At 59.5% G+C, this 110692-nt stretch carries 111 protein-coding genes, 1 tRNA gene and 3 pseudogenes; 55 read left to right on the top strand and 60 right to left on the bottom strand.

The annotated features are described in order from the left end of the window. Positions 1-68 precede the first annotated feature (68 nt). Entirely contained in the window at positions 69-293 is a 225-nt protein-coding gene (locus AB4Z20_RS02680) for a hypothetical protein (protein ID WP_442089275.1), read from the top strand. Between the two features lie 53 nt (positions 294-346). Here AB4Z20_RS02680 and AB4Z20_RS02675 read toward each other — a convergent pair whose 3' ends face one another. Then, positions 347-745, bottom strand: coding sequence for a VOC family protein (locus AB4Z20_RS02675; RefSeq protein ID WP_003201106.1), 399 nt, complete (start codon positions 743-745; stop codon positions 347-349). Between the two features lie 309 nt (positions 746-1054). Continuing rightward, positions 1055-2761: an amidase gene (locus AB4Z20_RS02670; protein WP_442089319.1), complete on the bottom strand. Its 1707-nt coding sequence runs from the start codon at positions 2759-2761 to the stop codon at positions 1055-1057. A 244-nt stretch (positions 2762-3005) separates the two neighbouring features. On the opposite strand from AB4Z20_RS02670, the gene AB4Z20_RS02665 reads away from it, so the two are divergent. Genes AB4Z20_RS02665 through AB4Z20_RS02635 form a run of 7 tightly spaced genes read left to right on the top strand, consistent with a single transcriptional unit; the run spans position 3006 to position 9300 of the window. Then, on the top strand, positions 3006-3683 hold the full coding sequence (locus AB4Z20_RS02665; protein WP_253474034.1) for a thermostable hemolysin: 678 nt from the start codon (positions 3006-3008) through the stop codon (positions 3681-3683). Then, on the top strand, positions 3673-5154 hold the full coding sequence (locus tag AB4Z20_RS02660; protein WP_442089274.1) for an AMP-binding protein: 1482 nt from the start codon (positions 3673-3675) through the stop codon (positions 5152-5154). The genes AB4Z20_RS02665 and AB4Z20_RS02660 overlap by 11 nt, the downstream gene beginning before the upstream one ends. Next, positions 5151-5825: a TenA family transcriptional regulator gene (locus AB4Z20_RS02655; protein WP_442089273.1), complete on the top strand. Its 675-nt coding sequence runs from the start codon at positions 5151-5153 to the stop codon at positions 5823-5825. Before AB4Z20_RS02660 ends, AB4Z20_RS02655 begins: the two co-directional genes overlap by 4 nt. Further along, complete coding sequence (locus AB4Z20_RS02650) at positions 5812-6621, top strand: SDR family oxidoreductase (RefSeq protein ID WP_442089272.1); 810 nt, start codon at positions 5812-5814, stop codon at positions 6619-6621. The genes AB4Z20_RS02655 and AB4Z20_RS02650 overlap by 14 nt, the downstream gene beginning before the upstream one ends. Further along, a complete protein-coding gene (locus tag AB4Z20_RS02645) occupies positions 6618-7262 on the top strand; it encodes a tetratricopeptide repeat protein (protein WP_214511787.1) in 645 nt (214 codons plus the stop codon). Before AB4Z20_RS02650 ends, AB4Z20_RS02645 begins: the two co-directional genes overlap by 4 nt. 11 nt (positions 7263-7273) lie before the next feature. Continuing rightward, a complete protein-coding gene (locus AB4Z20_RS02640) occupies positions 7274-7936 on the top strand; it encodes a response regulator (RefSeq protein ID WP_003201124.1) in 663 nt (220 codons plus the stop codon). Then, positions 7933-9300, top strand: coding sequence for a sensor histidine kinase (locus AB4Z20_RS02635; RefSeq protein WP_258691018.1), 1368 nt, complete (start codon positions 7933-7935; stop codon positions 9298-9300). Before AB4Z20_RS02640 ends, AB4Z20_RS02635 begins: the two co-directional genes overlap by 4 nt. An 871-nt stretch (positions 9301-10171) precedes the next feature. On the opposite strand, the gene AB4Z20_RS02630 is transcribed toward AB4Z20_RS02635, so the two are convergent. The 5 genes from AB4Z20_RS02630 to AB4Z20_RS02610 are packed head-to-tail and all read right to left on the bottom strand — an operon-like array spanning position 10172 to position 14493. Beyond that, positions 10172-10591, bottom strand: a complete 420-nt coding sequence (locus tag AB4Z20_RS02630) for a DUF6691 family protein (RefSeq protein WP_442089271.1) — start codon at positions 10589-10591, stop codon at positions 10172-10174. A gap of 2 nt (positions 10592-10593) precedes the next feature. Continuing rightward, positions 10594-11028: a YeeE/YedE family protein gene (locus AB4Z20_RS02625; RefSeq protein ID WP_442089270.1), complete on the bottom strand. Its 435-nt coding sequence runs from the start codon at positions 11026-11028 to the stop codon at positions 10594-10596. A 42-nt stretch (positions 11029-11070) separates the two neighbouring features. Continuing rightward, positions 11071-11874 (bottom strand): sulfite exporter TauE/SafE family protein, encoded by an 804-nt coding sequence (locus tag AB4Z20_RS02620; RefSeq protein ID WP_442089269.1) that lies wholly within the window; start codon positions 11872-11874, stop codon positions 11071-11073. 28 nt (positions 11875-11902) lie between these two features. Continuing rightward, entirely contained in the window at positions 11903-13573 is a 1671-nt protein-coding gene (locus AB4Z20_RS02615) for a TIGR01244 family sulfur transferase (RefSeq protein WP_442089268.1), read from the bottom strand. Positions 13574-13614: 41 nt separating this feature from the next. Beyond that, positions 13615-14493, bottom strand: coding sequence for an MBL fold metallo-hydrolase (locus tag AB4Z20_RS02610; protein WP_258691022.1), 879 nt, complete (start codon positions 14491-14493; stop codon positions 13615-13617). A 229-nt stretch (positions 14494-14722) separates the two neighbouring features. Here AB4Z20_RS02610 and AB4Z20_RS02605 point away from each other — a divergent pair, with 229 nt between their 5' ends. Then, entirely contained in the window at positions 14723-16045 is a 1323-nt protein-coding gene (locus AB4Z20_RS02605) for a sigma-54 interaction domain-containing protein (RefSeq protein WP_253474060.1), read from the top strand. A gap of 66 nt (positions 16046-16111) precedes the next feature. Here the strand turns inward: AB4Z20_RS02605 and AB4Z20_RS02600 are convergent, their stop codons facing one another. Next, positions 16112-17035 carry a universal stress protein gene (locus AB4Z20_RS02600; protein ID WP_442089267.1) on the bottom strand — a complete coding sequence of 308 codons (924 nt, stop codon included), beginning with the start codon at positions 17033-17035 and terminating at the stop codon, positions 16112-16114. A gap of 207 nt (positions 17036-17242) precedes the next feature. Between AB4Z20_RS02600 and AB4Z20_RS02595 the strand changes: the two genes are divergently transcribed. Both AB4Z20_RS02595 and AB4Z20_RS02590 read left to right on the top strand, forming a co-directional pair. Next, entirely contained in the window at positions 17243-18493 is a 1251-nt protein-coding gene (locus AB4Z20_RS02595) for an MgtC/SapB family protein (RefSeq protein ID WP_442089266.1), read from the top strand. Between the two features lie 104 nt (positions 18494-18597). Continuing rightward, a complete protein-coding gene (locus tag AB4Z20_RS02590) occupies positions 18598-19509 on the top strand; it encodes a universal stress protein (protein WP_442089265.1) in 912 nt (303 codons plus the stop codon). Positions 19510-19560: 51 nt separating this feature from the next. Here AB4Z20_RS02590 and AB4Z20_RS02585 read toward each other — a convergent pair whose 3' ends face one another. Next, positions 19561-20124 (bottom strand): GNAT family N-acetyltransferase, encoded by a 564-nt coding sequence (locus AB4Z20_RS02585; protein WP_018602132.1) that lies wholly within the window; start codon positions 20122-20124, stop codon positions 19561-19563. Between the two features lie 246 nt (positions 20125-20370). Here AB4Z20_RS02585 and AB4Z20_RS02580 point away from each other — a divergent pair, with 246 nt between their 5' ends. Next, positions 20371-21264, top strand: a complete 894-nt coding sequence (locus tag AB4Z20_RS02580; protein WP_442089264.1) for a universal stress protein — start codon at positions 20371-20373, stop codon at positions 21262-21264. Positions 21265-21573: 309 nt separating this feature from the next. On the opposite strand, the gene fnr is transcribed toward AB4Z20_RS02580, so the two are convergent. From fnr to AB4Z20_RS02550, 6 genes and pseudogenes are all read right to left on the bottom strand, one after another. Beyond that, positions 21574-22326 carry a fumarate/nitrate reduction transcriptional regulator Fnr gene (gene fnr / locus AB4Z20_RS02575; protein WP_018602135.1) on the bottom strand — a complete coding sequence of 251 codons (753 nt, stop codon included), beginning with the start codon at positions 22324-22326 and terminating at the stop codon, positions 21574-21576. Positions 22327-22463: 137 nt separating this feature from the next. After that, positions 22464-23612, bottom strand: a complete 1149-nt coding sequence (locus AB4Z20_RS02570) for an HD-GYP domain-containing protein (protein WP_442089263.1) — start codon at positions 23610-23612, stop codon at positions 22464-22466. Between the two features lie 233 nt (positions 23613-23845). After that, positions 23846-24121, bottom strand: a pseudogene (locus tag AB4Z20_RS02565) (ATP-dependent zinc metalloprotease FtsH); the annotation flags it as partial. Positions 24122-24143: 22 nt separating this feature from the next. Further along, positions 24144-24683, bottom strand: coding sequence for a DUF6630 family protein (locus AB4Z20_RS02560; protein WP_442089262.1), 540 nt, complete (start codon positions 24681-24683; stop codon positions 24144-24146). A gap of 40 nt (positions 24684-24723) precedes the next feature. After that, positions 24724-26295, bottom strand: coding sequence for a hypothetical protein (locus AB4Z20_RS02555; protein ID WP_442089261.1), 1572 nt, complete (start codon positions 26293-26295; stop codon positions 24724-24726). Beyond that, entirely contained in the window at positions 26288-27259 is a 972-nt protein-coding gene (locus AB4Z20_RS02550; protein WP_442089260.1) for a DMT family transporter, read from the bottom strand. The genes AB4Z20_RS02555 and AB4Z20_RS02550 overlap by 8 nt, the downstream gene beginning before the upstream one ends. Positions 27260-27352: 93 nt before the next feature. Here AB4Z20_RS02550 and AB4Z20_RS02545 point away from each other — a divergent pair, with 93 nt between their 5' ends. Then, positions 27353-28294 carry a LysR substrate-binding domain-containing protein gene (locus AB4Z20_RS02545; protein ID WP_442089259.1) on the top strand — a complete coding sequence of 314 codons (942 nt, stop codon included), beginning with the start codon at positions 27353-27355 and terminating at the stop codon, positions 28292-28294. Positions 28295-28338: 44 nt separating this feature from the next. Here AB4Z20_RS02545 and AB4Z20_RS02540 read toward each other — a convergent pair whose 3' ends face one another. The 5 genes from AB4Z20_RS02540 to AB4Z20_RS02520 all read right to left on the bottom strand — a co-directional run bounded on the left by AB4Z20_RS02540 (position 28339) and on the right by AB4Z20_RS02520 (position 34025). Continuing rightward, positions 28339-29682 carry an OprD family porin gene (locus tag AB4Z20_RS02540; protein WP_442089258.1) on the bottom strand — a complete coding sequence of 448 codons (1344 nt, stop codon included), beginning with the start codon at positions 29680-29682 and terminating at the stop codon, positions 28339-28341. Between the two features lie 301 nt (positions 29683-29983). After that, positions 29984-30955, bottom strand: coding sequence for an FAD:protein FMN transferase (locus AB4Z20_RS02535; protein WP_442089257.1), 972 nt, complete (start codon positions 30953-30955; stop codon positions 29984-29986). After that, positions 30939-33119, bottom strand: a complete 2181-nt coding sequence (locus AB4Z20_RS02530; protein WP_442089256.1) for a PepSY domain-containing protein — start codon at positions 33117-33119, stop codon at positions 30939-30941. The genes AB4Z20_RS02535 and AB4Z20_RS02530 overlap by 17 nt, the downstream gene beginning before the upstream one ends. Before the next feature lie 25 nt (positions 33120-33144). Next, a complete protein-coding gene (locus tag AB4Z20_RS02525; RefSeq protein WP_253474114.1) occupies positions 33145-33615 on the bottom strand; it encodes a DUF2271 domain-containing protein in 471 nt (156 codons plus the stop codon). 86 nt (positions 33616-33701) lie between these two features. Further along, on the bottom strand, positions 33702-34025 hold the full coding sequence (locus AB4Z20_RS02520; RefSeq protein ID WP_253474117.1) for a PepSY domain-containing protein: 324 nt from the start codon (positions 34023-34025) through the stop codon (positions 33702-33704). 131 nt (positions 34026-34156) lie between these two features. Here AB4Z20_RS02520 and AB4Z20_RS02515 point away from each other — a divergent pair, with 131 nt between their 5' ends. The 10 genes from AB4Z20_RS02515 to AB4Z20_RS02470 all read left to right on the top strand — a co-directional run bounded on the left by AB4Z20_RS02515 (position 34157) and on the right by AB4Z20_RS02470 (position 44722). Further along, on the top strand, positions 34157-34816 hold the full coding sequence (locus AB4Z20_RS02515; protein ID WP_028237064.1) for a response regulator transcription factor: 660 nt from the start codon (positions 34157-34159) through the stop codon (positions 34814-34816). Beyond that, positions 34813-36171, top strand: a complete 1359-nt coding sequence (locus AB4Z20_RS02510) for a sensor histidine kinase (RefSeq protein ID WP_253474120.1) — start codon at positions 34813-34815, stop codon at positions 36169-36171. Before AB4Z20_RS02515 ends, AB4Z20_RS02510 begins: the two co-directional genes overlap by 4 nt. Positions 36172-36260: 89 nt before the next feature. Next, on the top strand, positions 36261-36992 hold the full coding sequence (locus tag AB4Z20_RS02505) for a GntR family transcriptional regulator (protein ID WP_320390365.1): 732 nt from the start codon (positions 36261-36263) through the stop codon (positions 36990-36992). A 122-nt stretch (positions 36993-37114) separates the two neighbouring features. Beyond that, positions 37115-38404, top strand: a complete 1290-nt coding sequence (locus AB4Z20_RS02500; RefSeq protein WP_320390366.1) for an MFS transporter — start codon at positions 37115-37117, stop codon at positions 38402-38404. A gap of 28 nt (positions 38405-38432) precedes the next feature. Further along, complete coding sequence (locus AB4Z20_RS02495; RefSeq protein WP_320390367.1) at positions 38433-39263, top strand: amidohydrolase family protein; 831 nt, start codon at positions 38433-38435, stop codon at positions 39261-39263. A 108-nt stretch (positions 39264-39371) separates the two neighbouring features. Beyond that, positions 39372-41555 carry a PAS domain-containing sensor histidine kinase gene (locus AB4Z20_RS02490; protein WP_320390368.1) on the top strand — a complete coding sequence of 728 codons (2184 nt, stop codon included), beginning with the start codon at positions 39372-39374 and terminating at the stop codon, positions 41553-41555. Next, positions 41552-41953, top strand: coding sequence for a response regulator (locus AB4Z20_RS02485; RefSeq protein WP_320390369.1), 402 nt, complete (start codon positions 41552-41554; stop codon positions 41951-41953). The genes AB4Z20_RS02490 and AB4Z20_RS02485 overlap by 4 nt, the downstream gene beginning before the upstream one ends. Before the next feature lie 260 nt (positions 41954-42213). Next, positions 42214-42657, top strand: a complete 444-nt coding sequence (locus AB4Z20_RS02480) for an HIT family protein (protein WP_442089255.1) — start codon at positions 42214-42216, stop codon at positions 42655-42657. A gap of 255 nt (positions 42658-42912) precedes the next feature. Beyond that, complete coding sequence (locus AB4Z20_RS02475; RefSeq protein ID WP_253474153.1) at positions 42913-43431, top strand: hypothetical protein; 519 nt, start codon at positions 42913-42915, stop codon at positions 43429-43431. A 109-nt stretch (positions 43432-43540) separates the two neighbouring features. After that, a complete protein-coding gene (locus AB4Z20_RS02470) occupies positions 43541-44722 on the top strand; it encodes a (R)-mandelonitrile lyase (RefSeq protein WP_442089254.1) in 1182 nt (393 codons plus the stop codon). Here the strand turns inward: AB4Z20_RS02470 and AB4Z20_RS02465 are convergent. Beyond that, positions 44710-45603: a LysR family transcriptional regulator gene (locus AB4Z20_RS02465; protein ID WP_442089253.1), complete on the bottom strand. Its 894-nt coding sequence runs from the start codon at positions 45601-45603 to the stop codon at positions 44710-44712. The genes AB4Z20_RS02470 and AB4Z20_RS02465 overlap by 13 nt on opposite strands. A gap of 469 nt (positions 45604-46072) precedes the next feature. Between AB4Z20_RS02465 and AB4Z20_RS02460 the strand changes: the two genes are divergently transcribed. After that, entirely contained in the window at positions 46073-46414 is a 342-nt protein-coding gene (locus AB4Z20_RS02460) for a DUF6124 family protein (RefSeq protein WP_253474162.1), read from the top strand. A gap of 314 nt (positions 46415-46728) precedes the next feature. Here the strand turns inward: AB4Z20_RS02460 and AB4Z20_RS02455 are convergent, their stop codons facing one another. The 4 genes from AB4Z20_RS02455 to AB4Z20_RS02440 form a co-directional block, all read right to left on the bottom strand. After that, on the bottom strand, positions 46729-48129 hold the full coding sequence (locus AB4Z20_RS02455; protein ID WP_442089252.1) for an MATE family efflux transporter: 1401 nt from the start codon (positions 48127-48129) through the stop codon (positions 46729-46731). Between the two features lie 86 nt (positions 48130-48215). Continuing rightward, positions 48216-50075 carry an ABC transporter ATP-binding protein gene (locus tag AB4Z20_RS02450; RefSeq protein WP_442089251.1) on the bottom strand — a complete coding sequence of 620 codons (1860 nt, stop codon included), beginning with the start codon at positions 50073-50075 and terminating at the stop codon, positions 48216-48218. A gap of 88 nt (positions 50076-50163) precedes the next feature. Continuing rightward, positions 50164-51123 (bottom strand): hypothetical protein, encoded by a 960-nt coding sequence (locus AB4Z20_RS02445; RefSeq protein WP_442089318.1) that lies wholly within the window; start codon positions 51121-51123, stop codon positions 50164-50166. Between the two features lie 115 nt (positions 51124-51238). Then, positions 51239-52123: a LysR family transcriptional regulator gene (locus tag AB4Z20_RS02440; RefSeq protein ID WP_442089250.1), complete on the bottom strand. Its 885-nt coding sequence runs from the start codon at positions 52121-52123 to the stop codon at positions 51239-51241. A 113-nt stretch (positions 52124-52236) separates the two neighbouring features. Here AB4Z20_RS02440 and argC point away from each other — a divergent pair, with 113 nt between their 5' ends. Beyond that, the gene (gene argC, locus AB4Z20_RS02435; RefSeq protein WP_442089249.1) at positions 52237-53166 is read left to right on the top strand and encodes an N-acetyl-gamma-glutamyl-phosphate reductase; all 930 of its coding nucleotides are present in this window, start codon (positions 52237-52239) and stop codon (positions 53164-53166) included. Positions 53167-53194: 28 nt separating this feature from the next. Here argC and AB4Z20_RS02430 read toward each other — a convergent pair whose 3' ends face one another. After that, positions 53195-53986, bottom strand: coding sequence for a helix-turn-helix transcriptional regulator (locus AB4Z20_RS02430; protein WP_024618998.1), 792 nt, complete (start codon positions 53984-53986; stop codon positions 53195-53197). Positions 53987-54124: 138 nt separating this feature from the next. Between AB4Z20_RS02430 and AB4Z20_RS02425 the strand changes: the two genes are divergently transcribed. Together AB4Z20_RS02425 and tssI are read left to right on the top strand one after the other, a co-directional pair. Further along, positions 54125-55228 carry a polyamine ABC transporter substrate-binding protein gene (locus tag AB4Z20_RS02425; RefSeq protein ID WP_253474179.1) on the top strand — a complete coding sequence of 368 codons (1104 nt, stop codon included), beginning with the start codon at positions 54125-54127 and terminating at the stop codon, positions 55226-55228. A 152-nt stretch (positions 55229-55380) separates the two neighbouring features. Further along, positions 55381-56712 (top strand): type VI secretion system tip protein TssI/VgrG, encoded by a 1332-nt coding sequence (gene tssI, locus AB4Z20_RS02420; RefSeq protein WP_442089248.1) that lies wholly within the window; start codon positions 55381-55383, stop codon positions 56710-56712. Between the two features lie 50 nt (positions 56713-56762). On the opposite strand, the gene AB4Z20_RS02415 is transcribed toward tssI, so the two are convergent. The 3 genes from AB4Z20_RS02415 to AB4Z20_RS02405 form a co-directional block, all read right to left on the bottom strand. Next, positions 56763-57128 (bottom strand): SMI1/KNR4 family protein, encoded by a 366-nt coding sequence (locus tag AB4Z20_RS02415; protein WP_320390389.1) that lies wholly within the window; start codon positions 57126-57128, stop codon positions 56763-56765. Positions 57129-57336: 208 nt separating this feature from the next. Continuing rightward, a complete protein-coding gene (locus AB4Z20_RS02410; RefSeq protein WP_442089247.1) occupies positions 57337-57774 on the bottom strand; it encodes a GNAT family N-acetyltransferase in 438 nt (145 codons plus the stop codon). 384 nt (positions 57775-58158) lie between these two features. Then, positions 58159-58875, bottom strand: a complete 717-nt coding sequence (locus AB4Z20_RS02405; RefSeq protein WP_320390391.1) for an SDR family oxidoreductase — start codon at positions 58873-58875, stop codon at positions 58159-58161. A 659-nt stretch (positions 58876-59534) separates the two neighbouring features. Here AB4Z20_RS02405 and AB4Z20_RS02400 point away from each other — a divergent pair. Continuing rightward, positions 59535-59963: a hypothetical protein gene (locus tag AB4Z20_RS02400; RefSeq protein ID WP_320390392.1), complete on the top strand. Its 429-nt coding sequence runs from the start codon at positions 59535-59537 to the stop codon at positions 59961-59963. Between the two features lie 115 nt (positions 59964-60078). Further along, positions 60079-60546 (top strand): DUF6678 family protein, encoded by a 468-nt coding sequence (locus tag AB4Z20_RS02395; RefSeq protein WP_320390393.1) that lies wholly within the window; start codon positions 60079-60081, stop codon positions 60544-60546. Positions 60547-60701: 155 nt separating this feature from the next. Here the strand turns inward: AB4Z20_RS02395 and AB4Z20_RS02390 are convergent, their stop codons facing one another. The 4 genes and pseudogenes from AB4Z20_RS02390 to AB4Z20_RS02375 all read right to left on the bottom strand — a co-directional run bounded on the left by AB4Z20_RS02390 (position 60702) and on the right by AB4Z20_RS02375 (position 62858). Beyond that, complete coding sequence (locus tag AB4Z20_RS02390; RefSeq protein WP_320390394.1) at positions 60702-61127, bottom strand: GNAT family N-acetyltransferase; 426 nt, start codon at positions 61125-61127, stop codon at positions 60702-60704. A 253-nt stretch (positions 61128-61380) separates the two neighbouring features. Next, positions 61381-61710, bottom strand: coding sequence for a hypothetical protein (locus AB4Z20_RS02385; protein ID WP_442089246.1), 330 nt, complete (start codon positions 61708-61710; stop codon positions 61381-61383). Positions 61711-61753: 43 nt separating this feature from the next. Continuing rightward, positions 61754-61857 (bottom strand): annotated as a pseudogene (locus AB4Z20_RS02380) (glutamine amidotransferase); the annotation flags it as partial. A gap of 719 nt (positions 61858-62576) precedes the next feature. Beyond that, positions 62577-62858 (bottom strand): winged helix-turn-helix transcriptional regulator, encoded by a 282-nt coding sequence (locus AB4Z20_RS02375; RefSeq protein WP_442089317.1) that lies wholly within the window; start codon positions 62856-62858, stop codon positions 62577-62579. 127 nt (positions 62859-62985) lie between these two features. Here AB4Z20_RS02375 and AB4Z20_RS02370 point away from each other — a divergent pair, with 127 nt between their 5' ends. The 3 genes from AB4Z20_RS02370 (at position 62986) to AB4Z20_RS02360 (ending at position 65002) form a co-directional block, all read left to right on the top strand. Continuing rightward, positions 62986-63561 (top strand): carboxymuconolactone decarboxylase family protein, encoded by a 576-nt coding sequence (locus AB4Z20_RS02370; RefSeq protein WP_442089245.1) that lies wholly within the window; start codon positions 62986-62988, stop codon positions 63559-63561. A 74-nt stretch (positions 63562-63635) separates the two neighbouring features. Further along, the gene (locus AB4Z20_RS02365) at positions 63636-64172 is read left to right on the top strand and encodes a dihydrofolate reductase family protein (protein WP_442089244.1); all 537 of its coding nucleotides are present in this window, start codon (positions 63636-63638) and stop codon (positions 64170-64172) included. Between the two features lie 116 nt (positions 64173-64288). Continuing rightward, positions 64289-65002, top strand: a complete 714-nt coding sequence (locus tag AB4Z20_RS02360) for a class I SAM-dependent methyltransferase (RefSeq protein ID WP_442089243.1) — start codon at positions 64289-64291, stop codon at positions 65000-65002. A gap of 15 nt (positions 65003-65017) precedes the next feature. On the opposite strand, the gene AB4Z20_RS02355 is transcribed toward AB4Z20_RS02360, so the two are convergent. Beyond that, on the bottom strand, positions 65018-66784 hold the full coding sequence (locus tag AB4Z20_RS02355; RefSeq protein WP_442089242.1) for a S8/S53 family peptidase: 1767 nt from the start codon (positions 66782-66784) through the stop codon (positions 65018-65020). A gap of 104 nt (positions 66785-66888) precedes the next feature. Next, the gene (locus tag AB4Z20_RS02350; RefSeq protein WP_253474218.1) at positions 66889-67188 is read right to left on the bottom strand and encodes a hypothetical protein; all 300 of its coding nucleotides are present in this window, start codon (positions 67186-67188) and stop codon (positions 66889-66891) included. Between the two features lie 126 nt (positions 67189-67314). Between AB4Z20_RS02350 and AB4Z20_RS02345 the strand changes: the two are divergent. Next, positions 67315-67619, top strand: a pseudogene (locus tag AB4Z20_RS02345) (NIPSNAP family protein). A 77-nt stretch (positions 67620-67696) separates the two neighbouring features. Further along, entirely contained in the window at positions 67697-68344 is a 648-nt protein-coding gene (locus tag AB4Z20_RS02340) for a DUF998 domain-containing protein (protein WP_442089241.1), read from the top strand. Between the two features lie 41 nt (positions 68345-68385). On the opposite strand, the gene arsH is transcribed toward AB4Z20_RS02340, so the two are convergent. Further along, complete coding sequence (gene arsH, locus AB4Z20_RS02335; protein WP_013693193.1) at positions 68386-69120, bottom strand: arsenical resistance protein ArsH; 735 nt, start codon at positions 69118-69120, stop codon at positions 68386-68388. Between the two features lie 205 nt (positions 69121-69325). Here arsH and AB4Z20_RS02330 point away from each other — a divergent pair, with 205 nt between their 5' ends. Next, positions 69326-70042, top strand: coding sequence for a class I SAM-dependent methyltransferase (locus AB4Z20_RS02330; protein ID WP_258691063.1), 717 nt, complete (start codon positions 69326-69328; stop codon positions 70040-70042). 23 nt (positions 70043-70065) lie between these two features. Here the strand turns inward: AB4Z20_RS02330 and AB4Z20_RS02325 are convergent, their stop codons facing one another. Both AB4Z20_RS02325 and AB4Z20_RS02320 read right to left on the bottom strand, forming a co-directional pair. Next, positions 70066-70227, bottom strand: coding sequence for a DUF2986 domain-containing protein (locus tag AB4Z20_RS02325; protein WP_080766468.1), 162 nt, complete (start codon positions 70225-70227; stop codon positions 70066-70068). Positions 70228-70263: 36 nt separating this feature from the next. After that, entirely contained in the window at positions 70264-71202 is a 939-nt protein-coding gene (locus tag AB4Z20_RS02320) for a hypothetical protein (protein WP_214511714.1), read from the bottom strand. A gap of 321 nt (positions 71203-71523) precedes the next feature. On the opposite strand from AB4Z20_RS02320, the gene AB4Z20_RS02315 reads away from it, so the two are divergent. Next, positions 71524-72075 (top strand): cytochrome b, encoded by a 552-nt coding sequence (locus tag AB4Z20_RS02315; protein WP_253474232.1) that lies wholly within the window; start codon positions 71524-71526, stop codon positions 72073-72075. 42 nt (positions 72076-72117) lie between these two features. Here the strand turns inward: AB4Z20_RS02315 and AB4Z20_RS02310 are convergent, their stop codons facing one another. Then, positions 72118-73584, bottom strand: coding sequence for an FAD-binding oxidoreductase (locus tag AB4Z20_RS02310; RefSeq protein WP_442089240.1), 1467 nt, complete (start codon positions 73582-73584; stop codon positions 72118-72120). Next, the gene (locus AB4Z20_RS02305; protein WP_442089239.1) at positions 73581-73799 is read right to left on the bottom strand and encodes a hypothetical protein; all 219 of its coding nucleotides are present in this window, start codon (positions 73797-73799) and stop codon (positions 73581-73583) included. Before AB4Z20_RS02305 ends, AB4Z20_RS02310 begins: the two co-directional genes overlap by 4 nt. A gap of 23 nt (positions 73800-73822) precedes the next feature. On the opposite strand from AB4Z20_RS02305, the gene AB4Z20_RS02300 reads away from it, so the two are divergent. Then, entirely contained in the window at positions 73823-74374 is a 552-nt protein-coding gene (locus AB4Z20_RS02300) for a hypothetical protein (RefSeq protein WP_442089238.1), read from the top strand. A 29-nt stretch (positions 74375-74403) separates the two neighbouring features. Here AB4Z20_RS02300 and AB4Z20_RS02295 read toward each other — a convergent pair whose 3' ends face one another. Beyond that, entirely contained in the window at positions 74404-75432 is a 1029-nt protein-coding gene (locus tag AB4Z20_RS02295) for an alpha/beta hydrolase (RefSeq protein ID WP_442089237.1), read from the bottom strand. A 25-nt stretch (positions 75433-75457) separates the two neighbouring features. Further along, positions 75458-75904, bottom strand: coding sequence for a cyclophilin-like fold protein (locus tag AB4Z20_RS02290; RefSeq protein WP_442089316.1), 447 nt, complete (start codon positions 75902-75904; stop codon positions 75458-75460). A gap of 125 nt (positions 75905-76029) precedes the next feature. Here AB4Z20_RS02290 and AB4Z20_RS02285 point away from each other — a divergent pair, with 125 nt between their 5' ends. The 5 genes from AB4Z20_RS02285 (at position 76030) to AB4Z20_RS02265 (ending at position 82280) form a co-directional block, all read left to right on the top strand. Beyond that, positions 76030-76923: a LysR family transcriptional regulator gene (locus tag AB4Z20_RS02285; RefSeq protein ID WP_442089236.1), complete on the top strand. Its 894-nt coding sequence runs from the start codon at positions 76030-76032 to the stop codon at positions 76921-76923. Positions 76924-77153: 230 nt separating this feature from the next. Then, positions 77154-77636, top strand: a complete 483-nt coding sequence (locus tag AB4Z20_RS02280) for a formate dehydrogenase subunit gamma (protein WP_003201284.1) — start codon at positions 77154-77156, stop codon at positions 77634-77636. Beyond that, a complete protein-coding gene (locus AB4Z20_RS02275; RefSeq protein WP_442089235.1) occupies positions 77630-79189 on the top strand; it encodes a formate dehydrogenase beta subunit in 1560 nt (519 codons plus the stop codon). Before AB4Z20_RS02280 ends, AB4Z20_RS02275 begins: the two co-directional genes overlap by 7 nt. Further along, positions 79186-82062 (top strand): formate dehydrogenase subunit alpha, encoded by a 2877-nt coding sequence (gene fdhF, locus AB4Z20_RS02270; protein ID WP_442089234.1) that lies wholly within the window; start codon positions 79186-79188, stop codon positions 82060-82062. The genes AB4Z20_RS02275 and fdhF overlap by 4 nt, the downstream gene beginning before the upstream one ends. Beyond that, positions 82059-82280, top strand: a complete 222-nt coding sequence (locus AB4Z20_RS02265; RefSeq protein ID WP_018602246.1) for a formate dehydrogenase subunit delta — start codon at positions 82059-82061, stop codon at positions 82278-82280. Before fdhF ends, AB4Z20_RS02265 begins: the two co-directional genes overlap by 4 nt. Before the next feature lie 88 nt (positions 82281-82368). On the opposite strand, the gene AB4Z20_RS02260 is transcribed toward AB4Z20_RS02265, so the two are convergent. The 4 genes from AB4Z20_RS02260 to AB4Z20_RS02245 all read right to left on the bottom strand — a co-directional run bounded on the left by AB4Z20_RS02260 (position 82369) and on the right by AB4Z20_RS02245 (position 84808). Next, a complete protein-coding gene (locus AB4Z20_RS02260; RefSeq protein WP_258691069.1) occupies positions 82369-82899 on the bottom strand; it encodes an inclusion body family protein in 531 nt (176 codons plus the stop codon). Between the two features lie 308 nt (positions 82900-83207). Beyond that, a complete protein-coding gene (locus tag AB4Z20_RS02255; RefSeq protein ID WP_214511707.1) occupies positions 83208-83519 on the bottom strand; it encodes an isochorismate lyase in 312 nt (103 codons plus the stop codon). Between the two features lie 60 nt (positions 83520-83579). After that, complete coding sequence (locus tag AB4Z20_RS02250) at positions 83580-84098, bottom strand: isochorismatase family protein (RefSeq protein ID WP_320390411.1); 519 nt, start codon at positions 84096-84098, stop codon at positions 83580-83582. A 431-nt stretch (positions 84099-84529) separates the two neighbouring features. Beyond that, the gene (locus AB4Z20_RS02245; RefSeq protein WP_212800953.1) at positions 84530-84808 is read right to left on the bottom strand and encodes a fructose-bisphosphate aldolase; all 279 of its coding nucleotides are present in this window, start codon (positions 84806-84808) and stop codon (positions 84530-84532) included. Positions 84809-85563: 755 nt separating this feature from the next. On the opposite strand from AB4Z20_RS02245, the gene AB4Z20_RS02240 reads away from it, so the two are divergent. Both AB4Z20_RS02240 and AB4Z20_RS02235 read left to right on the top strand, forming a co-directional pair. Further along, positions 85564-85638 (top strand) — tRNA-Arg (locus AB4Z20_RS02240). A gap of 64 nt (positions 85639-85702) precedes the next feature. Further along, positions 85703-87970, top strand: a complete 2268-nt coding sequence (locus AB4Z20_RS02235; RefSeq protein ID WP_442089233.1) for a hypothetical protein — start codon at positions 85703-85705, stop codon at positions 87968-87970. 51 nt (positions 87971-88021) lie between these two features. Here AB4Z20_RS02235 and AB4Z20_RS02230 read toward each other — a convergent pair whose 3' ends face one another. Together AB4Z20_RS02230 and AB4Z20_RS02225 are read right to left on the bottom strand one after the other, a co-directional pair. Further along, positions 88022-89161, bottom strand: coding sequence for an epoxide hydrolase family protein (locus AB4Z20_RS02230; RefSeq protein ID WP_442089232.1), 1140 nt, complete (start codon positions 89159-89161; stop codon positions 88022-88024). A 17-nt stretch (positions 89162-89178) separates the two neighbouring features. Then, positions 89179-89640 carry a GNAT family N-acetyltransferase gene (locus AB4Z20_RS02225; RefSeq protein WP_442089231.1) on the bottom strand — a complete coding sequence of 154 codons (462 nt, stop codon included), beginning with the start codon at positions 89638-89640 and terminating at the stop codon, positions 89179-89181. Positions 89641-89769: 129 nt separating this feature from the next. Between AB4Z20_RS02225 and AB4Z20_RS02220 the strand changes: the two genes are divergently transcribed. Genes AB4Z20_RS02220 through AB4Z20_RS02210 form a run of 3 tightly spaced genes read left to right on the top strand, consistent with a single transcriptional unit; the run spans position 89770 to position 90998 of the window. Further along, positions 89770-90069: a hypothetical protein gene (locus AB4Z20_RS02220; protein ID WP_442089230.1), complete on the top strand. Its 300-nt coding sequence runs from the start codon at positions 89770-89772 to the stop codon at positions 90067-90069. Positions 90070-90127: 58 nt separating this feature from the next. Then, the gene (locus tag AB4Z20_RS02215; RefSeq protein ID WP_442089229.1) at positions 90128-90580 is read left to right on the top strand and encodes a GFA family protein; all 453 of its coding nucleotides are present in this window, start codon (positions 90128-90130) and stop codon (positions 90578-90580) included. Next, complete coding sequence (locus AB4Z20_RS02210; RefSeq protein ID WP_442089228.1) at positions 90567-90998, top strand: NUDIX hydrolase; 432 nt, start codon at positions 90567-90569, stop codon at positions 90996-90998. Before AB4Z20_RS02215 ends, AB4Z20_RS02210 begins: the two co-directional genes overlap by 14 nt. On the opposite strand, the gene AB4Z20_RS02205 is transcribed toward AB4Z20_RS02210, so the two are convergent. Continuing rightward, a complete protein-coding gene (locus AB4Z20_RS02205; protein ID WP_442089227.1) occupies positions 90961-91914 on the bottom strand; it encodes a LysR substrate-binding domain-containing protein in 954 nt (317 codons plus the stop codon). The genes AB4Z20_RS02210 and AB4Z20_RS02205 overlap by 38 nt on opposite strands. A gap of 106 nt (positions 91915-92020) precedes the next feature. Between AB4Z20_RS02205 and AB4Z20_RS02200 the strand changes: the two genes are divergently transcribed. Further along, positions 92021-92629: a LysE family translocator gene (locus AB4Z20_RS02200; protein WP_253474266.1), complete on the top strand. Its 609-nt coding sequence runs from the start codon at positions 92021-92023 to the stop codon at positions 92627-92629. Positions 92630-92639: 10 nt separating this feature from the next. Here AB4Z20_RS02200 and AB4Z20_RS02195 read toward each other — a convergent pair whose 3' ends face one another. The 4 genes from AB4Z20_RS02195 to xylA all read right to left on the bottom strand — a co-directional run bounded on the left by AB4Z20_RS02195 (position 92640) and on the right by xylA (position 97981). Then, a complete protein-coding gene (locus AB4Z20_RS02195) occupies positions 92640-93776 on the bottom strand; it encodes a sugar ABC transporter permease (RefSeq protein ID WP_003201312.1) in 1137 nt (378 codons plus the stop codon). Next, on the bottom strand, positions 93777-95333 hold the full coding sequence (gene xylG / locus AB4Z20_RS02190; RefSeq protein WP_442089226.1) for a D-xylose ABC transporter ATP-binding protein: 1557 nt from the start codon (positions 95331-95333) through the stop codon (positions 93777-93779). A 183-nt stretch (positions 95334-95516) separates the two neighbouring features. Further along, complete coding sequence (gene xylF, locus AB4Z20_RS02185) at positions 95517-96518, bottom strand: D-xylose ABC transporter substrate-binding protein (protein WP_253474271.1); 1002 nt, start codon at positions 96516-96518, stop codon at positions 95517-95519. Between the two features lie 146 nt (positions 96519-96664). Continuing rightward, positions 96665-97981 (bottom strand): xylose isomerase, encoded by a 1317-nt coding sequence (gene xylA / locus AB4Z20_RS02180; RefSeq protein ID WP_253474274.1) that lies wholly within the window; start codon positions 97979-97981, stop codon positions 96665-96667. A gap of 154 nt (positions 97982-98135) precedes the next feature. Here xylA and AB4Z20_RS02175 point away from each other — a divergent pair, with 154 nt between their 5' ends. Beyond that, positions 98136-99323, top strand: coding sequence for a XylR family transcriptional regulator (locus AB4Z20_RS02175; protein WP_253474277.1), 1188 nt, complete (start codon positions 98136-98138; stop codon positions 99321-99323). 265 nt (positions 99324-99588) lie between these two features. Here the strand turns inward: AB4Z20_RS02175 and AB4Z20_RS02170 are convergent, their stop codons facing one another. Next, positions 99589-100671: an RHS repeat-associated core domain-containing protein gene (locus AB4Z20_RS02170; RefSeq protein ID WP_442089225.1), complete on the bottom strand. Its 1083-nt coding sequence runs from the start codon at positions 100669-100671 to the stop codon at positions 99589-99591. A 285-nt stretch (positions 100672-100956) separates the two neighbouring features. Beyond that, positions 100957-101442, bottom strand: coding sequence for a thiol-disulfide oxidoreductase DCC family protein (locus AB4Z20_RS02165; RefSeq protein ID WP_258691075.1), 486 nt, complete (start codon positions 101440-101442; stop codon positions 100957-100959). Between the two features lie 112 nt (positions 101443-101554). Here AB4Z20_RS02165 and AB4Z20_RS02160 point away from each other — a divergent pair, with 112 nt between their 5' ends. Then, positions 101555-102493 (top strand): hypothetical protein, encoded by a 939-nt coding sequence (locus tag AB4Z20_RS02160; protein ID WP_253474283.1) that lies wholly within the window; start codon positions 101555-101557, stop codon positions 102491-102493. A gap of 109 nt (positions 102494-102602) precedes the next feature. On the opposite strand, the gene AB4Z20_RS02155 is transcribed toward AB4Z20_RS02160, so the two are convergent. After that, on the bottom strand, positions 102603-102839 hold the full coding sequence (locus AB4Z20_RS02155) for a hypothetical protein (RefSeq protein ID WP_003201330.1): 237 nt from the start codon (positions 102837-102839) through the stop codon (positions 102603-102605). Between the two features lie 151 nt (positions 102840-102990). On the opposite strand from AB4Z20_RS02155, the gene AB4Z20_RS02150 reads away from it, so the two are divergent. After that, positions 102991-103332, top strand: a complete 342-nt coding sequence (locus AB4Z20_RS02150) for a hypothetical protein (RefSeq protein ID WP_223472644.1) — start codon at positions 102991-102993, stop codon at positions 103330-103332. A gap of 106 nt (positions 103333-103438) precedes the next feature. On the opposite strand, the gene AB4Z20_RS02145 is transcribed toward AB4Z20_RS02150, so the two are convergent. Beyond that, positions 103439-104341, bottom strand: coding sequence for a LysR family transcriptional regulator (locus AB4Z20_RS02145; RefSeq protein WP_442089224.1), 903 nt, complete (start codon positions 104339-104341; stop codon positions 103439-103441). 93 nt (positions 104342-104434) lie between these two features. On the opposite strand from AB4Z20_RS02145, the gene AB4Z20_RS02140 reads away from it, so the two are divergent. The 4 genes from AB4Z20_RS02140 to AB4Z20_RS02125 all read left to right on the top strand — a co-directional run bounded on the left by AB4Z20_RS02140 (position 104435) and on the right by AB4Z20_RS02125 (position 108118). Continuing rightward, entirely contained in the window at positions 104435-105442 is a 1008-nt protein-coding gene (locus AB4Z20_RS02140) for an aldo/keto reductase (RefSeq protein ID WP_442089223.1), read from the top strand. 112 nt (positions 105443-105554) lie between these two features. Beyond that, positions 105555-106349 carry a DeoR/GlpR family DNA-binding transcription regulator gene (locus tag AB4Z20_RS02135; protein ID WP_253474295.1) on the top strand — a complete coding sequence of 265 codons (795 nt, stop codon included), beginning with the start codon at positions 105555-105557 and terminating at the stop codon, positions 106347-106349. A gap of 131 nt (positions 106350-106480) precedes the next feature. Then, positions 106481-107407 carry a Gfo/Idh/MocA family protein gene (locus AB4Z20_RS02130; RefSeq protein ID WP_014338624.1) on the top strand — a complete coding sequence of 309 codons (927 nt, stop codon included), beginning with the start codon at positions 106481-106483 and terminating at the stop codon, positions 107405-107407. A gap of 15 nt (positions 107408-107422) precedes the next feature. Then, on the top strand, positions 107423-108118 hold the full coding sequence (locus AB4Z20_RS02125; protein ID WP_301300415.1) for a tRNA (adenine(22)-N(1))-methyltransferase: 696 nt from the start codon (positions 107423-107425) through the stop codon (positions 108116-108118). 135 nt (positions 108119-108253) lie between these two features. On the opposite strand, the gene AB4Z20_RS02120 is transcribed toward AB4Z20_RS02125, so the two are convergent. From AB4Z20_RS02120 to AB4Z20_RS02110, 3 genes are all read right to left on the bottom strand, one after another. After that, positions 108254-108631, bottom strand: coding sequence for a hypothetical protein (locus tag AB4Z20_RS02120; RefSeq protein ID WP_442089222.1), 378 nt, complete (start codon positions 108629-108631; stop codon positions 108254-108256). Between the two features lie 65 nt (positions 108632-108696). Next, on the bottom strand, positions 108697-109422 hold the full coding sequence (locus tag AB4Z20_RS02115; RefSeq protein ID WP_442089221.1) for a CPBP family intramembrane glutamic endopeptidase: 726 nt from the start codon (positions 109420-109422) through the stop codon (positions 108697-108699). Between the two features lie 90 nt (positions 109423-109512). Beyond that, positions 109513-110283 carry a methyltransferase domain-containing protein gene (locus tag AB4Z20_RS02110; RefSeq protein ID WP_442089220.1) on the bottom strand — a complete coding sequence of 257 codons (771 nt, stop codon included), beginning with the start codon at positions 110281-110283 and terminating at the stop codon, positions 109513-109515. Positions 110284-110692: the final 409 nt, after the last annotated feature.

Genomic DNA, 110692 nt, shown 5'->3' with positions numbered 1-110692 from the left:
AAACTGATCCCAGAAGCGATTGACCGTTTCGGGTCGTCGCAGCGTTCTCCATCCATCGGGAGATTCCCATGATCGACACGACTTGCACCGGCAACCTTCAGCCCGATACCTCCGTTGCGACTTACCAGGAGCACGAAAGCGGATTCCTGTTGCCCCAATTGATGGGCGCCTTGGCAAGCGAGTCCGTAGGTTTCGTCTCGAACGACCTGTGTCAGCAACGCGCGCACGGCACTTTGCTGGCGAAGGCTGGCGCCATGGTGATGCGGGTGCTGAAGCTAACGCCGATCGGCTAACGCAGAGCCCGTGGCTAGGCAGAAAACGAAAGCGGGCCATGCATTACGATCGACTAAGTCGACACCGAATCATGGCAGCAGACGCAAAGCTTGTTGCCATCGAGATCTCGAAAGTAGGCACCGTAATAATCAGGGTGGTAGTGGGGTCTCAAGCCGGGTTCTCCCTCACACGTCCCGCCCAGTGCCAGCGCTGTCGCGTAGCTGTTCCTCACGGCTTCCCGGCTGGGGGCAAGCAGAGCCACCATTTGTCCGTTGCCGGGTTGGTGCACCTTGCCGTCAAAGGGTTTTCCAATCACGAAGATCGGGCGCGGTGAATGCTCGGCAATCCAGCCCGCCCAGCCTTTGTGGGCGTCGCTGAATTTCAATGTCAGGCCCAGCCCGGCCATGACCTTTGAATAGAACCCGAAGGCGCGATCAAAATCGGCGATACCTAGAAAAACATGCGAGATCATGATGACTACCGTTTTGCCGTGGGCGCGAGGGTTGTTTGAAATTCCAGCCTACGCTGCCACAGGAATCATCGCGCTGCCAAGCCCAGGCGTCACACGGTGATGAGGCCGTGGACCTGCTTTCCCGTGCCATGCAACAGTGCTTCCGGCTGTAGAACCGGTCTAGGGACTGCTGCGCAGCCCAGCGGGAGCAAGCTCCCTCGCCACGGGGTTGCGCCCGTACTCAAAAATGAAGTCGAGCGCTGCTTTTGTGGCGAGGGAGCTTGCTCCCGCTGGGCTGCGTAGCAGCCCCAAACCAAACCCGCCAAACGATCAAGCCGACAGCGGCGGCGTCCGCGGCGGGACCAGGCGTTTTGAACCGATTGATTCAAACGCCGAAGCCAGTCGCAACAACGCCGAATCGTCATAGGCGCGGCCAGCGAACGTCAGCCCGACGGGCATGCCGATGTCCGCCATGACGCCCATCGGCACCGTGACGGTGGGCACGCCCAGATGGCGGATGGCGAGGTTGCCGTTGGCGACCCAGACGCCGTTGCTCCAGGCGATATCGGCAGACACCGGGTTGATGTCCGCATCGGCTGGCCCGACGTCGGCGACGGTCGGGAAGATCACCGCGTCCAGGCCCAGCCGCGCCATCCAGTCTTCCAGATCGATTCGACGTGTCTCTTCAAGCCCACGCAGGCCGTCGGGCAGGGTCGGGATCTGCTCCCACGGCGTGATGCCGCGCTGGGCCATCTTCACGTACTCATCCATGCCAGCGGCCAGATCATCCTCTCGGTTGGGCAGGGTGCCCGGGTCGTGGGGGAAGATCTTCGGTCCGTCGACGTCGGCCAGGCGATTCAACTTCGGATCGCCGTTGGCCCGCAGGAAATCATCGAATGCCCAGGCCGACAGGTCCCACAACTCATGGTGCAGGAACTCTTTGGAAACCAGGCCGCGGGTGAAGACCGTGGGTGCGCCAGGACGATCGCCCTCGCAGTTGGACACCAGAGGGAAATCCACCTCGACCACTTCGGCGCCACAGGCCTCAAGCGCCTTGCGCGCTTGCTCCCAGAGCTCGATCACCGAGGCGCGGGTGATGATTCGCTGCCCCGTCGGGCCGCCGATGCCGGGGGCTTCGGCCGTGCCTGCTTCAGGGTCGGCGTTGATGTACATCCGAGGAACGCCGAACCGAACGCCTGCCAGCGCACTTGGGGTGCTGGCAAGGCTCGGATACGAGGCTGGACGAACCGAGTCGACGCTCGGAATCGGCACCCAGGGTTGCAGGCGCCACAGGTCGCCACGGGTGTCCGGGTCCTCGGCGACCACCACGTCCAGCACTTCGAGCAGGTCGGCCATGGTCCTGGTGTAGGGCACGACGACGTCCATCGTCGGCGTCAACGGCCAGTTGCCACGCACCGAGATCACCCCGCGCGACGGCGTATACGCGCACAAGCCATTGTTCGACGCCGGACCGCGTCCACTCGACCAGGTTTCTTCGGCAAGGCCGAACGCCGCGAAACTGGCGGCAGTTGCCGTGCCCGCACCGTTCGAAGAGCCCGAGGCAAACGGCGCGGTGAGGTAGTCGCCGTTGTACGGGCTCTCGGCACGGCCATACACCCCGCGCTGCATGCCGCCGTTGGCCATGGGCGGCATGTTGGTCTTGCCCAGGCAGATCGCCCCGGCGGCGCGAAGCCGTTCGATGGTGAACGCATCGCGATAAGCAACCAGGTCCTTGAACGCCGGGCTGCCGGAAGCGGCAGTGAGCCCCTTGACCAGGTAACTGTCCTTGGCCGTGTAGGGGATGCCGTCAAGCGGCCCCAGGGTCTGGCCGCTGGCCCGACGGGCATCGCAGGCCTGGGCCTCTTTCAATGCATCGGGGTTGCGCACCACCACCGCGTTGAGGGCAGTGGGCGTATCGGGGCCGTCGTAGGCATCGATCCTGGCGAGGTAGGCCTGGACAAGCGCCACCGCGGTCGTCTGGCCCGACTCCAGCGCAGCGCGCAATTGGGCAATGGAGGCTTCGGTGATTTCGATCATGCTGTTAGCGCCGCGGCAGAGGGATGGCGGGGTGTTCGGGTCCATTGAAGTTGCTCCTGAGACTTCAGGTCATCTCAAAGTGGATATTTATCGGACTTGCGCACTGTACTACGGAATAGCGATCAAGGGCAGTTCAGGTTTGACCAGACTACCTTTCGTACGAGCCAAAATTTTCCACCTTCAGACTTCGTTAAGAAACGGCCTCGATACTTTCTCCCAATAGCCCGAGGGAGAACGTTGACCCATGCCCGATTTCGACTGGAACATCCACCTGCCGCTGGCTTTCGGTGATGCCGGCCCGCCGGTTCGCCACTTGCACCGGGCGTTGCCGGGACAAGCTCGGCGAGCCGAGTTCGAAGCGTTCATCCAGCAGCGTTTTCGCCAGGTTCACGGCGCCGATATTCGTCACTTCATGCCGGAGCTGTTCGGGCTCGACGATGTCCACGGCACGCTCTGCGCAGCCGCTGGTGTGCGCCGGGCCGCCCAGGGGCCGCTGTTCCTCGAGCATTATCTGGACAGCCCCATCGAGCCCTTGATCAGTGCCGCCGCCGATCGTCCGGTGGACCGCGCCGGCATTGTCGAGGTTGGCAACCTGGCCGCCAGCGACACGGGCAGCGCCCGGCTGAGCATCATCGCGATCACTTATCTGTTGGCCATGGGCGGCCTGGAGTGGGTCGCGTTCACCGGCAACATCGGCCTGGTCAACAGCTTCCATCGCCTGGGCCTCAAGCCTGTGACGCTGTGCCCGGCCGACCCGCAGCGCCTCGGCGAGGACCGTCATCTCTGGGGCCGCTACTACGAAAGCCAGCCGTGGGTTCATGTCGGAAACATCCGCGCCGGTTTCATTCATCTGCGCAATAGCGGCCTGTTCAATCGTCTGGGACTGCCGACGGACCTCGGAGAAACCAGCCATGTCGCCTGAAATGGAACGCTTCAAGCGCACCCTGCGTGGTCATGCCGAGCGCAGGGGCCACGCCGTGGCCCTGTGGGGCGACGGCTCGCAACTCGACTACGCGACACTTTATTCCGAAGTGGTGTACCGCCAGCAACGCCTGCGTGATGAACACATCAGTGTTGTCGCCCTGGCCCTGGACAACGGCATCGAAGCGATGCTCTGGGACCTTGCCGCACTGTTCGAAGGGCTGACCTGCGTCATCCTGCCCGGTTTTTTCAGCCAGGCTCAACGTCGGCACTGCCTGGAACAGAGCCAGGCCGAGCGAGTGATTGCCGAGCCCGCGTTCGAAGCGCAACTGCAAGCTGCCGGATACCAGCACAGTGGCGAGTTCTGGCGACGGCACTTCGACGGACCGAGCCGTTTGCCGGCAGGCACCGCCAAGCTGACGTTCACCTCCGGCACCACCGGCACGCCGAAGGGCGTCTGCCTGAGCGCCGACAGCCTATTGCGGGTGGCCCGTGAACTGGAGCAGGCCAGCCAACCGGTCGAGGCCAGGCATCACCTGGCGTTACTGCCCCTGGCGATTCTGCTGGAAAACCTTGGCTGCTATGCGGCGTTGTATGCCGGTGCCATGCTGAGCCTGCCCAGCCAGAAAACCCTCGGCATCCAGGGCGCCAGTGGGGTCGACCCGACGCGGCTGCTGGGATGCCTGGCCGAGCGTCGGGCGCAGAGCCTGATCCTGGTTCCGCAGCTGCTGTTGATGTTGGTCATGGCTGCCGAACAGAAGCTGTTCAACCCGCACATCGTGCGATTCGCCGCCGTTGGTGGGGCGCGGGTGTCCCACGATTTGTTGCAGCGGGCCCAGCGTGTTGGCCTGCCGGTGTTTGAAGGCTATGGGCTGTCGGAGTGCGCCTCGGTGGTCTGCCTCAATCGGCCACAGGCTCATCGTGCCGGCAGTGTCGGCCAGCCGCTGCCCCATGTGGAGATCCGCTTGGCCGATGACGGCGAAGTCCTGGTCAAGGGCTCGACGCTGCTCGGTTACCTGGGTGAGCCACCGCACGCCAGCGAATGGTGGCCCAGCGGCGACCTCGGTGAGTTCGACGAAGACGGTTTCCTTTACCTGCGCGGTCGCAAGAAGCACCAGTTCGTGACCAGTTTCGGTCGCAACGTGAACCCCGAATGGGTTGAAGCCGAGCTCACCCAGGGCGGTGACATTGCCCAGGCCTTCGTTTATGGCGAAGCCATGCCGCACAACCATGCGCTGCTCTGGCCCGCCCGGGCCGACTGCACGGATCAAACGCTGGAGCTGGCCGTGGCCAAGGCCAACGACACGCTGCCCGACTACGCGCGGGTCCATCACTGGACGCGCCTGGACCAACCCTTCAGCGCTGCCAACGGCATGCTCACCGCCAATGGCCGGCCACGCCGGGAGGCCATCGTCGAGCATTACCGCGCGCAGCTCACTTCATCTGTCTTGTCCGAGGAATCCCCATCATGAGTTTTTTTGACACGTTGCAAGAAGCCACCCAGCAAGAGCGCCAGACCCTGTTCAATCTGCCGATCATCCGCGACGCCCTCAACGGCCAGGTCAGCCTGGCCAGTTACCGGGGGTTCCTGATCCAGGCGTATTACCACGTGCGCCACACCGTACCGTTGATGATGGCTTGCGGGGCGCGCCTGCCAACGCACCTGGAATGGCTGCGCAAGGCCGTGTGCGAATACATCGACGAAGAGTACGGCCACGAGCAATGGGTGTTGGATGACATTGCCGTGTGCGGTGGCGATAAGGAAGCGGTGCGCAACGGCCAGCCTTCGTTGCCCATTGAGCTGATGGTCAGTTACCTCTACGACTTGATCGCCCGAGGCAACCCGGTGGGCCTGTTCGGCATGGTCAATGTGCTGGAAGGCACCAGTATCGCCCTGGCGACCCATGCCGCCGACAGCATCCGCGAGCGCCTGGAATTGCCGCCCACGGCGTTCAGCTACCTCAGCTCCCATGGTTCGCTCGACATTGAGCATATGCAGACCTATCGCGGCCTGATGAACCGGCTGGAGGATCCGGCGGACCAGGCTGCGGTGATCCATGCCTCCAAGGTGGTGTACCGGTTGTACACCGACATGTTCCGCGGCCTGCCGCGTGACGGGGAGCATGAACATGCGCCTGTGTGATGCGCGTGTCGTGCTGACCGGCGCCAGCGGCGGGATCGGCCAGGCCATCGCCGCCGCGCTGTGCGCCAGTGGTGCGCGAGTGCTGGCCGTGGCCAGGCATCGCGAAGCCTTGCAGCCGTTGCTGGAGCGTTATCCGCAGCACTTGAGCTGGGTCGAAGCCGACCTGACCTTCCTCGCCGACCGGCGCAAAGTGCTGGTCGCCGCCGAGGCCCAGGGCGGCATCAACCTGCTGATCAATGCCGCCGGCGTGAACCACTTCGCCATGCTCGAACAACTCGACGACAGTGAAATCAATGCCATGTTGGCGCTGAACATCAGCGCGCCGATCTGCCTGACCAAGCTGCTTTTGCCACTGCTCAAGCAAGCTGACAGTGCGATGGTGGTCAACGTCGGCTCGACCTATGGCTCGATCGGTTACCCGGGCTATGCCAGCTACTGCGCCAGCAAGTTTGCCTTGCGCGGTTTTTCCGAAGCCTTGCGCCGAGAGTTGGCCGATACCCGTGTCGGGGTGCTCTACGTAGCGCCCCGGGCCACCCGTACCTCGATGAACAGCCCAGCGGCGGATGCGCTCAACCAGGCCCTCAAGGCCAACGTCGACGACCCGCAAACCGTGGCGGCGGCGGTGATCCACGCGATTATCGGCGACCGACGCGAGTTGTATCTGGGCTGGCCCGAACGCTTTTTCGTCGGCCTCAACAGCCTGCTGCCCAACCTGGTGGACCGTGGCCTGCGCAAGCAATTGCCACTGGTACGCCGTCTCAGTCACAAACCCGAAAACGAGCATCCCAAGCCATGAAAAAAATCCTCGCTTGCCTGTTGATCGGCACCCTGAGCCAAAGCGTCTGGGCGTTGGAGGCGGCCGACCAGCAACGTCTCAGCGACATCCAGCAGAGTTGGGCCCATATTCAATATGAAGTGCCCGAAGGCCAACGCGCCGATGCATTCGAAAAACTCGCCGTCCAGGCATCGGCGTTCAAGCAGGAGCGCCAATCGGTGGCCGAAGCATGGATCTGGTCTGGCATCGTCAACAGCAGTTGGGCCGGTGCCAAGGGTGGGATCGGTGCACTGGGCAAGGTCAAGGATGCCAAGGGCGACCTGGAAAAAGCCCTGACCCTGGACCCCAAGGCCCTGCAAGGCTCGGCCTACACCAGCCTCGGCGCACTCTACGACCGGGTGCCGGGCTGGCCCCTGGGTTTCGGCGACTCCGACAAGGCCGAGCAATTGCTCCAGCAGGCGTTGCAACTCAACCCGAACGGTATCGACAGCCTGTACTTTTGGGGCGATCACCTCTACCGTCAGAAGCGCTATAGCGAAGCCAAGGCAGCGCTGCAAAAAGCCTTGCTGGCAGCACCGCGGCCGGGTCGGGAAACGGCCGATGCCGGGCGCCGCAAGGAGATCGACGCATTACTGGTGGATGTGAACAAGAAGCTGAACTGACAGGAGAGGATGTGCGTTTATTACTGATCGAGGATGACGTGGCCCTGGGGGAGGGCATCCATCAGGCCCTGAGTCGCGAAGGTTATACCGTCGACTGGGTGCAGGACGGCAGCAGCGCCTTGCATTCGTTGCTCAGTGAAACCTTCGACCTGGCGGTGCTCGACCTGGGGCTGCCACGCATGGACGGCTTGCAAGTGTTGCGGCGCTTGCGTGACAGTGGCTCCAACCTGCCGGTGCTGATCCTCACTGCCCGCGATGCCACCGAGGATCGCATCGCCGGGTTGGACGCCGGGGCCGACGATTATCTGGTCAAGCCCTTCGATCTGGCGGAACTCAAGGCCCGGCTACGGGCCTTGTTGCGCCGCAGCGCCGGCCGCGCCCAGGCGTTGATCGAACATGCCGGCATCAGCCTGAACCCTGGCACCCAGCAAGTCAGTTACCAGGGCAAGCCGGTGGCGCTGACACCCAAGGAATATCAGCTGCTCCATGAACTGCTCTCGCCGCCGGGCCGCGTCATGACCCGCGATCATCTGATGCAGTTGCTCTACGGTTGGAGCGAGGAGGCCGAGAGCAACACGCTGGAAGTGCACATCCATCACCTGCGCAAGAAATTCTCCACCGACCTGATCCGCACCATTCGCGGTGTCGGTTACCTGGTGGAGGAGCGCCGATGAGTTCGATCCGGCGTCGTACCCTCACGTTGATTCTCGGCCTGCTGTTCCTTGGCCTGTTGATCATCACCGTATTCAACCTGCATGACAGCAACCACGAAATCGCCGAGGTCTACGATGCCCAGTTGGCGCAGAATGCCCGGCTGTTGCAGGGCGTGATGCGCATGCCGATGGCGAGCAAGGAGCACGCCGAGCTGTATCAGGCGTTCAATTCGGCGCTGGGGCAAGCGGTTCCCAGGGGCGATGGCCATCCCTATGAAAGCAAGATTGCTTTCCAAGTCTGGAACTCACAAGGTTCGGTGTTGGTTCATACCTCCAGCGCACCGTCGTTCACCTCACCGCCGGGTGCGCCCGGTTTCAGTGAGGTCGTGGACCAGAAGAACCGTAAGTGGCGAGCGTTCGTCCTGGACGACGCGCAATACGGTTTGAAGATCTGGGTGGGGGAGCGTGACGACGTGCGTGCCGACCTGGTCGACCGCATTGTTCGTCACACCGTCGTACCCAACCTGATCGGCAGCGTGGTGCTTGCTGCAGTGATCTGGCTGGCCATCGGCTGGGGGCTCAAGCCCCTGGTCGATATGGCGGCGAAGTTGCGGGCCAGGCATCCCGGCTCACTGGAACCCCTGCAAATGATGCCGCTCCCTACGGAGCTTGAGCCCATGCAGGCGGCCCTCAACCGCGTCTTGGCGCAGATCCAGGAGGTGATGGGCCGTGAGCGGCGTTTCATTGCCGACGCCGCCCATGAGATGCGTACGCCCTTGGCCGTTCTGCGGGTGCATGCACAGAACCTGATGGAGGCGGGGAGCGAGCAAAGCCGTCGCGAGTCCCTGGAACACCTGATCGCTGGCGTCGATCGCACCACGCGTTTGGTCAATCAACTGCTGACCATGGCGCGGCTCGAACCGCAGGCAGGTGTTCCGACGCCTGCGGTCATCGACCTGCCCACCACGGTTCGTGCGAGCCTGGTTCAACTGACGCCCTGGTTGTTGAGCAAGGGGCTCGAGCCGGTGCTGGATGTCAGCGACGACATCGGCCCGGTTCGAATCGACCCGGTGGCCATCGACATCGCCTTGAACAACCTGGTGACCAACGCGGCCAATTTTTCCCCGGCCAACGGCACGATCACCGTACGCCTGGCCAGGAAGGGCGATCACTACGAGCTGTCCGTCGAAGACCAGGGGCCGGGTATCGACGAGGCCGAGCGTGAGCGTCTCTTCGAACGGTTCTACAGCCGCGGCAATGACCAGGGGGCTGGGCTGGGCCTGACGATCGTGCGCACCATCGCGGATCGTCTGGGAGGGCGCATTCGCTTGGAAAATCGCACCGAGGGTGGGCTGTGCGCGACCTTGGAAATAGGGCGCTTTTAAATGACGTTCCCGGCGCCATGACTTTTTCCCGGGGCCAGAATCGGTGCCCCTGAATTATCACCACCAGTAATGCTGCTCACTCAAGGCTTGTGTGAGTCATTGTCGCGAGGGAGCGGCCGCACGGTATCGGCGTGGAGTTGTTGTTGGCACAGCATGCTGTGACCACGTATAGGAGAGTGAACCCTTTCGCCACTGTGTAGCCTGCGCCTTGGAATCTATTTAGAAGATCAGATACTTGAGTTTTTGGGTAGGAGCTTGCTCGCGAAGTCAGTCTGACAGTTGGCCAGGATTATGGCCGAGTACATATCCATCGCTGCGGTAACGGCCACTTAGGGTTCCGCCCTGACGGCGGGTCACTTTTGGAAGAGCGCCAAAAGTAACCAAAAGCGCTTTGCCCCACCACTTGGTGCCTCGCTTAGGCTCGGCATGCCCTCACTCCGGCATTGCTCCGTGGGCCGCCGCGAAGGGCCATCCATGGCCCAGCGCGGCTATCCCGGCATCCATGCCGGGATGCCCACTGCGCAATGCCTGCGTTCGGCCATCGTGGTTAACGGGGCGCCGAGATCAACGTCCGTCGCGAGGCGGCCTTATAGCCGACCTGGCTCTTCCAGTCGTACTCCGGTCCAATTGTGGGAGCGAGCTTGCTCGCGAAGGCGGTCTGATAGTTGGCCATAGATTCAGGGCAATCACATTTCCGTGGAAATTGAACCTTTTCGCTACCGTGAAGCCTTGTGAGCGCTTCGCACTCAAGCGGGAGCAAGCTCCCTCGCCACGGATTCTCCACTTTCTTAAGTGAACAACATTGCGCCCACCGATGATGACAACGTCAAATGCGCCGGGATGTGAGCGGGGCATGACGGTGAATTCACGATCAGCGGTTGCGCGGGGTTTCCAGCGCGGTGAACAACAACATGCCCGCCAGCATGGCCAGCGTGAACACAAAGGCTTGCCAGTGCCCGGTCAGCAGGATGGCCACGGCAGGGCCAGGGCAGATGCCGGCGATGCCCCAGCCGATACCAAACACCAGGCTGCCACCGATCAGGCGTGGGTCCAGTTCTCGCTTGACCGGCAACTGCATGGGGCTGCCCAGCAGCGACTGAGTCTGTTGGCGCGCCCAGGCCAGGGGGGCGATGGCGGTGCCAATCGCCCCGATCATCACCAACGCCAGGGAGGGATCCCAGGCGCCGGCCAGGTCCAGGAAACCCAACACTTTTTTCGGGTTGGTCATGCCTGCCAGGAGCAGTCCTAAGCCAAAGAGCAGGCCAGCGATGAATGCCGTCAGTTTGCGCATGTTCAAATCCCCATCACGTGACGCAGGACAAATACCGTAGTGAAACCACTGAGCATGAAACACGCCGTGGCGACCATCGAGCGGGGTGAAAGGCGCGATAGGCCACACACGCCATGGCCACTGGTGCAGCCCGAACCGTAGCGAGTGCCGACACCCACCAACAGGCCCGCGACAGTGAGGCCGAACCAGCCGTTCTGGAACTCGATCGGCGGCAAGCTGGCAAAGGCGCCCCATAACAGCGGCGCGACGAGCAGGCCCAGGAGAAACAGGGCCTTCTCGCCCAGCCCTTCGCTGCCACGCTGCAGCAGGCTGCCGATCAGCCCACTGATGCCGGCGATCCGGCCGTTGGCAACCACGAACAGGCTGGCCGCCAAGCCAATCAACATGCCGCCGGCCAGGGATGACCACGGCGTAAAGTTGAGCCAGTCAATATTCATCAGCGTTCTCCGCCACACATCGATGATTTTCCACCCGGTTTTTCAACCCAGGACCTTTACCAGCAGGGCGGCCGCTACCAGCGTCGACACCAGGGCGAAGCCTCTTTGCAGATAGGGTTCCGGCAACCTCGCGGCGACCAGGCGCCCGCCGAGCATGCCGACGATGGCTCCGATGGAAAAGGGTAGCGCTATTGGCCATTGCAGGTGGCCCATCGCCGAACTCGCCAGTACCCCTGACATGGAAACCAAAGCGATGACGGTCAGCGACGTGGCGAGCACCGACTGCGTAGTCAAATTGGTGTACCGCTGGAGCGCCGGAACCATGACGAAACCACCACCCACGCCGAGCAGCCCGGAAAGCACCCCGGCGACCATGCCCGAAGCCGTGAGCGCCCACGCGCAAGGGCCGGTCCAATTCAGCTTGCCGCGATTTTCGTCCAGGACACAGGGCGGCGGTTTGCGCGTGGTGGATGCCTTTGCCCAGGCATGAGAGGGCAGTGATTTTTGCAATGCCCGGAACGCCACGTACATCAGCAACAAGGCAAACAGGATCGTCAACGGACGGTTGGGCGTGCGCTGCGCCAACCAAAGGCCCAGCGGCGAGCATATGACCCCCGCACTGGCCGTCACCAGTGCAGCCTTGTAGCGCACGATGCCGTTGCGCAGGCCCATCACGGCGCCCAGGGTGGCGGCCAGGCCTACCGCCAGCAAACCAATGGGCCCGGCTTCGGCCATGCTCAAACCCACGCCAAAAACCAGGAACGGGACGGCCAGTATGCCGCCGCCGGCACCGGTCAGCGCGAGGATCACGCCCACCGTAAAGCCCAGTACCAGGACGGTAATCATCTCGGTCCCCTGGCGGTGAGGTTTGATTTCATAGGTCCGCCAATTCAGGTTTCGCCAGCCATTCGCGCCCCTTGAGCATGGCTTTCCAGTACAGCGGAGGAAGAATTCGCTCTTTAAGTAGCCAGGCGAGTCTTGAAGGCCGAGTACCGTCGATCAGCCAGGACGGGAAGCTGGGGGCGAGCTTGCCGCCGTAGGTGAATTCAGCGAGAACGACCTTGCCCCGTTCCACGGTCAGCGGGCAGGAACCGTAGCCGTCGTAATGGGCGCTACCCTTGGCCTTGCCCATGGCCGCCAGCACATTGTGGGCGACCACGGGTGCCTGCTTGCGCGCCGCCGCTGCGGTTTTTGCGTTGCTGGTATTGGTCGCATCGCCCAATGCGTGAATATTCGCCCAGGTCTTATGCCGCAAGCTGTCGGGATCGACATCGATCCAGCCCGCCCCATCGGCCAGAGGGCTTACGCGGATAAAATCCGGCGCCACCTGCGGAGGTACCACATGCAGCAGGTCGAAGTCGTGCGTCACCAGGTGAGTACTGCCATCGGCCTTGACGCAACTGAAGGTCGCAGTCTGTGCCGGTCCATCGACAGACGTCAGCGTACTGCCGAAATTCAGGTCGATCCCATAGGCGCGGACGTATTCCATCAGGGCCGGCACGTAGTCGGGAACGCCGAACAGGACTGTCCCGGCGCTGCAGAAGTCGATCTCGATATCGCCGAGTACCTCTTGGCGTCTCCAGTGGTCGGCGCACAGGTACATCGCTTTTTGAGGGGCCCCGGCGCATTTGATCGGCATGGGGGGCTGCGTGAAAATCGCCCGGCCACTGCGCAGTTGCTGCACCTGTTCCCAAGTGTAGGGGGCCAGGTGGTACAGATAGTTCGAGGTGACGCCGTTGCGCCCCAGTGTCTGCGGTAAGCCTTCTATGGCATGCCAATCCAGTTTGAGGCCCGGGCACACGATCAACTGCTCGTAGCGGACCACGCGGCATCCATCGAGAATAATGGCATCGTTTTCAGGTTCGAAAGCAGCGACAGCCGCTTTGATCCAATGCACGCCCCGGGGAATGGTCGCGCCCATCGTGTGGGCCGTTTTGTGCGCGTCGAAGACGCCACCGCCGACGAGGGTCCAGCCGGGTTGGTAATAATGCACATCCGCCGGGTCGATAATGGCAATGTCCAGGCCCGGCTCGCGGGCCAACAGGCTTGAAGCTGCCGCGATGCCCGCCGCGCCGCCGCCGACAATGACCACCGCATGCCGGGCTTCGGCGACGCCAATGGGCGTGCGTCCCTCGTTGGCAATTCTGCGAATGACGCCTTTCATGTCGAAGCCGGCTTTGCTGGCTGTTTCGACAATCCGTGGCAAGGGCTGCTGGCCGGCCTGGGACAGTGCCCACATCGTGGTCGAGCGCATGCCGGAGCGGCAATACGCCAACACGGGCTTGGGCAAGGACTCGAACAATTTGCCGAAGGCAACGCCCTGTTCATCGGTCACCTTGCCGGACTCTGCAGCGAGGTAGTGCGCTTCGATGCCCATTGTTTGTGCCGCACGCTGGATGTCGGCAAACAAAGGTTGATCGCTGCCTTCACCATCAGGGCGGTTACAGATGATGGCGCGAAAGCCGCCGGTTTTGATCTCACTCATTTGGTCGGGATGGATCTGCCCTGATATCGAGAGGCCGGACGCAAGGTGGCGGATGTCCATGACTGTCTCCGTGATGACTGTTTTCTTATGGGCGCGGGGCGTCAGAGCTGATTGAGCGGGATTTTCAGGTAGCGCGTGCCGTTCGATTCCGGCTCCGGGAAATGCCCGGCCCGCATGTTGACCTGGACCGATGGCAGGATGAGCGTCGGCATGTCCAGCGAGGCATCGCGCTGGGTGCGCATCGTCACGAATGCTTCTTCACTGATGCCGTTACGGACGTGGACATTGTCGGCACGTTGCTCGGCGACGGTGCTGGAAAATTGCACCTCGCGGCCTCCGGGTTGGTAATCGTGACAGGTGTAGAGGAGGGTGTTGGCTGGCAGGCTCAAGACCTTGTTGATGGATCGGAACAAGGTATGCGCGTTGCCACCGGGGAAGTCACACCGTGCGGTACCGTAGTCGGGCATGAACAAGGTGTCGCCAACGAATGCCGCCGTTTCCTGGCCGTGGCTGATGACATACGTCATGCAGGCGGGGGTGTGGCCCGGTGTGTGGAGCGCACGGCATTGCAGCGTTCCGACGGTGAACGACTCGTCATTGACGAACAGATGGTCGAACTGACTGCCATCGCGGGGCATCTCCCCACCGGTGTTGAACAGCGTGCCAAAGACTTCTTGCACGGCGGTGATCTGGCTGCCGATCCCTATCGTGCCGCCGAGTTTTTCCTTCAGGTACGGGGCGGCGGTGAGGTGGTCGGCATGAACGTGGGTTTCAAGAATCCATTCGACCTTCGCCCCCAGTTCGATCACCCGGGTCATCAGCTTGTCGGCCGAGGTGGTTGTGGTACGGCCTGATTCGGGATCGTAATCCAGGACGCTGTCGATCAATGCGCACTGGCGGGTCGTTTCGTCCAGCACCAGGTAGCTGACAGTGTGGGTCTCAGGATCGAAAAATCCTTCGACGTAGGGTTTTACGGTCATGAACGGTCTCCTTCGGGCTCTCATCGAGCTGCTTGAAGAACAGACACAGCAATAATGCTGCCATGTGGATGTGGTGTCTGTTTTTATGGCTAACCATATGATTTTATGGGTTTAAATTGATAAGTATCGATCGGGCATTTTCCGCGGTCCCGACAATTAAACTGCCATTGGCAGTGTTTATTGGCATAGTGGCAGTGTCACCCTTGCTGAATGAATCACTGGAGCCGCGATGACACACAGCCTGCCGCCCACCCAAGACCTGCTTGCGCATCCAGACCAGGTGCAGTCCCTGGTCTCGTTTCTGGAGCACGAGCCCCAGCCGATGATCGTCCTCGATCCCGATTACAACATCCTGGCGGCGAACACGGCTTACCTGCGTCAGTTTGGCAGCGCCGACAAACCTTTCATTGGCCACAAGTGTTATCGGATTTCCCACCACTACGATGTGCCTTGTGACCAGGCCGGTGAGCACTGTCCGATGAAAAAGGCCAGGGAGATGCGCAGCCCGGATCGGGTCTTGCACATTCATCACACACCGCGCGGGCCCGAACACGTCGACGTGGAGCTGCGCCCGATCCTGAATGAGCATGGCGTCATCACCGCTTATGTGGAACGTCTTACCCAGGTGCGTAGCGCATCGGCCCGGCCCAGTAACGAGGGGCTGGTGGGCAGTTCGCCGGCCTTTAATCAGGCGCTGTTGGAACTGCAGCGGGTAGCGCCCTCGACGTTACCGGTCCTGTTGCTGGGAGAGTCCGGCACCGGCAAGGAGCTGTTTGCCCGCGCCGTCCATGAAACCAGTGAACGGGCCGCGGGGCCTTTTGTGGTGGTCGATTGCTCCGGGCTGACCGAAACCTTGTTCGAGAGTGAACTGTTCGGCCACGAGAAGGGCGCATTTACCGGCGCCACCCTGCGCAAGGTGGGCCTGGTAGAGACGGCCCAGGGTGGTACGCTGTTTCTCGATGAGATAGGCGATGTTCCCCTGGCCATGCAGGTGAAACTGTTGCGATTGATCGAGTCTGGAACCTATCGCCGTGTCGGCAGTGTGGAAACCCTGCACGCGGATTTCAGGTTGGTGGCCGCGACCCATAAGCCGTTGGAGAAAATGCTCGAGAAAGGCGAGTTCAGGCAGGACTTGTACTACCGCATCAGCGTTTTTCCCATCCATCTGCCGCCCTTGCGGCATCGCCTTGAAGACATCGGCTTGTTGGTGGATTCGTTCCTGCAACGTTCCGGGATCGGTAAGCGTCGGCTGACCATCGATCCCGAAGCGCTGATGCAATTGCAGCGTTTTTCCTGGCCGGGCAATATCCGCGAGCTACGCAATGTCCTGGAAAGGGCTGCGCTGTTTGCCGATGACGGTGTCATTCACGCCTTGCATCTGCCCGCGACGCCCGTGGCGTTGTCCGCCCCAGCCTTGACGCCTGCGCCCGATAGTAGGGACCTTGGACAGCTCGTGGCCACTTTCAAAGGCACCCGCCGCGAACTGGCCAGGCACCTGGGCGTGAGTGAACGCACGTTATACAGGCGGTTGAAGGAGCAGGGCCTGGCCTGATCGCCGGGAGACAGAGCTAGCGAGCTTGCGTGCCCATTTGTTTCCAACCCATCATCGGGCCTGCCTTCAACCCATCTGCTGCGGCGCAATCACCCACACGCTGCAGGGCATCTTGTACAGCAGGCCTTCCACGGTGCTGCCGATCAGCTTGTCCAGGCTGCCGTAGCGCACGCGGCCCATGACGATGACATCAATGTCATGGGACGCGGCGTAGCTTGCCAACACTTTGGCCGGGTCACCCATGATCATGCGTCGCTGGTCCGCGGCGATGCCATTGCGTTCGGCCAGAGCATCGAAGGCCGCGCCCTGGGATTCGTAGAGCTGGCGGGCCAGGGTCGAGGAGAAGAACATCGAACCGTTGCCAAAGCCGTATTCAGCGGCGGTAATGGACGAAAGGTCATAGGCGTAGATGACTTCCAGCGTCGCGTCGCAGCGGGTGGCTAGCTTGTTCGCTTCGCTCAGGATCCGGTCATTGAGGCCTTCGTAGCGTCCGTCCTGATGGAACGGGTCGATGGCGGCCAGAATCTTGCGCGGGCGGGCGTGGGTGACCTTGTTGACGAAGTGCAGCGGAACTTCGCATTCGCGCAGCAGATGCACGTCCAGCGGCGTGAACATCAGTCGGGAAAACCACGACTCAGGGTCCACCGACTTGATCAGCGCATCCATCGGCGCTTCCTTGAGGTGGACCAGGATTTCCTGCAAGGGGCGCTCGACCCACGTCACTTCCGTCGTGACCTCGATACCGAGGTTGCGCAGGGGCCTGGCCTGTTCCTCCAGCCACTGCCGATGGCGCTCGATGTAGCCCAGGCGCATCTGCTCCAGTGCCTGCTCGTTGACCAGGCCGGCCGTGGCCAGGCCTTCGAGGTAGTCAAACGCGACAATATGCAGCGCCGCGCCTTCGGCCCTGGCCAGTGCGGCGGCCCGGTCGAACGCCGGGCTGTGTTCCATCAGTGGCGAGACGACCAGCATCAAGCGTGATTGCGTAGACATGACAAACCTCCCGGGCAAGGACCTGTTGGCGCCGGGCGAGGTTTCGCGCGGCGTGGTGTCTGTCATCGATCATGAGCGCCACGGAGCCCGGTAACTTGATTTGCATCAAACACGCTTCAAAGCGTTGCATCGAAGGCAGCGGCGGCGAGGCAATCGCGCTATGTTTGAGCATGATCAGTCGCCCCAGGGCGCCAGAGAGCCGTAACCATGACTGAAACCCTGGCCTTCGCCAATGCTGCCGCCGCGCTGGGAATCGGCCTGCTGGTGGGGCTTGAGCGCGAACGGCGCAAAGGCGAGGGCGACCGGCGCGACTTCGCCGGCCTGCGCACCTTCGCCATCACGTCCGTGCTCGGCTACCTGGCGGTCCAGGCGGGCGGTCCCTTGTTGCTGGGGGGCATGACCCTTGCCCTGGGCGCCTTGGTCACGGTGGCCTATTGGCGAAATCTCGATAAGGACCCGGGGATTACCAGCGAGGTGGCCTTGTTCGCGGTATTGGCACTGGGCGCGCTCTGTGCGAGCGCCCCGGGCCTGGCGACCGCAATAGGGGTGGTGATGGCCGGGCTGCTCGCCAGCCGCCAGGCGTTGCACCACTTTGCCCGCAACCAATTGACGGCCACCGAGATGCGCGATGGCCTGGTGCTGTTGATCGCCGCGCTGGTCGTGCTACCGCTGGCGCCGGATCGCTTCCTCGGGCCTTATGACGCCATCAACCTGCGCAACCTGGGCACGCTCACCGTCATGCTGATGGCGGTGGGGGCGCTGGGGCATGTCGCGGTTAGGACCCTGGGGACCCGCTACGGCTACGCCCTCAGTGCGATTGCCTCAGGATTCGCCTCCGCCACAGTCACGGTCGCGACCATGGGTGGTATCGCGGCCAAAGAGCCGATCAATCTCAAGGTGGTGAGCGCCGCGGCGGTGTTATCCAACCTGGCGACGGTGGTTCAAATGGGCCTGATTCTCGCGGCCGTGGACCCCGCGCTGCTGCGTTGGATGTGGGGGCCGTTGGTGTGCGGGATGCTGATGGTATTGCTCTATGCCGGCGTGCTGATGTTTCCCCGGCCAAGGGCGCGGGCCGATGAAACCATCAAGCACGGCGGCGCCTTCAGCCTCAAGCTGGCGGTGACGATGGTCCTGGCGATGACCGCTATCACCGTCCTCTCGTCGGCAATGCTCGATGCGTTCGGCCAGGCCGGGGTGACCGTCACCGCGATTTTCAGTGGCTTGCTCGACGCCCATGCCTCGACAGCCTCCATCGCTTCCCTGGCCAAGGGCGGGTTGTTGCCCTTCGACGGCGTCGCCGTGCCGGTCCTGATGGCGCTGAGCAGCAACTCCCTGAGCAAGTGCGTGGTAGCGTGGCTCAGTGGCGGGCGAAGGTTCGCCGGGTATGTGATTCCCGGCCAGGTGCTGGTCACGCTGGCGATGTGGGCGGGGCTGTTGCTCCCGAGTTTGTCAGCCTGAATGAATGATGGCTGTTTGATGAAGATCAAGTCCTGTTTCTGGCAGGCGTCCATTCTGGAACCCTCAATCCTTTAAGTGGCTGTCGCCACGTGCCGAGGTGTTCCATGTCCCAGACTCAACGTTTGTTGCTAGTGGCGCCCGACGCCATGATCCGTACGCCGGCGTTCGACCGGGCTACCGAGTTGGCCCTGGCGCTGGACCTGCCCCTGCACATCGTGGCGTTCGACTACCTGGAGGTGCTCTCGGTGGCCGGTCTGTTCGCCCCGGAGCAGGTCAAGCAAGCGCGTGAGGGCTATCTGCAAACCCATCGGCATTGGCTGTGGCAACAGGCCGAACTGGCGCGCCGGCACGGCGTCGAGGTGACCAGCGAGGTGGTTTGGAGCAAGGATGCCTTCCAAGCCTTGCAGCAATACGTCAAGGAGATGCCAATGGCGTTGATCATCAAGGACGCGCAGCCGGAACCGGCGATGAAGCGGGTGTTTTTCACGCCCCTGGACTGGCGCTTGCTGCGCGACTGCCCGGTGCCAGTGCATCTGGTCACGGATTCGCGTAACCCCCGGCCTCGGCGGGTCCTGGCGATTGTCGATGTGCTGCGCAGCGAGGAGCAGGACCTGGTATTCAACGACCAGATCGTCGACGCCGCAGTCAAACTGGCCGAGCAATGCAACGCCCAGGTCGAGTTGCTGCACGCCTTCGATTGGACGGCCGTCTACGCCTCGGACATGGGCATTGGTGCGCTGCCCTTGGCCACCGGGCTCTATGAAGCGTTGGGCCAGGCACAACATGAGGTGTTCGAGTCCCTGGCCGAGCGGCATGGGGTCGCACCGCAGCAGCGCCACTTCATCGAAGGGGCGCCGCTGAACAGCATTTGCACGTTCGCCACCGATCACCAGATCGATGTCATCGTCATGGGTACCACGGCACATCGTGGCCTGGACAAGCGCCTGGGCACCACCGCCGAGCTGCTGCTGCAACGGGCGCCTTGCAGCGTGTTGGCGATCAAGCCGCAAGTGTGATTGGAGCAACGCTGCGCGAGGCCATGTCAAGGCCTCGCGCAGCGTCCGGAGCTAAAGGTAGAGCCGGTGGATGACCTGCCGGGTGTCGTCGGGATCGCTGTGGGTTTCAAAACCCAGGCTATGGGCCAAGTCCCGCATCGGGGCATTGCTGGCGGCATCGACGGAGTACATCTGGCGGTAGCCGTTTTTACGCGCGGTGTCGATCAGGTGCTCCATCAACAACGTCCCCAGCCCCAGGTGTTGCCAAGGGTCAGCGACGGTCACCGCAGACTCGCATTCGTGTTCCTGGGTCGCGCAATAGCGACTGACCCCGATCTCGATCAACTCGCCGTTGTCATGGACCAGGGCGATGTAGGCCATGCGCGTCTTGCAGTCGACATCCATCAACTGATCGAGCAGCGCCGCGCCCGGCTCATTGATCTGCGCCAGGAAGCGCATGTGCCGGGACTCCGGTGACAGGCGCATGATGAAGTCGTATTCGCGCTGGCGATCCTGGTCCCTGAGCGGGCGGATCAAGACATGCCGGCCGTCCTTGAGTGCCTGGATCCAGTGCTTGCCACTGATGCTGGCATACAGGGCAGCGGCGCGTTCGTTGTGGTCTTTGACAGTGAGCATGGTGCGATCCTCCCTCGGATGTGCACGTGCGGTGCGATAAAAAGCTGCGCATTCGATACTGTTCTACGCCCGCCACGGCGATCGATTCTGATCTGGATCAGTGCCCGCGTATTCGTCCGTCGATTGTCCTGCCTTTGATTCAGATCAAACCGTCCGGGGCCTTGATGGGCGCACGCTGAAGATCGCGTCGGAAAAGGCCGATGCAAGGTTCTGGATTTCGTGTGGGCAATCCGATGGAGGTGTGCGATGGGGCAATACCAGCGTCTGCTATTGATCGTCGAACCTGATCTGCACCCCTCCGCAGCGATGCGCAGGGCCTGTGCCCTGGCCCGGGCCAGCGGCGCGGCGCTGCATTTGTGCGCGTTCGTCCAGCCACCGGCGCGCACCCACTTATGGGGTGAAAAAACCGATGAAGCGGGTGTGCAGCGCTATTTGCACCGCTACCGTCGCTGGATGGTGGAGGAGGCGGAGCTGCTCAAGGAGGAAGGCCTGGATGTGACGACTCACGTGGTGTGGACGCTCCATCCGTTGCTGGACATCCTGCGCTACGTCGAGCAGTTCCAGCCTGACCTGCTGATCAAGGACGTCACCCTCGAACCGTTGCTCAAACGCGTGTTTGCAACACCCCTTGACTGTCATCTGTTGCGCGACTGTCCGGTGCCGGTGCACCTGGTCAACCAGGCGGTGCACGGCTTGCCGCGCCGGGTCGTGGCGGCGGTGGACCCCTCGGACCCCGAGGCCAATGCGTTGAACGAGCGCATCGTCCAGACGGCCACCGCGCTGGCCCGGCAATGCGACGCCTCGTTGCATCTGTTGTACGCCTGCGACCTGTCGCCGGCCTTCAATGGCGAAGCCTCGTTGCTGGCCGGGGCTTGGGATGATGACTTTGCCGACGCCCTGCGCGAATCGCTGCATGCGGCGTTTATCAGCCTGGCCGAGCGCTGTGGCGTACCGGCGGAACGTCGGCACTTTGTCGTTGGCCTGCCGGTGCCGGTCATTCAGGAGTTCATCGACGAATTCGAGGCCGACGTGGTGGTGATGGGCACTGTGCACCGCGCCGGTCTTGAGCGTTTGATTGGCAGCACGACAGAACGCGCCTTGTACTCGGTGCCGGGCAGTGTGCTGGCGGTCAAGGGATGAGTACCGCCACGTTGCGCGGTCCGGTGCTCCAGGGCTTGGTTTGCCTGGGCTGAGGGAGGGCAGATTGCAGACTCGCACCTACAGGGGATTTTCTGTGATCGCCGGACTTGTGCTCACCACGACCCCATGTGGGAGCGAGCYTGCTCGCGAAGGCGGCGGCCCAGCCGAATCAAAGCCAACTGACCCGCCGCTATCGCGAGCAAGCTCGCTCCCACAGRGGATTTTTTTGTAGCCGCYGGACTTGTGCTCACCACRACYCCATGTGGGAGCGAGATTGCTCGCGAAGGGGCCGGCAGCTTCAACGATGCATCACAGTTCCGCATGACGATGGCAACCGGCGACTTTTTGCTTGAGGCCGGGCAAGTCCAGAATGGTGACATTGCGCCCATGCATGTCTACCAGTTCTTCCTGGCGCAGGTGGGCGATGCCCCTGCAGATGGTTTCCAGGCGCAGACCCAGGTAGGAGCCGATGGCCTCGCGGCTCATGCGCAGGACAAATTCCCTGGAGGAATAACCACGCATGTTAAGCCGTTGGGAGAGGTTCAATAGAAACGCCGCCAGGCGTTCGTCGGCGTTCATGTTGCCGAGCATCAACAACATGCTGTGGTCGCGCACGATTTCCCGGCTCAGGAGCTTGTTCAGGTTGTGCTGCAACGACGGTAAGTCGTGGGCCAGTTTTTCCAGGAGGTTGAAAGGCAGCGGGCAGACTTCGCTGTCTTCCAGGGCAATGGCATTACAGGCGTAGTGATCGGTACTGATAGCGTCCAGGCCAAGCATTTCGCCTTGCATCTGGAAACCGGTGACCTGTTCGCGACCGTCTACCGAAAGGACGCTGGTCTTGAAGAAACCCAATCTCACGGCATACAACGAGCGCAGCGGGTCGCCGGTGCGATACAGCGCTGCGCCTTTCTTGACCTTCACCCGCTGGGCGATCAGCGTGTCGAGGCGCTCGACTTCACCGCCCGTCAGGCCAATGGGTAGGCACAGTTCAAGCACGCTGCAGTTCGAGCAAGCAGCCTTGAGGGAGTGCACGTGTAGAAGTCGGGCTTCGGGCTCGAGCACAGGGATGAACTCCTTTGAGTGAACCAAGCATAGAAGAACTATCCCATTGCGCCTTTTTTTCTCGGCTAAAGCCATACCCTCGGTCGATTCGTCGTCAAGCTGGGGCAGTAAATGGCTTATTTCGCTAGGTGTCAGCTTTATGCGGGAAGTTCGCTCCACAATGTTTCTGTATTTTTGAAGCCGTATTGTTTTGCCGTGATTCGTTCAATGATCTTTTCGCTTGAGGTCGGCTCACTCAAGTCGATGATCGAGGGGGTGACGTAGGTGTTTAAAGAGGTGGAGAAGAAGGTATTTACTTTTGGGTTCAATAACGAACATGGGTTCTGCTCAGTGACCACGCCGATAGCGCCGCCGCTGAGGCGAACGATGGAGCCAACCGGATAAATACCGACTGACTTCACAAAGGCCTGGAATACCGTTTTATCGAAATGTCGATTCCATCCCGACATTTTTTGAATGGCAATGGCGGGGGACCAGGCTTCGTTGTAGGGGCGATCCGATGTGACTGCGTCATAGACATCGCAAATGGCCGCCATGCGGGAAAAGAGGCTTATCTGCTCACCGATCAACCGATCTGGATAGCCAGACCCGTCCACTTTTTCGTGATGATGCAGGCACACGTCAATCACCGCTTCGCACAGTGGTGTCGAGGTTCGCAATATTTGCGCGCCTAGCTGCGGGTGTTGACGAATGACTGCGAATTCATCGTCGGTCAGTTTTCCCGGCTTGTTAATAATGATGCCGGGAATGGCCATCTTGCCAATGTCATGCAATAAACCCGCAAGTCCAGCTTGATGAACAAGCTCTTCAGGCAAATCCAGTTGCTGAGCCACGGCAATCATCAGGGCGCTGACGGCGACTGAATGCATATACGTGTATTCAGTCGCCGTTTTAAGTCGGGCCAGGCTGATGAAAGCACTTGGGTGACGCATGATTGAACGGGCTATATCGTCGACGAGTTTATCCGCTTGGTCGATGGATATGGCACGCCCCATTCGTGCATCACTGAACATCGCAACGACTGCCGACTTCGATTCGCGACAGAGTTTCCTCGCCGTGATCAGCTCTTCATTCAGCGTCGTAGAACTTACCTGGATATTGGCAATAGTAGCCTTATCGATCGAGGTGCAATTTCCATCATTTACCTGCGGGTCCAGGGAATGGGAGGCGTGCGAGGTGTCTTGATGAGGGAGTTGACCGTTCCAATAGGGGGACTCGGAACGTGAGCGACAGGGCTCGATAGTGCTATTTATGCAACGTTCGTCGGTTTCTTTATCGTTCGACATGGCCTTTACTCTTTTGGAGTCGCGGCGTCCCTTTTACTCAGGACGTCCTTGGCTTTGTTTTCAGCATTCCCGGAGTGGCGCTTGCTTGAGCATAGGGGGAGTATGCGCCGTTATGATTGATATCACAGTGATGTCATTGTAATCCGCTTTGTATAGGTCTGTACCTGTTTTGTACAAGGTTGCCAGGCGCGGATCGCGCCAACCTTTGGGCAATGAGGCTGCCAAAGAAGTCGCAGCGCTGCCGCCGGGCGCTTGATCGGTAGAAACGGTGCAAATTCTTCAGGGGTCAGGGTTTCCCTTTCCAATAGCAGACGGCCCCCGGTGTCCAGATCGGCCCGGCGACTTTCGAGCAAGGTCTTGGCGCGTTGATAGGCTTCATCGAGCAACGCTCGGATGCCCAGGTCGATTTCCCTGGCCGTTTGCTCCGAATAATCTTTCTCGCCGATGTCCTGCAGGTGTTCGCCCAAGCAGGTGGCACTTTTACGCTCCAGCACGGCCTGGCCCATTTCCGGCAGGTTCTTTCTGCGCGATTCAGAAATGACTAAGGCTGACTTCAATGTCTGCACGTTGAGCCAGGTTGATCATTTCCTCTACCCGTTCGGCGTCAACGATAAACCCGCAGTAATCGTCATCCCCTGTATCCAGGTGAAGGTATCGCCTACCGAACCGGAGCAGCCATTCATCAAAATCGTCAAGCACCTGCGTCATCGATACGCCGCTATGCACGTAGGTGTAGGGCTCATTTATGCCGTTGGCCTTGGTTAGATAGGGCGCCAGGTACTCAAATCCGTCGTAGCCTTTCCAATCGACACTCAACAGCACGAGATACTCGAGTTTTTGTCCCCTTGCATCCTCAAGCAATCCCTCCGACAGGGCGCTGGAGGCTTCGAATCCCACGGCGAATTTACGCATGATGCGCTTGACTAGCCTGGCGTTCTCTTTTTCCGGAACCCGTGCCAACAGCGTCTGGGCGAAAGTTTTAAGGGCCTGTTCCTGCTCCTGATTCTGGCAAGGTCGAAGCTCTTTCATGATCGCAGCAGCGCTGAGGTCGGTTTCATCGGGCGCTGGCATGCTAAAACGTCCACCAAATAAACGATCAAAGATCCCCATGCTATTCGACTGCCTCTATCGTCCATCTGACATGCGATCTCGGCCCTCTGAGTTCCGTCGCTACAAACATCCCGTATGTCTCCAGGTAAGCATGGACAGTGATTTCTTCGCTGGCGTAATCAATGCGCTTGCAACTGAGCTCCTTGGCATTGCCGATTAAAGCTGGATGATAGGCACTGGCTGGTTTCTGCGATTGCACTTCACAGCTGAATTGTTCTACGACGGGACGGCGGTTTCCCGCGCGGGGATAGTAAGGCGGTCGCTCAGTCGAATATTGCAGAATGGCACCTACTGGCATGTTGGCCCAGTCGCCCTCGAATGTGAGGATGTTGAGTGTGTTATCCCGAAAGCTGAATCCATCGTTGCTGCGTCGAAACTCACTATGTGCAAGGTCGATCAAGTCACGGAAACTGACGATCACCCGCTGTCCTCGCTCGTCTTTGGATCGTTGAGTCAATTGTTTTCCCGTTTCGCCCGGGAGATAGGTGTAGTCATAAACCTCCTGTTTTGGAGTCGAATCCTGGCGTGCCATGCGCAGATGCTGAATGCTTTTCTGCGGTTCAGGCATATTCAACGCTTCGATGGATTTCAAGACAGGAGCGGCAGGCGTTGGCGCAGGTAACTCGAATGAGGACTGGATACGCCTTTCATAGGGTTTGTATTGGTCCTGGGATTTCGGGCTGCCACAGGCTGCCTCAAACAGCGGGCGCTCCTCCACCGGCAGGCTTTTTAAAGCGATGGTTTCTGGTTCCGTGTTCACGCGTCCACCGAGCACGCGGTGCTCTTTATCAATGTAAAAGGAACTCAATTCGGTGAGTTGCTGCAATGAGCAGTTAGCGAGCCACCGTTGTTGGATTTGTCCATAGAGAAGGTCGGCTCTGGGCACCCTAGCCTCAGAGGGTAATACGCGAGCGCTCCAAAAAGTCACCTCATCACGCTGTACCTTCAGGCTGGCGCGATCCAACAGCTGCCAATCCCCCCGTTCCGGCGCTGTCAACATTCGCCAATCCGGCGGTGCCGTCAGGGCACACACTTGTTTGCGCTGTGCACTTTGCAGGTATTGGGGCATTTGTTGGGCAGGCAGCTGCCAAGACTCTTCGGTCTTTCCTCGTGGGTCGATGGAGAATCTCTTCATCCCCCCTTTGACCTTGTAAGCCATCTGCGCTTGAGGCCGAACGCAATCAGCATCGAATCGCGCCATGAAGCCCAACGCCTGAGCCGCGGGTGACGCCACCATATAGGTCACCCGATCTCCATCGCGAATGATGGAGTTTGGCAAAGGGGCCTCGGCCAAGGCTTGGTTGAAGACAGTGAGCCCTTCCAAGTCCACGCCAGGGATGGCTTGGCTGACGGGTGCAGGTGCGGTCGCCTGGCATCCGCAAAGAAGCAGCGCAGTGATGAGCGCTGACGAACAGCTGAAACGGTGAAGCGTGGCATCCATGCGCGTGTACTTTAATCGATTGTGGAGCGTGGCATGGTAGCAGGGGGCGTAGGCCGAAACACTGCCGAGGAGAAGTTTCAGAACCCCCGCCGGCCGAGCCTTTACCGGCGTCGCAAAAAGCATTTCAGTCAAGACATGGGACTTTTCTATCAGGAACAGTGGACGTCAGAATAATACGAACTGCCATCACCACCCCCACCAGCACGCCAGCAAGACCTGACGCTTCTAGAAGCGTTGGCAGCCGGTGATGAAACAACAAGCCCAGTAGTGTGGCAAATAGTGATTCCAGGGCTATCAACTGCCCGGAAAGCACCATGGGAAGGCGACGGGACGCTGCGTTCCAGGCCCAGGCCCCGATGACTGACGACATCAGCGCAATCACAAGACCCCAGGTATACAAGTGTCCCGCCAGGGAAACACTGAAACCCAGGCTTGGCAGCTTGAGAAGATCAAACGCTTGCGCCGCCGGTAACAAGCACAAGGTGCCGATCCCTGCGCCGACCATCATGAGGCCGGTCCAGGCCCCCGAAGCGCTGGCCGACAGGTTGACCAAGGCGCCCTGGTTCAACCAACTGAATACGAGCCACAAGAGCACCGCACCGATCGAGAAAAACACGCCCGTCAACCATGAACCGTCGTCGCTCAGGGGCTGCTGGATGCTGCTGAGGTTCGACAGCAATAGCCCTCCCGTTAAAAAAGCCAGCGGTATCACCAGTCTTCGCCATTGAAGGGTCTTGTGGGTGGCGTTGCCGAGCAGTGCCTGCAAGACCGGCACCATGCCAATAAACGCCGGGGTCAGTACCGGCCCGGCAAACATGACGCCTGCGGCAATACAACTGCTGTAGCCGAGGTACCCGATGACTCCCAGGCTTGCGCCAAGTAGCAGTTGGCTGCGGCGCAGGCGCCGAAGCTGGGTTCGATAGCCCACCACGACAGCCACACCCAGCGCCCCGGCGATCAGGAACCGTATGATCATCAGATCGTGGATCGTGTAGGCACCGACGACGTAAGGCGCAATGAAATTCAACGCCCAGCTCAGCGTCGCGACGACGGCAAGGCTCACGCCGGCGAGGGTGTTCGAGTAGGCATTGGGCATTCATGCATATCCTTAAGGCATTGAGCTCATGTTGCACAGCGTCGCAGCTATGCTACAAACGAGTTCTCGGCCCTGGATGCATTACCTCTGATTATGAATACCCTTGGAAAGTCATTACCGCCGCTTGCCAGCTTGTTGCCCTTCGAAGCGGCTGCGCGCTTGGAAAGTTTTTCCAAGGCAGCCGAGGAACTGCACATCACCCAAGCGGCGATCAGTCGGCAGATCCGTGGGCTCGAAGAGGACCTGGGGCTGAAGCTTTTCTGCCGTCGTAACCGCGCCGTCTTCCTGACCACGCAAGGGCGTGAGTTGGGACGTGTGGTGAGTAACGCGTTGCAAAGTATCAGTGCCAGTGCTGTCAGCCTTCGTCAATCGCCAGGTAAAAACCGTGTCGTTTTGCTGTGCCAATTATGCGAAGCGTTCTACTGGTTGATGCCGCGGCTCTCGACGTTCCACCAGCGATACCCGGAAATCGAGATCCAGGTGGCCACATCCACCGGGCCGCTGACTGAGTTCAATGGGCATTTTGACGTGGCCCTGCAAAGCACAGGACGGCCCAGCGGCGTCCATGGTTTGATGTTTACCGCCGCTGATGAAGTGTTTCCCGTATGCAGTCCTCATTACCTGCGTACCCACAAAACGTTGCAAGTCTGTGACCTGAAGTCCCACACCCTTTTGCACTATCACGCTACGCCGCCTCATTGGATGCAGTGGGAGGCCTGGTTCCAGGCGTTTGGACTGTCGCTCGACGACGCTCCCAAGGGCTCGGTGTTCGATAGCTATCCCTTAATGCTCCAGGCGGCGGTCGAGGGGCATGGCATTGCGTTGGGGTGGCGGCGCACCGCCCAAGGGCTGCTTGAGAGCGGTGCGTTGGTGAGACCTTGCGTAGAAAGCGTCCCTTTGCCTGATGCGATATCGGTATTCAGCCGGCCGGGCGGGGAAGGTCGGGTTGAGGTGGGCGCGCTGCTCGACTGGCTTGAAGGTGAATTGGGAAGTGATAGTCAGGCCGGCTTCGGTCAGCGGCGGTTAAACCAGTGAAGCCGTCATGACGGATAAAGTATTGGGTATCCATTGAGGCAGGGTCAGAACGGCCCCAGCTTGAGTGGGTACTGGATGACGATATACAGCCGGTCGATGTCATCGCCGCCCTGGCTGCTGTTGGCGCGATGGGTGACATGGGACAGTTGCAACGACAGGTCCTTGGCCGGGCCTGACTGCACGATGTAGTGCAGGTCCAGGTCGCGCTCCCAATGGCGTCCGCCAGCGCCTTGTTGCGGACTGTAAGTACCGGTGTCGCTATCGAACGGGTTGTAGGCATCGCCTTGGGGAGCATGGCTGCCGTCGATCCCGCGTCCAGTCACATAGCGGGCCATGAAGCTCAGGCCGGGGACGCCCAAGGTGCCCAGGTCGAGGTCGTAGCGCGCTTGCCATGAGCGCTCGCCCGGGCCGTTGAAGTCGGCATACTTGATCGAGTTGGCCAGGTAGATGGAGTCGCCGCCGACGAAATCGAAGGGCGTGTCGCCGTTGATTTTCTGATAGGCCAGGGTGAACGCCTGGGCATTGAGCCGATATTTGCCACTCAGGCTATAGGCCGTGGTGTCGATGGTCCCGGCGTTGGCCTTGCCATAGTCGCGGGTGTGATACAGGTTGCCGTCAAGGAACAGTTCGCCAAGGGTGGCATGCAGGTTGGCATAGTACTGGCGCCAGGTATCGCTCAGTTCGGAGGCGTAGAGCGCGCCGCCCAGGGCTTGGCCGGTGAGCAGGTCGGCGCCGATGAAGTCGATGGCGCCGTGGCGCGTCGTCGCCCCATACCCGGAAAAATCACCCTTGCTGGTCGAGGTGTCCTGATTCTTGAACGCACTGAAGTGGCCCGCCTGCAGGTCGACCCCTTCGAACTCGCGGCTGGAGAGCAGCAGGCCGCTGGCGTATTCGGGTTGCAGGCGCTTGTCTGCGGTATCGAATACCGGGCTCTGCACGGTCATTTCGCCGACCGCCAGGGTGGTGCGTGAGGTGTTGAATTTCAGCGCGCCGCCCGCACTGGAGTAGTGGTCCTCGCTTCGCCCGTTCTCATCCAGCGGCAATAATCCCGTTCCGGAATGCCCCTTGCCGCCGTCCAGTTTCAACCCCTGGAACGCGTGAGCATCAATGCCTACGCCGATCGTGCCGGGGGTGAAGCCGGACTCGAACGAGGCGATGAAGCCTTGGGCCCATTCCTGTTTGTAGCTTTTACCTGCCGGGGTCGGGGTGCGATAGTCATTGTTGAGGTAGAAGTTGCGGCTGAGGACTTCCAGCGTCGCCCCGTCGAGAAAGCCAGGCGTGCTTTGCGCGAGTTCCGCTGCCATTGCCGGTGCGGCGCTGCCGGTGAGCAGGGCAAGCAGCCAGAGCGGTTTCAGGGCGACGGTTGAGGGGTGTGGTGCAGGCAACATGCTTCATTTCCATGTGAAATTGGGCGGGCGAAGGAGGGCTTTCGCGCCAGGAAGACAAGAGCTTCATTCTTGGGCGTGGGACGCGAGCGCGCGAGTTAAACGTTGTTAATTGCGTTCAGCTGTTTTGGCCCTATCGCGAGCAAGCTTTGCTCCCACAGGGGCAGCGTTCAGGTGCAACACCGGACGCTGCACTCACTCAGCACATGGCTGCAAGGTTTGCGCTGTGAGGTGGGTGCATGATGACCTTCTCCGGCTGGTGCGTGAGTGGTCGTTCTTCTGACTCAACACCCGAGCGTCGGCGTCAGCGCGTTTGGACCTGAGCCTGCAACTGTCCGCCGACTATGGATATTTCCTTGAACTGCAAACCGTCGCGCACGACGAACAATGCGTCCATCCCGCGTTCTTGTGCCAGGCGGGGGCCTTGGGTTTCGCCCAGTACCATCAGCGCTGTGGCCCAGGCGTCGGCGAGCATGCATGAAGTCGACACCACCGTGACGGCTGCGAGCGGGTTGCACAGGGGGGCGCCGGTGGCTGGGTTCATCGTGTGGGCGTAGGACTGCCCCCTGACGTCGACCCAATGTCGGTAATCCCCGGAGGTGGCGATGGCGGCGTCGCTGAGTTCCATCACCCCCATGACCTCACGCACGCCTCGACGGGGCTTTTCCATGGCCACGACCCAAGGCTGCCCATCAGGTTTGCTGCCGCGCGCGCGCATTTCGCCGTCGATGCCTACCAGGTAGCGTGTGATGCCAAACCTGTCCAGGCAGCGGGCCAGCTCATCGACACCAAAACCTTTGGCAATGCCGTTCAAGTTGAGGTTAAGCGGTGCCTGTTTGCGCACCTGGTTGCGTTGTGAATCAACGACCAGCGCTGCACAAGTCGAGCGTCGAGTGGGCGCAGGCAATCTATCGAGCGCCGGTTCGGTGATGGACAGCTCGCCGGGACCGAAGCCCCAGGCGTCCACCAGATCACCAACGGCGATGTCGAAGGCGCCGCCCGATTGCTGGCTGACGCGCAGCGCAGCAGACAATACCGTGGTCAGTTCCTCGGGCAGCGCTATCCATTCCTGCAACGGTGCGTTGTTGAGGCGATTGAGATCCGAATCGGCTTTCCAGGTCGACATTTGCTGGTCCACCCGGCCCACGGCATGCGCCAGGCTGTGACTGATCGGGTGGGTGTCGAGTTCGGTTTCGGCATAGAACAGGGCGGTATAGCGCGTGCCCATGGTTTCGCCGCTCAGGCTGTAGCGTTGCAATTCAGTAGACGTCTTCACGATAGCGTCCTTGTGCCTTGAGGGTCTGCACATTCAGGTTCAGCGGTGCCAGTACTTCGTCCAGGGCCAGCATCACCCCCTTGGCCATCTCGCGACCGCCGCATACCAATACCTGGGCGCCTTTTTCGATCAGCCGACGCAACATCAGGGCGTCGCTGATCAGCCGGTCTTGCACGTAGGAACGGTCCATGACCTGGGAAAAGGCCGCGTGCAACGCCGTCAGGCGCCGGTCAGCCAGGTAATGGTTGAGCTCGGTTTCGTAGAGGAAGTCCGAGGCCGGGTTACGCCCACCCCAATACAAATGCATGGGGTGGTGGGCCTTGTTGTTCCGGATAAAACCGGCTAGCGGGCCGATGCCGGTACCGGCGCCGATCAGGATCACTGGGTGCGCGCCCGACGCTGGGCGAAATTGTGGGTTCGTTTGGATAAAGGCGTCGATGGTCGCCCCGATCTCCACGCTGTGAAGGAATGATGAGCACAGACCGCCTTTGTGTTTGCGTACGCAGATCTCCAGCACGCCGTCCTGTGAGCTGCTGGCCAGCGAGTAGAACCGAGGGAGGGGGTTGCCAGGGGGCAGGATGCCGACCAGATCACCGGCTTCAAAGGCCGGTAATGTTCCTGAGGCTTTGAACCGCAGCACGTGGGTGGGCGCGCCGACCTGTTCACCATAGGCAATGCGCTCGGCCAGCACCAGTTGATGGGTGCGTGGCGGCTGTGCGGTGTGGATCAGCGTCAAGTCATGCCCCAGCACCTCACCCACGGCGTGACCCCAGCGAGCGAATTCCTGGGAGGATTGGCGGTTGATGGTTTCCAGGCCGATCAACGGCGTGCCACCGGCCTGCAACAAGGCGTCCTGCACCTGGTGGGCAAACTGGCAGAACTGGGCAAACTGCCGGTCACCAAAACCCAGCACGGCAAACGGCTGGCCAGATTTCAAGCCGGCTTCGGCCAGCCGTGCCAGGAACTGCGAAGCCGAGGCCGGGGCATTGCCGTCACCGTGGGTTGCGGTGAGGATGAACACCCGTTGCGCGTTGATGCAGGCGTTGGCGTATTGATTCATTGCCGCGCTGTGAACGCGGTGGCCGGCTTGATGCAAGGCTTCATGCAAGGTGTTGGCGAAGCCCCAGGTGCTGTTGGTTTCGCTGCCTACCAGGATCACGGTGTCGGCGGATTGCGCGGAGCTGTCATGACGGATGTTCGGCGCGGCTTTGCGGCGACGCCACCACATCAGGATGCCGGTGATGCTCATCAGCGGCACGCAGAGTGCACTAAGGCCGAGTAGCAGGCCGAGCCACCACAGTCCTTCACCGGTGTGCAATCGGTAGATCCATTCGTAGACGGCGTACATCCCGTCATGGGCTTGATAGGACAGCAGGGTGCCGCTGGCCGGGTCCACGTAGCCGTCGCCCTGGGCTGTGCGCAGGGAAAACACGTCTTGCGGGTTATTGGGACTGGGGTAGACGAGTTCGCGCAGGTCAGTCAGATCGGTGGCCTGCAAAGCTTGCAGGCTCGCCACGGGCGAGGCCGAGCCTGCGCTGATGTGGTCGGGGAATGCCGGCTCGCTCTGACTGCCATCAGCGACGAAGTCGAAGGTCGTGGCGCACATATAGAGCCCGCTCAGTGCCGATAACAGCAGCCCAAGCAACGCTAAGCGACCGACCTCAGCGTGCCAGCGCTGGCTGAAGTTGCCCCGCAGTGGACGCAGCAGGTTGCGCCAGCCGCCGACCCGCCGGACCAGCAACAGCGCCCCGGACACCAACAGCATCAGCATGACCAGCGCGCCGGCCCCCGCGACCCCATGGCCCGGCGAACCCAGGAACAGCGAGCGGTGCAGGTCTTTCATCCAGCGAGAGAAGGTGCCGGGCTCGTACGGTGCCAAGCCTTGACCGGTCAGTGGGTCGACTTCTTCGGCACCGACCTGGCCGTCACGGTTGTAGTAGACGATGACCGTGCCGGACGCCGTACGCTGGATCTGCTCCACCGCTGGAAAGTGCTCGGCGACGCGTCCCGCCAACTGGGCGACATTGACCTGCCCGAGCGCAGTGGACGTGTTGTTCAGGCGTTCAAGGGCCGGATCGACAGACAATATCGCGCCGCTGACGGCCAGTAGCATGACCAGCAGGGCGGCGATCAGACCGGGCAGGGAGTGGAGCTGGCGAAGCATGTTCGGCCTCCGCAAATGGCAGGTGCTACAGGTCGTAGGTAAAGGATTCGACGAAGGTATTGCCCGTCGCTGGCTTGCCTGCGCCTTGCGAAGTCAGGGCCACGCTGACGTCTGCCCGGGCATCACGCTTATCCTCGACGGCGCTATCGATGCGAATCTGATACCCGGCATCGATCAGGGTGTCTGCCAGCTCGACGCTGACTTTGAGGGTGTCGCCGCTGCCAACGCTGGCGCCGCTGACGCCGTCGTACTCGCTGGGGCTCATCTTGCTTCCACGGGCCCAGTCGGCCAGGTGCTTGTAGTACTTGGCCTTTTTGCCGGCCACCCAGAGGGTTTTCTGGTACTGGCCGCTGGCGTCGGTGACGTAGATCGCCAGGTACGCATCGTTGCCGCTGTAGCGCTTGAGCTGGGTCGTGAGGGTTATTTCACGGGCTTGAGCCAGCCCCGGCAGGATGATGGCGCCGGCGAGGCAGGTTGTGGCGATGATTTTTTTCATGGGAGGTGTCCTTTTGATCGTTGGGGCGAGAGCCTGGACCTGCTTGCTGACAGCAACCTGAATGGCAGGATCAACGCGTCGAAATGTCACGGTGCGGGAGCAGGGGCGAGGTAGGCGCTGGCATCGTCATCGTCCCGGAAGTAGATCTCGAGCTTGCGCAGGTGCAGCGACGCCGGGGCGTAGCGGGCTTCGATGACATTGCCCTGGCGGTCCAGGCCCTTGAGCTTGTAGCAGCCGTCGTCGACCTTGATGCGCTGCACCGTCCAGCCGTACCGCTGTTCCACCTGCAGGCGCAGGGTTTCCCGTGGCTGCCAGTCGTTGACTGGTTCGCCGCAGTCGTCATCGGCCAAGGCGTAACCGTTGGCCAGCACACTTATCAGCGCAGTGCTGGCGATAAAACCTGATTTCATGATCTGTCTCCCGCCGGGGGCTTCGTTGTGGGCATACCCTACGGTGCATTCCTGACAGCCAGCTGAATCTTCAGATTCACGTCAGGTAAGGCCGCTAAGGTGCGGCACACCACGATTACAGGAGCTGCCCGATGCGGGTTTTATTGGTTGAGGACTCGCCAAGATTGGGGGATGCGGTGCGCGAACAGATCGCCGATGACGGCCATGCCGTTGACTGGGTGCAGAACCTTGCCCAAGCACGCAGCAGCGTAAGCACGACCGCTTATGACCTGATCCTGCTTGACTTGATGTTGCCGGACGGCCGAGGGCTGGATTTCCTGCGTCAGCGGCGCAGCGCAGGTGACGCGACGGCGGTGATCATCCTGACGGCCCAGGACCAGATCTCTGATCGAATCGCCGGCCTCAATGCCGGCGCCGACGATTACCTGGTCAAACCCTTTGATCTGTTTGAACTGTCGGCCCGTGTGGCTGCGGTGGCTCGTCGTTACAGCGGTAACCCCAATCCCCAGATCAGGCTCGGTGAGCTGCACGTCGACATGACGGCCCGTACGTTGCATCGGGCCGGCATGGCCGTGGACCTCACTGCTCGGGAATGGGCGCTGTTGGAGGCATTCATCCAGCGTCCAGGCGCGCTGCTGTCCAAGGGGCAACTCGAAGATCGGCTGTACGCCTTCGGCGCCGAAATCGAAAGCAACACGATCGAGGTCTATATCAGTCGATTGCGAAAGAAACTTGGGCGCGACCTGATCGAGACCGTGCGGGGCATGGGTTACCGGATGGTGTCGGCATGAAGACGACCTTCAGTCTGCAAAAGCGTCTGGGCCTGGGACTGACGCTGGGCATGACGTTGCTCTGGCTGGTGGCGACAGTCGGCACTTGGCGCGGGGTACGACATGAGTTGAACGAGGCCTTTGACAGCGCACTGGAGGAGACCGCCCAACGCATCTTGCCCCTGGCCGTGCTGGAAATCAGCAACCGGGAAAACCCGGGCGAGGCGCAACAGGTTGCCACCCTGAAGATGCACAAGGAGTACCTGAGCTATCTGGTTCGCGATGCCGGGGGCAAGGTCCTGATGCAGTCCCACGATGCCAACCCGAAGGTATTCAGCAAACATCCGATTGAAGGTTTCTCCACGACTGGAAAGTACCGTCTGTATGGCGCCAGTGCGCTGCGTGAGACGGTATTCATCGAAGTCGCCGAGCCGTTGCGCCATCGCCGCGAGGCCGCACGACAGGCCTTGTTTACCTTGTTGTGGCCGTTATTGGCGCTGGTCCCCATCAGCCTGTTGGGGACCTGGCTATTGGTGCGCATGAGCCTGGGCAGCGTGCTGGCCTATCGTTACGCGGTAGAGGCCCGCGGCGTGGGTGATCTGTCGCCGATCAAGGTGTCGCGCCTGCCGGCAGAAATCAACCCCTTGGCGGATGCGGTAAACCGCCTGCTGGAGCGCTTGCGCAAGGCCCTGGAGGCCGAACGCAGCTTCACTGCCAATAGCGCACATGAGCTGCGTACACCCTTGGCCGCAACATTGGCGCAAGTCCAGCGGCTGTACCAGGAGGCCCCTGAAGGTCCGTTGCGTTTGCGTGCAAAAAAGATCGAAAGCGCTTTGCGCGAATTGGCCCGGTTATCGGAAAAACTCATGCAATTGGCCAAGGCTGAAGGGGGCGGACTGCTCTCGCAAGCGCCCCAGGACCTGGTCCCATTATTGGCTCACGTGGTGGATGAGTGGCGGCACAACAACACCTGTCAGATCGCGCTGCAACTTCCTGCCCAGGCGCATGTGTATTCGACTGTCGACCCGGACGCCTTCGGCATTCTGTTGCGCAATCTGATCGAGAACGCATTGAAGTACGGTGCGATGGATCAACCCATCGAAGTCACCCTCACGGACCAGGCACTGCTGCGGGTGATCAATGCCGGACCGGTGGTGCCGGTAGCCGTCCTGCAGCACCTGACCGAACGTTTCGTGCGCGGCCAGAGCGAAATCAGTGGGTCGGGATTGGGGTTGGCGATCGTCAAGACGATCGTGCAGGGGATCAATGGGCGCATCGAACTGTTGTCTCCGGCAAAAGATCGGCAGGAGGGGTTCGAGGTTCGGGTCTGGCTACCGCTTGCCACTGTTGCCGCCGGCCATTCGTCAGCCAGCTAGCCCGGGCATTCTTGACAAGCAATCGACCTTGAGCAAATACTCGCACCCATATTCATATATATGACTAGATAACAAGGTGAATAGGGTCAATGAAATCTCTCTCCAGTGATGCCCGTCTGCCGCTGTATCAACGTTTACGCGACCAATTGGCTGAACAGATCGCCAATAATCGCTGGCGTCCGGGGGAGGCGATCCCTACTGAGGCGGCACTTTCAGCCGAATACCAGTTGTCTACCGGCACGGTGCGCAAGGCCATCGATGCGCTGGTCAGCGAGGGCGTCCTGGAGCGCCAGCAGGGGCGCGGAACCTTCATTCGCCGGCCGCAATTTCAATCGTCGTTGTTCCGTTTTTTCCGCTTTCAAAGCGCTTCAGGCGAACGCCGGGTTCCCGAGAGCCGGATCCTGTCCGTGGAGCCGGTGTCCGCGCCTTCGGCGGTGGCCCAGGCGCTGGGGCTGCCGGCGGATGCGCCGGTGATTCGCATCGTGCGGGTGCGTTTGTTGGAAGTAGCGCCGGTGCTCGCCGAAGAAATCTGGCTGCCCCGCAACCGTTTCCAACCCTTGCTCGAGATCGACCTGAGTCAAAAAGGACCGCTGCTTTATCCCATCTATGAAGAAACCTGCGGTCAGGTGGTCGCCTATGCCGAAGAAACCCTCACCGCCGAATCGGTGAATGAGGTGTACGCGCGATTGCTGCAAGTACCGGTCAACAGCCCGGTGGTGGTGATCGAGCGTCTGGCGCGGGACTACGCCGGCAATCCCCTGGAGTGGCGACGCTCGCGCGGGCATGCCGAGCATTTCCGCTACCGCGTGGAAATCCGCTGACCCCACCGGGCTAGCGGCGAGTCGGTCGCCGCAGCCCTTATCGTTTTGTTTGCCATGACTGGCCCTGTAGCGGCGCGGTTCGCTCTCGGCTGCCTTTCGTTCCACCCATAAGGATAAAAATCATGTTCAGTTGGTATCGCCAAGTCACTGCGCGGGAGCGCAAAACGTTCTGGGCCTGTTTCGGCGGATGGTCGCTCGATGCGCTGGAAGTACAGATGTTCGGCCTGGCGATACCGGCGTTGATCGCCGCGTTTGCCCTGACCAAGGGCGATGCCGGGCTGGTCAGCGGCGTGACCCTGGTCACTTCGGCCATTGGCGGCTGGGTCGGCGGGACGCTGTCGGACCGTTACGGGCGGGTGCGCACGCTGCAGTGGATGATCTTGTGGTTTTCCTTCTTTACCTTCCTGTCGGCGTTCGTCACCGGCTTCCACTCGTTGTTGATCGTCAAGGCGCTACAGGGCTTCGGGATCGGCGGGGAATGGGCCGCCGGTGCGGTATTGATGGCCGAGACCATCAACCCCAAGTACCGCGGCAAGGTCATGGGCACGGTACAAAGCGCCTGGGCGGTGGGTTGGGGGCTGGCGGTCGGCGTCTTTACCTTGATCTACTCCCTCGTGCCGCAAGACATGGCCTGGCGGGTGATGTTCATCGTCGGCCTGCTGCCGTCGTTCCTGATCATCTGGGTGCGCCGCAACGTTGAAGAGCCCGACAGTTTCCAGCGTCTGAAAAAAGAAAACGTCATCCCGCAGAGTTTCTTCAAATCCCTGGGCGGTATCTTTCGCCCCGAGCTGATCCGCGTGACCCTGTTTGGCGGGCTGTTGGGTTTGGGGGCGCACGGTGGTTACCACGCGGTGATGACCTGGCTGCCGACCTTCCTCAAGACCGAACGCAACCTGTCGGTGCTCAACTCCGGCGGCTACCTGGCGGTGATCATCTTCGCCTTCTGGTGCGGCTGCGTGGTCAGTGGCTTGTTGATCGATCGCATTGGCCGTCGCAAGAACATCGTGTTGTTCGCGCTGTGCTGCGTGGTGACCGTGCAGTGTTATGTGTTCCTGCCGTTGAGCAACACCCAGATGCTGTTCCTGGGGTTTCCGCTCGGCTTCTTTGCAGCGGGCATTCCGGCGAGCCTCGGGGCGTTTTTCAACGAGCTGTACCCGGCGGATGTCCGCGGCGCCGGCGTGGGGTTCTGCTACAACTTTGGCCGGGTGCTCTCGGCGGTGTTCCCGTTCCTGGTCGGTCACATGAGCGATTCGATGTCCTTGGGCTCGGCCATTGGCATCGACGCCGGGATTGCCTACGGCGTGGCGGTGATCGCGGCGCTTTGCCTGCCGGAAACCCGCGGTCGCAGCCTGGAAGCCACTGCTGCATCGGCCTCTGTGGTTGAGCGTGATAGCCAGGGCGCCCGGGCCTGATTTTCCTTATTTTCGATAGATGAAACCCATGGTTGATACCCGTACTACGCCGATCACCGGCATTGACTGTCACGCCCACGTATTCAGCCGCGGGCTGGAACTCGCGGCTATCCGGCGCTACACACCCGACTATGACGCCACGCTCGCCCAGTACCTGGGCCATCTGCACGCCCACGGCTTGAGTCATGGCGTGTTGGTGCAGCCGAGTTTTCTCGGCACGGATAACCGCTATTTGCTGGCCGCGCTACGGCAAGCGCCAGAGCGTTTGCGCGGGGTCGCGGTGGTGGCGCGAGACGTCAGCCGGGCCGAGCTGGACGACATGGCCCGCTTGGGCGTGGTCGGTGTTCGCTTAAATTTGATGGGCGAGGCCTTGCCTGATTTTCGCGACCCTACCTGGAAAGGCTTTCTGGGCCACATCGCAGAGCTGGATTGGCATGTCGAGTTGCATGCCAACCTGGCGGACTTGCCGGGGCTGATGGGACAACTGTTGCCATTGGGCATCAAACTGGTGGTCGATCACTTCGGTCGCCCGGATGCGCGTTTGGGGCTGGATCAACCTGGCTTTGCCCAATTGATGGAACTGGGGCAGGGCGGACAGGTGTGGATGAAGGTGTCCGGCATCTATCGATTGGGCGCAACGGCCCCGCGGAACCTTGAGTTCGCCCGCGCCTCGTTGACGTTGCTGGAACACCACTTCGGCCCCGAGCGCCTGGTGTGGGGCAGCGACTGGCCGCACACGCAGCATGAAGAACATGTCGGTTTCGAAACGGTGATGGGGCAGTTGCGCGCATTGGAATGTGCGGCGCCACTTAAGCGGGCGTTAATGGTCCAGGCACCCCAGGCACTGTTCAAGTTTTGAGGCGCGAGGCTGTGACGTCGATTTTTCCTGAACTCGCCCGGTGAATAGGGATCTAGACTCCATTGATGCCCTGTGAAAGGTTTCAGCCAGGCGGTTTGAGGATGACTGATGTCGAACATTGAAGAGCTTTCCAGGGAAACGCGTACACCAAGCGAGTACGAAAGCTTGATCGCGATGGGGACGAGCGCACTCGATGCCATCCCCAGTGCGGTGTACCTCTGTGATCGCCAGGGGTGGCTCGTCAGGTACAACAGCGAGGCGGCCGAGCTGTGGGGAAGGGCGCCGGCACTTGGAGAGAGCGGTGACCGTTTCTGCGGCGCTCATCGACTGTTCCTGACCGACGGCACACCGCTGGCATTCGAACACTGCCCAACAGCGTTGGCGCTCAATACCGGCATTGCCTCGCGCAATCAGGAAGTGCTCATCGAGCGCCCGGATGGCTCGCGGTTCGTGGCGCTGATGAACATCCGCGCCCTCAGGGATTGCCGAGGCGTCATTCAAGGGGTGATCAACTGCTTCCAGGACGTCTCGGCGCACCACGCCATGGCCGAAGAGCTTCGCCGCAAGAGCGCCGACCTGGAAGACTTTTTCGAGAACAGCGCGGTGGGCCTGCATATCGTCAGCGGCGAAGGCATCATCCTGCGCGCCAACAAGGCAGAGCTGACGCTGCTGGGCTATTCGGCCGACGAGTACATTGGCCGCCACATCACCGATTTTCATGTCGACGAGCCGGTCATTGGCGACATCCTCACCAAGCTGGGCAGCGGCGACTGCCTGGAAAGCTATCCGGCGCGACTGAGGGCAAAGGACGGCTCGATCAAGCATGTCATGATCACTTCCAATGGCCGGTTCGAAGACGGAAAACTCTTCAATACGCGCTGTTTCACCATCGACAGGAGCGGTGTCCATGCGGCCGAGGCGGCGCGCCAGGACAGCGATGACCGGCTTTCGGCGACCTATGAAGCGGTGACCATCGGGATTTCCGAGGCCGATATCGACGGTCGCTTGCTCCGCGTCAACGACGCCCTGTGCAACATGCTGGGCCGGTCGCGGGAAGAGCTCCTGTCGATGACATTCCTGGACTATACCCACCCCGATTGCATCCCGCAGGACGCGGGGTTGTACGCCCGTCAGGTGGCCGGTGAGCTGGATAACTACGTGCTGCGCAAGCGCGCCCTGAAGCCAGATGGCGAGGTGGTTTACCTCGACATCCACAGTTCCTCGGTGAGGGACGCCAGCGGTACGTTTCGTTATGGCGTGCGAGTGTTGCAGGACGTCACGCTGGCGCGGCGGATGGAAAACCAGGTCCGCGAGAGCGAACGGCACATGCGCAATCTTCTCGAGGCGTTGCCTGCCGCGGTGTACACCACCGACGCCGATGGCCGCATCACCTTCTACAATCGCGCAGCTGTCGAACTGTCCGGGCGCACCCCTCGGCTGGGCGACCAGTGGTGCGTGACCTGGAAACTGTTCAACACGGACGGCAGTTTCCTGCCCCACGACCAATGCCCGATGGCGGTGGCCCTGAAGGAAAACCGGCCGATTCGCGGCGTCGAGGCCGTTGCAGAGCGGCCGGACGGTAGCCGTGTTCCGTTCACGCCTTATCCCACGCCTTTGCATGATGCCGATGGAAACCTGGTGGGCGCCATCAACATGCTGGTCGACATCTCCGAGCGAAAGCAGGCGGAATATCGACAGAAGACGCTGATCGATGAACTCAATCACCGGGTCAAGAACACCCTGGCCACGGTGCAATCGCTGGCAGCCCAGACGGCGCGCAATGCCGAGGATGCGAAAGACGGCTACAGGCGTTTCGAGGCGAGGCTCCTGGCGTTGTCGCGGGCACACGATCTCTTGACGAAACGGCATTGGGGGCAGACGCCGCTCGATACCCTGGCCCACGAAGTGCTGATGCCGGTGTTTGGGCATGAGCCTGGCCGCATCGTGATTGAAGGCCCTTCTGCAGACGTCGGCACTCGCGTGGCGCTCAACCTTACGATGATCCTCAATGAATTGGCGATCAACGCGTTGAAATATGGGGCGATGTCGGTCGAGACCGGGACGCTTGCCGTCACTTGGCACCTGCAAGCCCAGGCGGACGGAACGTTGCTGACCCTCGACTGGCGCGAACAAGGAGGACCACCGGTATCACCGCCGGAACGGGAAGGGCTGGGTTCGCGCTTGATGCAGCGCTGCATCGAGCGCGACTTGGCTGGCAAGTTCGACCTCACCTACGCTCCGCAAGGCGTTTGCTGCCGCTTTTCGTTCCTGATTGGGGTGACCGGGGCATGAGCCCATTTGCTGGCGTCAGGGTGCTGGTCGTCGAGGACGAAGGCGCGGTTGCGCTGTTGATCGAGGACATGCTGGAGGAGTTCGGCTGCGAAGTGGTGGCCTCAGTCGCCCGGCTCGCTGCAGCACGTGACAAGGCCGGCTCGGTGCAGGTTGATCTCGCGATCCTGGACGTCAACCTGGCTGGCGAGCGCGTTTTTCCGGTGGCCGACATTCTTCGCGGTCGCCGTATTCCCTTCCTGTTCAGCACCGGATATGGCGCCAGCGGACTGCCGGCCGAATACGCCGGCTGCCCGGTCCTGCACAAGCCATTTTCGCAAAGTGAGTTGCAGCAGAAAATTGCCGTTACGCTGATGGGGGCTCGCGAAAGCGCCTTGTCTGCCAGCACCGATGTCGACTGACCCGCCGCCATCGCGAGCAAGCTCGCTCCCACAATGGATCTTGGGTGTGACCACGATCTGAATCAATCCTGCATCCCCTTGTGGGAGCGAGCTTGCTCGCGATGGCGGCCCGACATTCAGCACCGATCCCCACTGATCCAACACCCTCCTCAGCAGGCCCAGTCCCGGTGTTCAAGCAGCCCTCGACAAGACGTTGCCCCTGGACTGTGCTAAATCTCTTACCGGCAACCAACCTCTCCAAACCCATTCAAGGAGTGATCATGAGTCTCCACGGTCATTACGATCCGCAGAACATCTTTGCGCTGATCCTTCGCGGCGATGCGCCGTGCTACAAGATTTACGAAGACGCCGATGTATTGGCCTTCCTGGATCTCTTCCCCCAATCGCGCGGCCATGTCCTGGTCATCCCCAAGGCCTCCCAGGCGCGAAATATCCTCGAGGTCGAGCCCGCCGTCCTGGGCGCGATGATGTCTGCCGTGCAGCGCCTGACGCGGATCGTCGTGGACGAATTGCAGCCGGACGGGGTCCAGGTCGCGCAGTTCAATGGTGCTGTGGCCGGGCAGACGGTCTACCACATTCACATGCACATCATTCCTCGTTGGGACGGTGAGGCGCCCGGTGTGCATGGCAGGGGCAAGGCGGATCCCGAGGAGCTGGAAGCACTCCAGGCGCGTCTGGTCGAGCGCATTCGCTCAGCGGCCTGACGCCGGGCAGAGCAAGCTCGCTCCCACAGGGATTTCGGGTGGATAGGGAAAATAGCGGTTGTCCCGAGACCCTGTGTGGGAGCGAGCTTGCTCGCGATGGCGGCAATACATCCAACCTCAATGCCCACTGACCCAGCGCTTTCGCGAGCAAGGTTGTGCACCCCACCACAAAACCTATCAACAATGGGCTACCAAATCCCTGGCCAACCGCTACCATTGCGCGCTGATCTCCCAATACCCCCGGACCTCACTTTCATGAAATTGCGCCTGCTGACCGCCGCCTTGTTTTTCACCTGCACCCTGGCTCACGCCGCTGAATCGAAACCCGTTCCGAAAGCCCTGGAAGTACAGATCGGGCACTTGGTAGCGCTCATCAAGGACAGCTATGCCACCGGCTATCCTGAAGCGACGCTGGTGCAGACGCTGGACACCGGCGAGGACAGCCAGGTCACCCTTGCGGTCTTTACCGTCGAGGGTTTCGGTATGGGCAACAACTACAGCCAATACCTGGCGGCCTTTACGCCCGAAGAGAACGAGGAGGGCGTGCCGCATTACAGTCTGTTGGACGTGATGCGCATCGGTGGCGACAGCTGGCGTGCGATCGACAAACTGGATGCCAAGCTGGTCAGCGATCCGACCGGTGAGCAGACCCTGATCGACATTCCCGTGATGGAGAATACCGACGAGGACGCGCCGAACTTCCCAAGCAAAGCCGCGGTGATTCACCTGTCGCTGGACGGATCACAGGCAGTGCGGTTGGTTGAGATCAAGTAAAGCGGATTTATGCGATTGCGATATGAGTGCTATGTCATTGGCATGGTTTATCGATTAATACAGCAAAGTTAATTTGTTTCTCTACGATATCAATCGAGAGGAAAGCCAAATGACTCTGCGTTCAACCGGTAGCCTTTGTTTTGCGCTATGCGCGGCGGCGCCTTTTGTCGACGCCGCCAGTACAGAAAGCACCAGCGAGTCCCGGACTTCGCAACAGATCAGCCGAGCCGGCAGCCAGGCCGCGGTCGCAGGCCCGGCGGACTCTTTCACCGGGCGCGTGCGGGTCGATCCGCTGTTCCCTGCAACCGATGAAATCAATGCCTCCGGCGCCTACGTCAGCTTCGAACCGGGCGCGCGTTCGGCCTGGCACACCCATCCCGCCGGGCAGCGCTTGGTGGTGGTTTCCGGTGTCGGCCTGACGCAGGAATGGGGCAAGCCCGTGCAGCAGATTCTCCCGGGCGACGTGATTGTCTGCCCGCCAGGCGTCAAGCACTGGCATGGCGCCGCGCCGACGAGCGCCATGACCCACCTGGCCGTGACGGGCACGGTGGAGGGCAAAAACGTGGAGTGGCTGGAGAAGGTCAGCGAAGAACAATACGGCGCCGCTGGCGTGTCGATGCCATCGACCAAGCCGGATGCCATGGCGGTTTCGCCAACCCTATCGGCCAAGCAGCAAGCCATCCCGTTGATTGCCGCCGCCATGGCGACGAGCAACATGCCCGGCCTCAATACCGCCTTGAATCAAGGGCTGGATGCCGGCCTCACCGTCAGCGAGGCGAAGGAAATCCTGGTGCAGCTTTACGCCTACAGCGGCTTTCCCCGCAGCCTCAACGCCCTCGGTGAATTGATGAAAGTAGTCGAGGCCCGCAAGCAACGCGGCGTCCAGGACGTCCCGGGACGCGAGCCTGCTCGCCTGATTCCTACCGGCGATGCGCTGCTGGCGGCGGGTAGGGCCAATCAGACGCGCATTGCCGGTGCGCCCGTCCAGGGACCGTTGTTCGACTTCGTCCCGGTCATCAACCAGTACTTGCAGACGCACCTGTTTGGCGACATTTTCGAGCGTGACAACCTGGACTGGCAAAGCCGTGAGCTGGCGACAGTCGCCGCGCTGGCGGTCACCCCCGGTGTGGAGTCACAACTGCGCTCGCACATGGCCGCCAGCCTGCGCGTCGGCCTGAGCGCTGCGCAACTGCGGCAACTGATCCAGCTACTGGGCGAGCAGGGCGACGCCGCGGCGGCCAAGCGTGCCAGTGAAGCATTGGACACCGTTGAGGCCAGTCAACCCTCGTAGCGCAAGGCTTCGCGCAGCAGCGTGAAGGCCGGTGAACTTTGGCGGCGACTGGGGTAGTAGAGGTGGTAGCCGGAAAACGGCTCGCACCAATCTTCCAGCACCCGAATCAACCGGCCTTGCGCGACGGCGTCCTGCACCAGGTCTTCCGGCATGAAAGCCAGCCCCAAACCTTGCAGCGCGGCCTCCAGGCGCATGGCGATGGTGTTGAACACCAACTGGCCTTCCACCCGGACTTTCAGTTCCTGTCCGTTTTTCTCGAACTCCCAGACGTAGAGGCCGCCATGGGTCGGCATGCGCAGGTTGATACAGTTGTGCGCCGTAAGGTCGTCTGGGATGAGCGGCTTGGCATATCGGCCGAAATACGCCGGCGAGCCCACCACCGCCATGCGCATATCGGGGCCGATACGCATGGCAATCATGTCCTTGGCCACCTGTGGACCCAGTCGCACACCGGCATCGAAACCCTCCGCGACGATATCGGTAAAGCCGTAGTCGACGATGATTTCGATGTTGAGGTCGGGATGGTCCGGCAACAGCCTGGCGAGCACGGATTGCAGGATCGTGATCGCGGAGTGCTCACCGGCAGTGATGCGCAGCTTACCCGCCGGCTTATCGCGAAACTCACTGAGCATCGCCATCTCGTTATCGATCTCTTCGAACCGCGGCGCGACCACCCGCAGCAGGTGTTCACCGGCTTCGGTCGGGGCGACACTGCGAGTGGTGCGCGACAACAACCTGACCCCCAGCCGCTCCTCCAACTGACGCATCGCCCGGCTCAGCGCCGGTTGCGACATGCCCAGCTTGGCCGCTGCGCGGGTGAAGCTGCGCTCCTGGGCGACGGCGGCGAAGATGGCGAGTTGGTCGTAGCGTTCGGTGGTCATTGATCCGTCTCAGGTATGAGCAGGGAGGGATTATGGCATCTGCCGGATTAATTGGCTCAGCCATGGTTGTGGTCTTCCAATCACATCGCACCCGTCGCGCAGCGCAGCGTTTCGGTGGTGGAAGGGTTGTACGAGCTTCTCGTAGGAATCGACGGAGCGAATATTGCCCATTGACTTGCAGGACATTTCCTAGAAAATTCCAGTCCCTTGCGCCTGCTGATTTCGGTGCCTAGTCTTTGTCCACCGCTGCCATTCAGCGGTCGGGTTTAGCAGCTCGGAATCACGTTAGGCGCACGGCAACTGCCTTCAGTGCGGGCATTTTTATTGCTCGAATTCTTATGGCGGCTGTGCGCAGGGCATCCTCGGGTGCGCCGGTTTCCTAACGTACCGGTCTGCTAACCTGCGCACGGCTGCCACCCTCTCGTTTAGCAGCGAACGTGGCGGCTCCCACTTACGTTAGGAGCATTCCATGGACAAACTCATCCCCGACCCACCCGTTCCACCGCTGCACCTGGACATCGCGGCCGACGCCAACGCCGAACGTGTCATCGATTCCTATCTGAACCCCAAACCCGCCCAGCCTGACAAGAAGCCACCTCCGGACCAGCTATTCACCGTCGTGGAGGGCGTCGATGCTGAAAGCCTGTTGGCCAACCTCAGCGAAACGTTAGCCTCCGCCAATGCCATGGCCGGCGATTTGGCGTTCGATCTGGAGGATTCTCGACGGCATGTTGCACTAGGGCTGCAACAATTGATTGAACTAGGTCTGCTATTGGCAAACCGGGCGCTGGATGTCATCGACCCTAGATAGGCGTTCGTGACGGGTGTGGGATAGACCACACTTTTCCAAGGTGAATCGGGTCGGAAGCAGGGCTGCTTCCGACCCAAAACACCCACTTGCAGACCACCCCAGGCCATCCACGCTCATACCTGATCCACCCTCCAAAAAAGGGGGGGCTGAAGAACCGCTAGGCCATGCACTGGGCCCCTGCGCGGTACAGGTAGCCGTCGCCGGCCTCAAGCAGTTGTGCTTCATCGATGAGGACACCGCATCGTCTGGACAGTTGTGCCGGACTTCCTGTAAAGCAGTTGATCGCTAAAGGTGCGAAACGAATGACTTCAGGTTCATAGGATGCTCTCGCTGGCCGGATGAGGCTCGACGTGAAGACGGTTTTCGGCCCCTCGAATGGCTTTGGCTATTCGCCAGAAATAAATTGCGCCAATCAAAAATTCGAACACCGAACCGATGACCCAGCATGTCACCAGCGACGACGGGGCATCGCGATTGCTCATCGCGACGTAATAGATCAATGGAATGCTCATAAACCACATCAGAGCCAGGCGCACGACCAGCGAAAATCTGGCCATGCCAATACTCTCCAAGACGGCTGCACCCGTCATAGAGAAGACAAAGGCGGCGGAAAATGTCCACAGTACGCGTTGTGTATCGATAGCCAGGGCGACGATCTCCGGGTTGTGCCCCAGGTCGCCGAAAGCCTTGAGCAAGACCTGTGGCAAAGTGATTTGAACGGTGGAAACCAGCAGCACGTAGAGCAGCTCGATGGTCACGGTCACCCGTAGGATCGTTGCCAACTCAGTGTATTGCTCCTTGCCCACTGCAGTGGCACACAGGATGCTGCAACCAATACCCAAACCGATGATCGGGATGATGCCCAGGTAATTGATCGTCAGATTGATGTTGTTTGCCGCTAGCGCACTAGAGCCAAGTACGGCAACTATCCAGATGAATGCAGTGTTACCGAGCTGATCCACCCCGGCGGATAAGCCACTGGGAACACCTCTACGCAGCCGGAAAAACAGCCGGGGCAGTAGGCGCTCGCTACGGGCAATGACGATGTTCATCAACTCAAGCCAGATTTCTCGAGGCAGCATTACTGCGTAGCACGTCAGCATGGACAAAGTGCCGATCAACGTACCGATAGCGGCTCCGGCCATTCCCATTTCGGGCAGCCCGAACTTTCCGAAGACCAGGCCGACGGTGAAGATTGAGTCGACTACTTGACCAACGATGCCGACGATGAGCGTTTCGCGGGTTCGACCCACACCATTGAAGAACGAGGACAGTGCCGTGTCGATCGTCATTACGCCACCGAAGATCGCCGCCCAGAACATGTACTGCGATTCGAGGCTGACAATCTGCGGTGGGCGGGAGCTGAGCTGTGGGATCATCGCGATCAGTGGGGCGGCGACAAACAACAGGACACCGCAGGCAATACCAAGGAGCAGCCCCAGTGCGGCTTCATTACAAGCCTCGCTGAGCCCCGATCGACCATTCGCCTGTGCAATAAAGGAGCGTGACACGCCGACGGTGCTACAGAAGAAAGCGATAATCGCCATGCTCGTGAATACTGCTGGACCGGAGGCGGCCAGCGTATCTTGTGAGTAGTGTGCCAGGCACAGCCTGTCGACAAGCATCATCAATAAATTGCCGACCATCGTCCCCATCAACGGAAACGAGACGATGGCGATTCTTTTCGCCACCCCTGCGTCAAACCAGTGCCGCATATTCACATTCCTTTGTCTCACGGCTGCCGCGATGGTCGTCCAACACATCGCGTAAACGATAGCGTTTCACCCCAGGCCATCCACGCTCATACCTGATCCATCGCCTCAGTCACCCACCGATCCTCACCCAGGAACCCGCCACTCTGGTGGTGCCACAGCCGCGCATAAATACCGTTCTTGGCGAGCAATTCAGCGTGTGTGCCCTGTTCGATGATGCGTCCATCATCCATGACGATCAGTCGATCCATCGCTGCAATCGTGGACAGCCGATGGGCGATGGCGATGACGGTCTTGCCCTGCATCATTTCATCGAGGCTTTCCTGGATGGCCACTTCGACTTCCGAATCCAGCGCGCTGGTCGCCTCGTCGAGGAGCAGGATCGGAGCGTTCTTGAGCATCACTCGAGCAATGGCGATGCGCTGGCGCTGGCCGCCCGACAGCTTGATGCCGCGCTCGCCCACCAGGGTGTCGTAGCCGGAGTGACCTTGGCGGTCGCTCAGTTGGCTGATGAACTCATCGGCCTGGGCATTGGCCGCGGCACGGCGGATTTGCGCGTCGCTCGCATCGGGTCGGCCATAGGCGATGTTGTCGCGAATGGAGCGGTGCAGCAGGGACGTATCCTGGGTGACCATGCCGATGGCGCTGCGCAGGCTGTCCTGCGTCACGTGCGCAATGTCTTGCCCGTCAATGCGAATCTGCCCGCTGTCGACGTCATAGAAACGCAGCAGCAAGTTGATGAGCGTGGATTTGCCCGCGCCGGAGCGGCCCACCAGGCCGATTTTTTCGCCCGGGCGAATGTTCAGGCTCAAGCCATCGAGCACCTGGCGTTCACCGTTGTAGTTGAAGCTCACCTTGTCGAAGGTGACCGCTCCGCCAGAGGTCACCAGCACCCCGGCGTCCGGCGCATCCTGCACCTTGGGGCCGCGGGTCAGGGTGGCCATGCCGTCCTGCACGGTGCCGATGCTCTCGAACAGCGAGGTCATTTGCCACATGATCCAATGCGACATGCCGTTGATACGCAGCGCCATGGCAGTGATCGCCGCCACGGCACCGGCGCCGACTTCGCCCTGGTGCCACAGCCAAAGGGCATAACCGCCTGCGGCCATGATCAACCCCACCACCAACGCCTGGTTGACGATCTCGAACTGGCTGACCAGACGCATCTGGCGAAAGCCGGTCTGCTTGAAATCCTCCATGGCCGCGCGCGCGAAGTGCGCTTCACGATTGGAATGGGAGAACAGCTTCACGGTCGTGATGTTGGTGTAGGCGTCCGAGATACGTCCGGTCATCGAGGAGCGCGCATGGGCCTGTTCCTGTCCGACTTTGCCCAAACGGGGCACGAAGTAGAGCATCGCCAGCCCGAACAACACGATCCAGGCCAGGAAAGGCAGCATCAGCTTCAGGGCGAAGCCGCCGGCCAGTGCGATGATCGCGATGAAATACACACCGATTCCGGGTGCGATCTCGATCAGGGTGAACAGCACGTCGCGCACGGCCAGCGCCGTCTGCATCACCTTGGTGGTGACCCGGCCGGAGAACTCATCGGAAAAAAACGACAGGCTTTGCCGCAGCATCAGGCGGTGAAAGTCCCAACGCAGGCGCAGCGGCAAATTGATCGCCAATACCTGGTGCTGCACCATGGTTCGCAACGCCACCAGCCCGATGCTGGCCACCATGACGATGCCCATGCCCCAAAGCACGCGACTTTCCTGCGCTGCCGCCTCACCACCGGCCTGCCAGGTCGAGAGCAGATCCACGACCTGACCGAGGAAAGAAAACAACCAGGCTTCGTAGATCGACACACCGGCGCTGAGCAGCGCAAACGCGAGGATGTAGCCGCGGGCGCCCCGTGTGCACGCCCACAGAAACCGAGCCAGGCCTTCGGGTGGCGGCGGTACCTCGTCGGGCGGGAAGGGGTCGAGTCTTTGTTCAAATACGCGAAGCATGGGGGTCTCCAAAACGATCAATTAGGAGATTCTGCCATTTAAAGGTGACTTTGAGGGTTCTGTGGCGCCGCAGTCGAATTGACTGCTCTCAGGGATGGGAACTCATCCGGCCCCGGATCGCCATGCGCAGACAACCCCAGGCGATGAATCCGAGGATCAACACCTCGGCCATGCCCACCAGCATGTTGAATGAGAAGGTGAGCGGTTGCTCGGCCCAGTAGAAGGTTGTCGTGCCCGTTCGACCGCCGACACGCAGCCGCCCGGCAAACAGAGCGGGCACCAATGCGATGACGCGACTCAGCTCCAATAGTGCCAGGAAAACACCCATTAGAAGGAGCAGGGCGCGTGCGGGCGTGCCGAGTTTTTCGGTGGATTCATGGGAAGGCGTGAGCCCCTTGGCTTTGCGCTGCCTGGCTTCCCTCACCGCTTTACCGCTGGTTGGGGCTGGAGCAGGCCTGTAGGTTGCCTTCTTCACACCCGCCGTCGAGCCCACCACGACTTCGGTGGGCACTGCCACGTTCAGGTAGTCGGCCAGCTCACGCAGCCATACGTTGGTGCGTTGATTTCCCGGCACTACCGGAACGTTGTCGGTCGTCAGGCGGTGCTCGGTGCCATCGCGCATCACCAGCCACAGCTGGGTGTAGGCCGGCTCGGCATCTTGGCGGCGGCGAAGTTCGAGGCATTTGGGGGTATCGATTCTAAAGACCGAATGCACACGCTCGCGGCGCCCAAAAAAGTTTCGGGTGCGGCGCTTGCCTTCACCGTCGCGTCGCGATAACAGCAAGGTCTCGTGGATGCCGGTGTACACCATCAGGAGCAGGCCGAGGGCCGGAATCAGCAGCAGCCCGAGCACGATCAGCAGTGAAGTCAACGGATCCAGGTCAGTCAGGGGCGAGCCTTCATCAGCGATCACAAACACGGCGAACGCCACCGGCAAGATGAAGGCCAGCGCGCCTGTCAGCAGCACGAAGGCGCTCTGCACCCGGTTGCGCGAGTGGATGTGCAGGTCATCCTGTGCGGTGCGCTCGAAGCGATGTCCAAACAACATGCAGACCTCCTGGTGCGCCGCTTTTAGATCGATCAAGGGGACGTGACAATCGGTTGCACGTCGCAGGTCAGGATCGTGTTTTACGCCGCGCAGAATACCTCATGCCCAGACAAAATCACTCCGCACTCAACTCCCACAACACATCCAGCACATGTTGCGTAGGCCGTTCGATGTCCCGACTGCGGTGGGCGATACCCAGTTGACGCCACAATAAGGGTTTTAATGGGCGCATGACGATTCTGTTATCGAGCAATGGCGTGGCCGCTTCATGGGGCAACAACGTCGCACCATATCCTGCCGCCACCAGGCTTTTTATCGCGTCGTTGTAGTTCAGTTGGATACGCGGCGCAGGCTGCTGCCCATCACTGGCGAACCACTCCGCCGTCAAGCGCGAAAGACGCGTGGTGGCGTCATTCAAAATCAACGGCTGAGCGGCCAACCACGCGGGGGTCACAACCTCCGGGCATTCCCAGCGAGCCGGCAAGAACGCCATGACCGGGTCCCGTCGCCACGGCTCGATCCGTAAGCCCTTCACCGGGGACTGCGGCAGCGCGACCAAACCAACCTCCAAAGCGCCCTCGGCAAGCTTCTTCAAGGTTTCCTGGGAGGTGAGCACCGCGACTTGTACATCGATCGCGGGGTGGCGTTGGCTCAAAGACTCCAACGCATGCGGCAGCAACTGTGCGATGGCCCCTGTGGAGGCGCCTAGCCGCACACGCCCGGCCAACCCTTGAACCTGACGTTCGACGTCTTCAAGTGCCTGCTCTGCGTCTGCCAATAGGCGCCGCGCGCGCTCCACCAGTGTGTTCCCTATTGTTGAAGGTTGAACGCGCCCGCGCGTGCGCGACAACAGCTTGCCGCCCACGCGCGCCTCCAGGTCGGCGATATGCAGACTGACGGTGGGTGGTGCAAGGTGCAGCGCACGGGCCGCTTCGGCAAACGATCCCAGGTCGGCAATCGCTACCAAGGTGCGCAGACGGTCCAGGCTGATTTCGCGCATGAGGATTTCCTTGTTCAGAAAAACTGAATTTCATCGTTTATAAATTCAACTTTTCCTATCTTAGAGCGTCACTGAAGATTGGGCTCCTGATTTCCAATGTCCGAGAGCATTCCATGGCAAGTTCCCTTGTATTCATCGATGGCGACCAAGGCACCACCGGGCTGCAAATCCACCAACGTCTGCGCGAGCGCAGCGATCTGCGGCTTTTCACACTCAGCCCCGAACATCGCAAGGATCCGCAACGTCGCGCCGAAGCCATCAACCACTGCGACATCGCCATTCTCTGTTTGCCCGACCAAGCCGCATGCGACGCGGTAGCGACCCTCGAAAACTCCGCCGTTCGGGTGATCGATGCGAGTTCGGCGCACCGCACCCATGCAGACTGGACCTATGGATTCGCAGAGATGAATCCGCAACAAGCCCAACGCATCGCCGCTGCGCGGCGGGTCAGCAATCCCGGTTGCTATCCAACGGGGGCGATCGGGTTGCTGCGCCCATTGCTGGAGGCCGGATTGGTGCCCAGGGATTACCCGCTGAACATTCATGCCGTGTCGGGTTATTCCGGAAAAGGACGCGTCGGCGTGCAAGAGCATGAGGGGGCCGGCGCAGCAGAGGCGTCGGCGTTTCAGGTCTATGGGCTGGGGCTGGCACACAAGCATATTCCGGAGATTCAGCAGCAAAGCGGGCTGACGGAGCGGCCGATGTTCGTGCCGGCCTATGGCGCTTTTCGGCAGGGGATCGTGCTGACCATACCCTTGCAAATCCGGTTGTTGGCGCCAGGCGTGAGCGCGGTGCAGTTACATGCCTGTCTGATGCAGCACTACGCCGATGCGCGCCATGTACAGGTGATGTCGATGCAAGAAGCGAAAGCGTTGACGTCCCTTGATCCTCAAGCGCTTAACGGAACTGATGATTTGCGCTTGTCGGTGTTTGAGAATGATGAGACCGGGCAGGTTTTGCTGGCTGCGGTGTTTGACAATCTTGGGAAGGGCGCCGCTGGCGCGGCGGTGCAGAATCTGAACTTGATGCTTGCAGGCGCATGACCGAGCAAATCAGCCCGATGCCCTGACTTCAATGGGTAGCGGGAATATTCTGTTTGGGCATGAAGAATCGAGCAAATAGCTCAGATTGCGACTTGATATTTAATTTTGCGTAAATGTTGCGGCGGTGGACTTTTATGGTCTCCGCCGAGAGGGACAGCTTTCCGGCTATTTCCTTATTGGAGAAGCCGCTGAGCAATAAGCGGAGTACATCACTCTCGCGTGCTGTTATTTGGGTGCCAAGCTGATTGACCGTTTCTGGCCACAGAGGCGGTTCAGCCGGAGTTTTCTCTACGTCAATTTCGAAACCCATGCGCTGATGCATCAATGCAGTCACCCACGGCTTGATGATATCCAGCATGGTTATTTGTTCTTGGCTAAAGCGGACTTTGCTGCCGATGGAAATGCATAACGTTCTGTCGGGGTCGAGTTGGACATTGTACTGCGCCTCATCCATGGAGATGTATTGTGCAAAGTACTTGTGGTAGTACTCGGTTTCAAGAAAGTATTCCGGTGCAATATCCAATAGGTGGAAGAAGCCACTTTGTGGGTTTTCTCGATTGGCTATATAAAACGGGTCCAGCAAATAAAGACCTTTCACGTAGCGATGAACGAATGCGTCGACTTCTTCCGCATCGGCTACTTCAGGAAGGCTGACGACCTGCACGTGTTGATTGCTGAAAATCAATACAACCCAATTATCGATTTGTACATATTCATTTAAGGTGCGAACAAGTGAACTCCAGAAATCTGGACGATTCAGCTGCATGATCAGCTTCCCAATCGATCGATGCCAAGCCAGGCTGTGGAGGTCAAACGGCATTTTCTACCCCTTTAGGGTTAGGGATTCGCAGGTCAAGGGTAAGTATTCGTAGGTATTTACTATTCGGTAACACCCGGTATATTCGCTGCCAGGGTTAACGATGGCCATGAGGGCATATCGTCTTGACAAGGATGTTGCATGAGAAAGTCACATTTGCGAACCATTTTTTCCGCCTCGCTTCTCTGTGCAGGGATAAGCACATCAGTAGCGGCTGTAGAGCCCGGGATGTATCTGTATAACTGGTTCGGGTTGCTTGCGCCGGAGACGCCAAAGGAGTTTGAACAGGAAACTGGCACGAGCGTGCATATGGATGCGTTCGACAGCGCTGAAATCATGCAGAGCAAGGTCATGGCTGGGCGCACCGGGTATGACGTGGTTGTGGCGACCTCCAATGTGTTGCCCAGCCTGATCCAGGCGGGAGTCCTCCAGCCGTTGGATCGTAGTCAACTGAGTAACTTTTCACACATCGATCCTGAGCTCCTGGCCCAGCTCGCGGTCAATGACCCTGGTAACCGCTACGCCGTACCTTATCTATGGGGCACTACCGGCATTGGTTATGACGTTGACAAAGTCAGGGGCGCGTTGGGTGATAGTGCTCCGGTGAATAGCTGGGACCTGATCTTCAAAGAAGAAAACATTAGTAAGCTACAGTCGTGTGGTGTGGCAATGCTTGATTCTCCAAGTGAGATCATTTCCATTGCCTTGAATTACCTGGGACTCCCTAGCAACAGCAAGAACCCGGATGATTACCAGAAAGCCCAAGCCTTGCTGTTGAAAATTCGTCCTTACGTTCTCTATTTCGACTCCTCCAGAATCGACGCCGACCTGGCTGACGGCAATATCTGTGCAGTTGTGGGATGGGCTAATGGTGCCCTTGCTGCACAGGCCAGCAACGAGAAGGCCAACACCGGGCGCACGATCGCCTACAGCCTTCCTCGCGAAGGCGCGCTGTCCTGGTCGGAGAATCTGGTTTTGCTGAAAGATGCTCCCCATCCCAAGGAAGGTATGGCGTTCATTAATTATATGATGCGACCAGAAATTATCGCCAAGACCTCAAACCACACGCTATACCCTAACGCCAATAAGGATGCCGCTGAGTTCGTCGAGCAGAAGCTGCGAGACAATCCTTGGATTTATCCAGACAAAAAAACGGTCGCAACACTTATTCCACTTGAGCCGCTGCCATTGAAGTTGGAGCGGATCCGCACGCGGATCTGGACCAAAGTGAAGAGTGGCGTCTGATCTGACTTGATTTGTATGTCTGGAAAGTAAGACGCAAACGCCGATATACAGGCACGCTGGGCGGGTGGGTTAGTACCTGTTAATCCATCAACCCAGTATTGCTCGGGGTCTTCCGGTCCATTGCGCCGCCTTATGTAAGAAGAGAACAGCGGATGTTCAGCCCAGCCAATCAAACGCACTTCAGTTTGACCATCGACGGTTTTGAGCACGATTTTCAAGTGCTCGCATTCACTGGAGAAGAGGCGATCAGCAGGCCTTACCTCTTCAACGTGGAATTTGTTAGCGAGCGGTCTGACCTTGATCTCGAGAGCCTCTTCGACGTAGAGGCTTTTCTGACCTTCGACTCGAAGGGCAACGGCATTCATGGACGGGTCTACCACATCGCTCAAAGCAATAACGGTGAGCGTTTGACGCGCTACAGGCTGGCCCTCGTACCGCACCTGTCCTACTTGCGCCATCGCATCAACCAGAGGATCTATCAACAGTTCTCGGTGCCGAAAATCGTCGCCTTGATACTGGAAGAGCACGGCATTCTGGGCGACGCCTATCGGTTTCATCTGGGGGCGACCTACCCCGAGCGTGACTACTGCACCCAATACGACGAAACGGATTTGCACTTCATTCAGCGCTTGTGCGAAGAAGAGGGTATCCACTTTCACTTCCAACACAGTCCTCAAGGCCACGTGCTGGTCTTTGGCGATGATCAGTCGGCTTTTCCCAGTCTTGGCCAACCCACTGCTTATAGGCATGAGAGCGATAGGGTGGCCGACGAGCCACTGATCAAGCGCATCAACCTGCGTTTGGGTCAGCTCACCAGTCGTATCTCGCACCGCAACTATTATGATTTCGAGCAACAGCTGGACATTGAAAAAGATGACAGCCCGGAGCGTTTTACCGGTCACGAGCACGGCAAGCAAATACGTCTTCGGACTATGGAGCGCCGCCATGCGGCCTATCGACAAGCTGAAGGGCAAAGCGACCAGACTCGGTTAGTCAGCGGCCATGTGCTGGAAATCTCAGGCCATCCGCGCCAAGAGTGGAACACCCTATGGCTACTGACCCAGGTCATCCACGAAGGCCGGCAACCACAGGTATTGGGTGAGAACGTCGCCAGTGGCAACACTGCGAACGACGATGACTTTCATCAGGGCTACCGCAACCGCTTTGTCGTTCTTCCGTGGAATGTTGCCTATCGTCCGCCGTTGGCTCACAAGAAACCTCAGGTGCCAAGCAACCAGGCTGCTGTAGTCGTCGCTTTAGAAGGCGAGGGGAGCCAGAGTGATCGGCGCTTTGGGCGGATCAAGGTCAAGTTCCCCTGGGACCGCGAAGATAGATTTGACGACAAGAGTCATTGTTGGTTGAAGGGAGCTTCCGATTGGAGCTGTGAGATGGGGCCGCCCCGGACGGGCATGGAAGTCGTGGTCACATTTCTTGAGAACGACCCGGATCAGCCGGTGGTTGGCGGTTGCTTGTGTTGTCGTTGAGGGGGGCGCTTTTTACGTTTTAGGCATGGGTTGCCGATCCAGTAGAGACGCTACTCAAGGTTTATGCAGACCTGTTCGAACCAAGCGGCAAAGGTTGGCCAGCTTTCGTTCGTGCTTCCGTTGTGCGACCAGTATCGGACGGCACCAGCCTTTGATATGCAGTAGTAGTCGCTGTTGTCTTCAATGAAAGGCAACCAGTCCCGGGGGACGCCCTGTGCCCAAGCGGTTTCAGCAATTTCGAAAATGTCCAGATAACTGCTGCTTCCCACTATCACTGCCGCTTCGAACACGGCGTTTGCGACATCGCTGCCACCTTTAAGGAACTGAACATACTGGTCGGGAAAGCGAAAGTTGAGCTTGCTCTCTGCGTCAGCGATTTCAGCGTCTGTTGGGATACGAAAAGGCTCGTCTGTCATTTGTTTAAACCTGAGTGCTGCTTCGTTTCGTGCGGCGGGTTATAGGCTACTCAAATCGACGGGGTAGATGTCGGCTTTCGACTGTGGATTCAACCGGTCGATGCAACAGATTGGCTAAATCGTTTTGTCGGTGTTTCGTAGCCTAGTGTTTTCCGAGGGCGGGTTTTAGCCCATCCCAGTGAGCGAGGCGAACTGTTTGAGCCAGTTGTTATGCATGTTTTATTAGTCGCTTCTTTAAATGATACAGGTTAGTCCCGATTGGTCGATCCTCAAGAACACCATAAGTCTCATACCCATGCCGCTCATAGAACTGTTTAGCGTCAACAGTTTTTAAGAATGCAACGACTGCCCCATTGTTGGCGCCAATCGTTTCTGCTTTTTCCAATAGCATAGAACCTATTTTTTTACCGCGATGAGATTCCTTAACCCAAAAGGTATCAATTTCTAAGCCGTCCCAATAACAATTGCAGCTTATTGCACCGATGTAGTCGCCTGCTTCATCGTGTGCAACCACAATAAATATTTTATCTTCCGATTCTGGCGGTAGGTTTGGATATTGAATTCTAAGATATTCTGAAAATCTATCATTCAGAACCCCTTGATCCTTTTTTGTTGGGGAATCCAATATGTCAATCTTGATTTCCACTTTATTGCTCCTGTCATTCAACTTTGAGGTGCCGTGCGGCTTCTGGCACAACAATTAATTTTGCAACATGCGACGTTGAATAATATTCCATGTTCATGCGTAATCCCTTGAGCAATCAAGAAAATCGAGTCTATAAACGCGACATCAAGAAGGGGGGGCGGCATATTTTTTTGCACATTACTGACGTATTAGCTGCGCGTCCATGGTCTGTTTTTGGCCGATTTCCGCCGGTCGCGACAGGCAGCTTTGGGTCGTTTTTTGCCTGTTGCGAAAGGCAGAAACCAACTCTTGGCAGTCTGTGAGCATTGGCTGAAATTGGCCCGGGCGGTTCGAAAGCGCAGGCTAACAGATTAACGACGTAGGCTAGAAATCTGCCTCGTATCGCTATTTGCCACCGAGACTTCCTCCACCATCGACGCTGATCACTTGGCCCGTCACGAAAGATGCTTCCGCACTCAACAAGTAGGTAATCAGAGAGGCAACTTCTGATGGCGTTCCCAGTCTTTGCATCGGAATCGTGGACAGTATTTGACGCTCACCATCACTTCCCACGGGTTTGGTTTTTCGAAAAAGCTCAGTTTCTATAGGACCAGGTGCGACTGCATTTACCGTAATTCCAATGGGCGCCAACTCAAGCGCCCACGTACGGGTGATACCCACTAAAGCGCTTTTTGCGGCAGCGTAAGCTGTTCTGTCCCGGGCTCCAAAAATGGCACGGCTGCACACATTCACTATGCGTCCCGCAGGAGACCGCTTAAGCGACGGCAGGCAAGCCTGAGTAACTTGCACCGAAGCTCTGACATTCAGGTCAAAAACTTTTTGGAGCGTTTCAAGATCAAGAGTTTCAAGGCTTTGCGGAGCCGCTACGCCAGCGTTATTGACGACGGCATCAATAGACGTCCGCTCTAGCAGTTTCTCAAGCATCTCGCCCGTCTCCTGAGTGTTGGCTAAATCACAGAGCAACAGCTTCCCGGGAAAATAGTCAATCGGATGCCTGGCAATGCCGACCACATCCCACCCTGACTGATTCAACTGGGTACTGAGCGCGAAACCAATCCCTTTGGTTGCACCCGTCACCAGTGCAGTTCGGCTGTTGTTCATGGTTAACCCCTCATCATCTGACTCAAAGCCCTATTGATAACACAGGCCACTCGACGCTTGTTCTTCGTTACAACGCCAATGCACGAGTTCACTTTGGTGTGAGGCCAATTGGTTTTGCCGAGAGCTGTCCTGGGCAACAGTTGCCATGGGGTCGTGAAGATACAAAATTCGACCGTCTGCTTTTGGCTGATTGCGGACATTCAGTGTAGCCAAGGATAGGGCGGCCTCTCTATTTCATATTCAGAAAGTGCAGCAGCGACACAACACCGTTCCCCCAGTGCGGTAGCCCACTCCCATCCGCCTTTGACCGGACATCAAAAACCTGCACAATTGCCGGATTTTTTCGCGATAGGAAGTCCCCATGCAACGGATTGTGATGCTGGGCAATGCCAGTAGCGGTAAATCTACCCGCGTCCGCCCCCTCGGCAAACGCCTGAGCTGCGCCTGCCCATAGGACCGGACATTCCCTCTGTGCATTTGCGCGGCAGCCGGCAGGTTGCCGCATTTCTCAATAGCGTGCCCCCAACGTCTCAAGTCTGCCTTGAGTAAGGTGAATGCCATCCCGGCAGTCGAACCGCGCATTGAGCGTTAGCCCAGTGCCTGGGGCTCAAGAGTGGGAAGAACAACTTCAAATGCGAGTTACCGATAGGTCTGCGAAGATGAAGAAACTAACCCGGCTCCCAACGTTAGCCCTCATTGCACTCGTGTTCTGCGCGGCGCTATGGGCCGTTTCACAGTGGTGGGAAAAGGCTCTGGCGAAGCCCGTCGGCGCAGCCAGGATCAGTCCCAATGGCTGCTACCGAGTTCAGGAGTTCAAACCTTTTTGGTTACTGCCCGGCCTCTTTCACCCCCAGTCGCCCCCGGATGAACCAGAGCAGCTACAGTGGTTTGCTCGCTGGGAGATTCCAGCCTTTTTTCGCTTGTACGATAATCGCAACGGCCAGCTGATTGGCGAAAGCGCGATCTACGATCTGGTGAATTATGGGGGACCTCTGTCTTGGGGCTTCGGTAGCCACCCTACAGTTTCCGTCGAAATGATCACGATTGGCACCGACCTGCCTGCCTGTGCAGGTAATCAGCCGGACTAGCGGGGTGGCATGAATCGCCTCCGCGTTTGTATAAATACATTGGAACGCTTGTTTCTGGCCGATAACTGCCGGTGTCGGCCGGTTGCATCCACCTCCGAAAAACAGGCATTCATTCTTGAAGACCAAAAAATCGATAGGATTGAATATGAGCGAGCTACCGAGGTCCGGCGCGGGCCATGATGATGCAACACGGAAGAAAATCCATGCTGCTGTTGCGACAAGAAACTTGGCAAGTGCATCGAACAATACCAAGTGGGATGAGCTGATCAACCATTTTCGTCAGCGTCAGGGTTGGCGTCCGTCTTACCGCTCCAAGTCCGTCACTGGATATGTCTCAGAGTGGGATGTCGAGTGGTTTTACCATCTGCCGTTTCCATTTGCGTCCGTCGAATGGTTCGACATTGGCTTGTCAGAAGCCGCCCCCTCAAAAGGAAGGTTGCTTGCACGTACGACCATTGACCATACAGAAGAAATATCAAAGGTAGTCGCACAAATTGGATTCGAGTTTGAGGTGCGCGCTGACGTTCTGAGAATTTGGGGATACTTCCCAAAATCGTATGAAGATTTTCCGCCGGTACAATAGCCTGAGATCGGTCAGCCGCCGCGCATGAACAACTGCTTCTGAAATGAATGATGGCAGGGCCAATTGCTGATTATATGACCGACTGGCAGCTTTGGCTGAAATTGGCCGATTGTGGTCTGCTATGAAGCAGCTATCCGACCAAAATCAAAACGTTGTTAGCACAACAGCTTCTGGTAATAGAGCCGGGTATGTCCCGGTGGATAGTCTGCCAGGCGTCCGAATTCGGAGTAGCCAAGTTTTTGATAGAACCCGGGGGCCTGAAAGCTGAAGGTCTCCAGCCAGATACCGGTGCAGTGCTTTTTCTGCGCGACTTCTTCGGCCATGCGCATTAGCCGTTCACCAATACCCTGACCACGCATCGACTCGGGAACGCTGACAAGATCGATGAGCAGCCATCGATAAGAGACCTTGCCGTACAGCCCGCCAATGACTTCGTTGCTGTCAGGGTCTCGTAGCAACAGAGCAAATGTTTCATGGGCATCGTCTCCACCGTTGGCTAGGTTATGGGCCAGCAACGGGGTCAAAATTCCTAGTCGTTCTGCTTCAGTCGCATTTTCCGAAAGCTGGATTTCTACCGACATGGCCCTCTCCCTGAGCTATGAATAGATGGGGCAACAAGGTAGCCCATTTCTGTCACCCCATGGCGAATCAGTAAATGCATCAATCGTCCGTTTTTGATGGGCTGGACTGCTGCTCTCGGCCGAAAGCCACCAGTCGCGAACGGCACCAACCGGCCCAGAAGCTGCCATTGCGCGCCAGGATTCAGGCATTGGATGATCCAGCATGTCTAGACAGTAAAACGCCTCAAAAACATGCCGGCTTGGACAGCGTGGATCAACTTAAATACCCTATCGCTCCCAGAGCCTCAATCAAACGCAACAATGCTGGTTTTTCGGCTGGTTTTTCGCCGATGCAACACGCGTCCGGATCGCTGAGAGAGCACCAAACCGACACCGGGTCGCCTACCTTCAGCCCGTATGAGGCTTTACGCAGAGTTGCAGTTGACCAAGCGTCAATGGTTTCGTTGAGAGACTTTTGAAAACGCTTCCCATTGGCGCTATAACTGAAGCTCATGAACTGAGCTCCGATCCACGGCTCCTCACTTCCTACAAATGTTACGTAGCCTTGTACCACTTGTCCCACAGGTACATCGCCAGCGCTCATCAATTATCTCCTGATAATGTGCCCGACATGCGGGACGACGTGATCACCCATGTTCCGCTGCCAACATTGACCTGAACTGAGAATGCTCTCTGAAGATAGCCCGGCACCTTCAAACACTGCGCAGGTGAATTTAACGGGGAGATGCCCGTAACATATGACGACAACAAACAGACATCAAGGGCTGCTTCGGGCCGAGTGCCGCCGGTGGAGAAGGCAGCAGTCAACCCATAGCTATCATTGTTGTATGAAGGTAACGAAGCTGGTTTCGATTTCGACGCTGGCGGGGGGAAACGTGTTGACCAACATGACGGCATTGTCACCTTGGTTAAGAAAAATCAGAAAGTCCCCGGACTCAAACTCGACTCTAAATCCCACTAGCCGGGACTCCTGGCCGTTGAGGGAGTCGAGAATTCCCTCAACCTCGCAAATTTTTTCGCCTTCGAGGTAGGATGCTGATAAAGCTACCAGGAGGTTTTCCTTCTTCACAGGAGCACATGGCGTTAGGCTCAATCTCGAAGGCGTCTGGCGTATTGATGGGAAATAGGTCGGTCCCTACGCTCTCACCATCACTCAAGAGGTACATGGATATCATCTCTTGCTCGCCGAAACGCCATTCAATGGAACCGACATCTCCCAGACTCTTCTCTCCGTTGAAATAGTACTGGTCATGCATCAGCACGCTCAGTCTCTTACCTACCAGTAAACGTGCACTGTTTAGGTCTTGGGCTGTTCTCGTAACTGAATAGGAATAGCGGCTATCCAATAGGCACCTCGGTACTCGGACTGGGGTAGATATTACACAAGCGTTGTGATGTCCGCTTTTGGCTGATTTCCGTCTATCGCTGCTGTCAGCTGCACTACTCACCTTAGTGGGGTTCCCGCTCCAGGCAGTCGGCCCATTTGCCCGCAAACCGGTAGAGGGGGGCGAATGCTTCCGATAGCTCTAGGCCAAGTGGCGTGAGGCTGTAGCCGCCGTCGACTCTTTCGACAATGCCCGCGTCGCGCAGCTCATGGATTCTGCTTTGCAGCACGGTGGGAGAGATGTCTCCCGCCGCACTTCTTAAAGCCCTGGAACTCATGGCTCCATCGCGCAGTTCCCAAAGGACTCTAAGCGCCCATTTTTGTCCGAGTAAGTCCAGGAGAGCCATAATTGGCCGGCGTCCCCTGAGTATTGATGAAACGCGGCTCTGGCTATCATTCATCGTTATTGACCTTGCTTGCTACATATTTAGTAGCGAGTATCCTTGCTACATATTTGATAGCGGAGGATACGCGATGTCACGAATCAAAGCACTCGGTGAACCCTACCCAGCCGAGGTCAGGGCGACATTCGACAAGATAATGGGAGTAGGAGTACCACCGCTGGTTCTATTCTCAACCATTGCAAGCAGTGATCGTGCGTGGCGAAAATTCACGGGCGGTTCTCTGCTGGATGGATCGTTGCTGACACTTCGCCAGAGAGAACTCGTCATCGATAGGGTTTGTGCTCGCACGGGGTGTGAATACGAGTGGGGGGTACATGTGATGGCCTTCGCACAGGCTGCCGGGCTTTCCAAAGAAGAGGTGGCCGGCACGTTGGAACATCCTCTTCGGCCGGAGCATTGGAAGGAGGAAGAGGCCATTCTCCTCACCGCGATCGATGCGCTTCATGATCGAGCAACGTTGAGCGATGAAGAATTTTTGAGCCTCGGAAAACACTTCGACGACGATCAGGTGCTGGAGATTTTGATGCTCGCGGGCTTTTACCGTACGGTCTCATACATTGCGAATGGCCTTGCATTACCGCTCGAGCAAAATGCAGCCCGCTTCAGTGAATATCAGAAGGGGATGACTGCAAAAAACTTGAGGTAGCCCGACATTGATTGCTTCTGGCCGCAAGTCTATCTCTGGTCCAACGAGAGCTACCCCACAACAAGGAGCTACAAATGCCCACCGCCCACGTCTTCATCGCCACCAGCCTGGATGGCTTCATCGCCCGCTCCGACGGCGACATCGACTGGCTTCTACAGCGCGACGACCCGTCCGAAGACCACGGCTATCCAGCCTTCATCGCCGACAAGGACGTGATCGTGATGGGGCGCGGGAGCTATGAAAAGGTGCGGACCTTCGACACCTGGTTCTACGACCGGCCCGTGGTGGTGCTGTCCGAGCAGTTGGCCGATTCGTCGGTGCCCGAGGCGTTGAAGGGCAAGCTGCGTTTCTCCAATCTGGCCCCCAAGGATTTGATGACGGAGTTGGAGAGTCAAGGCGTGCAGCGCGTCTATGTGGATGGCGGGCGGGTGGTGCAGTCGTTCCTGCGCGAGGGGTTGGTCACCGATATGGTGATCACCACCGTTCCTGTATTGATCGGCTCGGGGCGGCCGTTGTTTGGCGGGCTTGAGCGGGATGTGGATTTGAAACTGGTATCCAGCCGCAGCTTTCCTTCGGGGCTGGTGCAGTCCACCTACCGATTGGTTCCATGATTGAGGCTGTGTAGCCCTGCGGCACAACCGGTGGGGCTTGACAGCCCTGGGATACTGAAAGGGTAGCCGCGTCCATTGCGGTACATCCCGTCACGACGCAAAGGAAGGTGCTCTCCATGCGCAATGAAGAACTCAAGGCCTTATTCGACCAGCAGGCCGCCAGCTACGATAAGCAATGGGCGGGAATGGCGCCCATTCGTGATGCCCTGTACACCCTGCTCGACGCCGTGTTCGCTGACTTACCGGAAAATGCCCGGATACTCTGCGTCGGCGTAGGCACTGGTGCGGAACTGGTCCATCTGGCCAAGCAGAACCCCGGCTGGCATTTCACCGCCGTTGACCCCTCGGACGCCATGCTCGATATCTGTCGGCAGAAAGCGGTACAAGAAGGCTTCCTTTCGCGTTGCAGCTTTCATCAGGGTTACCTTGACGTGCTACCTGCTGAGCCTGACCACGACGGTGCCACCTGTTTTCTGGTGTCTCAGTTTTTGCTCGAGCCACAGGCCCGTATAACTTTCTTCCACGAGATCGCCCGCCGGCTTAAGTCGGGCGCAATACTGGCAAACGCCGACCTCGCCGCTGACATCGAATCACCTGCCTACGAGGCGCTACTGCGCAACTGGATGACGCTGATGTCCTCTGCAGGCGTACAGCCGGAGATGCTGGTCAGGGCTCGTGCTGCCTACGCCCGCGACGTGGCTATCCTGCCGACACAGCAGGTCGCCGGTCTCATCGAGACCGCTGGGTTCGAGGCTCCGGTACAGTTCTTCCAGGCGGGGCTGATGCATGGGTGGTTTTGCCCGCGCAAGGCAGACATTGTCTTGAGTTAGACGTGACCTTGACTTTCAACGCACGCGGTCGCGGCTTTGTGCGGCCAGGTCCAGGGCCTTTTGCATGTCCAGTCGCGCCGAGCGGCCGACGTCTTTGTCGTTGAGTTGGAAGCGGCGTTCCGACGGCAGGATGGGCGCGGTGAGGTCTTCGCCGTCCATCTGTTCGAAGTCGTGGTTGTCGCCGATGGTCATGGCGCTGCGGCGTAGCAGCATGCGCAGTTGCTCGGGTTGCAGTTGCGGGTTGATGGACAGCATCGCCGCCAGCAGTCCCGCGACCATGGGCGTGGCGTAGGACGTGCCGCAATGCACTGCGCCTTGCTGGCCGGCGTTGGTCGTCGAGGCATGGGCGCAAGCGGCGGCAGTGATGTCGACGCGCATATCGATGTTCGAGGAGCTGCGCTTGACCGCATAGGCCGGGTCGTCGACGGCGGCACCGGTATGCTCGCTGCGCTGGTGCCCACCGACCACCAGCAATTGCTCGGTGATGAAGGAGGAGGGCAGGCGGTATTCGTCGCTGCCCGAGAACGAGGCGCCATTGCCGGCGGAGTTCACCACGATGACGTCGGGATGTTCCTTGCGCAGCCAGAGGAAGAACTCCTCCAGCAACTCCTCGTACCCGCCCATGGCGATGCCCGAGCGCAGCAGCGAGTCGACGTCATCGCCTTTGACGTCTTTGGCGCCGACGCGGTGGATGCCCCAGCTCCAGTTGAGCACGCGTACACCGTCCTCCACGAGGTTGACGGAGGCGGCGATGTTGGCGGTGATCCCGGCATCGGAATTACGTTCGACGATGACCTCGAAGCCGCCGCTGGTCTTGTCCAGCCCGCGGAGAAAGCCGGTGTTGCCGCTGTCGTCCCAGTGCGCGGCGAGAATGCCGGCGACGGTTGTGCCGTGGTTGTCCGGCTTGTCTGCATCGCGGGCGTAGACGCAGGTGCGCGGTGGTGAGCAGGCGCCGAGGTAGTCTGCGAAGTCCGTCGTGTCGAAATCCACATCGCGCTCGATCAGGCCGATGCGCACCGGTTGCGGCTGGATGGGCGGCTGTCGTCCGGGGATGCGTCGTTGGTAATAATTCACCGCGTCGAGAAAGCGATTCGCGGCCCACTCATCGGAGTCCAGGGCTGGCTTCTTCGGTTCTTCAGGATGGGCTGCGGCTTGCTCGGTCTCTTCGGCCGAGGACTCTTCGATGACCACGGCGTCCACGCTGGTCTCGCTGCCCAGGCGCAGCACCAGGGCGTCACGCTGCACCAAGTCCTTGGCCGGCAGGCGAAGTTGGTACAGGTTCAGTGGCGCGATGCTGCCGACCACCGTTGCCCCGTACTTGCGGGCCAGGCGCTCGGCTTCCTGACGGCCGTCACGGTCTTCCTCGATCAGCACGCTGACCAGGTCGACGTAGGTGGTCAGGCCATCCATGTTCTTCGCTACTTCGTCCGCTCTGGCGGCCAGTACGTGACTGTTGCGCAAGGTCAGCCAAGCGGCATTGCTGGCGCGTGGGCCGTCCTGCAGCCAGAGCGGGCCGCTCTGGTAGTCGGCGCTGTCCAGGCGCAAGCGCAGGTTCTCCCCTTTGCGCTGGATCGCGTCCGCGGGTATCACCTTTGCGCCCAGTTTCAGTGGCGGCGTTGTTTCGCCCAGTCCGCGTACGGTCAGGCACCAGTCCTGGCTCTGGCTTTGTAGCAGGTCGCCACAGCGTTTCAGGCTTTCCAGGCGCAGCGGTTCAGGCACAGCGGCTGCCGTGCTGGCAGCCAAAGAGAGCAACGTAGCGAGGGCAGCGGATCGTAGGGGCATGAACCAGATTTCTTTGCCGAGGGTCTTGTTGCTCCGACTGTTACGTTGCTCGCTTCGTTCAGCGGGATAACGCTACCCAGCGATGACGCCTCTTCGTTCAGAAGCTATCGAGGCGCACACCCAACATGAACGCGATACCTGATATCCCGATCAAAACTGTCTTCCGGGTTTTCATAAGCTTCCAGTATTTCCAAGAACCCTGTGCGCTCAAGACTCACCAAGTCCTCAAGGGACCAATCAAAGGGGAAGTCGCTGGAAAAGCTTTCACCCTGATATTCAATCCATTGAGAAACCGGGAAGGGCAGGTAACCGAGCCACTCTGACCGATAGGTAATCTCGTCGGATTCGCTACTCGTCACGATGGCGTGGATCTTGTTCTTGATGGTTGCTTGGCGTTCATCCATGGTGTTTCGATCCTGGGTGATGAGATGGAGAGAGCAGCGAAGTTGTTCGGCTAATGGCAATCATCGACGACATGCCTCGTATCCTGTGTAGAATCCGTTTTTTCCAGTTTTCAAAGGATTGAGCCCGTGATTACTTGCCATGTCAGGTACGTCATTGACCCCTACCAGATCCCGGCTTTCGAGAGCTACTCGCGCCAATGGATTGAAGTGGTGACCCGAATGGGGGCGTCCATCATGGCTACTTTCTTCCCGCCGAAGGCGCCAACAACATCGCCTACTGCCTGTTCAGCTTTTCCAGCCTGGCCGACTACGAAAACTATCGAAGGAAAGCCGAGCAGGATCCAGCGTGCGTTGAATTGGTGACCCAGGCGACGGAACAACGATTCATTCTGAGTTATGAGCGTAGTTTCCTGCGCCCTTTGCTGGACTGAGCAGGTGGACGCTTGAAACAATGCCAGATTTCGCGTCATCCACAAACGGACATCAGAACGACACGGAGTGTCACAACATGAAAACCATTGATCGTGCTTTGCTAGGCTGCGGAATACTGATCCCATTCTGGCTGTTTTTGGGTGTCACACTGACTGCGCGGGCCTATCCAGGCTACAGCCATCTGGATCAAGCCATGAGCCAACTAGGCGCCATTGGCGCGCCAACCCACAGCTTCTCTGCTTGGGTGAACAATTTTCCGCTGGGTGTGATGTTCGTGCTTTTCGCAACAGGTGTGGCGAGACGGTTCAAGGCATCGCCGATGGCCTTGCTTAGCGCGGCATTGATTCTCATCCATGGCTTGGCAAGCTTTACGGCCGGCTATTTTTCCTGCGACCAAGGCTGTGCGCCGGCTCAACCGTCGGTCTCGCAGCAGAGTCACAATCTTGCGGGGCTGGTGATGTTCATTTCGCTCACTCTGGCGGGAGCACTGTGGACRTTCCTTGGCAAGTCGCTGCTTTCATCTTCCAGGTTCGCCATGTTCTCGGCGATCTGCGTAGTCCTGGCCATCGTGACGGTTATGCTGATGGGGATGGCATTTGCCGACGGTCATTTGTTCGGCCTGTACCAGCGACTCAATTACGGGGTTTCGGTGGTCTGGATTGCCTCATTGGCCTTAGCTGCCCTACAGGACGAGGCCGACGTGAAAGCAGCTTACGTCCGTTAAATGCCTACATCACACTGAAGAACCTATCACTATCGCCGCGCCTAGATAGACCTCTGGTTAACGCGTTTGGAGAGCGCTTCGGCGCTTTCCTTGCGCTCGGAGTAGCGGTCGACCAAATAGGTTTCTCTGCCGCGTACCAGCAAGGTGAACTTCATCAGTTCCTCCATGACATCGACGACCCGGTCGTAATAGGACGATGGCTTCATGCGCCCGGCTTCGTCGAACTCAAGGAAGGCTTTGGGGACGGAGGATTGATTGGGGATCGTGACCATGCGCATCCAGCGACCGAGCACGCGGAGTTGGTTCACCGTGTTGAAGGATTGCGACCCGCCGCATACCTGCATCACCGCCAATGTCTTGCCTTGGGAAGGACGAACTGCGCCCAGCGCAAGCGGGATCCAGTCGATCTGCGCCTTGAACACCGCCGACATCGAGCCGTGGCGTTCCGGCGAGCACCAGACCTGGCCCTCCGACCACATCACCAAGTCGCGCAGTTCCTGCACCTTGGGGTGATCGACGGGCGCATCGTCCGGCAGTGGCAACCCGGACGGGTCGAAGATAGCGGTTTCGGCGCCCATGAGCTCCAACAGGCGCGCCGCTTCGCGGGTCAGCAGCTGACTGAAAGAGCGCTCGCGGGTTGATCCGTACAGCAAAAGTATGCGCGGTTTATGCTCTGGTTCTGCGCTCTTTGCGAGTTTTTCCGCTGTTGGTACGTCGAAGAGTGACAGGTCAAGATTTGGGAAGTCATGCGGGGTTTCGCTGGAGAACTCAGTCATTACACAGCTCCAATCCGGTCCAGAACATAGGGAAAAAGCATATTCGTATTTCCATATGTTTATCGCAAGTCGCAATTGGCTGACCGCGCAAAACGTTGCCGATGGAAACCGATATTCCTTGCGGGAATGCTGCGCATAAAATTAATGAATTTTTATTATCTCCAAGCGAGGCGTAGCTTGATTTCAGGACACGGAGAACTGCGCTTTGAAATCATCCTCGTTTAATTCAGCGGAAAAATTTGATACTTCACGGGCCCACGAGTACGGCCGACAGAGCCGCATCGCGCTCGCTGGATACGACGCCTGTCAGGACCTGGCGGCGTGCATGCTGGCGGCGACCCTTGGGAACGTGGGCTCGGCGAAAATACTGGTGGTGGGCGCTGGCGGTACGGCGCAAGAGATCATTGCAATGGCCAAGCTGGAGCCGGGTTGGCGCTTCACTGCCGTCGATCCGTCCGGGCCAATGCTGGAGGCGGCGAAGCAGCAATTAGCCGCAAACAACTTGCTCGGAAGAACCGCCCTGCATCTTGGGCATGTTGAAGACCTGGTAGCCAACGGGTCGTACGATGCTGCCACCTTGATCGGTGTACTCCATCATCTCGATGGGGATGAAGCCAAGTTGAAAATATTACGGTCCATCCAGGCACATCTAAAGCCGGGAGCGCCGCTGATTGTCGCCGGGAACCAATATGCGTATGCCAGCCAGCCGCTACTCCTCGCGGCCTGGGGGCAACGGTGGCGACAGCATGGCGCCAGCCCGGAAGAAGTGACGGTCAAGCTTGGCAAGATTCTTCAAGGCGCCGACCCTCCACATTCCGAGGCTGCGGTTCAAAAACTGTTGAGTGATGCAGGATTCGGCAGTGCTACCCGGTTCTTCAGCAGTCTTTTCTGGAGCGCCTGGCTAACGTGCAAAACGGCCTGAGGACGGACCTTCAGCGACGTGGCTCAGCTTTCCGGCGGCGTGATGGGGGCGTCGCTGGCTTCAGCCGCCAGCTTCAGTCGGTCGGCTTTGCTGATGTATTGAGTCTTGTTTTTGGGTGCCAGCTTGGCACTGGCTTTTTTGGCGTTAGCCTTCAATAACTGGTTTATTTTCTTGCGGCGATTCATGTTGTTCTGCTCGGCATGTCAATTTTCCGGATGGTATCAGTTTTCCGTTTTCTCAGGATTTTTCCTCATTTTTGCATTGGGCTTCACACGGCGTTCGATAATGATCGAGTCATTCGGGATCTCCAACCGAATCGCCGTTTCCTCGGCGTGCATTTCAATCAGCGTTGAATTGCCTACGCCTCGGAAAATCACCGTCGCATCTTCAAATTTTTTGTAATCTTCCAGCGGTGAATCCTTGGGGGCTGGCAATAGATTGGCGTAAGGCGGTTTCACCAGAATCGTTGCTCTTTCTATACGTATTTGCGCGAAGCTCATGGCTGCTTGCAGCAAGTCCGAAGTCACGCCCCCCATGAGAAGGGGCGTCAGGAGGATTACCCCAACGATCACTGCCCTGGTTCTCTTCAAGGGTTTCATTTCGGCGTGAGGATCCTGGTCAGGATGCTCGGAATCGACGACTTCAGGTGCCGATGGCTGCGCTGCTTTTATTTTTTTGTTCTGCTCCAGATAGGCGGAGTAAACGATGTACTGAAAAATGGGCAGAAGGATGAGCTGAATGTGTTCCAAGGGGCTTTTATGGGTAAGGAAATAAATGGTCACCGCGCCGCATATTCCAAAAAACACCGAGAGGAAGGTTATTTTTGGTCGTTTGAATTCCAGTATGGGTTTTTTACCGGTGATTTTTCCATGCAGCCAGACGAAGCTTCTAAGCACGGGTATGAAGAACGGCGAAAGTAATACCCCTACAGCCGTGACGGAGACTGAAAAGTAAACACACACCAGCCCGAAGCAAAATGCAGTGACTAGAAATAACAAACTGTCTCCAACGGATACGCCTTGTGGGTAATGACCGTTGCTCAATAAATAACTGACGATGCACGTGCCGCCAATCAGCAATCCGATTCTTGCCGACAGGGAGAGTAGTTTTGTAGCGATCTCTATCTGTTTTTCGAGTCCGGTGGTTGCTTCCCGCATCATAGAATCCTCCTTGATATTAAGCAGCAGATGGTCGCTTCCCGGACGCATCTATTCGTAGAGAGCATAGCGATGCTTTGGTTGTTCGTGACGTGTGAGTGCGCGCAAAGTTGGGGCGAGGCTGGCGAATGCTTCCCATGAGCCTCTGGAGGTGATCGCGGTTCGCACTGGGTAGCAGCGTCTAAAGGTAAAAAAAACGTCTTGAAATGTCGGTCTTCAGACTGCCTTAAGACTTTACCTGCAGGTTGGCAGCATCGCTTCCCAGCGATCGGATCGTGGCTGCCGAATGAGTCGGCAGCCCGTCAGACTTTCACGAGGCGCGTTATGACCCGCGATATTGCCGTAAACCGTTATGGAAAACTGTCGATCACCCTGCACTGGTTGATGCTGGCGCTGTTCGTTGGTGTGTATGCCTGCATTGAAATCAAGGGTCTGTTACCCCGTGGCAGCACCGGGCGAAGCCTGTTCCTGGGGTTGCACGGGCTCTTCGGGCTGAGCATTTTTGCACTGGTTTGGGTCCGTCTGTTCGGGCGCTTGACACCGCGCCCGCCAGTCACACCCGCGCCGCCGGCCTGGCAGACGGGTGTTTCCCACTTAATGCATGCGGCCCTGTATGGCCTGATGATCGCGACACCGGTGCTGGCCTGGTTGATGCTGGCCGCCGGAGGTAAGCCCGTGCCGTATTTCGGGTTCTTCTTGCCGGCCCCCGTGGCCGTGGATCCTGACTTGGCCAAACAGCTCAAGTATTGGCACGAATTGCTCGGCAGCAGCGGCTACTGGCTCATCGGCCTGCATGCGGCGGCGGGGCTGATCCATCATTACTGGGTGGGTGACAATACCCTGGCCCGGATGCTGCCGGGGCGAAACCGCTCTTGATGGACGAGTTCTGCCTGGTAGCAACCGGCATTCGGTCGGACGCTACCCCACGTAGTACTTATCCCAAAGTTTGTTCCGGAATCGTTTGTCTGGATCGAACCGTGCCTTGAGTGCGAACAACCGTTGTGCACCAGGGTAGGCACGCGAGAATTGCTGTCGCGTCGCATGCAATTGATAGGGCAGGTAGTAAGTGCCCCCGAACGCCAAGGCAATATCGATCAGCTCGCGTGTCCATACGCCGACCTTCTCGCGGTCGGCCACGCCGACGTGTTGCCAGTAATAAAGTACGAATGAAAAGACTTCCTCCCGTGCCCAGGACAGGCACGTATGAGGGGCGGGCGGCGAGTGTCGGATGGAGATGTTGATGGCATCGACGTCATGGGCCTTCAGTAGATTGGCCATTTGTATTGCAAACGCGTTGAAGTGGGCTACCGGTACGAAATATTCCTGCAGCGCGTAGGTACTGTTGTGGGTAGCGATCGGCCCGAGCGAGGCGACGTCCCTGCTGGCCTCGTAATTGCGGCGTACCACTGGGTGGCTGAGGTAGCGCAATGGGTCGATGACATCCTTGCGAATCAGCGAGCCACCGGGGAGTCTGGCCACGCCCCACATGATGGTTTGATCCAGGGCGTACGATTGCCCCGGTGCGACCAGCCGATCTTCGACGGTCAGCTCTTTTTCCGTGGTGCACCAGGTGATGGCGGTGGCTTGGTCAAAGTGGGGCGGCGCCAGATCGGCGTTGTGCAGGATTGCCTGGTCGTTTCCGCGGATCTGGTCATTGAAGAACTTGGGGTAATCGGCAACCGGCATAGGATGTACTTGGCGCGCCATCGTGACGTTGGGTGCCAGGTCCAGTTCGATCTCTGTGATGACCCCCAACGCGCCATAGCTACCGATGGCGGCGTGAAACAGATCGGTATTTTCGGAGCGAGAGGCTTCCACTACAGAGCCGTCGGCGAGCACCAGTTGCAGGGCGCGTACCGAGTTGCTCATCGGCCCGGCACCGACGTAACGCCCATGAGCATTGACTGACAGCGCCCCGCCGACCGTGAAGTTGGCATAGCTCTGCATGATCTTTACCGAAAGGTCGTCCGGGTCGATGACGGTCTGCAGGTCGCGCCAGCGTATCCCTGACTGCACGCGTATGACCTTGTTTTCAGGCGAATAGCGGATGACCTGATTGAACTGACGCATATCGAGGTGCAGGCTGTCCTCGGTGGCAATCTGTCCGCCCATGCTATAGCGGCCACCACCGATGCTCACCGGGCCCGTCCACAGGGCCAACGCCTGGCATATCTCATAGGTGGTACGTGGAGCAAACAGACGGCTCACCCAGACCGGGTTGAGCAATGTCACGTCGTTAACCAGCACGCCCGAAGGTGCCGCCCATGCCGACCAGGGGGACAGTACACCGAAGGCAATCCCGGTCATGCCAGCCTGAAGCAGGCTGCGTCGGGTGAGACAGGGCGACAATCCTGAAAGGGTGGGCGCTCGCGCGTCGTTGATCATGCAGTGCCACTCAATTGGGAATCGAAGACCACGCGTACGTGCGGACTTCGAAGCAGGCTGGCCGGAGTGACAGTACGACGTTGCCACGGAATTCGGCCGAAGTACCACAACCGCCAGAAGGCGAGATTCGGATCGGCGTTATCTTGCAGCAAGCTCGCGAATGTCTCCACTTTGCCGAGCTGGATGTTCGTCGCTTCATGGATGACCTCGCGCACGAAACGAGAGCAGAACTGGCCGGGTGAGCGAGGTGGTTCGCGAAAGCGGAAACGTACTTTCTGCAGTCAACGGCTCATCGCCAGGGTCGTCGACTACCACATCCACATGGTTCGTCCACGAGTTCGTCGCGTGTGCGCTGAGTCAATGGTCACTGGAAGACATCGTATCTGACTACTGCGTGTCAAAAGCCGAGTGCATCAAAAATTTGTTGGTGTTGGAGCGGATGGGCCTGGCAGACCTGAGGGCGGGGAATCGCATCAGGTTGCTGGTTGCGCGGGATTTCGATTGGCTGCCGGACGGCCCTATCCGAGGGTTCTTCCTGCGACTGGGGCTGCCGGATTTCATGGCGAGCCGATTCGACGTCCCCGATGAAACCCTGCACTTTGCCCATGGCATGCTGACCAAACCCGCTTACGCCCAGTTGCAAGTCGAAATCCACAAGTTACGCAGCAAACTGGCGGCGCTTCACAACGAATCGTTGAGCGCACCGCTGTCCGAAAAACGTGGGACTGCGCTGTTGCTGGCGATGCGAGTTTGGGAGCCGCAGGTATTCAGGACGCTTAAGCGGGGGTAGGTCGATAGGTCACTCGACTGGGCCTGATATTACTTCAGATTGCTCTGGAAGAAGCTCGTCAGCTTATCGAACGGAATGAGGTCGACCCGATCATAAAGGTCGACATGGCCTGCCCCAGGAATGATGACCAGTTCCTTGGGTTGACCGGCGAGCTTGTAAGCCTCCTCGCTGAACTCCCTGGAGTGCGCATCGGCGCCAGCAATGAATAACATCGGATGAGGCGAAATGGTCTCGATGTCATTGAGCGGGTAGAAATTCATGAACTTGACGTTGCTTGTCAGCGTCGGGTGCGTGGTCAGGTCTTTGGACGAGCTCGATGGCGTGAACTCACCGCGTGGGGTGCGGTAGAAGTCATAGAACTCACGTTGGATAGGATGGGTGTTTTCATCCAACTGATGCACCGTACCGCTGGTGTAAAGCGTTTCACCGCCGGCGAACTCCACATTACGCTGCTGTGTGGCCTGCGCGATGATAGCCCGGCGCTGTTCAAGCGTTTGGGAGTGCTTCAATCCGTTGCGATTGACGCCACCCATGTCATACATGCTTACCGTTGCGATGGCTTTCATGCGCGGGTCGATCTTGGCTGCGCTGATCACGAAGCTGCCACTGCCACAGATGCCGATGGCGCCAATCCGCTCTTTATCGACGAAAGGCTGGGCGCTGAGAAAGTCCACTGCGGCGCTGAAGTCCTCGGCATAGATATCCGGCGAGACGGCATTGCGTGGCCGCCCCTCGCTTTCGCCCCAGAATGACAAGTCCAGGGAGAGGGTGACGAAGCCTCTTTCCGCCATTTTCGTGGCATAGAGGTTGGCGCTCTGCTCCTTGACCGCGCCCATCGGGTGGCCTACGACAATCGCCGGATTTCTGGCCTTGCCATTGAGTTTCTTCGGAATGAACAGGTTGCCGGCTACGTTCATTTGATACTGGTTCTTGAAGTTGACCTTTTGTACGGTCACGTCGTCGCTGGTATAGAAGTTATCTGCGCCGTTGGACATATCGGCTCCTATTGCTGAGAGCGAACTGATAAGAAGGGTTAATAAAACGATGATCTTTTTCATTGGGAATCCTGTCGATGCGGAGTAATCAGTTTTTGGAAAACGTCACTTGCACACCCCGCCGACCCAGCGCTTGAGCCAGTTTCGCGGTGTCATCCACTTGCCCCAGACGGGTGTAGGCATAGGTAGAGTTGAAGTTCGTGTAAAAGACGACCAGGGTGTCCGGGCCATACAGCATCAGATCGCCGTTGTGGATCGTTCCCGGCTTGCTCGCCTGGGTAGGTAGTGCTCGGGGGAGGGTGGCGTACTTTTCATTGCGGTTGAGATCATTCATGTCCAACGTCAGTGGCAATAACGCGACAAGCGCGCGGGCAGCTGAGTTGTCGGACAGGGTGATGGCGAAGCGTTGTTCCCCGACGGTCATCCACATGCCCGTGTGCTCCGTTAGCGAAGATGCCGACGCGGCATCATTCATTGTCGAGTAGCTGCCCAGCACGAGTATCGAAGCCAGCAAGCCAAGCCAGGTCGCCCTCATCGCAGTTCTGCTTTCGTTCCTGTTCATGGGGAACATGGTGACCGACGTGCAGTTATGCGACTAGCTAATGAATGCTTAACAAGGCTATAAGCAAGGCTAATCAATTGGCTTAGATGTGTTTCACCATGATCAAAAGAAATCTCAATGACCTGCTGTCTTTCGTCACGGTCGCGCGCGAAGGTAGCTTCACGCGCGCTGCCGGGGCATTGGGTGTCACACAATCTGCACTGAGCCAGGCCATCAATGGCCTGGAAGCACGCTTGCAGATCCGGTTATTGACGCGGACCACTCGCAGCGTTTCGCCGACTATCGCTGGCGAGCGGCTGCTGCAAGCGATAGGCAATCGCTTCGATGAAATAGAAGCGGAGCTGGATATGCTGACGGAGATGCGCGACAAGCCCGCGGGCACCGTGCGCATCACCTGCGGTGATCATGTCCTGCGCACGACCTTGCTCCCCAAACTTACCGGGTTGCTGCACGACTACCCGGACATAAACGTTGAATTTGACGTGTGTTACGGCTTTCGAGACATCGTGGCGGATCGGTTTGATGCCGGCGTGCGCCTGGGCGATACCATCGACAAAGATATGGTTGCCGTTCCGATAGGCCCTCCATTGCGGATGGCTGCCGTCGCTTCGCAAGCGTATTTCGCTACCCACGCCATTCCCAGGAGTCCGCGCGACCTGATGACCCATCGCTGTATCAACCAGCGCATGCAGACATCGGGCGGGCTCTATGTCTGGGATTTCGAGCGGCGAGGCAAACAGGTGAACGTGCGAGTTGACGGCCAGCTGATTTTCAACACGTCGACGCATATCGTGCAGGCGGCAGTGGCCGGGCTGGGCGTTGCGTACCTGCCAGAAGAAGAGTTTGAACCGTACCTGCAAGAAGGCCGACTGGCGCGCGTGCTGGAAGATTGGTGTCCGCCGTTTTCAGGCTACTATCTGTACTACCCCAGCCGACGACAGCCTTCGCCTGCATTTACACTGGTTGCCAATGCATTGCGCAAAACCATCTAGGAAAGTAGTCGCTTTCAGAACACGTTTCGTCGTCCATGTGCAATCGCCAACCCCCGGTAGTGGCAAGCTGTGAGGATGCCCCGGACCAGGTGCGCCAAAGACACCTGGCCGGAGAGCGAGAATGGCGATCGGATGTGCCACGCGACCGTGACGTGGGCCGCACGCCCTAGCCAAGACTCCGGACGGCTGCCGCTATGCGGCGGTGTCGTTCGAGATGCCGAGGTACGTTTATGCCCGATGAGACGCTTCACCTGCCTTTGATCCACAGCGTGCTTGCGCGCGAAAAGGACACCCCTGGTGCCCTGCTGCCTATTCTCCATGCCATCCAGGCAGGCTGCGGGTATGTCCCCGACAGCGCCGTCCCGGAGATCGCCCACGCCCTCAACCTCAGCCAGGCTGAAGTGCGCGGGGTCATCAGCTTCTACCACGATTTCCGCACCACGCCGCCGGCGCGCCATACCCTGCGCCTGTGCCGGGCCGAGTCCTGCAAGAGCATGGGCGCCGAGACCCTGGCTGCGCAGTTGCGCGAGCAATTGGCGCTGGACGATCACGGTACCAGCGCCGATGGCAGCATCAGCCTGCGGCCGGTCTATTGCCTGGGTGCCTGCGTCTGCTCGCCGGCCCTGGAGCTGGATGGGGAGTTGCATGCGCGGATCACGCCTGAGCGTCTACGTCAGTTGGTCAATGATTGCATGGAGGAGGGCGCATGCTGACGCTCTGTATCCCCCGCGATTCGGTAGCCCGTGCCGTGGGCGCGGACAAGGTGGCCGATGCGTTGGCCCGTGAGGCTGAGCGCCGACAGCTGCCGTTGACGGTGTTGCGCACCAGTTCCCGTGGCCTCTATTGGCTGGAACCGCTGGTGGAGCTTGAAAGCGCCGGCGTCCGGTTGGGCTTTGGCCCTGTCACACCGGCCGATGTGCCGGGCCTGCTGGATGCGCTGGCAGGCGATCCCGGCAGCCATCCGCTGGCCCTGGGCCCGGTGGAGGAGATTCCCTATCTCAAGAGCCAGCAGCGCCTGCTGTTCGCGCGCGCCGGCATCACGCAACCGCTGTCCCTGGACGACTACCGTGCGCAGGGCGGCTTCCAGGGCCTGGCCCGGTCCATCCAGATGGATGGCGCAGACGTGGTCGCCAGCGTGCTGGATTCCGGCCTGCGCGGTCGGGGCGGTGCGGCGTTCCCGGCGGGCATCAAGTGGCGCACGGTGCGCGATGCCGTGGGTGCGCAGAAGTATGTGGTGTGTAACGCCGATGAAGGCGACTCCGGCACCTTCGCCGACCGCATGTTGATGGAGGGCGACCCCTTCCTGCTGATCGAAGGCATGATCATCGCTGGCATCGCCGTAGGCGCGACGATGGGCTACATCTACGTGCGTTCGGAATACCCGGCCGCCATCAGTACGCTGAACGAAGCGCTGCGCATCGCTCGCGACGCCGGCTATCTGGGGGCGAACGTGAGCGGTAGCGGCTGCGCCTTCGACATTGAGGTTCGTGTCGGGGCCGGCGCCTATATCTGTGGCGAAGAAACCGCACTGCTGGAATCCCTCGAGGGCAAGCGCGGCACGGTTCGCGCCAAACCGCCACTGCCGGCGATTCAAGGCCTGTTCGGGCTGCCGACGCTGGTGCACAACGTGGTGACCCTGGCCTCGGTGCCGGTGATCATGGAGAAGGGCGCGCAGTTCTATCGCGACTTCGGCATGGGCCGTTCCCTGGGCACGATGCCGTTCCAACTGGCCGGTAACGTCCGTCACGGCGGCCTGGTGGAGCGCGCCTTTGGCCTGAGCCTGCGTGAACTGGTGGAAAGCTATGGTGGCGGTACCGCCAGCGGTCGGCCCCTGAAGGCCGCGCAAGTGGGCGGGCCGTTGGGCGCCTGGGTGCCGCCTGCGCAATTCGATACGCCGCTGGACTACGAGGCGTTCGCCGCCATGGGCGCGATGCTCGGCCACGGTGGCGTGGTGGTCGCCGACGACAGCCTTGACATGGCCCAGATGGCCCGGTTCGCCTTGCAGTTCTGCGCCGAGGAATCCTGCGGCAAGTGCACGCCGTGCCGGATCGGCTCCACCCGTGGGGTGGAAGTGGTGGATCGCTTGATCGCCAGCACCGAAGCCGGTGCTCGCCAGGAGCAGGCCCTGCTGTTGCAGGATCTGTGCGACACCCTGCAATACGGTTCGCTCTGTGCCCTCGGTGGGATGACGTCCTACCCTGTCGCCAGTGCCCTCAAGTATTTCCCCGCCGACTTCGGTCTGGCGACCACGGAGGCCGACCAATGATCAACATCTTCGATCCCAGCAGCGATATCGACCTGGGCACCCCGGCGCGTGAAAGCGACGTGCAGGTCAGCCTGACCATCGACGGGCGTGAAATCAGCGTCGCCTCCGGCACCTCGGTCATGCGTGCCGCGGCCTTGCTCGGCACCACTATTCCCAAACTCTGCGCCACCGACAGCCTGGAAGCCTTCGGCTCCTGCCGCATGTGCCTGGTGGAGATCGATGGCATGCGCGGTTATCCCGCGTCCTGCACCACGCCGGTAACCGAAGGCATGGTGGTTCGCACGCAAACCTCCAAGCTCGCCACGCTGCGGCGCAACGTGATGGAGCTGTACATTTCCGACCACCCGCTGGACTGCCTGACATGCCCGGCCAACGGCAACTGCGAATTGCAGACCGTGGCGGGGCAGGTGGGCCTGCGCGAGGTGCGCTACGGCTACGAAGGTGCCAACCACCTGGCCGAGGCCAAGGACGTTTCCAACCCGTATTTCGACTACGACCCGAGCAAGTGCATCGTCTGCAACCGCTGCGTGCGTGCCTGCGAGGAAATCCAGGGCACCTTCGCCCTGACGATCACCGGACGTGGCTTCGATTCCCGGGTGGAAGCGGCCGGCGGTGACAACTTCCTCGATTCCGAATGCGTTTCCTGCGGCGCCTGCGTACAGGCATGCCCGACGGCGACCCTGATCGACAAGAGCGTCGTCGAGATCGGCCAGCCGGAGCGCAGCGTCATCACCACTTGCGCCTACTGCGGCGTGGGTTGCTCGTTCCGCGCCGAGATGAAAGGCGAACAACTGGTGCGCATGGTCCCGGACAAGAACGGCCAGGCCAACCACGGCCACTCCTGCGTCAAGGGGCGCTTCGCCTGGGGCTACGCCACGCACCCGGACCGCATCACCAAGCCGATGATCCGCAAGCACATCGACGACCCGTGGCAAGAAGTCAGTTGGGACGAGGCGGTTACCTACGCCGCCAGCGAATTGCGCCGGATCCAGCTCAAGTACGGGCGCGACTCCATCGGCGGCATCACCTCCAGCCGCTGCACCAACGAAGAAACCTACCTGGTGCAGAAACTGGTGCGCACCGCGTTCGGCAACAACAACGTCGACACTTGCGCGCGTGTCTGCCATTCGCCTACCGGTTACGGCCTCAAGCAGACCTTGGGCGAGTCCGCCGGCACCCAGAACTTCGACTCGGTGATGAAAGCTGACGTCATCCTGGTGATGGGCGCCAACCCGACTGACGCGCACCCGGTATTCGGCTCCCAGCTCAAGCGCCGCCTGCGCCAGGGCGCACGGCTGATCGTCATCGACCCACGGCGCATCGACCTGGTGGATTCGCCTCACGCCCGCGCCGAGCTGCACTTGCAATTGCGTCCGGGCACCAACGTGGCAATGCTCAACGCGTTGGGCCATGTGATTGCCACCGAAGGCTTGATTGACCAGCCTTTTGTCGAGGCACGCTGCGAGGCGGTGGACTTCGCTCGCTGGCGTGATTTCGTCAGCCTGCCGGAAAACTCCCCTGAGGTGCTGGGCCCGGTGTGTGGCGTGCCTGCAGAGCAGATCCGCGCCGCGGCACGGCTCTACGCCACCGGCGGCAACGCGGCCATCTACTATGGCCTCGGCGTCACCGAGCACAGCCAGGGCAGCACCTCGGTCATGGGCATCGCCAACCTGGCCATGGCCACCGGCAACATCGGTCGCGAAGGCGTCGGGGTGAACCCGCTGCGTGGCCAGAACAACGTCCAGGGCTCCTGCGACATGGGCTCGTTCCCCCACGAGCTGCCGGGCTATCGGCATATTTCCAACGAAGCGGTACGCGCCGAGTTCGAGCAGGCGTGGAACGTCACCCTGCAACCCGACCCGGGCCTGCGCATCCCCAACATGTTCGAGGCGGCCCTGGACGGCACCTTCAAGGCGCTTTACTGCCAAGGCGAGGACATCGCCCAGAGCGACCCCAACACCCAGCATGTGACGGCCGCACTGTCCGCTTTGGAATGCGTGATTGTCCAGGACATCTTCCTCAACGAGACGGCCAAGTTCGCCCACGTGTTCCTGCCGGGCAGCTCGTTCCTGGAGAAGGACGGCACCTTCACCAACGCCGAACGCCGCATCTCCCGCGTTCGCAAGGTGATGGACCCGTTGGCCGGCAAGGCCGACTGGGAGGCCACCATCGCCCTGGCCGACGCCCTGGGCTACAAGATGCACTACAACCATCCTTCGGAAATCATGGATGAAATCGCCCGCCTGACGCCGACTTTCACCCGTGTCAGCTACGCCGAACTGGATCGTCACGGCAGCCTGCAATGGCCCTGCAACGATGCCGCGCCGGACGGTACGCCAACCATGCACATCGATCAGTTCGTGCGCGGCAAGGGCCGTTTCATGCTCACCGGCTACGTGCCCACCGAGGAAAAGGTCAACGGCCGCTATCCACTGTTGCTGACCACCGGACGCATCCTCAGCCAGTACAACGTCGGCGCCCAGACCCGGCGTACCGACAACGTGGCCTGGCACGAGGAGGACCGGTTGGAGATTCACCCAACCGACGCCGAGAACCGCGGGATCGTCGACGAAGATTGGGTGGGTATCGGCAGCCGTGCCGGGCAGACGGTGCTGCGCGCGAAGGTGACCGAGCGGGTGGCACCGGGGGTGGTCTACACCACGTTCCACTTCCCGGAATCGGGCGCCAACGTGATCACCACCGACAACTCCGACTGGGCCACCAACTGCCCGGAATACAAGGTCACGGCGGTCGAGATCGTGCGGGTCAGCCAGCCTTCGGAATGGCAGAAGCGCTACCAGGCCTTCAGTGATGAACAGGGACGTTTGCTCAGGGAACGTCGCCATGCCGAGAAAGCCGAGGTGCGTCGATGAGCTCTGACAGCCTGATCAAGATGGCCAACCAGATCGCCCAGTATTTCGCCAGCGAGCCGGATCACGCGGTGGCGGTGCGGGGCGTGTACCAGCACATCAAGAGCTTCTGGACACCGACCATGTATCGCGACTTGATGGCCTGGCAAACGAAACATCCCGACGCTGTCCTGCACCCGTTGGTGCTGGCGGCATTGATGGAGTTTGAAAAAGCGGCTTAGGAAGGAAATGCAGTAGAACCTGCACACAGCCCCGGCCGGCGCCCTCGTCAACGACGAAGGGAACCGACCGGGGCTGTGTGCATTTCAGTTATTGATTATTGACGGTGATGTAGGGGTCCCATGTGTTGTTCGGGCCGATCTGGTTCAGGTTACGGTCCAGCAGAACGAAGACGATTTGGTACCAGAGCTTTCCCGGGCTCAGCGCAGTGGACTGCCAGACGGTATAGGTCACATCGGTCTTGGCAATGCCTCCGGGGGCACCATTGTCCAGATACGGCACTGGAATGCCGGGGATATTGAAAGATTGCGGGGTCGAGATGGTGCCCTTGTAGTCACCGCCCTGATGAGGGTCGCCGATCACGACGTTTTTGATCAATGCGATGCGGTCGAAGTTGCGCGACAGCGTGGTGGCGCGCCAGCGAATGATGTCGCCGGGTTTTACGTCGAACCACAACTCGTTCCCGCCTTCGCCTTCGCCACTGGAGATGTTGGCGTGGCTGTCGATGGCGCTGCGGGTCACCAGCATGGCAATCGCACCGCCTATGTCATTGGGGTGGGCGAGCAGGTAATCGGCGTCAACATTGACGAGCACATCAATGGTTTGGGTCGCTCCAGACATGTTGTTGCTCCTTGAGGGTAATGACAGTGACGACCGCCCTTCAAAGGGTGTCCGGGCCACCCGGTCCCTGGGTGCGGTCTCGGGAGGAACGATAGGTGATGGCGTTGTAGTGTCAAATTTCCAATTCTTGACGCTGGCGAAACGGAGCGAAGCGCAGCACAACCAAGGCGTTGATTTACCTTTGTCGTGGTCGATCTCTTAATGGGCTTTTGGTTATTTTCCGAGGGCATCAGTGGGCAAAGGCGCACAACCGTTGTCGGTGACTGCTTCTGATCCTGCGGAGGATGGGAGCCATTACCGACTGCGGTTCAGTTGGGGGACTGATTCGCCGTCCAGCGCTTCATTTCTTCGGCAATGAAGTGATGCACCAGGTCGCTGTACATCTTCTCGATGGCATCCGGGTTCAAGCCTTCGGCCTCTGCCCACACGCGTCGTGTCGCCAGCATGGCCTTGAAACGCTCCGGTGCCTGCACCGAAGCCGCCGAGGTCTTGAATTTAGAGGCCGCGAGCACGTATTGATAGCGCTTGCCCAGCAGCGTGATGACCGCTTGGTCGAGGGCATCGATTTCGCGTCGGATGTCCTCCATGTTTGCGCATTGCGAGGGTTGCAACGGGTCCATGCAGTGAGCTCCGCTTGTTGAACAAGACCGGCCCGACGTGAGCCGATCTTGTGATGGAGTTTAGAAGCACCAGTCCTCAGCGCGAACGACACGACAGAAGGCGCCTGCCAGGGTTGCGTTGTGATGGGCGACGATCATTTCTGCCTTCAATTCAGGCGTGTCGGAACAGGTATGGCCGTCGGCGATCAGGACCGCGTCGAACCCCAGGTCCCGCGCGGCTCGGCAGGTGCTGTCGATACAATACTGGGTTTTCATACCGGTGATGACCAGGCCTTCAGCATCGCAAGCCTTTAGCCGCTCTGCCAGGCCTGTCTGGGTGAAGGCGCTGGGGCGGGTTTTTTCGAAGATGACTTCATCACCCTCCAACTGCAGTTCCTGCACCAGTTGGGTCAGTGGGCTTGCAGGCTCGATGGGCGAGCCTGGCGGGCCTACGTGGCGAACCAGGAAAATCGGTGCCCCGGCCTTCCGGGCCTTGAGCAGCAAGCCATTCAACGTGTCCAGCAACGCTTCGCCGGCCCAGGGTTTATCCGGGCCGTGAAACAACCCAACTTGCATATCGAGAATCAACAGAGCGTGCATGGTGCTTTCCTTGCGTTTTGGCCAGCGACGCAAGGGCAAAAGAAAAGGCCCTTACCATCGCTGGCGGGCCTTTGAGATACGTGTGTTATTGACTCACGACACCTCACGACCCGCCTTGGCGGTCGTGGTTGTGGTGGTCGAGGCAATCTGTGGCAGGTTCATGGTGCTGACAGTAGCTTCCGGTCATCAGGTTTGGCAAGTGGGTATGTCAGCTTGCTTGCGAAAGCGGCGGGTCAGCTTGCGCAAATGTCGCTCCTGCCGCCGCCATCGCGAGCAAGCTCGCTCCCACATTTTGATCGGTGGAGCGTCTCGATTTTGCGGCCGGCCCAAGTCCCCTGTGGGAGCGAGCTTGCTCGCGATGGCATTCGATCAGTCAACATTGATGTCGGCTGACAGGGCGCTATCGCGAGCAGGCTCGCTCCCACAAGTTTTTAGCCTTCGAGCCCGCGCTGTTCGATCACGCCGAACACATCCGCCACATCCTGCACCAGGATCCGGGCGACGTTGGTGATGGTGTTGATGTCACTCGTTGCTGAGTCACGCAGGCTGCTGCACGCCACCAAGGTCAGGTAATCGAGCGTGGCGTGCAGGCGTTCGCTGGCGCAAGCATGGAGTTCGGGGAGTGGGGCTTGGGTGTCGATCAGCAGGACGGGGTGGGTGGTGGCGGTTTGGGTGAGAGGGGTGAAGCGGCTGGATGAGTGAGTTGTCATGAGGTTGAATTCCTTTTAAGAAAGAAGAAATGCCACCTTTTGCTGCGAATCAAATGGGTGGCAGTTGCGCGAGGGTTCGCAGACCGAGGAAAGAATCCAAAAACTCGGCAGACCCGAAGGTCTCCCGCGCACAACCGCCATAAAATGAACGCGGGCAAGTTTGCCTGAATTTCATTTGACGGTATTAGATCTTTTTCATCGAGGGCTGCGAAACCCAGCCACCGGCCAAAGCCAGCGACGACCCAACTATAGAAGTCGATCCCGGCACCCACAACCGCCCTGTAGGACGCACGCCCCCCCTGTGGCGAGGGAGCTTGCTCCCGCTCGGCTGCGCAGCAGCCGCAAAACCGACGCCTGCGCAGTACCTGACGAAAAGAGGCGCCTGGTTTGGGGCCGCTTCGCGCCCCAGCGGGAGCAAGCTCCCTCGCCACGGGAGGTAAATTCCTACGAGATTTTCGGACCACCTCTGGCCGCTACCACTGACGTGCGCGGATTTCTGTGGGAGCAAAGCTTGCTCGCGATGCAGGCACCCTCGGTTTCCCGGAAGACCGCGTCGTCTTCATCGCGGGCAAGCCTTGCTCCCACAGGAGGCCTGCGTATTCAGACCTCTTGTGGCGAGGGGATTTAGCGAAACGTCGCACCGCCCCGCCTGGCTGCGCGGCAGTCGTAAACCAGTTGGCATGAATTACCTGCCAATTCTGTCATCCAAAAGGTCTTCACATCTTAGTGATGCTGACCGACAATGCCCGCTCCGCTCCGGGGTAGTTCAGCGGTAGAACACCTGGCTCCTAACCGGGTGGGCGCTGGTTCGAATCCAGCCCCCGGACCCATTACATCGCAAGATCATGAGGACGCATGCTCAGGGACGATACTCCATCTGACGGAACGCTTGGCATGGGCTATGCGATCTTTCAATTGTCGAAGGCGCTGATCGCCCAGGACGCTGATCCCGAGTCAGAAAACCACGCCAAAGCGGTTCAGCGGATTGCACGCTGGCAGCAGGTGTTGGCGCATGCAGTGCAGGGTACTGCGCAGTACGGATCGCGTATGCCGCTGGCGGAAATTCCCGTCTGGGTGACACTAGAGGTCGCTACGGGCGGCTTTGCCACAGGCTACCTGCTGGCGGGGGGGGAGCTGAATGAGCACGAGCGAGCGCTGGCCGCGTCGATCCCGGGTATCCGTCCGGGTTTCGAGCGTCTGGATATCAATGCATGGTATCTGACGGATGAAGGTCTCGAAGTATTGCGGGGATATCTGGCGAAGGGCAATTACCGAGTCGATGTTCCAGAAGAGTCCGCCCTGCTGGGTGTGACTTGGCTGTTAGGACAACAGCGAGTGGACGAGGCCTGGACGCTCATAGAAACGATCACACCTTTCTTCGACCGCCTGCGCTTCTTTCCAACACCTTGTGAAAAGCTGCAATTTTCTGCGGCGCAAATACATGTCTTTGACGTCGGTGAGATTCGGCAGCGGCTCTTGAAGTTGCGCGGTCAACCACGTGTATCGATCCAGAAACAGGTTATCGAAGTCTGCTTACCCCTGTACGACGCTGCCGTTTCCCACTTCCTTTTGACTTATCAGGAAGAGTGGCCGTGTAGGGTTTACCCAGAGGGATGGCACGAGCAAGCTGCTTCGCTTTGTACTCAGTTCAATGCCGTTCGCGAGACGGAAGGGCACACCGTAGGGGCCTCCAAGGGACGCCTCTTGGAACTGTTTGCATTGCTCGAGCAATGCTCTGGCGATTCGAGCTCGCTTACAGGCCGTCAAGTTGGTCGCATTCGTCAGATTGTTGATGATTTCGTGTGCAAGCATGGTCTGCCCGACTCCAGCGCTCATCGTGAGTACCGGTTAAAGCAGCGCGAGCATGTAGCGGTGCCAGATCATCGCGTTATCGCCAAGGCCGTTGCTATGCGAATGGAGCAGTATCCGGCCAACGACGGCGTCTCGGATTTGACTCCTTTGCTTGAGCCGATCACCACTGAAGAGGCTAACGTATTTGCCCTGACGGGCGGGGCCGATCTTCCGCAGGCGATTCGCCGGCGCGTAGAGCGCTGCCGTAGCGGTACGATTGCCGAGTTGATCGATCATGGCTTGATTACTTCGGGCGACACCGTCGCGCGAGTGTTGCCGGCGATGACCGCTGAAATACGCAGCTCCGGATTTTCCGATCCCGCATTGGGTAATCTATACGCCGCTACTTATCGTGCCTTTCGCCAGCGCCGCTCATTGTTATTGCTCAATCTGCAAAGCCAGGTCAGGCTGGGCGAGTTGCCCTGGGTCGCGGCCATTGAAGGCTATCGCCAACGTGACCCCGTCGATGCGGATATTGCCCGGCAGGCACTTATCGAGTCGTCGGCATTGACGCTATCTGCCTTTCCTCAGGCGATTATTCCCAACAAGCTGCTTAAAGAGCTGCGCGCCCTCGCCGAAACAGCCGGGTTGGATCTTCCATTCGTGGACGAAGTCGCTTCGGACATATTCATGGGCGAGTTTTCAAATAAGTTCATCGACGCTGCCAGGCGTGCGGCCAAGGCACTGACAGGTACCCTGTACGCCTGTTACTACGATATTGATACCGAAGTGCTGGCGAGGCTTCCCGATAGACCCAAATCGAGAGCGCCCCAACCCTTCTGGAGTCGCTCGTCAACAAGCAGCGACGCTTTGACAACCTTGTGCGCGCGGCGCGCAAACGCAGAACTTAATACTTGGCGTCCCGCAACCAACGGCACCATCATTGAACAGCAGCAGATATTGACTACGCAGAATCTCTCAATGCTGTTCTGCGAGCTTGATTTGAAAACACTGCTGTATCCGCGCTTGAGTTCACTCGCCCAGGTCTGTTTTGAATGGATCTGCAGGCGTCAGCAGATGCGAATAGAGCACTATCATGGGCGCTTGATTATGCTCAAGAACACGGCATACGCCTGGCGTCAGATGATTTTTTACTTGTCGATGCTCGACGATTCCGAAATGGGTTCGGCTATCGAGGGTATCGAAGCGTATTTCGCTCGGCAGCCAGGTGCTTTCCGGGAAAAATTCCTACCTGTGATGATTGGACTGCGCGTCGCGGCAGCGGGCCGTCGCCTGCCACAGCATGAACCGACCGCCGAAGGTGCGCGTGTTTTTCTGGGGTGGACAACGGAGTCGCATTGGCTGCGGTAAAGATTCCAGTCGAGGGAGTGTGATTAAGGCCCAGGAACATCTTCGACTCGATCAACGCCAATCCCGGAAAAACGCCCTGATATCTTCCGCCAACAACTCCGGCTGTTCCAACGCGGCAAAGTGACCACCGCGAGGCATGACGGTCCAGCGATCCACGTTAAAGCAGCGCTCCACCCAGCTCCTCGGCGGCATAGGCAGTTCCCTGGGAAACAGCGCGACCCCAACCGGCGGTTTCAGCCGTTCACCGTGGTTGAACAGCAACGGCCGCTTGCCACCTTCCACATACTGGCGAAACGACGAGCCGATGCAGTGGGTCAGCCAATACAGTGTCACGTTAGTCAGCAACCACTCTCGGTCGATAGCGGGGCTGTCGTCGCACCAGGACAGGATCTTTTCGCCCATCCACGCCAACAGTCCCGCCGGTGAATCATTCAGGCCCACCGCCAGGCTCTGCGGCTTGGTTCGCTGAATGTGCCCATAGGCGCCTTCGGCATCGGCAAAGGCAGCAGCGCGTTGCAGGAAGGCCGTTTCTGCCTCGGTCAGCGCGGGCTCGGTTTCGCCAAGGGGAGGGCGATAGGACCCGGGGATGTAATTGAGGTGAATACCCGTCACCCGCTCGGGAAAGCGCACGCCCAGCCACGTCGACACGCCTGCACCAATGTCCCCGCCCTGGGCGCCAAACCGGTCATAGCCTAGCCCCGTCATCAACTCACCCCATAAACCGGCGACCTCGTAAGGCCCCTTGCCGGATTGCTGGAACGGTGCGGAAAAGGTGTAGCCGGGCAGCGACGGCACCACCACATCGAAGGCGTCCGCAGGATCACCGCCATGGCGGGCCGGGTCCGTCAGCAATGGGATGATGCGCTGCATCTCGATGAACGAGCCGGGCCAGCCATGGGTGAGGATCAACGGCATCGGCTTCGGCCCGACGCCACGCTGATGAATGAAATGGACCCTTTGCCCATCGATGTGGGTGACAAACTGCGGCAGGCGATTGAGCACCGTTTCCTGGGCGCGCCAATCGAACGTGTCCGACCAATAGGCGAGCAGTTCCCGAAGCACTTCCATGTCCATGCCTTCGCTCCAGCCTTGTCCGGCCAGGGGTTCTGGCAGCCTTGCGTTCAGCAGGCGGTGCCGAAGGTCCTCAAGGGCGCTGTCGGGGATGTCGATGGCGAAAGGCTCGATGAGCATGCGTGTTTTCGTCCTGATTACCTAACATCTGAAAATGATATGACATGGGTCGCAAAATCATCTTCTACCGGCCGAAATCCGCAGCGCAGGTAAAAGGCTGCGCCCTCCGGCGTGTCTGTAGACAGGCGCACCGCTTGGAACCGTGGTGCTGCATGTTCCAAGAGCTGTTCCACCAAAAACCTGCCCACCTTCAGGCCCCTTGAGGTTCGCGTGACATATACCCTTCGTAACCTCCCGACACTCGGGCCGGCATAGGGGTCATATGAAAGCCCGCCAACGGCAATCAGTTGCCCGTGGCGGAAGACGCCTAGAAAGCATTCCCCGGGTTGATCGAATCGATTGGACCCGTTTTTCCAATCGCTGATCAGGCGCGTAAGAAACCTGAAACCTTCTTTAACGGACTCTGCTTCCAGTTGCAGGATTCCTGAGGGAAGCTCTGAAAGTTGCCGTACCGTCAGTTCGGCCGCTGATGTACTCACCGGATATCCTTATGCTGCTTTTAGTTGCCGGCATGGCTTGCGCGCAGCTAGTGTAGCCGCGATGGCCGTGCTTGACGCTGGGTGAGTACAGCAGATTTAAAACGGAAATTTTTAACGACGGAGTGGTGCATGGCACGCTATTTCAAGAGCCCGGACAGTGATCAAGTTGAAGAAGTGGACGCGTTCCAGGTGTTGGCGATCCTGTTCTTGGGCGTGATCTATCTGTTTTTCGCAGGGCTCTGGCGACACTTGTTGATCTGGCTCGGGATCCTGGCGATCGGACTTGTGGCGGGGCCGCAATGGATGGCTGGGGCAACGGCGCTGCTGCATGTCGTTTACTGTTTGATGATCCGCAAGATTGTCGCGCAGGATTATTTGCGCAAGGGTTGGATTGAGGTCGCTGATCCGAAAGCGGTTGCTGGGAATTGAAGGCAAAGTCTTCAAGACGTCGACGTCGTTTCGATCAAGTTCAAACGGGGCGCTAAGGATGCATGAAGGTCACCACGGAAGCTGCCTGTGCGGTGAGATCCGTTATGAAATTTCGGCCGAATTGAAGGCGTTGACTCACTGCCATTGCAGGCGTTGCCAGAAAACTCATGGTGCTGCGTTCGCGACCTATGCCAGCGTTTCAGCTGCATCATTGCGAGTTTTGGCAAACGGTAATGCGCTCCGGCTGTATGAGTCCGAAACTGGTGTCAAACGGCAGTTCTGCGGGGCTTGCGGTTCAAGCTTGTTCTGGTCGGACCCTCACGGCGCGTATCCAGGCTGGATATCGGTTGCCGTGGCTACTCTCGATACCGAGTTCAAACCCCACAAACAACAGCATAGCCACCGCGAAACTAGCCTTAATTGGCTCGTCTTTCCGGACTGCGTTAAGCCGACGCGCTTTGAGATGTCTTCAGCATCCAGGCCTTCTCAGGAAAATGATGATCCCCAATAAAGCTTGCCCCATCATTCTTTCCCATTCTCATCAGCCGCGCATCTTGTTGTTCCGTCATCCGTTGGCAGGTGTGCAAATTGTGAAGGGCACGATTGAGGCTGGTGAATCCGCCTGGCAGGCCGCACTGCGAGAGCTGAATGAAGAGGCTGGCATCGACTGCGCGACAATCTCGGCAGACATCGGATGCTGGGACGCTGATCATCTTGCCCAGGTATGGTCGTTCCATCTATGTGACTCGAGGATCGTGCTCCCCGAGCAATGGACATACAACACATGTGACGGCGGCGGTCTTTCTTTCGAGTTTTTCTGGGCCGCTTTCGACGATTTACCTTATGACCAATGTCATCCCGTTTTTTGCCGAGCACTACGTTTTTTGACTGTTACCCTGGATGCGTCTGGCTATCTGCGGCAGTGCTAACAGGCCCTGGGCGACTGAAATCCCGCCCATCCCAATCCTGATCAATATGCGTCAACAACCAATCAACAAAAACCTGCGTCTCAGCCACCGCATCCCTGGACACCCCGTAGTAATAGCGGGCTAACGGCAGGCGCAACGACGGCAGTGGACAGGTCAGCCGCTCGTTGGACAAATCCCTGCCCAGCAGCGAAGCCGGACACAGCGCCACGCCCAGCCCATCGACGGCGGCCTGCAGTACGAGGTGCATGTGATCGAATTGCAGGGTCGGCAGGTTGTTCAATGGCTCGATCCCTGCGTGTTCCGCCCAGTCTTTCCAATCGCTGCTGCGCGTCCTGCCCGATAACAAGGTGTGCCGGGCCAGGTCGGGCATGCTTTCCAATGGCATGCTGTGCAACAACGACGGTGCGGCGACCAGCAGCAGGTCGTCTTCCAGCAGCACCGTGGGCTGTACATGGGGCGACCAGCCGGCGTGCCCGCGGCGGATGACCACGTCGAACGTTTCCCGTGATGGATCGGGAGGCCGGGTGCTGGTGACGACGTCGGGCTTGATGTCCGGGTGGCGCGCCATGAAGTCCGGCAGTCGCGGGATCAGCCAACGCACCGCGAAGGAGGGGCGCACGTTGATGGTCACTTTGCGCTGGGCAGCACTGCGTGTCAGTGCGGTGGCGGCGGTGGCGATCTGGTTCAGTGCCTCATTGACCTGTTCGTAGAAAGCCCGGCCGGCCGGGGTGAGCAAGGACTGGCGGGTTCGACGTTCGAACAGCAGTACGCCCAAGCGCTCTTCGAGCAACTTTACGTGGCGGCTGACGGCGCTATGGCTGACGTGCAGTTCTTCGGCGGCGCGGCTGAAACTCTGGTGGCGAGCGGCAGCGGCGAAGGCGCGTACGGCGTTCAACGGGGGCAGGTTGGCGATCATGTGTCTAATTTAGTCACATATGCGCTGTAATTAAAGCGTTTGTCAGCGTCCCGGTGCCACGCCACCCTGAAGGCCACAGCAATTCGCCTTCAATGTGGAGTGATGCATGGCCAGTTACGGACTTTTTCTGATCCTGGCGACCCTGACGGTGCTCAGCCCGGGCCCCGGTGTGGTGCTGACGATTTCCAATGCCTTGCGCCATGGCTGGCGCGGTGCGCTGCCGGGCATCTTCGGGATCGCCTCGGGCGCGTTTATCGTGGCGGGTATCTGCGCCAGCAGCTTGGGGTTGATCCTGGCCGCCTCGGCGACGGCCTTCACGCTTTTGAAATACATCGGCGCGCTGTACTTGTTGTACCTGGGCATCAAGATGTGGCGTACCCAACGCTTCGTGCCCGAACTCACGGTCACGTCCACGCGCCCGTGGCGGCGCTTCGGCGAGGCGCTGTCGATCCAGTTGCTCAACCCCAAGGCCGGGTTTTTCTTCCTCGCCGTGTTCCCTCAATTCATCAAGCCGGAGGGCGATTACTACAGCCAGTTCTTCTTGCTGGTGTCGTCCTATAGCGTGCTTGTGGTACTGGTGCATTCTGGTTATGCGCTGATGGCCAATGGCGCCAGGGGCTGGCTCTCGTCGAGCCAGGGCGCCAGGATTGTCGGCAAATTGTCGGGCATCACCTTCCTGGGGTTCGGCGTGCTGATGGCGTCTGCCAGCAAGTGACGGGTACAGGTCAGCGCCGCCCCGTCCGCGTACTCACATCCACCCACACCGCCAGCACCAGAATGCTGCCTTTGACGATCATCTGCCAATAACTGTCGACGTCGAGCATGGACATGCCGTTGTCCAGGCTGGTGATGACCAGCGCGCCGAGGAGGGCGCCGTAGACCGTGCCGGAGCCGCCGCGCATGGAGGTGCCGCCGATGAAGCAGGCGGCGATGGCGTCGAGTTCGCCCATGTTGCCGGCCGAGGGTGAACCGGCGGCCAGGCGTGCGGTGTTGACCACGCCGGCGAGGGCGCACATCACGCCCATGATGCCGAAGATCCACAGCTTCACGGCCTGCACGTTGATGCCGGACAGGCGCGTGGCTTCCATGTTGCTGCCCACCGAATAGACACGTCGGCCGAACACGGTCTGGCTGGTGACGTAGCTGAATACGCCCAGCAGGATCAGCAGGAGCAGCACCGGCACCGGGATGCCGTCGTAACTGTTGAGGGTATAGACGAACCCGGCCAGCACCGCGCCGATCACCACCACGCGCAAAACGTCGCGCACCAGGGAGTGGGCCGCGAGGCCATGGAGGGCACGGTTGCGTCGCTGTTTCCAGGTCAGGAACAGCGTCAGGGCGAACAGCAGGATGCCGAGCCCGGTCCCGACCGTGTGCGGCAAGTAACCCTGCCCAACGTAGACCAGCTCCGGTGACACCGGGGCAATGGTAGTGCCGCCGGTGACTCCCAGCAGGACGCCGCGAAACGCGAGCATGCCACCCAACCCGACGATGAACGACGGGATACGCAGGTAGGCGGTCATGTAGCCGTTGCCCAAGCCGATCACCAAGCCGCACAGGGCCACCAGGCTCAGGTTCGCCAGCAGCGGGATGTGATAGACCACGTCGAGAATCGCCGCCAGGCCACCCAATAGCCCAAGCAATGAGCCCACCGACAAATCGATTTCGCCACTGATGATCACCAGCACCATGCCGCAGGCAAGGATCCCGGTGATGGACATCTGCCGCAGCAGGTTGGAGAGGTTGCGCGGGGTCACGAACCCACCTTCGGTCTGCCAGCTGAAGAACAGCCAGATCAGCGCCACGGCGATCACCAGCGCGAGCATTTTGTAGCGGGAAAACAGCTGTTTGACCTGATTCATCTACGCGGACTTCCGATCATTATTGTTATGGCCATCGGGATGGCTGAGCGCGGCGGCGAGCACCTGTTCCTGGGTCAGTTCGTGGTTGATGAAGTCGCCGCGCAACTGGCCTTCGCCGATCACCAGGACGCGGTCGGAAACCCCCAGCACCTCGGCCAGCTCCGAGGACACCATGATGATCGACACGCCTTCGGCCGCCAGCGCGCCCATCAGCTTGTAGATCTCGTACTTGGCGCCGACGTCCACACCACGGGTCGGCTCATCGAGAATCAGCACGCGGGGTTTGGTCAGGAGCATTTTCGCCAGCACGGCTTTTTGCTGGTTGCCGCCGGAGAGACTGGTGATCGGCAGGAACGGGCTCGCGGTCTTGAGGTGCATGCGCGCGATTTCCTTGTCGATGCTGCCCAGTTCGGCTTCGGCGTCGATGCGGGTCAGTTTCGAGTAGTTGTCCAGCACCGCCAGGGTAATGTTCTGGCCCACGCCCAAGTCAGGAATGATGCCTTGGCGCTTGCGATCCTCGGGGACCATGCACAGGCCGGCGCGGATCGACTTGAGCGGTGTGCGCGTGTCGATTTTTTTGCCGCCCAGCCAGACTTCACCTTCGTAGCGGCCGGGGTAGGCGCCGAACAGCGCTGACACCAGTTCCGTGCGGCCGGCGCCGACCAGCCCGGCGATGCCGAGGATTTCCCCACGCTTGAGAACCAATGAAATGTCGTCGACCCGTTTGCGCCTGGGGTTGTCGACGTCGTAGCAGGTGAAGTGGCGCGCCTCGAAAATCACTTCGCCGACGTCATGGGGTTCGGTGGGGTAGAGGTTGCTCATTTCCCGTCCGACCATCTGGGTGATGATCTTCGGGATGCTCATGTCCGTCATCGCGGTGGTGGCGATGTGTTTGCCATCGCGGATCACCGAGATGGTGTCGCATACGGCGGCCACTTCATCGAGCTTGTGGGAGATGTAGACGCAGGCGACGCCCTTGGCCTTGAGGTCGCGGATGATGTCCAGCAGCACCTCGATTTCCGAACGGGTCAGGGCCGAGGACGGCTCATCGAGGATCAACAGCCGGGCCTGCTTGTTCAGCGCCTTGGCGATTTCCACCAGTTGCTGGTAGCCACCGCCGTACTGCGAAACCGGTAGCGAGACGTTCATGTCCGGCACTTTGAGTTCACGCATCAGGGCTTCGGCGCGATGGATCATCGCCGGGTAGTTCATGCGTCCGCCGGGCAGCGTGAGTTCGTGGCCCATGAAGATGTTTTCAGCCACCGACAGGTCGGGGACCAGGGTCAGCTCCTGGTGAATGATGACGATCCCGGCGACTTCGGTTTCGCTGATGGACTGCGCCTTGAGCGGCTGGCCGTCCCAAAGAATCTCGCCCTCCCAAGTGCCATAGGGATAGACCGCCGACAGCACCTTCATCAGCGTGGATTTGCCGGCGCCGTTCTCACCGCACAGGCCGACACATTCCCCCGGCCTGACCTTGATGTCGATGCCGTTCAGGGCTTTGACGCCGTCAAAGGTTTTGACGATGCCGTTCATTTGCAGCAGGTAGTCGGACATGGCAAGGACTCATGGAAAAGGGCTCACACATCAGCAGTGGGGCAGGCAGTCAAGCCATGTGACCTGTGTGGGAGCGAGCTTGCTCGCGATGGCGGCAGTACATCCAACATTGATGCAAGCTGAACCACCGCTATCGCGAGCGAGCTCGCTCCCACAGGTTTTTTGCTTGATTGCCTGGTCAGATCACTGCCCGGCGATCTGCGCCTTGGTGTAGAACCCGTCCTTTTCCAGCAGGTCGATGTTGTCCTTGGTCAACGGCGTGGGGGTGAGCAGGATGGTGTCGACTTTCTTGCTGCCATTGTCGTACTGCGAGCTGAAGCTGGGCTTCTCGTTGCGCGCCAGTTGCACCGAGAGCTTGGCGGCTTCGGAGGCGATCAGTTTCAGCGGCTTGTAGACGGTCATGGTCTGGGTGCCATCGATCACCCGCTTGACCGCTGCCAGGTCAGCGTCCTGGCCCGAGATCGGCACCTTGCCGGCCATTTTCTGGGCGGCCAGGGCCTGGATGGCGCCGCCGGCGGTGGCGTCGTTGGAGGCGACGATGCCATCGATCTTGTTGTTGTTCCGGGTCAGGGCGTTTTCCACGATGCTCAGGGCTTCGGTGGGGTTCCATTCCTTCACCCACTGCTGGCCGACGATCTTGATGTCACCCTTGTCGATGGCCGGTTGCAACACCTTCATCTGACCTTCGCGCAGGACCTTGGCGTTGTTGTCCGTCGGCGCGCCACCGAGCAGGAAGTAGTTGCCCTTGGGCGCAGCCTTCAGCACGCCGCTGGCCTGCATCTCGCCGACCTTTTCGTTATCGAAGGAAATGTAGGCGTCGATATCGGCGTTGAGGATCAGTCGGTCGTAGGACACGACCTTGATCCCGGCCTTCTTGGCTTCGGCGACGGCGTTGGTCAGCACGGTTGCGTTGAACGGCACGATGACGATCACATCGACGCCCCGGGAGATCAGGTTTTCGATTTGCGAGATCTGCTTCTGCTCGTTGGCATCAGCGGACTGGACGAAGACCTTGGCGTCGAGTTTTTCCGCCGCCGCGACGAAGTAGTCACGGTCCCGCGACCAGCGTTCCAGGCGCAGGTCATCGATGGAAAAGCCGATCTTCGGATGGGCCGCATCGGCCATGACCGGAAGCGAGAGCAGGGCGAGGGCGCCGGCGAGCAGGGTACGTTTGAATGTATTCATGTGGTGCGTCCTTTTATTGTTGTTTGAAAGACACTGCCTGACGATGAGCGTGATACCGGGTAGAACTGTAGAGCGTTGCAGAGCGCCGTGGGCACAGATTTGTCGCGCGAATGTAACAACCCCTGCGCCCCGACCATTGCCCGTTGTCAGGGGTAGATGAACCGATTGACCACGTTCTCGAGCATCTCCTGGCGACCGCTGACGGCTTGGGGATTCAGGTCGTTGGTGAAGGCATGCTCGGCCAGTGATTCAAGGCTGAAGTCACCGGCCAGTAGCGCTTTGCCAAACGGCTGCTGCCAGCCGGCATAGCGCTGGTCCTTGAACTGTTGCAACTGATCGTTCTGCACCATGGCTGCCGCGCGCTCCAGGGCGAGGGCGAGGACGTCCATGGCGGCGACGTGGCCGTGGAACAGGTCGATATCGTCCACGCTCTGGCGCCGGACCTTGGAATCGAAGTTGAACCCGCCATTACCGAAGCCCCCGGCCTTGAGGATTTCATAGGTGGCCAGGGTCATTTCCTCGACGCTGTTGGGGAACTGGTCGGTGTCCCAACCGTTCTGCGGGTCGCCGCGGTTGGCGTCGATGCTGCCGAAGATGCCCAGGGAGACGGCCGTGGCGATCTCGTGATGGAAGCTGTGCCCGGCCAGAGTCGCGTGGTTGGCTTCGATGTTGACCTTGATCTCGTTTTCCAGGCCGAACTGTTGCAGGAAGCCGAACACGGTGGCGCTGTCGTAATCGTACTGGTGCTTGGTCGGTTCCTGGGGCTTGGGCTCGATCAGCAGGTCGCCCTTGAAGCCGATCTTGTGCTTGTGCTCGACCACCATGCGCATGAAGCGGCCCAGCTGTTCGCGCTCGCGTTTCAGGTCGGTGTTGAGCAGGGTTTCGTAACCTTCACGGCCGCCCCACAACACGTAGTTGGAGCCTTTGAGACGCTGGGTGGCGTTCATGGCGCTGAACACTTGCGCGGCGGCGCAGGCGAATACTTGCGGGTCTGGGTTACTGGCGGCGCCTGCGGCGAAACGCGGGTTGCTGAAGCAGTTGGCGGTGCCCCACAACAGTTTGATCCCGGTCTCTTCCTGATGGCGCTCCAGGTGGTCGACCATCTGGGCGAAGTGTTCGCGGTACTCTTTGAGCGAACTGCCTTCCGGGGCGACATCGGTGTCGTGGAAGCAGTAGTAGTCGATGCCCAGCTTGGAGAAGAACTCGAAGGCCGCATCGGCTTTGCCGATGGCAAGCTCCATGGGATCCCCAGCGTGCTGCCACGGGCGCTTGAAGGTACCGGCACCGAACACATCCGACCCCGGCCAGACGAAGGTATGCCAGTAGCAGACCGCCATGCGCAGGTGCTCGCGCATGGGCTTGCCGAGCACCAGTTTGTTGGCGTCGTAGTGACGGAAGGCAAGCGGCGAATCGCTGGCGGGGCCCTCATAGCGAATCTTGTCGACAGCGGGGAAGTACGACATGGGCGAGTTCCTTTTTATTCTTGGCGGTGTCTCGATACTAACGCCGGCCCCGTGGCTGCTGATTATGAAAATCACCAACGGGCAGTTCGATTTTGAGTATTGAGATTCGCTGGCCGCGCGCCTAGTCTGTATCGATCGGCACAGGGTTAAACCAATGAAAACCGTCCCGCCCGTTCACCGCATTGCACTGTTGTTCAACGGCAGCAAGATCTACGACCGCGGCATCATCAGCGGCATCGGCAACTACCTGAGCAGCACGCGCGCGTCCTGGGACTTGTTCCTCGAGGAAGATTTTCTCTGCCGCTTGAAAGGGATCGAGCGCTGGCAGGGCGACGGGATCATCGCCGACTTCGACGACCCGCTGATCGGCGAGGCGCTGGCCGGGATCAAGCTGCCGGTGGTGGCGGTGGGCGGTTCCTATCAGGATGAACGCGCCTACCCGAAGGGCATTCCCTATGTCGCCACCGATAATGATGCGTTGATGACATTGGCCTACGAGCACCTGATCGAGGCCGGATTGACGCGTTTTGCCTGTTTCAGCCTGCCTGAAGCACAAGCCAATCGCTGGGCCCAGGAACGGGAAAAAGCCTTTCGCCGGCTGGTGCAGCGCGATGGCCTGCACGCCGAGGTCTATCGCGGCATGGGCACCAGCGCACCGCTGTGGGACAGCGCCGTCGAACAGCAGATCGCCTGGCTGCAAAGCCTGCCCAAACCCATCGGCATCATCGCCGTCAGCGATGCCCGCGCCCGGCAGTTGCTGCAAGCCTGCCTGACCGCCGGGATCGCCGTGCCCGAGCAAGTGGCGTTGATTGGCATCGACAACGACCCCCTGACCCGCAGCCTGACGCGGGTGCCGTTGAGCTCGGTGATCCAGGGCACCGAAACCATGGGCCGCACCGCCGCGCGCCTGCTCCATCAAATGCTGCACGGCATGCCGTCCACCGGCACACAGATTCTGATACCGCCGGACGCGATCAATGTGCAGGTCTCGAGCCTGCATCAACCGTTGGGCAACCCTTATGTCATGCAGGCACTGCTCTTCATCCGCCAATACGCCTGCCAGGGTATCAAGACGGCCCAGGTGGCGGCCTATGTGGGAGTGTCGCGCTCATCGCTGGAATCGCACTTTCGCAAGGAGCGGGGTTGCAGCGTCCACGACGAAATCCTGCGCTTCAAACTGGCCGCCGCCGCCAACGGATTGGAAAACACCAACTCGCCGATTGCCGACATCGCCCAGAATTGCGGCTTCAAATCGGCGCAATACCTGCACACCGTGTTTCGCCGCGAGTTCGGCTGCACCCCTCGGGAGTATCAGCAGGGGACCAATGCGACCGCTCACTGACTCACGGCCGAACCGCTCTTGATGAGCTGACACACCACCCGATAGCACTTGTGGCGAGGGAGCTTGCTCCCGCTGGGGCGCGAAGCGACCCTGAAACCTGGCACACTGGTGTGTCAGGCTAATTGAGTTGACGACATGGGCTGCTGCGCAGCCAACGGGAGCAAGCTCCCTCGCCACGGGGGCAGGCTCGCCGCAAAGCATTGGGTTAAAATGCATTTCTGATCCAATGTTTCGCAAGTCAAACGTCTATAAAATTCATTTGGGATTAGTTCGTAGCTCGTATCTCGTAATTTTTAGATGTGGCGTTGACCCCAAGACTTCTGAGCTTGAACTTTACGAGGGTGTTTACTTTAGATGCTGGCTTGTAATGGCCGGAGTCGTTCGTGATTAGATATCCGTTTGGGGTTTTGGTAATAGTGCCAGCGCTAATTATTCTGGTGTCTACTTGGAAGTCCGAGGCGGCAATTCGTGCTATCGCGGAGTGTTTTAATTCAAAGGTTTTTGTGTTTGGGTTTCTAAAGGGGCCGGAACCGACAATGAGTTGATTTTTTCTGGTTAGAACGAATTTATGTTGTAAGTTTGTGGGCTCGATAATGTTTAAGCGTTCTTTGCGTGTGATCAAGGTAATACTTGCTGGGTTTTTTCTAGCGTAAGCTTCTGCAATAGCATCTTCTATGGGATTTATGTGGGGTTGGTCGTACTGATTTATTAATGGCTTGCTAGTTGCTGAGCGAATTTTGCTCGCCACTTTGTAATAGGGGCGGACGATTTGTTTCTTTAGGCTTCTAAATGGCTTGATCAGATTGGTTGCTGGAAAATGACCACTGGGATCTTTTCTATTGATAGGGTCATTTAAGCAGTATGCATATGAGTTGATGCCCCCTCTATCAAAGGGACTCATCTCATCCGGGCTGTTAAAACACATCAACACCGGATTGAACGCCCGATACCCCATACCCAATAAATAATGCCCCGTTACTGAGTCCGCTCGCTCGCCGTTAAACCCAAGCAAACTGAGCAGACCGTTCCCCGGTGGTCGATGGCCGTACGGTGTATAGGCGAGGGGATGAGTCCGGTTTGCATCGAGCACATTCAATACCGAACGCTGTAGATCGGTCGCCAGCAAGGTGGTGTCGATCTCCGCATCCTCGCGGCGCCGTTGCGCCAATAGCTGATCGTCGTGCTGGAAGATGCTGTATTGCGCTGCGCCTTGTACTTCAGTGGCTAAACGGTCTCTGCAGTAAAAACGTTGGCTTTCGGTCTCATCGGATGGCGCGCAATTTACCAGGCGATCCAGCGGATCGTAGCGGTAGCGGCACAATACGTTTTTGCGAGAGGGAATAGACATCGACTTAGCCCCCCTGAAGTTAAAAAATGCCGGCCTCCAGCTTCGATGTTTTCTTCAGCGGTTGTCTACTATCAGAACTGTTAGTACCGTACGAAAAGGAATGTCGCAAGCACCGTATGGGCGTCTACCAGCGTTCCTTGGGGCTGCTTTGCAGCCCAGCGGGAGCAAGCTCCCTCGCCACGAAGGGACAGCCTGCGTCTGATGAACTGACACACCACCGAATGGCTCTTGTGGCGAGGGAGCTTGCTCCCGCTGGGGCGCGAAGCGGCCCCGCTTATTGCTGGTCTAAATATCGATCCGTTCCACCGGGTGGGTCCCAGACGTGGGAATCTTCAAAAAACGCCGCTCATGATCCGGGCTCGGCAAAAGGCACACGTCGTATTTGCCAAACAGCCGATAACGATTCAGGGCAATGCGATCATAGGCCCAGTCCCGAAGCCTGCGAGGGACGTAGCGCAGCAGCTTCACCGGGCGCCAGGCCCAGGGCAGCAGGGCTACGACTTCAAGAATCGCGTCCGAACGCACCCAGTAATGTTGATCGCGAACCACGGCCATGGTGTCGAACTGCTGCAAGGGCAGGCCCGCCCAGGCAAGTAGGGCTTGCCCTTCGGGTGATTGTACGGAGGCCAACCGCACGCGGCGGGCGTGGTCATGGCGGATCAGGAATTTCGCCCAGCCATTGCACAGTTTACAAACGCCGTCGAACAGGACCACTGTCTCGCCTGGCTTGAGCAAGGGCGCGGGTGAGGGGCGAGTTTGGGAGATGGGCATGAATGGGTGTCTACATGGCGCCTGGTTATCCGGATAATACGCCTGTTCCAGCGTCAAGGGGCGACCCGAAGGGCTGCTCGACCATGATGATTTCAAGGGCATGATCCGATCCATGAGCGATGACACCTACAGCCTGTATATACGCTTCCAGACACCCGATCCTGACATCGCCCCACGGGAACGGGCGCCGATGCTTGCTGAGGAGCTGGCCTGGGCGCGTGATCGCGCGACCATGCATCGCTTCAGCTGGATCATGGTGCTGGTGCCGCCGTTGTGCCTGGGCCCGGTGCTGCCGGGCATCGCGTTTCTGCTGGGGCTGCTGGTCTATCAAGGCTTATCCGCCCCAGGCGTCGACCTTGACCGGATCGCCGAGGCCTCCGTTGGCTGGCTGGGGCTCGCCACCTTGCTGTTCATGGCTGCCTGGGTCCTGCATAACTACTTGCGCGATAAGCGCGATCCGACCAAGCGTTATTGGCAATCGATGCCCGATCAAGGGCTGGTCGAACTCGAACGCCACACCCTGGTCTCTGGCATCAGCCTGTGGTCCAACGACTATGATCCGGACTGCAACACCCTCATGCAGTGGTCCAACGGCAAGTTGAAGTGCGTGCAAGACAGCGGTGTATCCCAATGGATTCTGGCCAAGACCGCGGCGGGGCACTGGCTGGTGCTCAAGGAACAATTTTCGGGCGACTTCAGCTACGGGCGAGTAGGGCAAATGCCCGCAACGAACAAGCTGCTGCAACCCCGCCAGCAACTGGCGATCGCTTTCGCCCCCGGCACGAACCTGCAACTGGGCCGACGTTTCGACGGCGCGCCGATGCCATTGGTGGAGACGCCGTACTGGCTGTCTGCCGATGAACTCAAGCGCCTGGACGAGGCCGCCCATCACTGGAATTTTCTACCGCCGAATCGCTATGGGGTGGTCAATGACGAGGATGCCGCGTGGGTGCAACGGTTGCTGAACAGGGCGCAAGCGAGCGTTGGGCCTGTAGGAGCTGTCGAGCGAAGCGAGGCTGCGATCTTTCCCGGACATTTGAGCCACAAGTGAAAAGATCGCAGCCTTCGGCAGCTCCTACAGCGCAGCCCAGCGGGAGCAAGCTCCCTCGCCACAATGAATCGAACACATCCTGGAAGTCCGGCCTGTCGTTGGCCGGGCGCTAAAGCCACGTATTCACCACCCGCCGATCCAGCTCCTCCCAATCCGCCATGCCCAGTACCCGAGTGGTGTTCAACCCGCGTAGATAGCCGCGCAGTTGATTGGCTGTGGCGCGTCTGAGCTCCGGGTCGGGTTCGGTGCTGCTCAACAGCACGCTTTCGTACTGGATCAGGTAATCAGCCACCCGCTCACGGAAGTCGGGCAATACCGCGTCGCGAATCAGATCAAACGTTCTCATGGCTATACCTCATCAATCTTTCTCGGCTTGCAACTATTGCTAGGAGTAATAGTGACCATTACGAAATGCAAGTTTTGCTTTGCCGGCAATCATTGGAAAATCAGCGCCATCAAACACGCAGCCCATTATTTTTGTTTTCAGGACCCCACCCATGCGCCCTTTATTTTTGCTTCCCCTGGCGTTTTCCCCGTTGTTGCTGGCCGGTTGTGCCTCGGCACCGAACGATCCGACCCTGACCTTGCAGACCAGCAAGACACCGGCCCAATACGCTGAATGCGTCATACCGAAATTGCAGGGCAGTGCCTTGAACCCGATGGTCTCGCAGACCCAGCGCAGCTACCGCATCGTGGTGCCGAGCAAAGTCTCGGCGGACAACGTGCTGGAAGCCTACAAGGCCGGCAGCGGCGGCAAGGTGTTCATCTACGAGCGACATTTGCTGGCCTCCAACCTCCTGCCTTCAAGTTTTGAACGCGCCGCACAGGAATGCATCTGACCGGCCCGTAAACGCTTTTCACTGTGCTCCTTTGGTTGGCCGCAACCAACCAATTCCCTTGCCCCGCACCGTCTTCGGTCGCGGGGCTTTTTTTTGCCTGCCGGTTTCAGGTTGGCCCATCATCCGCCCGGATGAACTCGATGAACGCTTTCAGGGCCGGTGGCACATGGCGTCGGCTGGGGTAGTAGAGAAAAAACCGGCTTGGCGGCGCTTTCCATTGCGCAAGCAGTTCCGTGAGCTGCCCATTGCGGATGTCATCGCGCACCAGCTCCTCGTAGACGTAGGCAATCCCGGCGCCATCTTTTGCTGCCTGGATCATCAGCGCATCGTCTTCAAGAATGAGCGGGCCGGTGACGGACAAGCGCATCGGTTGCCCTTGTGCCTGATACTCCCAGGCATAGAGTTTGCCGCTGGGAAAACGTCGGGCGATACAGGCATGGTCGAGCAAGTCCCGTGGGGCCTGGACGATCCCCTTTGCGGCCAGGTAAGCCTGTGAAGCGACGGTCACGAACGATTGAGGGGGGCCGACAGGGACGGCGATCATGTCGCCGGCCAGGCTTTCGCCAAAACGCACGCCAGCGTCAAACCCGCCGTTCACGATGTCGGTCAAGCCATCATCGGTGACCAGGTCCAGTTGAATACGTGGATACCTGGCCACGAATGGCGCAAGCACTTTCGCAAATACCGCCCGCGCCGCCGGACGCGCCACGTTGAGGCGAAGCTTGCCGGCGGGCACTTCCTGCATTGATGTCAGTTGCGCCAGCGCATCGGCAACCTGCTGCAGGGTCGGGGCCAGCGTTGCCAATAGCTGGTGGCCGGCCTCGGTCGGGGTAACGCTGCGTGTGGTTCGATTGAGCAGCCTGACACCCAGACGCGCTTCCAGTGCACGCATCGCGTGACTCAATGCAGAAGCCGAAACGCCACGCTCGTCGGCGGCCTTGCGAAAGCTGCGGTGGCGAGCGACGGCCGCGAAGGCATCCAGTTCGGAAAGATCGGGGTGCTGACTCATGAGTACTGTTCAGTAGTTCAAATACGATTACCCATCTTATCGTCATGAGATCACTCGCGGATACTGGCCCACATCATCTGTGGAGAACTCGCTATGCAAAAGAATCGTCTTGGATCATCGGATCTTCTGATTTCGCCCATTGGCCTGGGAACCTGGGCCATTGCCGGCACCGGCTGGGAATACAGTTGGGGCGCGCAGGATGACGAGGACAGCCTCGGTGCGCTTGAATATGCCGTCGAACGCGGTGTGAACTGGATCGATACCGCGGCGGTTTATGGCTTGGGCCACGCCGAGCAGCTGGTTGGGCAATTGTTGCGTCGGGTGCCAGCTTCACGGCGTCCGTTGGTGTTCACCAAGGGCAGTCTGGTCTGGGACCCGGTCACCAAAGCGATCTCGCACTCGCTGGCGCCTCAATCGCTGCTCGCCGAGGTCGAGGCAAGCTTGCGCCGGTTGCAAGTCGAAACCATCGACCTTTATCAGATCCACTGGCCGGCCTTTCCTGCCGACGGCAGTAGCGAAGGAATCGAGAGGGCGCTTTCGGCGTTGGCCACTGCGCGCGAACAGGGAAAAATTCGCGCTATCGGCGTGTCCAATTTCGATGTCGCGCAACTCCAGCGGGCCCAGGCGGTGACCGAGATCGTCTCTCTCCAACCGCCTTATTCCGCCCTGATGCGAGACATCGAAAAGGACGTCCTGCCATTTTGCGAGGAGGTGGGAATGGGCGTCCTGGCCTATTCCACCCTTCAATCGGGACTGCTTTCCGGGAGCATGACCCGCGAGCGCATCGCCCAATTGCCCGATGACGATTGGCGCAAGGCCCGAAGCGCGGATTTCCAGGAGCCTCGCTTGAGCGCGAACCTGGCGCTGGTCGAGGTTTTGGCGGGTATCGGCGAACGACACGGGGTGAGCGCGGCGGCAGTCGCCATCGCCTGGGTGCTGCGCAAGCCGGTGGTGACCGGCGCCATCGTCGGAGCCCGCCGTCCCGGGCAGGTCGATGGACTGATTGCCGGCGCACAGCTGCGTCTCAGTGCCAAGGAAATCGACGAGATTCAACCTTTCCTGCCCTTGGGAATGGGCACGAATGTCCCTGGGGCCGCATGACCTTTATCGTTTGGCCGCCCACTTGAACGAGCGGGTTTGACGCCTCGCTGCATAAGCGGCACTATTTGCTCGTTTGTGATCATTAGTGCTCGTTTATGCAGGTTGTAGTGTCATGACTTCTCCTCACGAAGCGTTCCCCGGCGAACGCCAGCAATTGATCAGCCAGCGTCTTGCCCGGTATGGCCGGGTGATCGCGGCCGACTTGGCCAGCGAATTCAATGTGTCCGAGCACTCGATACGGCGTGATTTGGGCGCATTGGCAGCAGCGGGGGTGTGCAAACGCGTTTATGGCGGCGCGATACTCTTGCCCGCTCCCGAAGGGCCGATGGAGGCACGCGTGCGCAAGGACCCGGCGCGCAAGGGCAGTCTCGGCCAAGCGGCCGCTGCACTGCTGCGCGCGGGCCAGCACGTCTTCATCGACGCCGGGTCAACCAACCTGGCCGTGGCCTGCGCCATCGATCCGCAACTTCAGCTGACCCTCACCACCAATTCGCCGTTGATTGCGGTTCAGTTGATGAAGTTGCCCCGTGCCGAAGTCATTCTGCTGGGTGGCCGCTTGAGTCCAAACGCGGGGGGTGTGATAGGGCTGACGGCTGTCCAGCAGTTGCGTCAGTTCAGTTTTGACGTGTGCTTGCTCGGTGCCTGCGCCATCGATCCGGACAATGGCGTCACGGCGTTCGGCCTGGACGACGCGGAGTTCAAGCGCGCGGTGGTCGCGGCAAGCGGGCAGGTGATCGCGGCGGTGACCAATGAGAAGCTGTCCAGCGTTGCCCACTACCAGGTGGCCTCCTGCGAAGAAGTCACCGCCCTGGTGGTGGAGCACGATGCGCCGCGGGAGCGGCTGGAGCCCTTCTTCGGCCGGGTGACCAACGTCGTGACGGCAGCCAGTGAGCCGCGGCAAAGCTGAGGTCTTTGCTGCACGGCTGTTGCCCAATTGCGCAGGACAATCGTATAGAGACTGCACGACCCCCATTGTCCGCCAGGCGATTTGCGTCTAGTTTGCTGGCCGATCACAAGTACAAAAATCAGGAGTCATCGATGCAACCGATTCGTCTCGGGCTGGTGGGCTACGGCAAGATTGCCCAGGATCAACATGTTCCAGCCATCCACGCCAACCCCGCGTTCCAACTGGTGGCTGTCGCCACGCAGGGGCAGCCTTGCGCCGGGGTGGAGAACTTCCGCTCCCTGGGCGAACTGCTCGAAAACGGTCCGCAGGTCGATGCCATTGCGTTTTGCACACCGCCACAAGGTCGATTCGCCCTGGTGCAACAGGCGCTGGCGGCTGGCAAACACGTGCTGGTGGAAAAACCGCCGTGCGCCACGTTGGGTGAAGCCATGGCATTGGTGGAGCAGGTCCGCGAGCAAGGCGTCAGCGGCCTGTTCGCCTGGCATTCGCGTTACGCGCCGGGCATCGAAGCCGCCCGTGACTGGCTGGCGAGTCGCACCTTGCAGAGCGTGCAGATCGACTGGAAGGAAGATGTGCGCAAGTGGCACCCCGGCCAGGCATGGATCTGGCAACCCGGCGGCCTGGGCGTCTTCGATCCGGGTATCAATGCCTTGTCGATTGTGACCCATCTGCTGGCGTTGCCGCTGTTCGTGGAGTCCGCCGAGTTGCGAGTGCCGGACAACTGCCAGTCGCCGATTGCCGCCAGCATCAAGATGGCCGACGCGCGCCACCTCGATATTCGTGCGGAATTCGATTTCGACCATGGTCATGACGAGCTCTGGAGCATCGAGATTCGCTGCGCCGAAGGCGTCCTGCGCCTGGACAACGGCGGTGCACTGTTGAGCATCGACGGCGTGGGCCAGGCGGTTTCCGAGGAGGGCGAATACGCGGCGGTGTATCGACATTTTCAACAACTGATTGCCGACCAAACCAGCGACATGGACCTGCAGCCGCTGCGGTTGGTCGCGGACAGCTTTTTTGTCGGCAGTCGGACGGCGGTCGAGCCGTTCTACGATTAATCCAGGGAACTGCAGTTGAACGAACAGACATTGTCCATGCGCCTGGAGCGCGTGGCGGCGCATATGCCGGCGGGCGCGCGCCTGGCCGATATCGGCTCGGATCACGCTTACCTGCCGGTGGCCTTGCTGCGCCGTGGTGCCATCGCGATGGCGGTGGCGGGGGAGGTGGCGCTGACGCCGTTTCGCGCCGCCGAACGCACCGTGGGGGAGAACGGCCTGGAGCAGCAGATCAGTGTGCGTCTGGCCAATGGCCTGGCGTCGATCGAGCCGGAAGACGGGATCACGGCGATCAGCCTCTGTGGTATGGGCGGCGAGACGATCCGCGACATCCTGGACAGCGGCAAAGCGCGGTTGAGCGGTCAGGAGCGCCTGATCCTGCAACCCAACGGCGGCGAGCAGCCACTGCGCCAATGGCTGATGGAGAACGACTACCGCATCCTCTGCGAGGAGGTGCTGCGGGAAAACCGTTTCTACTACGAGATCATCGTCGCCGAGCGCACCGGGCCGGTGACGTACACCGCCGAGGAGCTGTACTTCGGCCCGCTGCAGCTGCAAGCCCGCACCCCGATCTTCCTGGCCAAGTGGCAGCGCCTGCTACGCCAGAAGCAAAAGACCCTCACCAGCTTCGCCAAGGCGCGGCAAGCCGTGCCGGAAGAGAAGCTGCAAGACATAGCCCGGCAGGCCCGCTGGATCACTGAGCTGTTGGCTTGAGTCGCATTGAGGTTGGCTGTGCCGACGTCATCGCGAGCGAGCTCGCTCCCACAGGGGTGCGCAAGGCCTTTCTGTGGGAGCGAGCTTGCTCGCGATGAGGCCATCAGCTAAATGCCACGGTCTCCAGCCGCCTGACTATCGACCCATCACCGGGTAGTGCTTGATACGACATGCATACGAGTTGCCGTCGCCTTTACAGACGCCATCCAGGTAGCGGTAGTCGACCTGTAGTGACTGTCCTTTCCGGGGCCATTGCCGGCGGGGGAGCGTGGCTTGGTAGTCCGGGGTTTCCGGGGTGAAGGTGAGCGATGAGCCTTGCGCTGGACACTCCACCGAGGCGGATTTCGGCCTGGCTTTCACGATCTGCGCCTGAAGCTGCGGGTAGGGTTGTTTCAGGACCTCGACGATACGCAGCTCCAGGTGGCAGATTTGCCACGTCGAGGCCTGGACGGGCCCACTCAGGAAGGCGAGCGTCAAGACAAACAGTCCGAGGCACGCTGCGTGAGCGTTCATGGTTGCCCTTGTTTGAGGTGCTGACGTTTGCGAAATCATAGCGTGGCATTGCGTCTTTGCCTGATTCAACCGTAAAGCCCCATCAGAGAGAAGGATTTGTCAGTGCTCAGAGCAACCATTTCGGCCAGCGAATGCAGGAGCACCGGCACCAGCAGGCCACCGCTGACCACTCTTGCGATAGCGAATATGCCTCCACAGGCGAAGATCAGCACGACGGTGATCCAGTTCCCGTATTGGATGTGCATGCCGGCGAAGATCGCTGACGTCACGATGATCGCGATCCATGTCCAGGCGCGGCTGTTCTCGTAGGGAAACAGCCGCAGCATGTAATGGCGGAAGAACAGCTCTTCGGCGATGGGCGGCAGCACGATCAGCGAGGCGATCTTGATCGTGGCCTGCCAACCGTTGAGCCCGTCCAGGAGCTCGGCCATGAACACCTCACGCGGCAACCCGAGCACGAGGACGGCGACCCCGAAAAGCAGGTAGGCCCCGATAGTGCCGATCGCCCCCCACTGCAGGGGTTTGCGAACGGCATGACCACGCCACCGCGCGCGCGGATCGGTGCGGTATTGCCAGGCGAAGAGGGCGAGGAGAACCAGCGCGGTGATGCCCGAGGTAGTCGTGAACGTCAGGTAGGCCTGCATGTCCGCGGGGACGAAAAGGAGTTCGGGCACTGCAGCCAGAAAGACTATCAGGGTCGCAAGCGCAAACATCCCGAGCCGGGGAAAGAAGCGGTAGGGCGGTAAAGTGGCGGCGGGAGCAAATTCAGGGGCGGCACAAAGATTCGTCACAGTCACTCCATGAGTGCAAGGAAAAAGGCATGATGCCAGTGTTTTGGGGGCGTCAGGTACGAGTTCCTGGTGGGTTGATGGCGTCGTGATTCAATCCAGGCGGCGACATGAATAAGCGTGGGTCTGATAAGGGAACTCGATGTGCTTGCGCCCGCGCAGCGCCGGATGGCTCTGAATCAAGGCCCGTAGTTGATCCGCTACCCGTTTCTTCTCTGCGTCAGGCAGCGCTGCGATGAAGCTCACGGACAGAAAGCGATCCAGGATGACCGTCTCGGGGCTGCCTGCGTGGGTGTAACTAAAACAGGTCAGTTCGGGTTCCGAGAAGTAACGTCCGTTGAAGGGGCGTCGCCAGTTTCCAGTATGAAAGCGTGGGGTATCGCCTTCGAAGGGGGTGATGATTTTAGTGATGTCGGCCACCCAGTCCACTGACTCATCACGCACGTTCCAGATCAGGCCGAGCCGGCCGTCCGGTTTGAGTACTCGGTGAATCTCTTGGAGCGCGGTTTCATTCGCGAACCAGTGGAAGGCTTGGGCGCATACGAGCGCCTGCGCCGTCCCTGCCTCGAGGGGAATGGATTCGGCCGTTCCCTCCAGAATCCTGGTGTCCGGCAGATGCTTGGCAAACTCGATTCGCATCGCCTCGACCGGTTCGATGGCGATGGCATTGATCGCCATTGAGTCCAGCAGGCGAGTAAATTTACCGGTACCGGCTCCTAACTCAATGACTGTCGATCCTGGGCTGATTTCCAGTGCACTGCTGAGCCATGCCGGTATTTCGCTTGGGTAGTCTGGGCGCCCTTGGGTATAGGTGCTGGCTTCTGCTGAGTATCCTATCTGAGCGGCCTTATGGATAACTGTCATCTTCAGCGACCCTTCGGGTGGATGGGGGTAGATGGATTATGCGGTGTGTTTAGGTCGTCAGCTAGTTGATCCTTTTTGTGCTTGGTCTCGTGTGTTTGCGTTGGGGTAGATCGTTTATCGGGATTTTGGGATTGGTTGGTGTGTATATCCGTTTCTGGGGTAACGGCGGCTAATGGTTCCGCCCTTACAGCGGGTCACTTTTGAAGAGCGCAAAAGTAACCAAAACGCTACATGCCCCACCACTTGGCACCTCGCCTAGGCTCGGTGTGCCCTCACTCCGGCATTGCTCCGTGGGCCGCCGCGAAGGGCCATCCATGGCCCAGCGCGGCTACCTCGGCATCCATGCCGAGGTGCCCACTGCGCAATGCCTGCGTTCGGCCATCGTGGTTAACGGGGCGCCCCAGATCAA

This window comes from Pseudomonas sp. KB_12 (assembly GCF_052114545.1).
Lineage (GTDB): Bacteria > Pseudomonadota > Gammaproteobacteria > Pseudomonadales > Pseudomonadaceae > Aquipseudomonas > Aquipseudomonas brassicacearum.
This window is presented reverse-complemented; position numbering and strand designations above follow the sequence as displayed.

What these genes read in the sequence shown, in the direction of transcription:
- AB4Z20_RS02295 (WP_442089237.1), bottom strand. Translation starts at nt 75,432, where the DNA reads ATGAAAAAGATCATCGTTTTATTAACCCTTCTTATCAGTTCGCTCTCA.
- AB4Z20_RS02525 (WP_253474114.1), bottom strand. Translation starts at nt 33,615, where the DNA reads ATGAAAAAAATCATCGCCACAACCTGCCTCGCCGGCGCCATCATCCTG.
- AB4Z20_RS02160 (WP_253474283.1), top strand. Translation starts at nt 101,555, where the DNA reads ATGAGCGATGACACCTACAGCCTGTATATACGCTTCCAGACACCCGAT.
- AB4Z20_RS02675 (WP_003201106.1), bottom strand. Translation starts at nt 745, where the DNA reads ATGATCTCGCATGTTTTTCTAGGTATCGCCGATTTTGATCGCGCCTTC.
- AB4Z20_RS02355 (WP_442089242.1), bottom strand. Translation starts at nt 66,784, where the DNA reads ATGCCCCTACGATCCGCTGCCCTCGCTACGTTGCTCTCTTTGGCTGCC.
- AB4Z20_RS02280 (WP_003201284.1), top strand. Translation starts at nt 77,154, where the DNA reads ATGCCCGATGAGACGCTTCACCTGCCTTTGATCCACAGCGTGCTTGCG.
- AB4Z20_RS02140 (WP_442089223.1), top strand. Translation starts at nt 104,435, where the DNA reads ATGCAAAAGAATCGTCTTGGATCATCGGATCTTCTGATTTCGCCCATT.
- AB4Z20_RS02135 (WP_253474295.1), top strand. Translation starts at nt 105,555, where the DNA reads ATGACTTCTCCTCACGAAGCGTTCCCCGGCGAACGCCAGCAATTGATC.
- AB4Z20_RS02290 (WP_442089316.1), bottom strand. Translation starts at nt 75,904, where the DNA reads ATGAGGGCGACCTGGCTTGGCTTGCTGGCTTCGATACTCGTGCTGGGC.
- AB4Z20_RS02655 (WP_442089273.1), top strand. Translation starts at nt 5,151, where the DNA reads ATGAGTTTTTTTGACACGTTGCAAGAAGCCACCCAGCAAGAGCGCCAG.
- AB4Z20_RS02155 (WP_003201330.1), bottom strand. Translation starts at nt 102,839, where the DNA reads ATGAGAACGTTTGATCTGATTCGCGACGCGGTATTGCCCGACTTCCGT.
- AB4Z20_RS02250 (WP_320390411.1), bottom strand. Translation starts at nt 84,098, where the DNA reads ATGCACGCTCTGTTGATTCTCGATATGCAAGTTGGGTTGTTTCACGGC.
- AB4Z20_RS02570 (WP_442089263.1), bottom strand. Translation starts at nt 23,612, where the DNA reads ATGTCGAACGATAAAGAAACCGACGAACGTTGCATAAATAGCACTATC.
- AB4Z20_RS02195 (WP_003201312.1), bottom strand. Translation starts at nt 93,776, where the DNA reads ATGAATCAGGTCAAACAGCTGTTTTCCCGCTACAAAATGCTCGCGCTG.
- AB4Z20_RS02170 (WP_442089225.1), bottom strand. Translation starts at nt 100,671, where the DNA reads ATGTCTATTCCCTCTCGCAAAAACGTATTGTGCCGCTACCGCTACGAT.
- AB4Z20_RS02560 (WP_442089262.1), bottom strand. Translation starts at nt 24,683, where the DNA reads ATGCCAGCGCCCGATGAAACCGACCTCAGCGCTGCTGCGATCATGAAA.
- AB4Z20_RS02520 (WP_253474117.1), bottom strand. Translation starts at nt 34,025, where the DNA reads ATGAAATCAGGTTTTATCGCCAGCACTGCGCTGATAAGTGTGCTGGCC.
- AB4Z20_RS02610 (WP_258691022.1), bottom strand. Translation starts at nt 14,493, where the DNA reads ATGACCGTAAAACCCTACGTCGAAGGATTTTTCGATCCTGAGACCCAC.
- AB4Z20_RS02255 (WP_214511707.1), bottom strand. Translation starts at nt 83,519, where the DNA reads ATGGACCCGTTGCAACCCTCGCAATGCGCAAACATGGAGGACATCCGA.
- AB4Z20_RS02585 (WP_018602132.1), bottom strand. Translation starts at nt 20,124, where the DNA reads ATGCTCACTGTCAAAGACCACAACGAACGCGCCGCTGCCCTGTATGCC.
- xylF (WP_253474271.1), bottom strand. Translation starts at nt 96,518, where the DNA reads ATGAATACATTCAAACGTACCCTGCTCGCCGGCGCCCTCGCCCTGCTC.
- AB4Z20_RS02505 (WP_320390365.1), top strand. Translation starts at nt 36,261, where the DNA reads ATGAAATCTCTCTCCAGTGATGCCCGTCTGCCGCTGTATCAACGTTTA.
- AB4Z20_RS02650 (WP_442089272.1), top strand. Translation starts at nt 5,812, where the DNA reads ATGCGCCTGTGTGATGCGCGTGTCGTGCTGACCGGCGCCAGCGGCGGG.
- AB4Z20_RS02235 (WP_442089233.1), top strand. Translation starts at nt 85,703, where the DNA reads ATGGGCTATGCGATCTTTCAATTGTCGAAGGCGCTGATCGCCCAGGAC.
- AB4Z20_RS02580 (WP_442089264.1), top strand. Translation starts at nt 20,371, where the DNA reads ATGGGGCAATACCAGCGTCTGCTATTGATCGTCGAACCTGATCTGCAC.
- AB4Z20_RS02630 (WP_442089271.1), bottom strand. Translation starts at nt 10,591, where the DNA reads ATGCGCAAACTGACGGCATTCATCGCTGGCCTGCTCTTTGGCTTAGGA.
- argC (WP_442089249.1), top strand. Translation starts at nt 52,237, where the DNA reads ATGGCAAGTTCCCTTGTATTCATCGATGGCGACCAAGGCACCACCGGG.
- AB4Z20_RS02440 (WP_442089250.1), bottom strand. Translation starts at nt 52,123, where the DNA reads ATGCGCGAAATCAGCCTGGACCGTCTGCGCACCTTGGTAGCGATTGCC.
- AB4Z20_RS02645 (WP_214511787.1), top strand. Translation starts at nt 6,618, where the DNA reads ATGAAAAAAATCCTCGCTTGCCTGTTGATCGGCACCCTGAGCCAAAGC.
- xylG (WP_442089226.1), bottom strand. Translation starts at nt 95,333, where the DNA reads ATGTCCGACTACCTGCTGCAAATGAACGGCATCGTCAAAACCTTTGAC.
- AB4Z20_RS02260 (WP_258691069.1), bottom strand. Translation starts at nt 82,899, where the DNA reads ATGTCTGGAGCGACCCAAACCATTGATGTGCTCGTCAATGTTGACGCC.
- AB4Z20_RS02110 (WP_442089220.1), bottom strand. Translation starts at nt 110,283, where the DNA reads ATGACAGTTATCCATAAGGCCGCTCAGATAGGATACTCAGCAGAAGCC.
- AB4Z20_RS02385 (WP_442089246.1), bottom strand. Translation starts at nt 61,710, where the DNA reads ATGAGCGCTGGCGATGTACCTGTGGGACAAGTGGTACAAGGCTACGTA.
- AB4Z20_RS02325 (WP_080766468.1), bottom strand. Translation starts at nt 70,227, where the DNA reads ATGAATCGCCGCAAGAAAATAAACCAGTTATTGAAGGCTAACGCCAAA.
- AB4Z20_RS02500 (WP_320390366.1), top strand. Translation starts at nt 37,115, where the DNA reads ATGTTCAGTTGGTATCGCCAAGTCACTGCGCGGGAGCGCAAAACGTTC.
- AB4Z20_RS02490 (WP_320390368.1), top strand. Translation starts at nt 39,372, where the DNA reads ATGTCGAACATTGAAGAGCTTTCCAGGGAAACGCGTACACCAAGCGAG.
- AB4Z20_RS02175 (WP_253474277.1), top strand. Translation starts at nt 98,136, where the DNA reads ATGAAAACCGTCCCGCCCGTTCACCGCATTGCACTGTTGTTCAACGGC.
- AB4Z20_RS02550 (WP_442089260.1), bottom strand. Translation starts at nt 27,259, where the DNA reads ATGCCCAATGCCTACTCGAACACCCTCGCCGGCGTGAGCCTTGCCGTC.
- AB4Z20_RS02415 (WP_320390389.1), bottom strand. Translation starts at nt 57,128, where the DNA reads ATGACAGACGAGCCTTTTCGTATCCCAACAGACGCTGAAATCGCTGAC.
- AB4Z20_RS02390 (WP_320390394.1), bottom strand. Translation starts at nt 61,127, where the DNA reads ATGTCGGTAGAAATCCAGCTTTCGGAAAATGCGACTGAAGCAGAACGA.
- AB4Z20_RS02465 (WP_442089253.1), bottom strand. Translation starts at nt 45,603, where the DNA reads ATGACCACCGAACGCTACGACCAACTCGCCATCTTCGCCGCCGTCGCC.
- AB4Z20_RS02425 (WP_253474179.1), top strand. Translation starts at nt 54,125, where the DNA reads ATGAGAAAGTCACATTTGCGAACCATTTTTTCCGCCTCGCTTCTCTGT.
- AB4Z20_RS02455 (WP_442089252.1), bottom strand. Translation starts at nt 48,129, where the DNA reads ATGCGGCACTGGTTTGACGCAGGGGTGGCGAAAAGAATCGCCATCGTC.
- AB4Z20_RS02545 (WP_442089259.1), top strand. Translation starts at nt 27,353, where the DNA reads ATGAATACCCTTGGAAAGTCATTACCGCCGCTTGCCAGCTTGTTGCCC.
- AB4Z20_RS02485 (WP_320390369.1), top strand. Translation starts at nt 41,552, where the DNA reads ATGAGCCCATTTGCTGGCGTCAGGGTGCTGGTCGTCGAGGACGAAGGC.
- AB4Z20_RS02445 (WP_442089318.1), bottom strand. Translation starts at nt 51,123, where the DNA reads ATGTTGTTTGGACATCGCTTCGAGCGCACCGCACAGGATGACCTGCAC.
- AB4Z20_RS02365 (WP_442089244.1), top strand. Translation starts at nt 63,636, where the DNA reads ATGCCCACCGCCCACGTCTTCATCGCCACCAGCCTGGATGGCTTCATC.
- AB4Z20_RS02120 (WP_442089222.1), bottom strand. Translation starts at nt 108,631, where the DNA reads ATGAACGCTCACGCAGCGTGCCTCGGACTGTTTGTCTTGACGCTCGCC.
- AB4Z20_RS02620 (WP_442089269.1), bottom strand. Translation starts at nt 11,874, where the DNA reads ATGATTACCGTCCTGGTACTGGGCTTTACGGTGGGCGTGATCCTCGCG.
- AB4Z20_RS02460 (WP_253474162.1), top strand. Translation starts at nt 46,073, where the DNA reads ATGGACAAACTCATCCCCGACCCACCCGTTCCACCGCTGCACCTGGAC.
- AB4Z20_RS02615 (WP_442089268.1), bottom strand. Translation starts at nt 13,573, where the DNA reads ATGGACATCCGCCACCTTGCGTCCGGCCTCTCGATATCAGGGCAGATC.
- AB4Z20_RS02400 (WP_320390392.1), top strand. Translation starts at nt 59,535, where the DNA reads ATGAAGAAACTAACCCGGCTCCCAACGTTAGCCCTCATTGCACTCGTG.
- AB4Z20_RS02475 (WP_253474153.1), top strand. Translation starts at nt 42,913, where the DNA reads ATGAAATTGCGCCTGCTGACCGCCGCCTTGTTTTTCACCTGCACCCTG.
- AB4Z20_RS02315 (WP_253474232.1), top strand. Translation starts at nt 71,524, where the DNA reads ATGACCCGCGATATTGCCGTAAACCGTTATGGAAAACTGTCGATCACC.
- AB4Z20_RS02635 (WP_258691018.1), top strand. Translation starts at nt 7,933, where the DNA reads ATGAGTTCGATCCGGCGTCGTACCCTCACGTTGATTCTCGGCCTGCTG.
- AB4Z20_RS02245 (WP_212800953.1), bottom strand. Translation starts at nt 84,808, where the DNA reads ATGACAACTCACTCATCCAGCCGCTTCACCCCTCTCACCCAAACCGCC.
- AB4Z20_RS02285 (WP_442089236.1), top strand. Translation starts at nt 76,030, where the DNA reads ATGATCAAAAGAAATCTCAATGACCTGCTGTCTTTCGTCACGGTCGCG.
- AB4Z20_RS02470 (WP_442089254.1), top strand. Translation starts at nt 43,541, where the DNA reads ATGACTCTGCGTTCAACCGGTAGCCTTTGTTTTGCGCTATGCGCGGCG.
- AB4Z20_RS02350 (WP_253474218.1), bottom strand. Translation starts at nt 67,188, where the DNA reads ATGGATGAACGCCAAGCAACCATCAAGAACAAGATCCACGCCATCGTG.
- AB4Z20_RS02205 (WP_442089227.1), bottom strand. Translation starts at nt 91,914, where the DNA reads ATGATCGCCAACCTGCCCCCGTTGAACGCCGTACGCGCCTTCGCCGCT.
- AB4Z20_RS02670 (WP_442089319.1), bottom strand. Translation starts at nt 2,761, where the DNA reads ATGATCGAAATCACCGAAGCCTCCATTGCCCAATTGCGCGCTGCGCTG.
- AB4Z20_RS02605 (WP_253474060.1), top strand. Translation starts at nt 14,723, where the DNA reads ATGACACACAGCCTGCCGCCCACCCAAGACCTGCTTGCGCATCCAGAC.
- AB4Z20_RS02150 (WP_223472644.1), top strand. Translation starts at nt 102,991, where the DNA reads ATGCGCCCTTTATTTTTGCTTCCCCTGGCGTTTTCCCCGTTGTTGCTG.
- AB4Z20_RS02230 (WP_442089232.1), bottom strand. Translation starts at nt 89,161, where the DNA reads ATGCTCATCGAGCCTTTCGCCATCGACATCCCCGACAGCGCCCTTGAG.
- AB4Z20_RS02405 (WP_320390391.1), bottom strand. Translation starts at nt 58,875, where the DNA reads ATGAACAACAGCCGAACTGCACTGGTGACGGGTGCAACCAAAGGGATT.
- AB4Z20_RS02600 (WP_442089267.1), bottom strand. Translation starts at nt 17,035, where the DNA reads ATGTCTACGCAATCACGCTTGATGCTGGTCGTCTCGCCACTGATGGAA.
- AB4Z20_RS02590 (WP_442089265.1), top strand. Translation starts at nt 18,598, where the DNA reads ATGTCCCAGACTCAACGTTTGTTGCTAGTGGCGCCCGACGCCATGATC.
- AB4Z20_RS02480 (WP_442089255.1), top strand. Translation starts at nt 42,214, where the DNA reads ATGAGTCTCCACGGTCATTACGATCCGCAGAACATCTTTGCGCTGATC.
- AB4Z20_RS02275 (WP_442089235.1), top strand. Translation starts at nt 77,630, where the DNA reads ATGCTGACGCTCTGTATCCCCCGCGATTCGGTAGCCCGTGCCGTGGGC.
- AB4Z20_RS02310 (WP_442089240.1), bottom strand. Translation starts at nt 73,584, where the DNA reads ATGATCAACGACGCGCGAGCGCCCACCCTTTCAGGATTGTCGCCCTGT.
- AB4Z20_RS02200 (WP_253474266.1), top strand. Translation starts at nt 92,021, where the DNA reads ATGGCCAGTTACGGACTTTTTCTGATCCTGGCGACCCTGACGGTGCTC.
- AB4Z20_RS02130 (WP_014338624.1), top strand. Translation starts at nt 106,481, where the DNA reads ATGCAACCGATTCGTCTCGGGCTGGTGGGCTACGGCAAGATTGCCCAG.
- AB4Z20_RS02530 (WP_442089256.1), bottom strand. Translation starts at nt 33,119, where the DNA reads ATGCTTCGCCAGCTCCACTCCCTGCCCGGTCTGATCGCCGCCCTGCTG.
- AB4Z20_RS02215 (WP_442089229.1), top strand. Translation starts at nt 90,128, where the DNA reads ATGCATGAAGGTCACCACGGAAGCTGCCTGTGCGGTGAGATCCGTTAT.
- AB4Z20_RS02665 (WP_253474034.1), top strand. Translation starts at nt 3,006, where the DNA reads ATGCCCGATTTCGACTGGAACATCCACCTGCCGCTGGCTTTCGGTGAT.
- AB4Z20_RS02450 (WP_442089251.1), bottom strand. Translation starts at nt 50,075, where the DNA reads ATGCTTCGCGTATTTGAACAAAGACTCGACCCCTTCCCGCCCGACGAG.
- AB4Z20_RS02540 (WP_442089258.1), bottom strand. Translation starts at nt 29,682, where the DNA reads ATGTTGCCTGCACCACACCCCTCAACCGTCGCCCTGAAACCGCTCTGG.
- AB4Z20_RS02430 (WP_024618998.1), bottom strand. Translation starts at nt 53,986, where the DNA reads ATGCCGTTTGACCTCCACAGCCTGGCTTGGCATCGATCGATTGGGAAG.
- AB4Z20_RS02510 (WP_253474120.1), top strand. Translation starts at nt 34,813, where the DNA reads ATGAAGACGACCTTCAGTCTGCAAAAGCGTCTGGGCCTGGGACTGACG.
- AB4Z20_RS02625 (WP_442089270.1), bottom strand. Translation starts at nt 11,028, where the DNA reads ATGAATATTGACTGGCTCAACTTTACGCCGTGGTCATCCCTGGCCGGC.
- AB4Z20_RS02660 (WP_442089274.1), top strand. Translation starts at nt 3,673, where the DNA reads ATGTCGCCTGAAATGGAACGCTTCAAGCGCACCCTGCGTGGTCATGCC.
- AB4Z20_RS02370 (WP_442089245.1), top strand. Translation starts at nt 62,986, where the DNA reads ATGTCACGAATCAAAGCACTCGGTGAACCCTACCCAGCCGAGGTCAGG.
- AB4Z20_RS02165 (WP_258691075.1), bottom strand. Translation starts at nt 101,442, where the DNA reads ATGCCCATCTCCCAAACTCGCCCCTCACCCGCGCCCTTGCTCAAGCCA.
- AB4Z20_RS02515 (WP_028237064.1), top strand. Translation starts at nt 34,157, where the DNA reads ATGCGGGTTTTATTGGTTGAGGACTCGCCAAGATTGGGGGATGCGGTG.
- AB4Z20_RS02145 (WP_442089224.1), bottom strand. Translation starts at nt 104,341, where the DNA reads ATGAGTCAGCACCCCGATCTTTCCGAACTGGATGCCTTCGCGGCCGTC.
- AB4Z20_RS02220 (WP_442089230.1), top strand. Translation starts at nt 89,770, where the DNA reads ATGGCACGCTATTTCAAGAGCCCGGACAGTGATCAAGTTGAAGAAGTG.
- AB4Z20_RS02680 (WP_442089275.1), top strand. Translation starts at nt 69, where the DNA reads ATGATCGACACGACTTGCACCGGCAACCTTCAGCCCGATACCTCCGTT.
- AB4Z20_RS02320 (WP_214511714.1), bottom strand. Translation starts at nt 71,202, where the DNA reads ATGATGCGGGAAGCAACCACCGGACTCGAAAAACAGATAGAGATCGCT.
- AB4Z20_RS02375 (WP_442089317.1), bottom strand. Translation starts at nt 62,858, where the DNA reads ATGGCTCTCCTGGACTTACTCGGACAAAAATGGGCGCTTAGAGTCCTT.
- xylA (WP_253474274.1), bottom strand. Translation starts at nt 97,981, where the DNA reads ATGTCGTACTTCCCCGCTGTCGACAAGATTCGCTATGAGGGCCCCGCC.
- AB4Z20_RS02360 (WP_442089243.1), top strand. Translation starts at nt 64,289, where the DNA reads ATGCGCAATGAAGAACTCAAGGCCTTATTCGACCAGCAGGCCGCCAGC.
- AB4Z20_RS02595 (WP_442089266.1), top strand. Translation starts at nt 17,243, where the DNA reads ATGACTGAAACCCTGGCCTTCGCCAATGCTGCCGCCGCGCTGGGAATC.
- AB4Z20_RS02495 (WP_320390367.1), top strand. Translation starts at nt 38,433, where the DNA reads ATGGTTGATACCCGTACTACGCCGATCACCGGCATTGACTGTCACGCC.
- AB4Z20_RS02210 (WP_442089228.1), top strand. Translation starts at nt 90,567, where the DNA reads ATGATCCCCAATAAAGCTTGCCCCATCATTCTTTCCCATTCTCATCAG.
- arsH (WP_013693193.1), bottom strand. Translation starts at nt 69,120, where the DNA reads ATGACTGAGTTCTCCAGCGAAACCCCGCATGACTTCCCAAATCTTGAC.
- AB4Z20_RS02265 (WP_018602246.1), top strand. Translation starts at nt 82,059, where the DNA reads ATGAGCTCTGACAGCCTGATCAAGATGGCCAACCAGATCGCCCAGTAT.
- tssI (WP_442089248.1), top strand. Translation starts at nt 55,381, where the DNA reads ATGTTCAGCCCAGCCAATCAAACGCACTTCAGTTTGACCATCGACGGT.
- fdhF (WP_442089234.1), top strand. Translation starts at nt 79,186, where the DNA reads ATGATCAACATCTTCGATCCCAGCAGCGATATCGACCTGGGCACCCCG.